At 67.0% G+C, this 88,936-nt stretch carries 92 protein-coding genes, 1 pseudogene and 2 riboswitches; of the genes and pseudogenes, 41 read left to right on the top strand and 52 right to left on the bottom strand.

The window, feature by feature from the left end:
• Positions 1-241 (top strand): annotated as a pseudogene (locus tag IB268_RS31275) (MFS transporter); the annotation flags it as partial.
• 504 nt (positions 242-745) lie between these two features.
• Here IB268_RS31275 and IB268_RS28395 read toward each other — a convergent pair.
• The gene (locus tag IB268_RS28395) at positions 746-2,131 is read right to left on the bottom strand and encodes an MATE family efflux transporter (protein WP_225591515.1); all 1,386 of its coding nucleotides are present in this window, start codon (positions 2,129-2,131) and stop codon (positions 746-748) included.
• Positions 2,132-2,185: 54 nt separating this feature from the next.
• A complete protein-coding gene (locus IB268_RS28390) occupies positions 2,186-2,863 on the bottom strand; it encodes a hypothetical protein (RefSeq protein ID WP_306652035.1) in 678 nt (225 codons plus the stop codon).
• Between the two features lie 207 nt (positions 2,864-3,070).
• On the opposite strand from IB268_RS28390, the gene IB268_RS28385 reads away from it, so the two are divergent.
• From IB268_RS28385 to IB268_RS28370, 4 genes are all read left to right on the top strand, one after another.
• On the top strand, positions 3,071-4,006 hold the full coding sequence (locus IB268_RS28385) for a LysR family transcriptional regulator (RefSeq protein ID WP_054452654.1): 936 nt from the start codon (positions 3,071-3,073) through the stop codon (positions 4,004-4,006).
• Between the two features lie 58 nt (positions 4,007-4,064).
• A complete protein-coding gene (locus tag IB268_RS28380) occupies positions 4,065-5,015 on the top strand; it encodes an adenosine deaminase (RefSeq protein WP_054452656.1) in 951 nt (316 codons plus the stop codon).
• Positions 5,016-5,160: 145 nt separating this feature from the next.
• Entirely contained in the window at positions 5,161-6,429 is a 1,269-nt protein-coding gene (locus IB268_RS28375; protein ID WP_192355175.1) for a carboxylesterase family protein, read from the top strand.
• A 73-nt stretch (positions 6,430-6,502) separates the two neighbouring features.
• A complete protein-coding gene (locus IB268_RS28370) occupies positions 6,503-7,453 on the top strand; it encodes a tripartite tricarboxylate transporter substrate binding protein (RefSeq protein WP_054452661.1) in 951 nt (316 codons plus the stop codon).
• A 37-nt stretch (positions 7,454-7,490) separates the two neighbouring features.
• On the opposite strand, the gene IB268_RS28365 is transcribed toward IB268_RS28370, so the two are convergent.
• Positions 7,491-8,123 carry a TetR/AcrR family transcriptional regulator gene (locus tag IB268_RS28365; protein WP_192355174.1) on the bottom strand — a complete coding sequence of 211 codons (633 nt, stop codon included), beginning with the start codon at positions 8,121-8,123 and terminating at the stop codon, positions 7,491-7,493.
• Positions 8,124-8,267: 144 nt separating this feature from the next.
• Here IB268_RS28365 and IB268_RS28360 point away from each other — a divergent pair, with 144 nt between their 5' ends.
• The 4 genes from IB268_RS28360 (at position 8,268) to IB268_RS28345 (ending at position 13,373) form a co-directional block, all read left to right on the top strand.
• The gene (locus IB268_RS28360; RefSeq protein ID WP_054452668.1) at positions 8,268-9,761 is read left to right on the top strand and encodes an MFS transporter; all 1,494 of its coding nucleotides are present in this window, start codon (positions 8,268-8,270) and stop codon (positions 9,759-9,761) included.
• A gap of 144 nt (positions 9,762-9,905) precedes the next feature.
• The gene (locus IB268_RS28355) at positions 9,906-11,294 is read left to right on the top strand and encodes an amidohydrolase (RefSeq protein ID WP_192355173.1); all 1,389 of its coding nucleotides are present in this window, start codon (positions 9,906-9,908) and stop codon (positions 11,292-11,294) included.
• Positions 11,295-11,442: 148 nt separating this feature from the next.
• Positions 11,443-12,420, top strand: a complete 978-nt coding sequence (locus IB268_RS28350; protein WP_054452673.1) for a tripartite tricarboxylate transporter substrate binding protein — start codon at positions 11,443-11,445, stop codon at positions 12,418-12,420.
• Entirely contained in the window at positions 12,417-13,373 is a 957-nt protein-coding gene (locus IB268_RS28345) for a BMP family ABC transporter substrate-binding protein (protein WP_054452675.1), read from the top strand. Before IB268_RS28350 ends, IB268_RS28345 begins: the two co-directional genes overlap by 4 nt.
• Here the strand turns inward: IB268_RS28345 and IB268_RS28340 are convergent.
• A complete protein-coding gene (locus tag IB268_RS28340) occupies positions 13,346-13,843 on the bottom strand; it encodes a GNAT family N-acetyltransferase (protein ID WP_192355172.1) in 498 nt (165 codons plus the stop codon). The genes IB268_RS28345 and IB268_RS28340 overlap by 28 nt on opposite strands.
• Positions 13,844-14,019: 176 nt before the next feature.
• Between IB268_RS28340 and IB268_RS28335 the strand changes: the two genes are divergently transcribed.
• A complete protein-coding gene (locus IB268_RS28335) occupies positions 14,020-14,823 on the top strand; it encodes an aspartate dehydrogenase (RefSeq protein ID WP_054452684.1) in 804 nt (267 codons plus the stop codon).
• An 18-nt stretch (positions 14,824-14,841) separates the two neighbouring features.
• Here IB268_RS28335 and IB268_RS28330 read toward each other — a convergent pair whose 3' ends face one another.
• A complete protein-coding gene (locus tag IB268_RS28330) occupies positions 14,842-16,698 on the bottom strand; it encodes an ABC transporter ATP-binding protein/permease (RefSeq protein WP_192355171.1) in 1,857 nt (618 codons plus the stop codon).
• A gap of 184 nt (positions 16,699-16,882) precedes the next feature.
• Here IB268_RS28330 and IB268_RS28325 point away from each other — a divergent pair, with 184 nt between their 5' ends.
• On the top strand, positions 16,883-17,263 hold the full coding sequence (locus IB268_RS28325; protein WP_054452689.1) for an RNA-binding S4 domain-containing protein: 381 nt from the start codon (positions 16,883-16,885) through the stop codon (positions 17,261-17,263).
• A 54-nt stretch (positions 17,264-17,317) separates the two neighbouring features.
• Here IB268_RS28325 and IB268_RS28320 read toward each other — a convergent pair whose 3' ends face one another.
• Genes IB268_RS28320 through IB268_RS28310 form a run of 3 tightly spaced genes read right to left on the bottom strand, consistent with a single transcriptional unit; the run spans position 17,318 to position 21,052 of the window.
• Positions 17,318-18,751 (bottom strand): aldehyde dehydrogenase family protein, encoded by a 1,434-nt coding sequence (locus IB268_RS28320; protein ID WP_192355170.1) that lies wholly within the window; start codon positions 18,749-18,751, stop codon positions 17,318-17,320.
• Positions 18,752-18,755: 4 nt separating this feature from the next.
• Positions 18,756-19,832 carry an alcohol dehydrogenase catalytic domain-containing protein gene (locus IB268_RS28315; RefSeq protein ID WP_054452692.1) on the bottom strand — a complete coding sequence of 359 codons (1,077 nt, stop codon included), beginning with the start codon at positions 19,830-19,832 and terminating at the stop codon, positions 18,756-18,758.
• Positions 19,829-21,052, bottom strand: a complete 1,224-nt coding sequence (locus IB268_RS28310; RefSeq protein WP_054452695.1) for an ABC transporter substrate-binding protein — start codon at positions 21,050-21,052, stop codon at positions 19,829-19,831. The genes IB268_RS28315 and IB268_RS28310 overlap by 4 nt, the downstream gene beginning before the upstream one ends.
• Positions 21,053-21,231: 179 nt before the next feature.
• On the opposite strand from IB268_RS28310, the gene IB268_RS28305 reads away from it, so the two are divergent.
• The 3 genes from IB268_RS28305 to IB268_RS28295 are packed head-to-tail and all read left to right on the top strand — an operon-like array spanning position 21,232 to position 24,718.
• Positions 21,232-23,928, top strand: a complete 2,697-nt coding sequence (locus IB268_RS28305) for a LuxR C-terminal-related transcriptional regulator (RefSeq protein WP_192355169.1) — start codon at positions 21,232-21,234, stop codon at positions 23,926-23,928.
• A gap of 57 nt (positions 23,929-23,985) precedes the next feature.
• Complete coding sequence (locus IB268_RS28300) at positions 23,986-24,345, top strand: translation initiation factor Sui1 (RefSeq protein WP_192355168.1); 360 nt, start codon at positions 23,986-23,988, stop codon at positions 24,343-24,345.
• Positions 24,346-24,364: 19 nt separating this feature from the next.
• On the top strand, positions 24,365-24,718 hold the full coding sequence (locus tag IB268_RS28295; protein ID WP_119449945.1) for a DOPA 4,5-dioxygenase family protein: 354 nt from the start codon (positions 24,365-24,367) through the stop codon (positions 24,716-24,718).
• 4 nt (positions 24,719-24,722) lie between these two features.
• On the opposite strand, the gene ppk2 (IB268_RS28290) is transcribed toward IB268_RS28295, so the two are convergent.
• Positions 24,723-25,955 carry a polyphosphate kinase 2 gene (gene ppk2, locus IB268_RS28290; RefSeq protein WP_192355167.1) on the bottom strand — a complete coding sequence of 411 codons (1,233 nt, stop codon included), beginning with the start codon at positions 25,953-25,955 and terminating at the stop codon, positions 24,723-24,725.
• A 187-nt stretch (positions 25,956-26,142) separates the two neighbouring features.
• On the opposite strand from ppk2 (IB268_RS28290), the gene IB268_RS28285 reads away from it, so the two are divergent.
• Positions 26,143-26,604: a hypothetical protein gene (locus tag IB268_RS28285; RefSeq protein WP_166738276.1), complete on the top strand. Its 462-nt coding sequence runs from the start codon at positions 26,143-26,145 to the stop codon at positions 26,602-26,604.
• Here IB268_RS28285 and IB268_RS28280 read toward each other — a convergent pair.
• The 7 genes from IB268_RS28280 to IB268_RS28250 form a co-directional block, all read right to left on the bottom strand.
• Complete coding sequence (locus IB268_RS28280; RefSeq protein WP_192328686.1) at positions 26,579-27,769, bottom strand: PLP-dependent aspartate aminotransferase family protein; 1,191 nt, start codon at positions 27,767-27,769, stop codon at positions 26,579-26,581. The two genes, IB268_RS28285 and IB268_RS28280, sit on opposite strands and share 26 nt — an antisense overlap.
• Before the next feature lie 54 nt (positions 27,770-27,823).
• On the bottom strand, positions 27,824-28,480 hold the full coding sequence (locus IB268_RS28275) for a methionine ABC transporter permease (protein WP_054452712.1): 657 nt from the start codon (positions 28,478-28,480) through the stop codon (positions 27,824-27,826).
• Positions 28,461-29,567 carry a methionine ABC transporter ATP-binding protein gene (locus tag IB268_RS28270; RefSeq protein WP_175163110.1) on the bottom strand — a complete coding sequence of 369 codons (1,107 nt, stop codon included), beginning with the start codon at positions 29,565-29,567 and terminating at the stop codon, positions 28,461-28,463. The genes IB268_RS28275 and IB268_RS28270 overlap by 20 nt, the downstream gene beginning before the upstream one ends.
• Before the next feature lie 15 nt (positions 29,568-29,582).
• Positions 29,583-30,398: a MetQ/NlpA family ABC transporter substrate-binding protein gene (locus IB268_RS28265; protein WP_054452716.1), complete on the bottom strand. Its 816-nt coding sequence runs from the start codon at positions 30,396-30,398 to the stop codon at positions 29,583-29,585.
• 152 nt (positions 30,399-30,550) lie between these two features.
• A complete protein-coding gene (locus IB268_RS28260; protein ID WP_054453660.1) occupies positions 30,551-30,976 on the bottom strand; it encodes a CopD family protein in 426 nt (141 codons plus the stop codon).
• Positions 30,977-31,069: 93 nt separating this feature from the next.
• Positions 31,070-31,900 (bottom strand): DUF2242 domain-containing protein, encoded by an 831-nt coding sequence (locus IB268_RS28255; protein WP_192355166.1) that lies wholly within the window; start codon positions 31,898-31,900, stop codon positions 31,070-31,072.
• 139 nt (positions 31,901-32,039) lie between these two features.
• Positions 32,040-33,416, bottom strand: coding sequence for an MFS transporter (locus tag IB268_RS28250; RefSeq protein ID WP_082400869.1), 1,377 nt, complete (start codon positions 33,414-33,416; stop codon positions 32,040-32,042).
• 122 nt (positions 33,417-33,538) lie between these two features.
• On the opposite strand from IB268_RS28250, the gene IB268_RS28245 reads away from it, so the two are divergent.
• The 3 genes from IB268_RS28245 to IB268_RS28235 all read left to right on the top strand — a co-directional run bounded on the left by IB268_RS28245 (position 33,539) and on the right by IB268_RS28235 (position 36,775).
• The gene (locus tag IB268_RS28245; RefSeq protein ID WP_225589267.1) at positions 33,539-34,549 is read left to right on the top strand and encodes an AraC family transcriptional regulator; all 1,011 of its coding nucleotides are present in this window, start codon (positions 33,539-33,541) and stop codon (positions 34,547-34,549) included.
• 116 nt (positions 34,550-34,665) lie between these two features.
• Entirely contained in the window at positions 34,666-35,763 is a 1,098-nt protein-coding gene (locus IB268_RS28240; protein ID WP_119449951.1) for an NAD/NADP-dependent octopine/nopaline dehydrogenase family protein, read from the top strand.
• 16 nt (positions 35,764-35,779) lie between these two features.
• Positions 35,780-36,775, top strand: coding sequence for a 3-hydroxybutyryl-CoA dehydrogenase (locus tag IB268_RS28235; protein WP_370540042.1), 996 nt, complete (start codon positions 35,780-35,782; stop codon positions 36,773-36,775).
• A gap of 5 nt (positions 36,776-36,780) precedes the next feature.
• Here IB268_RS28235 and ampC read toward each other — a convergent pair whose 3' ends face one another.
• Positions 36,781-37,941, bottom strand: coding sequence for a class C beta-lactamase (ampC, locus tag IB268_RS28230; RefSeq protein WP_370540041.1), 1,161 nt, complete (start codon positions 37,939-37,941; stop codon positions 36,781-36,783).
• A gap of 128 nt (positions 37,942-38,069) precedes the next feature.
• Positions 38,070-38,161, top strand: a riboswitch (glycine riboswitch).
• Position 38,162: 1 nt separating this feature from the next.
• Positions 38,163-38,254: riboswitch (glycine riboswitch) on the top strand.
• A 44-nt stretch (positions 38,255-38,298) separates the two neighbouring features.
• Here ampC and IB268_RS28225 point away from each other — a divergent pair.
• Together IB268_RS28225 and IB268_RS28220 are read left to right on the top strand one after the other, a co-directional pair.
• Entirely contained in the window at positions 38,299-39,528 is a 1,230-nt protein-coding gene (locus IB268_RS28225) for a D-amino acid dehydrogenase (RefSeq protein ID WP_192355164.1), read from the top strand.
• Positions 39,529-39,678: 150 nt separating this feature from the next.
• Positions 39,679-39,861, top strand: coding sequence for a hypothetical protein (locus IB268_RS28220; protein WP_124260413.1), 183 nt, complete (start codon positions 39,679-39,681; stop codon positions 39,859-39,861).
• Between the two features lie 141 nt (positions 39,862-40,002).
• Here IB268_RS28220 and IB268_RS28215 read toward each other — a convergent pair whose 3' ends face one another.
• Positions 40,003-41,310, bottom strand: a complete 1,308-nt coding sequence (locus IB268_RS28215) for an amidohydrolase family protein (protein ID WP_192355163.1) — start codon at positions 41,308-41,310, stop codon at positions 40,003-40,005.
• A 66-nt stretch (positions 41,311-41,376) separates the two neighbouring features.
• The gene (locus IB268_RS28210; protein WP_192355162.1) at positions 41,377-42,159 is read right to left on the bottom strand and encodes an alpha/beta fold hydrolase; all 783 of its coding nucleotides are present in this window, start codon (positions 42,157-42,159) and stop codon (positions 41,377-41,379) included.
• Between the two features lie 258 nt (positions 42,160-42,417).
• On the opposite strand from IB268_RS28210, the gene IB268_RS28205 reads away from it, so the two are divergent.
• Positions 42,418-43,272 (top strand): helix-turn-helix domain-containing protein, encoded by an 855-nt coding sequence (locus IB268_RS28205; protein WP_054452761.1) that lies wholly within the window; start codon positions 42,418-42,420, stop codon positions 43,270-43,272.
• Positions 43,273-43,306: 34 nt separating this feature from the next.
• Here the strand turns inward: IB268_RS28205 and nadB are convergent, their stop codons facing one another.
• The 7 genes from nadB to IB268_RS28170 all read right to left on the bottom strand — a co-directional run bounded on the left by nadB (position 43,307) and on the right by IB268_RS28170 (position 51,266).
• Positions 43,307-44,869 (bottom strand): L-aspartate oxidase, encoded by a 1,563-nt coding sequence (gene nadB, locus IB268_RS28200; protein ID WP_192328704.1) that lies wholly within the window; start codon positions 44,867-44,869, stop codon positions 43,307-43,309.
• Between the two features lie 20 nt (positions 44,870-44,889).
• Positions 44,890-46,029, bottom strand: coding sequence for a quinolinate synthase NadA (nadA, locus tag IB268_RS28195; protein ID WP_125470548.1), 1,140 nt, complete (start codon positions 46,027-46,029; stop codon positions 44,890-44,892).
• Between the two features lie 146 nt (positions 46,030-46,175).
• Complete coding sequence (locus IB268_RS28190) at positions 46,176-46,964, bottom strand: PhzF family phenazine biosynthesis protein (protein ID WP_119449959.1); 789 nt, start codon at positions 46,962-46,964, stop codon at positions 46,176-46,178.
• A 93-nt stretch (positions 46,965-47,057) separates the two neighbouring features.
• Positions 47,058-47,555 carry a transporter suffix domain-containing protein gene (locus IB268_RS28185; protein ID WP_119449960.1) on the bottom strand — a complete coding sequence of 166 codons (498 nt, stop codon included), beginning with the start codon at positions 47,553-47,555 and terminating at the stop codon, positions 47,058-47,060.
• Between the two features lie 13 nt (positions 47,556-47,568).
• Complete coding sequence (locus IB268_RS28180; RefSeq protein ID WP_054452772.1) at positions 47,569-48,627, bottom strand: DUF2955 domain-containing protein; 1,059 nt, start codon at positions 48,625-48,627, stop codon at positions 47,569-47,571.
• Entirely contained in the window at positions 48,617-49,726 is a 1,110-nt protein-coding gene (locus IB268_RS28175; protein ID WP_054452774.1) for an HlyD family secretion protein, read from the bottom strand. The genes IB268_RS28180 and IB268_RS28175 overlap by 11 nt, the downstream gene beginning before the upstream one ends.
• Positions 49,719-51,266, bottom strand: a complete 1,548-nt coding sequence (locus tag IB268_RS28170) for an efflux transporter outer membrane subunit (protein ID WP_054452776.1) — start codon at positions 51,264-51,266, stop codon at positions 49,719-49,721. The genes IB268_RS28175 and IB268_RS28170 overlap by 8 nt, the downstream gene beginning before the upstream one ends.
• A gap of 246 nt (positions 51,267-51,512) precedes the next feature.
• On the opposite strand from IB268_RS28170, the gene ppk2 (IB268_RS28165) reads away from it, so the two are divergent.
• From ppk2 (IB268_RS28165) to IB268_RS28155, 3 genes are all read left to right on the top strand, one after another.
• Entirely contained in the window at positions 51,513-52,334 is an 822-nt protein-coding gene (ppk2, locus tag IB268_RS28165; protein ID WP_119449962.1) for a polyphosphate kinase 2, read from the top strand.
• Positions 52,335-52,377: 43 nt separating this feature from the next.
• A complete protein-coding gene (locus IB268_RS28160; protein WP_054452780.1) occupies positions 52,378-52,632 on the top strand; it encodes a hypothetical protein in 255 nt (84 codons plus the stop codon).
• A 133-nt stretch (positions 52,633-52,765) separates the two neighbouring features.
• Positions 52,766-53,212, top strand: a complete 447-nt coding sequence (locus IB268_RS28155; protein ID WP_192355161.1) for an SRPBCC family protein — start codon at positions 52,766-52,768, stop codon at positions 53,210-53,212.
• Between the two features lie 19 nt (positions 53,213-53,231).
• Here the strand turns inward: IB268_RS28155 and IB268_RS28150 are convergent, their stop codons facing one another.
• Positions 53,232-53,816 carry a cyclopropane-fatty-acyl-phospholipid synthase family protein gene (locus IB268_RS28150; protein ID WP_119449963.1) on the bottom strand — a complete coding sequence of 195 codons (585 nt, stop codon included), beginning with the start codon at positions 53,814-53,816 and terminating at the stop codon, positions 53,232-53,234.
• Between the two features lie 125 nt (positions 53,817-53,941).
• Here IB268_RS28150 and IB268_RS28145 point away from each other — a divergent pair, with 125 nt between their 5' ends.
• Positions 53,942-54,397: a DUF1801 domain-containing protein gene (locus IB268_RS28145; protein WP_192355160.1), complete on the top strand. Its 456-nt coding sequence runs from the start codon at positions 53,942-53,944 to the stop codon at positions 54,395-54,397.
• Between the two features lie 38 nt (positions 54,398-54,435).
• On the opposite strand, the gene IB268_RS28140 is transcribed toward IB268_RS28145, so the two are convergent.
• The gene (locus IB268_RS28140; RefSeq protein WP_175181809.1) at positions 54,436-55,392 is read right to left on the bottom strand and encodes a LysR family transcriptional regulator; all 957 of its coding nucleotides are present in this window, start codon (positions 55,390-55,392) and stop codon (positions 54,436-54,438) included.
• Between the two features lie 160 nt (positions 55,393-55,552).
• Between IB268_RS28140 and IB268_RS28135 the strand changes: the two genes are divergently transcribed.
• Both IB268_RS28135 and IB268_RS28130 read left to right on the top strand, forming a co-directional pair.
• A complete protein-coding gene (locus IB268_RS28135) occupies positions 55,553-56,563 on the top strand; it encodes a tripartite tricarboxylate transporter substrate binding protein (RefSeq protein ID WP_192355159.1) in 1,011 nt (336 codons plus the stop codon).
• Between the two features lie 28 nt (positions 56,564-56,591).
• A complete protein-coding gene (locus IB268_RS28130) occupies positions 56,592-58,307 on the top strand; it encodes an amidohydrolase family protein (protein ID WP_175214099.1) in 1,716 nt (571 codons plus the stop codon).
• 34 nt (positions 58,308-58,341) lie between these two features.
• On the opposite strand, the gene IB268_RS28125 is transcribed toward IB268_RS28130, so the two are convergent.
• A complete protein-coding gene (locus IB268_RS28125) occupies positions 58,342-59,262 on the bottom strand; it encodes a LysR family transcriptional regulator (protein ID WP_125470557.1) in 921 nt (306 codons plus the stop codon).
• Between the two features lie 140 nt (positions 59,263-59,402).
• Between IB268_RS28125 and IB268_RS28120 the strand changes: the two genes are divergently transcribed.
• A complete protein-coding gene (locus tag IB268_RS28120) occupies positions 59,403-59,807 on the top strand; it encodes a RidA family protein (RefSeq protein WP_054452797.1) in 405 nt (134 codons plus the stop codon).
• A 15-nt stretch (positions 59,808-59,822) separates the two neighbouring features.
• Here IB268_RS28120 and IB268_RS28115 read toward each other — a convergent pair whose 3' ends face one another.
• Positions 59,823-60,470 (bottom strand): IclR family transcriptional regulator, encoded by a 648-nt coding sequence (locus tag IB268_RS28115; protein ID WP_225591514.1) that lies wholly within the window; start codon positions 60,468-60,470, stop codon positions 59,823-59,825.
• A gap of 94 nt (positions 60,471-60,564) precedes the next feature.
• Here IB268_RS28115 and IB268_RS28110 point away from each other — a divergent pair, with 94 nt between their 5' ends.
• Positions 60,565-61,533 carry a tripartite tricarboxylate transporter substrate binding protein gene (locus tag IB268_RS28110; protein WP_119449967.1) on the top strand — a complete coding sequence of 323 codons (969 nt, stop codon included), beginning with the start codon at positions 60,565-60,567 and terminating at the stop codon, positions 61,531-61,533.
• 14 nt (positions 61,534-61,547) lie between these two features.
• Positions 61,548-62,423 (top strand): TauD/TfdA family dioxygenase, encoded by an 876-nt coding sequence (locus tag IB268_RS28105; RefSeq protein ID WP_054452803.1) that lies wholly within the window; start codon positions 61,548-61,550, stop codon positions 62,421-62,423.
• Between the two features lie 27 nt (positions 62,424-62,450).
• Here the strand turns inward: IB268_RS28105 and IB268_RS28100 are convergent, their stop codons facing one another.
• Positions 62,451-62,930 carry a thioesterase family protein gene (locus tag IB268_RS28100; protein WP_119449968.1) on the bottom strand — a complete coding sequence of 160 codons (480 nt, stop codon included), beginning with the start codon at positions 62,928-62,930 and terminating at the stop codon, positions 62,451-62,453.
• Between the two features lie 360 nt (positions 62,931-63,290).
• On the opposite strand from IB268_RS28100, the gene IB268_RS28095 reads away from it, so the two are divergent.
• Positions 63,291-63,845 carry a hypothetical protein gene (locus tag IB268_RS28095; protein WP_192355157.1) on the top strand — a complete coding sequence of 185 codons (555 nt, stop codon included), beginning with the start codon at positions 63,291-63,293 and terminating at the stop codon, positions 63,843-63,845.
• 64 nt (positions 63,846-63,909) lie between these two features.
• On the opposite strand, the gene IB268_RS28090 is transcribed toward IB268_RS28095, so the two are convergent.
• Positions 63,910-64,890 (bottom strand): GlxA family transcriptional regulator, encoded by a 981-nt coding sequence (locus tag IB268_RS28090; RefSeq protein ID WP_192355156.1) that lies wholly within the window; start codon positions 64,888-64,890, stop codon positions 63,910-63,912.
• Between the two features lie 170 nt (positions 64,891-65,060).
• Here IB268_RS28090 and IB268_RS28085 point away from each other — a divergent pair, with 170 nt between their 5' ends.
• Together IB268_RS28085 and IB268_RS28080 are read left to right on the top strand one after the other, a co-directional pair.
• Positions 65,061-65,417: a DUF1428 domain-containing protein gene (locus tag IB268_RS28085; protein ID WP_054452811.1), complete on the top strand. Its 357-nt coding sequence runs from the start codon at positions 65,061-65,063 to the stop codon at positions 65,415-65,417.
• Between the two features lie 51 nt (positions 65,418-65,468).
• On the top strand, positions 65,469-65,972 hold the full coding sequence (locus IB268_RS28080) for a VOC family protein (protein ID WP_125470560.1): 504 nt from the start codon (positions 65,469-65,471) through the stop codon (positions 65,970-65,972).
• Here IB268_RS28080 and IB268_RS28075 read toward each other — a convergent pair.
• Complete coding sequence (locus IB268_RS28075) at positions 65,969-66,490, bottom strand: DUF1993 family protein (RefSeq protein WP_119449970.1); 522 nt, start codon at positions 66,488-66,490, stop codon at positions 65,969-65,971. The two genes, IB268_RS28080 and IB268_RS28075, sit on opposite strands and share 4 nt — an antisense overlap.
• A gap of 113 nt (positions 66,491-66,603) precedes the next feature.
• Positions 66,604-67,686: a PHB depolymerase family esterase gene (locus IB268_RS28070; RefSeq protein WP_054452817.1), complete on the bottom strand. Its 1,083-nt coding sequence runs from the start codon at positions 67,684-67,686 to the stop codon at positions 66,604-66,606.
• A 209-nt stretch (positions 67,687-67,895) separates the two neighbouring features.
• Between IB268_RS28070 and IB268_RS28065 the strand changes: the two genes are divergently transcribed.
• Positions 67,896-68,540: a hemolysin III family protein gene (locus tag IB268_RS28065; RefSeq protein WP_119449971.1), complete on the top strand. Its 645-nt coding sequence runs from the start codon at positions 67,896-67,898 to the stop codon at positions 68,538-68,540.
• A gap of 18 nt (positions 68,541-68,558) precedes the next feature.
• On the opposite strand, the gene IB268_RS28060 is transcribed toward IB268_RS28065, so the two are convergent.
• The gene (locus IB268_RS28060) at positions 68,559-69,746 is read right to left on the bottom strand and encodes an NAD(P)/FAD-dependent oxidoreductase (RefSeq protein ID WP_054452821.1); all 1,188 of its coding nucleotides are present in this window, start codon (positions 69,744-69,746) and stop codon (positions 68,559-68,561) included.
• Positions 69,747-69,809: 63 nt separating this feature from the next.
• The gene (locus IB268_RS28055; RefSeq protein WP_119449973.1) at positions 69,810-70,577 is read right to left on the bottom strand and encodes a helix-turn-helix domain-containing protein; all 768 of its coding nucleotides are present in this window, start codon (positions 70,575-70,577) and stop codon (positions 69,810-69,812) included.
• A gap of 151 nt (positions 70,578-70,728) precedes the next feature.
• Here IB268_RS28055 and IB268_RS28050 point away from each other — a divergent pair, with 151 nt between their 5' ends.
• Complete coding sequence (locus IB268_RS28050; protein ID WP_119449974.1) at positions 70,729-71,541, top strand: sulfite exporter TauE/SafE family protein; 813 nt, start codon at positions 70,729-70,731, stop codon at positions 71,539-71,541.
• Positions 71,542-71,750: 209 nt separating this feature from the next.
• Positions 71,751-72,158 carry a DUF4168 domain-containing protein gene (locus tag IB268_RS28045; protein ID WP_125470564.1) on the top strand — a complete coding sequence of 136 codons (408 nt, stop codon included), beginning with the start codon at positions 71,751-71,753 and terminating at the stop codon, positions 72,156-72,158.
• A 40-nt stretch (positions 72,159-72,198) separates the two neighbouring features.
• Here the strand turns inward: IB268_RS28045 and IB268_RS28040 are convergent, their stop codons facing one another.
• Entirely contained in the window at positions 72,199-72,639 is a 441-nt protein-coding gene (locus IB268_RS28040; protein WP_125470565.1) for a helix-turn-helix domain-containing protein, read from the bottom strand.
• An 80-nt stretch (positions 72,640-72,719) separates the two neighbouring features.
• Here IB268_RS28040 and IB268_RS28035 point away from each other — a divergent pair, with 80 nt between their 5' ends.
• The 3 genes from IB268_RS28035 (at position 72,720) to IB268_RS28025 (ending at position 74,636) form a co-directional block, all read left to right on the top strand.
• Entirely contained in the window at positions 72,720-73,214 is a 495-nt protein-coding gene (locus tag IB268_RS28035; RefSeq protein WP_192355155.1) for a DUF2938 domain-containing protein, read from the top strand.
• Between the two features lie 82 nt (positions 73,215-73,296).
• Positions 73,297-73,848: a GNAT family N-acetyltransferase gene (locus tag IB268_RS28030; RefSeq protein ID WP_233564528.1), complete on the top strand. Its 552-nt coding sequence runs from the start codon at positions 73,297-73,299 to the stop codon at positions 73,846-73,848.
• Positions 73,849-73,937: 89 nt separating this feature from the next.
• A complete protein-coding gene (locus IB268_RS28025) occupies positions 73,938-74,636 on the top strand; it encodes a glutathione S-transferase family protein (RefSeq protein WP_119449978.1) in 699 nt (232 codons plus the stop codon).
• A 25-nt stretch (positions 74,637-74,661) separates the two neighbouring features.
• Here the strand turns inward: IB268_RS28025 and IB268_RS28020 are convergent, their stop codons facing one another.
• The 6 genes from IB268_RS28020 to IB268_RS27995 form a co-directional block, all read right to left on the bottom strand.
• Positions 74,662-75,423 carry an ABC transporter permease gene (locus tag IB268_RS28020; protein WP_042794334.1) on the bottom strand — a complete coding sequence of 254 codons (762 nt, stop codon included), beginning with the start codon at positions 75,421-75,423 and terminating at the stop codon, positions 74,662-74,664.
• Positions 75,420-76,343 (bottom strand): ABC transporter ATP-binding protein, encoded by a 924-nt coding sequence (locus tag IB268_RS28015; protein ID WP_054452839.1) that lies wholly within the window; start codon positions 76,341-76,343, stop codon positions 75,420-75,422. The genes IB268_RS28020 and IB268_RS28015 overlap by 4 nt, the downstream gene beginning before the upstream one ends.
• Before the next feature lie 104 nt (positions 76,344-76,447).
• On the bottom strand, positions 76,448-77,377 hold the full coding sequence (locus tag IB268_RS28010) for a dihydrodipicolinate synthase family protein (RefSeq protein WP_054453666.1): 930 nt from the start codon (positions 77,375-77,377) through the stop codon (positions 76,448-76,450).
• Positions 77,378-77,379: 2 nt separating this feature from the next.
• Complete coding sequence (locus tag IB268_RS28005) at positions 77,380-78,552, bottom strand: L-rhamnonate dehydratase (RefSeq protein WP_118932506.1); 1,173 nt, start codon at positions 78,550-78,552, stop codon at positions 77,380-77,382.
• Positions 78,553-78,597: 45 nt separating this feature from the next.
• On the bottom strand, positions 78,598-79,632 hold the full coding sequence (locus IB268_RS28000; protein ID WP_192352269.1) for a 4-hydroxythreonine-4-phosphate dehydrogenase PdxA: 1,035 nt from the start codon (positions 79,630-79,632) through the stop codon (positions 78,598-78,600).
• A gap of 7 nt (positions 79,633-79,639) precedes the next feature.
• Positions 79,640-80,614 carry a tripartite tricarboxylate transporter substrate binding protein gene (locus IB268_RS27995; protein ID WP_119449980.1) on the bottom strand — a complete coding sequence of 325 codons (975 nt, stop codon included), beginning with the start codon at positions 80,612-80,614 and terminating at the stop codon, positions 79,640-79,642.
• Positions 80,615-80,739: 125 nt separating this feature from the next.
• Here IB268_RS27995 and IB268_RS27990 point away from each other — a divergent pair, with 125 nt between their 5' ends.
• Entirely contained in the window at positions 80,740-81,672 is a 933-nt protein-coding gene (locus IB268_RS27990; RefSeq protein ID WP_054452847.1) for a LysR family transcriptional regulator, read from the top strand.
• A 109-nt stretch (positions 81,673-81,781) separates the two neighbouring features.
• The gene (locus tag IB268_RS27985; RefSeq protein ID WP_054452849.1) at positions 81,782-82,123 is read left to right on the top strand and encodes a zinc ribbon domain-containing protein YjdM; all 342 of its coding nucleotides are present in this window, start codon (positions 81,782-81,784) and stop codon (positions 82,121-82,123) included.
• 46 nt (positions 82,124-82,169) lie between these two features.
• Here IB268_RS27985 and IB268_RS27980 read toward each other — a convergent pair whose 3' ends face one another.
• The 9 genes from IB268_RS27980 to IB268_RS27940 all read right to left on the bottom strand — a co-directional run bounded on the left by IB268_RS27980 (position 82,170) and on the right by IB268_RS27940 (position 88,859).
• Positions 82,170-82,406 carry a hypothetical protein gene (locus IB268_RS27980; RefSeq protein WP_054452851.1) on the bottom strand — a complete coding sequence of 79 codons (237 nt, stop codon included), beginning with the start codon at positions 82,404-82,406 and terminating at the stop codon, positions 82,170-82,172.
• A gap of 15 nt (positions 82,407-82,421) precedes the next feature.
• Positions 82,422-82,631, bottom strand: coding sequence for a FixH family protein (locus IB268_RS27975; RefSeq protein ID WP_054452853.1), 210 nt, complete (start codon positions 82,629-82,631; stop codon positions 82,422-82,424).
• Between the two features lie 20 nt (positions 82,632-82,651).
• On the bottom strand, positions 82,652-84,142 hold the full coding sequence (ccoG, locus tag IB268_RS27970) for a cytochrome c oxidase accessory protein CcoG (protein ID WP_054452855.1): 1,491 nt from the start codon (positions 84,140-84,142) through the stop codon (positions 82,652-82,654).
• 76 nt (positions 84,143-84,218) lie between these two features.
• Positions 84,219-85,169: a cytochrome-c oxidase, cbb3-type subunit III gene (gene ccoP / locus IB268_RS27965; protein ID WP_054452857.1), complete on the bottom strand. Its 951-nt coding sequence runs from the start codon at positions 85,167-85,169 to the stop codon at positions 84,219-84,221.
• A complete protein-coding gene (locus tag IB268_RS27960) occupies positions 85,166-85,342 on the bottom strand; it encodes a cytochrome oxidase (RefSeq protein ID WP_054452859.1) in 177 nt (58 codons plus the stop codon). The genes ccoP and IB268_RS27960 overlap by 4 nt, the downstream gene beginning before the upstream one ends.
• A 2-nt stretch (positions 85,343-85,344) precedes the next feature.
• Complete coding sequence (ccoO, locus tag IB268_RS27955) at positions 85,345-86,079, bottom strand: cytochrome-c oxidase, cbb3-type subunit II (protein ID WP_054453668.1); 735 nt, start codon at positions 86,077-86,079, stop codon at positions 85,345-85,347.
• 10 nt (positions 86,080-86,089) lie between these two features.
• Entirely contained in the window at positions 86,090-87,577 is a 1,488-nt protein-coding gene (gene ccoN, locus IB268_RS27950) for a cytochrome-c oxidase, cbb3-type subunit I (RefSeq protein ID WP_054452861.1), read from the bottom strand.
• A gap of 149 nt (positions 87,578-87,726) precedes the next feature.
• Positions 87,727-87,888: a cbb3-type cytochrome oxidase assembly protein CcoS gene (gene ccoS, locus IB268_RS27945; RefSeq protein ID WP_042794347.1), complete on the bottom strand. Its 162-nt coding sequence runs from the start codon at positions 87,886-87,888 to the stop codon at positions 87,727-87,729.
• Positions 87,885-88,859, bottom strand: coding sequence for a hypothetical protein (locus tag IB268_RS27940; protein WP_192355154.1), 975 nt, complete (start codon positions 88,857-88,859; stop codon positions 87,885-87,887). Before IB268_RS27940 ends, ccoS begins: the two co-directional genes overlap by 4 nt.
• Positions 88,860-88,936: the final 77 nt, after the last annotated feature.

Below are 88,936 nucleotides of genomic sequence, written 5' to 3'. Positions count from 1 at the left end.
GGTGCCGCTGGGCGACCTGCTGGACCGCCGGCGCCTGATGCTGGGGCAGCTGGCGCTGCTGGTCCTGTCTTTGGCGGCCGTGGCGCTGTCGGCCGGCACGCCCTGGCTGTTGATGGGCATGGTGGCGGCTGGCGCGGGAGCGTCGTCGAAGCTGCGTTTGGGCGTCAGGGCCGGCAGGGTCTGCACCGGCACCGACGGCTGGGCGCGCGATCCAGTGGCTGAAGCAGGCCCCTGCGCCTGAGCGGCGCCGGCTGCGGCGGCGGCAAAAGCCGCGGCCAGCAGCACACGGGAGAAGGTGTCGATTCGAAGGCGTACGGAACGCTGACGCATGGCAATCCTGAAAAATCGAAGTCAGCCGGGATCGTACCGCGACCGGCCGTCAAAATCGAACGGCCTCCTGGGCAGGCCCGCCCGCATTGCCGCCCAAACGCCTTGCAGGCTGGAAGCGACTTCGCGGCGCCCTAGGCGACTCTCAGCCGAGGCTGCCCGGAGCCATCCGAAGCGCAGCCCCACCGGGGCGAGCATCGGAATGGCGCAGGGTGGCCTCGGCGGCTAAAGGACTCTGACATCCGCAAGCTCGAATCCCTGCCACCCGCACTTCGGTTTTGGGAAGCACGGTTCTTGAGCCGCCGGCGTCCGGACTGCGGGATTCCGATGCTCGCCCCGGTGGGGCTGCGCTTCGGATCCCTCCGCCCGGTCACCGGCTCACGGCATCTACCCATGAAGGGGATCCGAAAACAGTGCATTAGGCAGCCTGCCGCGCTTGCGCCGCCGCGCTCGCGGGCGGCGCGCGCAGCACGCGCCGGCACAGCAGCATGGCGATCAGGCTGAACAGGGCAAAGCCCACGGTCTGCCCCGCCAACACGCCTTCCGGGCCGCCGTAATGCGCGCCCAGCCAGACGAAGGGCAAGGTGCCCACGGTAGCGCGCAGCCAGCCGATGGCGGTGGAGTACGTGGCATAGCCCAGGTTGTTGAACACCGCGACGGCGACGAAGTACAGGCTGTTGAGCGCCCAGGCGAAACTGCCGTAGCGGCAGAAAAAAACGATCAGGTCGCGCCCAGGTCCGGTCACCTGGAACAGATCCGGCATCCAGGGCGCCAGCAAGGCCAGCAGGACCGCTACGCCAAAGCCATACGTCAAGGACCAGCGCGCGGTCAGGCGCGCCGTCTCCTGTACGCGGTCCCATTGCCCTGCGCCCAGGTTCTGCCCCAGGATGGGTCCGATGGCGCCGGGCAGTACGAAGAACAGCGCGTAGGCCAGTTGCAGCACCCGGTCCACCACGGTGGCGCCCGCCATCACGCTGGAGCCGAAGCCGGCGTATGTGGACAGGGTGAAGATGACTGCCGCGGGCGTGGCCAGCGTGGTCAGCGCGGCAGGCAAGGCGATCCGCCCAATTGCGGCCAGGTGCGCACGCAGCGCGGCGCCGGCGGGCCAAGTCACCAGGCGATGCTTGCCGAACACCAGCCAGGCGCCCAGCGCCACTGTGACCAGGCGGCCCATGCCGCCGGCCCAGGCCACGCCCTCCATGCCGCCGTCCAGCACGAAGATGACCAGCGGATCCAGCGCCGCGACCGCCGCCGTCCCCGCCAGCAGCACCCACATGGACTGGCGGCCATGGCCGGCGGCGCGCAACAGGTTGGACAGCATCATGCCCACGCCCATCACGACCGCGAACGGGGTCGTGATGAGCACATAGGACAGCAGATGCGCGCGCACGTCCTCCGCCAGGTCGATGGCTGCCGTGTAGGGACCGATCACGGCCAGGAACAACGCGCCGGACACGAGCGCGGCGGCAACCATCAGCACCAGCGAGGCGCCCGCCAGCGAGCGGGCGCGCGGCGCATCGCCCGCCCCCAGCGCGCGCGACACCAGGGCCGTGCCGCCCACGCTCACGCCGATGCAGACCGAGATGATGGTGAACTGCGTCATCGATCCGAAGCCCACCGCGCCCAGCACCGCCTCGTCCTTGAGCGTGCCCAGGTACAGCAGCGACAGGAACTCCACCGCGAACACGGCCAGCATGCTGGCCCAGCCGGTCAGGACCATTTCCAGCACATGCGGGCCCATCGGCCCGGAGACGAAGCGGGCGCGCGGGTCGGATGCGGCGGAGGACAGGTTTTCAGAGGTCATGAGGCTCGTGGATGGAGCGCGGTCAGACCGCGCGGTGAATTGCCAGGCCCGCGTTCAGCGGCCCGCGGGCGCGAACCAATACTGGTACACGCTGCCCTCATTCGAATACCAGGGCAACAGGCCGATGGTGTCGGATTCCCGGCCCACCGTCACCAGCAGGCCTCCCGCCTCGGGCCGCAGCAGCGCCACGTGGCGCCGCACACCCATGGACTCGTACTGGCGCCAGTCGTGCCGCACGCTGATCCACAGCCGGCCCTGCGTGCAACCGCCACGGCGCCGGATGCCATCCGGCCTGGAAGGCTGGGCCGCGCCAGGCAGGGCGGCAGGATCCTGCTCGCCGTTCAACTGCGGCAGGCGGCCCAAGGCGCGCGCGCCCTGCCCGTCCAGCGCCAATATCTCCCATCCGTCCGCGGCGGCCGTGAAAGCCACAGTGGCCTCGGGTCCGGAACGCCATTCCGGCAACGGGTTGTCGGACATGCCCGGAAGGTCCAGGGGATACTGCAGGAACTTGCGCAGGTCCATCGATGCGCCGGCCTCGCGGTCGCCAGACACGAACTCGCCTTGCGCCCGATAGACGCCGGCCAGATCCGGGCATTGGGCCGGATCCGATGGCAGCGCCGCAAGCGTCCCGTCCCGGAACGGAGGCCAGGCAACCGACACCCCGTCGACCCGGGATGCGCCGCAGCCGCTCAAGGCCAGCGCAGCCAGCGCCGCCGCTGCAAGCCTGCTCACTCTCCACGCGCCGCACACCGCTGCCTTCATGCCTGCCCTCTGCTCTTGCCGGCCGCCGCGCTGGCCCAGGCCGCGCGTCCGACTATCGGTCTGGCGCGAACTATATCCGAATCCCGGCCGGCCGAATCCCGGCCGGCCGAATCCCGCACCGCGTTGCCAAGCGCGCGCCGGGAGAGAATAATCGGCTACTCCCCTCCGACCCGCGCCATGACACCGTTCCGAGGCAAGCTCCGCATCCGGCATCTGGAAATCGTGCTGACCGTCGCCGAATTGGGCAACCTGTCCAAGGCCGCCACGCAATTGCACAGCACACAGTCGGGGCTGTCGCGCGCCATCGCCGAGATCGAAGAGCTGGTCGGCGCGCGGCTGTTCGAACGCACCGCCCGCGGCACCACCTGCACGCCGCTGGGCGAAACCATGTGCCGCCATGCCCGCCTGCTGCTCACCGACTTCCGCAAGGCCGAGATCGATCTCGCCGCGGTCTCGCGCGGCGACGAGGGCAGCCTGACGGTAGGCTGTTTTTCGATGTTCGCGGGCTGGCCGGTGGCCGAGGCCGCGCGCGCCTACCGCCAGGCTTATCCGCGCATCACGCTCACCATCGAAATCGGCACGCATGAACGGCTGATCGAAGACCTGGACGCCGGCGCGCTGGACGTGCTGATCAGCCGCTTCTCGTCCACCGTCAATCCGCAGGTCTACCGCTCCACCACGCTGCTGGAAGATCCGGTAGTGCTGGCCTGCGCGACGCATCATCCGCTGGCCGGCCAGCCCGGCGCCACGCTGGCCGACTACGTGGCCTATCCCTGGATCACCGCCCTGCCCGGCAGCCGCATCCGCGGCGAACTGGAAATGTCGCTGCGCCAGGCGGGGCTGGCGATTCCGGATATGATCGGCGCCCTGTCGCTGGAATTCGGCCGCGAAATGCTGCTGGACGGCCTGTATCTGTGGATGCTGCCCGGCAGCGTGGCCGCTATCCGGCAGGCGCGCGGCGAGCTGGTGGTCCTGGCCGACCGGCCGGTCCTGCGCAAGTCGCCGCTGGCGGCCATCTGGCGCCGCGACCGCCCCAGCACGCGGCAGGCGCGCGCCTTCGCCGCCCAGCTCCAGCTCGCCATCCAGGCCGACGCCGTCGCATTGACGGCCTGAGCCTGCCGGCGCGTTGCGCGTTATTCTGGACAGGCAACACTTTTTGATCGGAGCACCCATGTACGACTGGCTCAACGCACTGCCCAAGGCGGAATTGCACCTGCACCTGGAAGGTTCGCTCGAACCCGAGCTGCTGTTCCGGCTGGCGCAGCGCAACGGCGTGGCGCTGCCGTGGCCGGACATCGAGTCCCTGCGCGCGGCCTACGACTACGGCAATCTCCAGGAATTCCTGGACCTCTATTACCGCGGCGCGGACGTGCTGCGCACCGAGCAGGATTTCTACGACCTGACCTGGGCCTATCTGCTCAAGTGCCGCGAGCAGAACGTCGTTCATACCGAACCGTTCTTCGACCCGCAGACCCATACCGATCGCGGCGTGCCGTTCGACGTAGTGCTGACCGGCATCAACCAGGCCCTCGAAGACGGCCGCAAGCAGCTGGGCGTAAGCAGCGGACTGATCCTGAGCTTTCTGCGTCATCTGCCCGAAGAGCAGGCCATGCGCACCCTGGAAGCCGCCCTGCCCCACCGCGACGCGTTCATCGCCGTCGGCCTGGACAGCAGCGAAATGGGCTTTCCGCCGCGTCTGTTCCAGCGCGTGTTCGACCGCGCCCGCGCCGAGGGACTGCCGGGCGTTGCGCACGCCGGCGAGGAAGGCCCGCCGGAATACATCTGGGAAGCGCTGGACCTGCTGAAGGTGCTGCGCATCGACCACGGCGTGCGCGCCGCCGAAGACCCGAAATTGATTGCGCGCCTGATCGACGAGCAGATCCCGCTGACGGTCTGTCCGCTGTCCAACACCCGGCTGCGCGTGTTCCAGCACATGCGCGACCACAACATCCTGTCGCTGCTGGACGCGGGCGTGAAGGTCACCGTCAACTCCGACGATCCCGCGTATTTCGGCGGCTACGTCAACGAGAACTTCCACGCGCTGTACGAGCATCTGGGCATGTCGCGGGCGCAGGCCCAGGCCCTGGCGGACAACAGCCTGGACGCGCGCATCCTCAAGTAGCCGGCGCTCCGGCCCCAGCCATGCGGATTGCGCATGGCAATGTTCAAAACCTGCATGCCTGGCGCGGCCCATTCCTCCCTACCATAGTCCGACCGCCGCGGCGCCTGCCGCGGCCGGGCTACAGACCAGAAACAAGGGGCAGGTTATGAGTCAGTTCGTGGAAGCGTCGCTGCAGGCAGGCACGCTGACCGGCGTGCAGGAGAGCGGCGTGTGCCGCTACAGCGCCATTCCCTACGCGCAGGCGCCCGTTGGCCGCCTGCGCTTCGCACCGCCGCAGCCCGCAGCATGGCGCGGCAAGCTTGACGCCACCCGGCCGGGACCGGTCGCGCCGCAACTGCCCTCGCGCCTGCGCGGCGCCATGGGCGACTTCGACGCCGAACAATCCGAGGACTGCCTGCACCTGACCGTATGGACGCCCGCCGCCGACGGTAGGCGGCGGCCGGTCGTCGTGTGGCTGCATGGCGGCGCCTGGCAAAGCGGCGGCGGCGCGCTGGACTGGTATGACGGCGCGAACCTCGCGCAGCGCGGCGACATGGTGGTGGTCGCGGTCAACTACCGGCTGGCCGCGCTGGGCTGGCTGTACGTGCCTGGCCAGACGGCCAACGCGGGCCTGCTGGACCAGGAAGCCGCCATCGATTGGGTGCTGGACAACATCCAGGACCTGGGCGGCGATCCCGAGCAAGTCACCGTCATGGGCCAGTCGGCGGGCGCATCCTCGATCTGCGCCATGCTGGCGCGCCAGCCGCGCTTCTCCCGCGCCATCCTGCAAAGCGCGGCGCTGGGCCGGGGGTTTCGCAGCGCAAAGCAGGCCGATGCGCTGGGACAGGCCTTCCTGCGCGCCGCGGGAGCCGATTCCCTGGAAGCCGCGCGCGAACTGCCCGTGGCGGCATTGCTGGCGGCGCAGCAGGCGCCCGCCGTCGCCGAAACCCTGCGCGCCGAAGGCAGCAGCCGCAGCCAGTTCGCGCCGGTGCTCGACGGCCAGGTGCTGCCACAGGACATCGCCCCCGCGCTCAAGCGGGCCTCGTCCCGCGCCGACGTGCTGGTCTGCTACACGCGCGACGAAATGGCCGCCTTTCCCGGCAATGGCCGCACTGCTGCCGACCAGGACCTGGGCGACGCGGTATTCGGCGCGCCCTCGCGCCAGTGGGCCGCCGACGCCGCGGCCCAAGGCCGCCAAGCCTGGCTGGCGCGCTTTGACGTGGCGCCCACGGCGGCCTTCGGCGCCTGCCATTGCATCGAGCTGCCCTTCGTCTTCGACACATTGGCGGCATTCGCCGGCGCGCCCATGCTTGCCGGCCTGCCGGCGGAACAGGCGCGGCAGCTTGCTCACGCCACGCAGCAGGCGTGGATCGCGTTCATCCGCGGCGACGCGCCAGGCTGGCCGCCGGCCCCGCACATGCAGATCCTGGCCTGAACCGGGACGGCATGTGCGGGGCCGCGGGCGGACGCTGCCCGCGCATCAAACACACCAAAACAAGGGGAATTCCATGTTCAAGCAAACCGCGCTCGCGCTGGCGCTGCTGGCGCCGCTGGCGGCTGCCGCCGCCTATCCCGACAAACCCGTCAAGATCATCGTCTCCAACCCGCCCGGCGGTCCCGTGGACGTCATGCTGCGCGTGCTGGCCAGCAAACTGGGCGCTGCCTGGGGCCAGCCCGTGGTGGTGGAGAACAAGCCGGGCGCGTCCGGCATCATCAGCACCGGCGCATTGGTCAAGTCCGCGCCCGACGGCTACACCTTGGGCATGGTCGTGGCCTCGTCCGTCACCATCGTGCCCTTCGCGGTGGACAGCCTGCCATTCGATACGCAGAAGGACCTCAAGCCGATCTCGCTGGTGGCGCGCACGCCCTTCATCTTCATCGTGCCCAAGGACAGTCCGCTCAAAAGCTGGGAAGACTTCGTGCGCGAAAGCAAGACGCGCAACCTCAGCGTGGGTTCGTTCTCCATCGGCACGGCGTTCCACCTGGTCTGGGAACAGACGGCGCGGCGCGCCGGCATCAAGGCCTTGTACGTGCCCTCGTCTTCGTCGGGCAAGACGCAGAACGACCTGATCGGCGGCCAGCTCGACGTGGGCCTGGACGCGCCTTCGAGTTCCAAGGGCCTGATCGACAGCGGCCGCCTGCGCGCGCTGGCGATCACCAGCCCGGAGCGCTTCGGCGGCCTGCCCGACACGCCCACGCTGAAGGAATCCGGATTGAAGGACTACGCGCCGCAGCCCTGGATCGGACTGATGGCGCCCGCCGGCATTCCGGACGACCGCGTGGCGCTGATCCAGAAATCAGTGGCGGACATACTGAAGGAACCCGCGATGCGCGCGCAGATGGAAACCCTGGGCATGATTCCCATCGGCAGCACGCCAGAGGAACTGGCCGCGACCATCGAAGCCGACCGCGCCGACATGGGACCGCTGATCAAGGAGCTGGGCATCAAGCTGCAATAGCGGCGCATGCGGCGGCGCGGGTTTGAAGACGCGCCCTTCAGGCCGCGCCCAGCGTGCGCAGGAACATCGCCGACAAGGAGCCGGACAGCGCTTGCGCATCGCGCCGGCCCTGCGCGATGGAGGCGTCCACCGCGCCATGCATGCCGTGGTACAGGACGATGGCGGCCAGCGCCGCGTCGTCCAGCTTCCAGCAGCCGGCGCGCGCGCCGGCCTCGAGTATGGCTTCCAGCTGTTCCAGCACGGCGCTCTTTTCGGCCACGCCGCGGTCGGGATGCTGGGCGTCGTGGAACACCACATCATGCAGTTCGTAGCCGTCGAAGTAAGCCTCGACGCCGGCGCGAGTCCAGGCGCGCAGCCGCGCCACGCCGTCCTCCGGCGCACAGGCCTGCACTTCGCGGTCGATATGGTCCAGGAACCCTTGCGAGAACTTGGCCCGCAGCGCCGCCAGCATGTCGTTCTTGGACGTGAAGTAGTGATAGAAGGTGCCCTTGGCCACGCCGGCGCGTTCCACGATCTCGTTGATGGTCGTGGCCTCGACGCCCTTCTGGATGAAGAGCGCTTGCGCGGCCGCCATCAACTCGTCCAGCCGCACGGCGGCCGGCTTGGTGCGGGGCTTGGGAGCGGCGTCCGGGCCAGGCAGGGAAAGCGGGTCGTCGGGAGCAGCGGGCATATCGTCCAGGGGTCAGGTCAGCAGCAAGGCGCCAGTGTAGAGGAGGCACTGGGCCGGAATCAAAAGCTGAGAATCGTTCTTCTTTTCATTGACCGACGGTCGGTCGATGCATAGAATACCCCTTCCCCCACTCTGCGTCCCGCCATGCATCCCGCACGCCGCCGCGCCCTGGTCCTTGCCGTCAACCTGGGCAGCTTCATCACCATCCTGGACATCAGCATCGTCAACGTGGCGCTGCCCACCATGCAGGCGGCCCTGCGCATCGACATGGCGGGGCTGCAATGGGTGGTGGACGCCTACGCCCTGTTCCTGTCGGCCTTCATGCTGTCGGCGGGACCTCTGGGCGACCGCTATGGCCGCAAGCGTTCCTGGCTGGCGGGCGTGCTGCTGTTCACGGCGGGCTCCGCGCTTTGCGGGCTGGCGGACAACCTTACAGCGCTGCTGATCGGCCGCGCCGTGCAGGGCGTGGCCGGCGCCCTGCTGGTTCCAGGCGCGCTGTCGCTCCTGACCCAGGCTTTTCCCGATCCCAAGGAACGCGCCCAGGCCATCGGCATCTGGGCCTCGTGCAACGCAATTTCGCTCATCGTGGGGCCCATGCTGGGCGGCGTGCTGGTCGCCCACTTCAACTGGCAGAGCATCTTCCTCATCAACCTGCCGGTGGGCGCGCTGGCCATCGCGCTGGGCGCCTGGAGCATCACGGAAAGCGCCCATCCCGAACACGCAGCCTTCGATCCCGCGGGCCAGGCGCTTAGCGTGCTGTGGCTGGGCGCGCTGACCTATGGGCTGATCGCCGCCGGCGAACACGGCTGGGCTGCACCGCAAGCCACGGTCGCGCTCGCCATCGCCGCCGCCGGGCTGCTCGCCTTCCTGTGGGTCGAGCACCGCGCCGCGCGGCCCATCCTGCCGCTGGGGCTGTTCCGCGACGCAGGCTTCGCCATCACCAACTTCGCCTCCTTCGTGCTGGGCTTTTCCGCCTACAGCAGCCTGTTCTTCTTTTCGCTCTATCTGCAACACGTTCAGGGGTTGTCGCCGCTGGCCACTGGCTGGCAGTTGGCGCCGCAGTTCGCCGCGGCCGGGCTGGTGTCGCTGGTGTTCGGCCGGCTCAACCTGCGCTTTGGCCTGCCGCGCCTGATGATCGCGGGCTTCGCCTTCATCGGCCTGGCCATGCTGGGCATGACGCGCTTCGAAGCGCACACGCCTTACCTCGTGTCCGGCTCCCTGCTGGTCCTGTTGGGCCTGGGCACCGGCCTGGCCGTGCCATCGACCAGCATGGCCGTGATGGCCACGGTGCCGCGCGAGCGTTCCGGCATGGCCTCGGCCACCATGAACGCGCTGCGCCAGACCGGCATGACGATAGGCATCGCGCTGCTGGGCGCACTGATGAGCGGGCGTGCGATCGTAGCGCTGACGGCTTCGTTCTCGCAACAAGGCGCGCCCGACGCGCAGGCCTTGGCGCGCGCCGCCATCACTTTGCATGAACTGCCGGCGCAACCCGCCAATGCGGCCGAACTGGCCGCGGCCGCGCTGGCCGGCGGCTTCCATGCCGCCATGCTTTTCGCGGGCGCCGCATCGTTGCTGGCGGCACTGTTGCTGCTGTTCCTCGCGCGCGGCGCAAAGAACGTCCTGCACGCCGCATGACTCGCGGATTCCGGCGCGCGGAATTCCATCGGCCGGAATCAAAACAGCCTGTTTTTAAGCGTTGGTAACAAACGCTCGCGCCGTCTTGCGCTTCGGTAAGATCCTCGTCCAATAACAGGTTAACAACCACGAGGAGAGCAAAGCATGCCTTACCGCAAACCCCTGTTCCGCCTGGCCCCGCTGGCGCTCGCCGCCCACCTGCTGATGGCGGGTCCGGCCGCCGCGCAAAGCGCGCCCGGCACGCAAGGCCCGCTGGTCCCCGCGCCCAATCCGACATTGGCCGCGCAGATCGATCAACGCGCCAAGGCCATCGAAGACAAGCTCATCGCCTGGCGCCGAGATATCCACGAACATCCCGAACTGGGCAACCAGGAAAACCGCACCGCCAAGCTGGTCGCCGATCACCTGCGCGCGCTTGGCATGGAAGTGAAAACCGGCGTTGCCGGCACTGGCGTGGTCGCCGTGCTCAAGGGCGGCAAGCCCGGGCCGGTGGTGGCGCTGCGCGCCGACATGGACGCGCTGCCCGTCAAGGAGCAAGTGGACCTGCCCTTCGCGTCCAAGGCCAAGGGCACCTACCTGGGCAAGGAAGTGGACGTGATGCATGCCTGCGGCCACGACACCCACACCGCCATCCTGATGGCCACGGCCGAAGTCCTGGCCGGCATGAAGGACCAGCTCCCCGGCAGCGTGAAGTTCATCTTCCAGCCCGCCGAGGAAAGCCCCGCCGACTTCGAGCCCGACGGCAAGAAGATCTGGGGCGCCAAGATGATGGTGCAGGAAGGCGTGCTGGAGAATCCCAAGGTGGACGCCATCTTCGGCCTGCACGTGTCCAGCGCCTATCCGGCGGGCAAGCTCAGCTGGCGCAGCGGCCCCGCCATGGCCGCCGCCGACCAGTTCTGGATCGACGTCACCGGCAAGCAGACGCACGGCGCGCGGCCCTGGTCCGGCATCGACCCCATCGTGGTCAGCTCGCAGATCATCCTGGGCCTGCAGACCATCCCCAGCCGCCAGATCAACAGCATGCTGGAGCCGGCGGTCATCACCGTGGGCGCCATCCACGGCGGCAACCGCATGAACATCGTGCCGGACAACGTGGCCATGACCGGCACCATCCGCACGTATGACGAAGGCATGAAGAAGGACATCCACCAACGCATCGCGCGCACCGCGGACATGATCGCGCAGAGCGCGGGCGCCAAGGCGGACGTGCGCGTGGTGGAGCTGTACAACGCCACCGTCAACAATCCCGCGCTGACCGAGCAGATGGGCCCGACGCTGCGGCGGGTGGCGGGCGAAGGCAACTACGGCCTGCAGCCCAAGTCCACCGCGTCGGAGGACTTCTCGTTCTATCAAGAGAAGGTGCCGGGCATGTTCTTCTACCTGGGCGTGACGCCCAAGGGCACCGACGTCGAGAAGGCTGCGCCGAACCATTCGCCGCGCTTCTACGTCGATGAGTCCGGCCTCATCAACGGCGTGCGCGCGCTGTCGAACCTGACCGTGGACTACATGGCGCAGGCGCAGAAAGGCAGCTGATCCGCGCGCCCCGCGCGCGTTTGAAAAATGCCCGCCGCGCGATGCGGCGGGCATAAGCAAACGGCTACAAATTCTTTGTCAGGCCCGGCCTGGCTTTTTACAGTACGCCCCTTTGCCGCCCCTGCGGCAGTCACGTAGAAGCCACGCCATGCCGATCTCCCGTCGAACCTTCATGCTTGCCGGCGCACTGGCGCTGCCGCTGGCGCGGCCGCGCATCGCGCGCGCATCCGCCTGGCCCGAGCGTCCGATCCGGCTCATCGTCACCTTCCCGCCCGGCGGCGCGAGCGACATCGCCGCGCGCCTCATCGCGCCCACGCTGGCCGAACGGCTGGGCCAGCCCATCGTCATCGAAAACAAGCCCGGCGCGGGCTCGACCATAGGCGCGAGCCTGGTCGCGCAGGCGCCCAACGACGGCTACACGCTGCTGATGTCGAACTCGGCGCCGCTGTCCATTTCTCCCGCCCTGATGCCCCAAGGCGGATACGACGCGCTCGCCAGCTTCGACCATATCGCGTACCTGGGCGCGGTGCCCACCGTGTTCGTCGTCCATCCTTCCGTGCCGGTATCCAGCTTTGCGGAGCTGACCGCCTGGATCCGCGCGCAGGACCAGCCGGTGCAGTACGGCAGCGGCGGACTGGCGTCGGTGGGCCAGATCGTGGGCGAGCTGTATGCCCGGCAAACCGGCGCGCGCCTGCAGCACATTCCGTACAAGGGATCTGGCGCCATGCGCAACGATCTGCTGGGCGGCCAGATTCGCTTCGCGGTGGACGCGTTGCCGCAGAACCTGCCCTTCCTGCGATCCGGCCAACTGCGCCTGTTGGCGGTCACCACAAGCAAGCCGGTGCCGCAGGCGCCCGACATCCCCGCAGTGGGCGAGCTGGGGTATCCGGGCCTGATCGCCGAGAACTTCGTCGGCCTGTCCGGTCCCGCCGGCTTGCCGGCCGCGGTCTCGCAGCGCTTGAACGACGCCATTGCGCAGACGCTGGCCAGCGCGGACATCCGCGCCAGGCTGGAGGGACAGGGCTTCGTGCTGGCGCAAAAATCCCCCGCCGAGTTCACCGACTTCGTCCGCCGCCAAGCCGCAGCCTGGGGACCGGTGGTGCGCGCCACGGGAGCCAGCCTGTGAGCGCCCGCCGCACGCTTGTGCTGTTCGGCCATCCGGGCCGCGGCGGCTTCAACGAAGCGGCCGTGCGTGGCGCGGAACGCGCCGCGCAGGCGGGCCAGCCCTTGCAGCTGGAATGGATCGCCGACCACGACGCCGCCGCGCGCGCCGAGCGCCTCGCACAGCTTTGCGCCACCGCTCCCGACCTGGTCATCGTGCATGGCGGCCAGGGCGATGCGCCCGTGGCCGAGGTGGCGCCACGCTATCCGCGCACGCAGTTCGCCATCACGCAGGGGCACCACACCGCCGCCAACGTCGCGTCATACGAGATCCAGCAAGAGCACTCGGCTTTTCTTGCCGGGGTGTTGGCGGGCCTGCGCGCGGCCAACGGGCGGGCCGCCCATCTGTCCGGCGAAAAAGTGCGGCCCGGCCTGAAGGGCCGCGCCGCCTATGCCGATGGCGTGCGGCGCGTCACGGGCCAGGATCCGCTGACCGCCTTCTGCGGCAACCAGCACGATCCGGCGCTGGGCGCGGCCTGGGCCCGCGCGCTGTCCGCACGCGACGCCCGCGTACTGTTTGCCATGATGGACGGCGGCCGCGATGGCGTGACGCGCGTGTGCCGCGAAACGGGCGTGTGGCAGATCGGCAATGTGCTGGACTGGGTGGCGCGCGACCCGCAGGTCTATCTGGCATCGGCGCTGGCCGATTCGGGACTGTGCGTGCAGCGCGCCGCCGCCGACCATGCCGCGGGCGCGCTGGCGGTGAGCCGCGTGACCCGTTACGGCCTGGAGGAAGCCGCGTCGCTGCGGCTGGTGCTGGGCACGAAAGTCGGCGCGGAAGAACGCCGTATTTTGGATGAGTGGGCGGGCCGGCTCGCAGCGGGAACCCTGGACATTGCATCCGACTACGCGGGGCCGGAATTCACGCTGCCGCCCCCTGCCCGCGCCGGCTACGCGGTCGCTTCGAACGCCTGGTGATAGGAAACGTCCCCATGCGCCGCAGCCGTGTAGACCTGCGCCATGAAGTACTCCGGCGGCACGCCGGGATACGTCAGCGCGGGCGTCTGCGCAAAACCGAATCGCGTGTAGTACGCCGGATCGCCCATCACCACGCAGCCCGCCGCACCCAATGCCTTCAAGCGCGCCAGACCGTCCCGGATCAAGGCCGCGCCTATGCCCCGGCCTTGCAGTTCCGGCAGCACCGCGACCGGCCCCAGGCCGTACCAGTCCGCCGAACCGTCGCTGATCGTCACCGGAGAAAACGCGACATGGCCCGCGACACGCCCGTCCACCCGCGCCACCAGCGACAGCGTCAGCGCGCCGGCCTCGCGCAGCGCGTTGGTGATGTAGCCCTCGGTCTGCTGGCTGTGGGGATTGTCTTTGAAGGCGGCCTGCGTCAGCGTGAAGATCGCCTCGCGGTCGTCCGGTGTTTCGGGAAGGATGTGCATGCCTCGACTCCTGTAGGCTCAAGCGCAAAGTGTAGCCGGGCATAGTCGCCATTCCGCATTGACGCCTGCCGGCACGGTGGCTACAGTGGCCGGCAGCCCGGCGCCGCGTCATCGCATCGGCGCCCAGCCCCTTTCCGAACCGCCCGCGGCGCGCCGCGGCCCTACTCTGGACCCCTATGAACAGCTACCGTGTCGGCATCGCCGGCTTCGGCGCCATCGGCCAGGCCGTGGCGCAATCCCTGGATGCCGGCGTGCCCGGCCTGACGCTCACCGCCGTCGCGGTGCGCGATCCCAAGGCTCCGCCGGCCTTTGCCTGGACTCAGGCCGCGCCCGCCTACACCACCATAGATGCGCTGCACGAACACTGCGACGTGGTCGTGGAATGCGCCCCCGCCGCGGTGTTCCGCGACATCGCCGAACCCGTGCTGCGCGCCGGCAAGAAGATGGTGGTGCTGAGCTCGGGCGCGCTGCTGCGCCATGACGACCTGATCGAACTGGCCCGCCAGCACCACGGCCAGATCCTGGTGCCCTCGGGCGCCATCCTGGGCCTGGACGCCATCACGGCCGCCGCCGAGGGCGTCATCCATTCCGTCACCATGATCACGCGCAAGCCGGTGCGCGGCCTGCTGGGCGCGCCCTACCTGACGGACAACAACATCGATATCGCGGACATCACCGAGCCACGCCTGATCTTCCGCGGCTCGCCACGGGAAGCGGCGGTGGGCTTTCCGGCCAACCTGAACGTGGCGGTCAGCGTGTCGCTGGCCGGCATCGGCCCGGACAAGACCACGCTGGAAATCTGGGCCGATCCCTCGCTGGAACGCAATCTGCACCGCGTCGAGGTCGTGTCCGACTCGGCCTCGTTTTCGATGGAAATCCAGAACATTCCCTCGGCCAATCCCAAGACCGGCCGCATCACCGCGCAAAGCGTGGTCGCCGCGCTGCGCAAGCTGACCGGTCCGCTGCGCGTGGGTACCTGAATCGCGGCGGGCGCCGCGCTAGGCCGCCGCCCGCCGCGGCCCGTCCACCGGGCGCAAGCGCTCTACCGGAGCGCCCGCCCGCGCCATCGGTCCCGCCCGCCAGTTCCCGGCGCCATCCAGGTCCAGCCTGTGCGTATGGAACACGTCCAGCGTGCTGCGATGTCCCACGCTGACCAGCATGCATGACGGCAGCGCCTCGCGCAGCAGACTGTACAGCGCATGCTCCAACCCTTCGTCGGTAGCGGACGTGGCCTCGTCCAGGAACACGATGGCGGGCCGGTTGTAGAGCACGCGCGCGAACGCCACGCGCTGCTGTTCGCCGATGGAAAGCATGCGCGACCAATCCGCGACTTCATCCAGGCGCCCGGCCAGATGTCCAAGGTTGACCAGCCGCAGCGCGTCGGCCAGGCGCGCATCGTCCTCGGGCTGCGCCAATCCCGGATACGCGACCGCGCCGCGCAAGTCGCCCAGGGGCAGATAGGGCCGCTGCGACAGGAACAAGGCAGAGGCGCCCTGCGGCCGGCGCACCGCACCCTGCGCATAGGGCCACAGGCCCGCCAGCGCGCGCAGCAAGGTGGTCTTGCCGCTGCCCGACGATCCCTTGATCAGCAGGGCCTGGCCCGGCCGCAAGTTCAGGTTCAGGTCGCGCAACAGCACCGTGCCGTCGGGGCGCGACACTTGGACGGATTCGATATCCAGGCCGTCCGGCAGGCTCTCCGTCCGCACCGAAGGCAACACGCGCGCAGCTTCGTTGGCGTCCAGAAAGCCGTTCAACCGGTCCAGCGTCGCGCGGTACTGCGCGAAGGTGTCGTAGGAGGTGCGGAAGAACGACAAGGAATCCTGCACCTGCCCGAAGGCCTGCGAAGTCTGGATCACGTCGCCCAGCTTGATCGCGCCGCTGAAAAAGCGCGGCGCCTGCAGGATGAATGGGAACACCACGGCCACCTGGCTCACCGACAGGTTGAAGCCGTCGAACTTCAGCCCCCGGTACACGCGCGCCCACAAGTTGGCGATGTAGGCCGAGAAACGCGTCCACAAGGTGGCGCGCTCCACGTTCTCGCCCTGATAGAACGCCACGTTCTCGGCGTTCTCGCGCAGGCGCACCAGCGCGTAGCGGAAGTTCGCCGTCAGGCGTTCGGACAGGAAATTCAGCTTGATCAGCGGACGCCCGATCTTGAACGCGAACAGCGTCGCCACGATCACGTACAGGTACACCATGAACACCATGGCGCGCGGGATCTCCACGCCCGCCACCGTCAAGGCGCCGGACAGGCCCCACAGGATGGACGTGAACGCCACCAGCGAGACGACCGCGCTCAGCGCGCCGATCGCCAGCGTGCGCGACCCCGTCACGAACATGGCGATGTCCTGTTCGATGCGCTGATCGGGGTTGTCGACCGGAGAGTCGACGAAATGGCCGCGGTAGTAGGCGCCCGCGCCCAGCCAGTCGCGGGTCAGCCTGTCGTTGAGCCACACGCGCCAGCGGATGTCGAAAGCCTGCCCGGCATAACTGTCGGCCAGGGTGCGCATCACGTGCACACAGGCCAGCACCGAGAAGATGCCCAAAAAGCGCCAGAATGCGCTCTGATCCAATGCCTGCAACGCGCTGTAGAAGCCGTTGTACCAAAACGAAAACAACACCGTCATGCGCACGGCGAACATCGCCAGGAACAACAGTAGCGCCAGCGTCAACAAGGGCCGCCAGCTGCGCCTGGGATCGAGATACGGACGCGCCAACCGCCAGAACTTGCGTCCCCAGTCCGTGTAGCGCGCAAGCAAGCCCCCGACCAGCACCAGCGCGACGGCCGAAATGCCGAACGCGCGCGCCAACCAGAGCCCGCTTTCCGCCAGTTGCTGCTGCCAGTTCAGGTCCATGAGTCGATTGCCCTCCGATACGCGTTTCTGGTTAGACGAGACGCACGCATCGAGTTCCGGCGCAGGAGCCGTTTTAAGCCTGGCTTAAGCGTTCCGGCGGGGTGATCGAAAGCCGTCTGACAGCAAGACGGGCCACGGCGGCTATCATGAGCGCCTGAGCAGCAATACCGGCAGGTAAGGAACCATGGACAAGATCCGGCTAGACAAGTGGCTATGGGCCGCGCGCTTCTACAAGACGCGCAGCCTGGCCGTGCAGGAAATCGGCAAGGGCCGGGTGTTGGTGAACGACCAGCCCGCCAAGCCCGCACGCGAAGTCGCGCCAGGCGATCTGGTCACAGTGCGCAAGGAGGACCCGGCGCTGCATGTACGGGTGATGGCCGTCAGCGGCGTGCGCGGCCCCGCCCCCGTCGCGCGCCAGCTCTACGAGGAAACGCCCGAAAGCGTGGCGGCGCGTGAGCGCGCAGCGGAAATGCGCCGCCTGGCGCCCGAGCCCGCGCTGGGCATAGAAGCCGGACGCCCGACCAAGCGCGACCGGCGGCTGATAGACCAGATGCGGGGCAAGTAAGTCCCCGGGCGCCGCCGGAACGCGTACGCATGTCCCGGCCGTCTTCCACGGCGCTCAAGCAGCCTCGTCCCCCAACACCGCCACTGTCTGCACGCTGGTGTACTCCAGCAGCCCTTCCAGCCCATTCTCCACGCCCAACCCGGACTGCTTGCGCCCGCCGAACGGCACGTCCGGCGACATGGCGTGGATATGGTTGATCCATACCGTGCCGGTTTCCAGGCGCCGCGCGATGGACCGCGCCAGCGCCAGGTCCTTGGACCACACCGACCCGCCCAGTCCATAGTCTGTGTCATTGGCGCGTTGGACGACCTCGTCGATGTCCCGGTATTTCAGCAAGGGCAGCACCGGTCCGAACGCCTCTTCCACCACGCTGCGCGCATCGTCCGGCGGATTGTCCAGGATGGCGACCGGCACGAAATAGCCCTTGCCTTGCGGAATGTCGCCACCGGCCAGAAAGCGCACGCCGTTGCGATGCGCATCCGCGATGAGATCCTTGACCCGCTCGTACTGCGGGCGGTTCTGGATCGGCCCCAGCCCTGTCCCCGGCTGCGCGCCATCTCCCATGACCACGCCCCGTGCGTGTTCCACCAACGCCGCGGCGAACTCGTCATAGATGGATTCATGCACATACAGCCGTTTGGTGGCCAGGCAAAACTGCGAGGAATTTCGGAACGCTCCCCAGAACAGCTTGGCAGCCGTCTCGCGCACGTCCACGTCCGGCAGCACGATGGCGGCATCGTTGCCGCCCAGTTCCAGCGTGATGCGTTTGAGCCTGCCGGATGCGCTCTGCATGACGCGCCTGCCCGTCGCGGTCGAGCCGGTAAAGGCGATCTTGTCGATGCCCGGATGCTCGGTCAGCCAGGGCCCCAGCCGGTCTCCGCCGCACACCACGTTCAGCACGCCTGGCGGCAGCAGGTCGCGAAACAGTTCGCCCATCTTGAGCGAAGTCAGCGGCGTGAATGGCGACGGCTTCAACACGACGGTGTTGCCCGCCAGCAAGGCCGGGGCGATCTTCCAGATGGCCAGCGTCATCGGAAAATTCCAAGGCGCGATCGCCGCCACCACGCCGATAGGCACATGGCGAGTCTCGAACACGCGGCCGGCGCCGTCGTCCAGCCGCGTGGCGGGCAGATCGCGCGCCGCGGTCGCGCGCAGCCAGGCGACGCAACGGCCGACCTCGGCGCGCGCGTCGGCGTGAGGCTTGCCCTGCTCGCGCGTGAGCAGGCGCATGAAGCCTTCGGTGTATTCCTCCAGTCTGTCAGCCATGGCAAGAAGCGCTGCCTGGCGCCGTTCCAAGGCCGTCTCGCTCCATTGCGCAAATGCGCGCGTCGCAGCCGCAACTGCTTCGTTCAACTGCGCCAGCGACGCGTCCGGCACGGTGGCAATGCGTTCCTCCGTGGCGGGATTGAGCACATCGAAGGTTTGCACCGACGTTTCCGCGCGGCCATCCACCGTCATGGTGTAACCGGAATCCAGATTCAGCTGCATGGTTCTATGCCTGTTTCGCGTTGGGTTGTTCGGGACAAAGGACCTGGCGCCCCACCACGCGGCCAGCCGCCAGATCGAGTAGCGCTGCCTGGGCGTCCTGCAGGCAGCGGCAGGAAATCGGAATGGCGCGCGGCCCGCGTTCCCGCACCAAGGTCATGAGTTCCTGCAATTCGGCCAGCGTGCCGATGTAGGATCCTTCGATGCTGATGGCGCGCATGGGCACCAAGGCCGGCGACAGCGGCAATTCCCCGCCGAACAGCCCGATCAAAATCAATTGCCCGCCTTTGGCCAGCAGATCCATGCCCTGCTTCACCGTGCCCGCCGCGCCCACGCAATCGATCACCGCCCAGATCTCGCCAGCGGCGCGTCGAACCTCGTCCAGCGCGTTTGCGGCATGCGCGTCCACGGCAAGGCTGGCGCCGGCGGCCAGCGCGGCGCCCCGGCGCGCGCCATCGGGTTCCAGCACGATCACCTGCGGACACCCCAAGGCGCGCAGCAAGCTCACGCACATGAGGCCCAGGCCGCCTGCGCCGACCACTACGACCGTTTCCGCCTGCAGCACCTCCGGCGCAATCTTGCGGATGGCGCTGTAGGACGTCAGGCCCGAGCATGCGTAGGGCGCGGCCTGCTCTGGTCGCAGGTCGCCGATATCGATCAGGTAGCGGGCGTCCGGCACCAGAATATGGTCGCTATAGCCGCCCGGCCGAAAGATCCCCAGGAAGCGCGGTGCGGCGCACAGGTTTTCGCGACCGCGCCGGCAGACCTTGCAGTCGCCGCAACCGATCCATGGATACACCAGAAAGCGCTGTCCCGCGACAACCCCATTTGCATCTGGCCCGGCGGCGACCACCACGCCCGCTGTCTCATGGCCCAGAGTCAACGGCAGCGTGACGCCGCGCTGCTCCACGCGCAGGCGCTTGTCGCCGCCCAGATCGTAGTAGCCCTCCCACGTATGCACGTCGGTATGGCATACGCCCGCGGCAAGCACCCGCAGCAACACCTGCGCGCCTTGCGGTTCGGGCGCCGGGCGCTCGATGGGAACCAGCGGCTGACCAAAGTCGGTTACGTCATAGCTGATCATCGCATCGCCTGCTTGATCAATGGGCAGCCGCCGCGGTCTTCGGGCCGGAATGCGACGTCGCCCGGGATGACCGCCACCTGTTTGTACAGATCCCACTCGCCGCGGGATTCCTCCGGCTTCTTCACTTCGAACAGATACATGTCGCGCACCACCCGCCCGTCCGCGCGCAGCCGTCCGTTGCGCGTCATGAAATCGTTGATGGGCGTCTCACGCATCTTGGCCATCACGGCGTCGGCGTCCTTGGTGCCGGCCGCCTTGACCGCGTTCAAATAATGCAGCACCGCGCCGTAGGTACCGGCCTGGGTCATGGTCGGCTTGCGCCCGACCTTGTCCTGGAAGCGTTGCGACCAGGCCCGCGTGGCGTCGTTCTGGTCCCAATAGAACGCCTCGGTCAACAGCAGCCCCTGGCCCAGGGGCAGTCCGATGGACTTCACGTCCGAGAGGAACGCCAGCAGCGCCACCAGCTTCTGCTGGCCGCCCGGCCGGCCGATACCGAAGTCCGCCGCCTGCTTGATCGCGCTGATCACGTCGTTGCCGCCCAGCGCCAGGCCGATGATGCCCGCTTTGGAAGTCTGCGCCTGCAGCAGATAGGAACTGAAGTCCGGCGTATTCAGGGGCGAACGCACAGCCCCCAGCACCTTGCCGCCGTTCTTCTCGATGACCGCGGAGGCGTCGGCCTGCAGCGCGTAGCCGAACGAGTAATCCGCGGTCATGAAATACCATTCCTTGCCGCCCTGTGCGGACACCGCCGCGCCCGTACCGTTGGCCAGCGCGTAGGTATCGTAGGTCCAATGGACGGTGTAGGGCGAACACGCCTTGGCGGTCAATTCCGAGGTCGACGCGCTCGTCACCATGACGATCTTTTTCTTTTCGCGGCCGAGTTCGCTGATGGCCAGCGCCAGCGCCGACGTGGGCAAGTCGGTGACCATGTCCACGCCATCCTGGTCGAACCAGCGCCGCGTCGCCGCGCTGGCGACGTCGACCTTGTTCTGGCCATCGGTGTACACCAGCTCGACCGGCTGGCCCAACACGCTGCCGCCGAAATCCTGCACCGCCATGCGCGCGGCCTCTACCAGGCCCTTGCCGCCGATGTCGGAATACGCCGAGCTCATGTCCGCCATTACGCCGATCTTCACTGGGCCGCCGGCTGGCTGCGCTTGTGCGCCTGCCGCAACGATAGCGGCGCCCGCCAACGCGTACACCGTTTTCACGATTGCCATCGATATGTCTCCGTTATGAGTAAACGCCATTTGCGCAGCAACTGGCCTATTGCCCCGGCCCGAGTCCTTTTGTATCGTAGGCACGCATTTTTCAGCTTCGTCCAAAGCGACGATTTTCGTGTTGCTTGCGGGTTTCCCCCGAGCCGGCGCGCAGTCGTTCCTCACCCAACAGGCAGATCATGCGCCCTCTGTTTTCGCCCGGACATGCGCTGGCCAGCGGCAAGCTCGGCATCCCCGCTGCCCACGCCGACCACATCCCGCGTGAATCGCTGTGTGCACTGGTCTGTGCGCCCGGCAGTCCCAAGATCGTCCTCGCGCGCGGCCCCGCCGGCTATGGCAAGACCACGCTGCTAGCCCAGTGCCTGGCCCGCTTGAGCGCGCAATCCGTGCGCGGTGCGTGGCTGACGCTGGACCGCGGCGATAACGATCTGCCGCGCTTTCTGCGATGCCTGACCGCCGCGCTGGAACCCTTGGCCGCACCGCCCGGGGCGCTGGCGAACATGGAGGCCGACGACGCGCTGGCGCTCGCCCTCATCGAAGCCATCGCTACGCAAACCGCCCCCTTTGCGCTGGTGCTGGACGAGTTCGAGTCCATCGTCGCGCCAGGCGTGCTGGACTTCGTGCAGAACCTGATCAACCGCCTGCCGCCACAGGGCCGGCTGCTGATCGGGTCGCGTCACGCCACCGGCCTGGAACTGGGACGCTTGCGGGCCGACGGCCGGCTGTTCGAAATCGACGCCGCCCAGCTTTGCTTTTCGCTGGACGAGACCACCCTGTTCTTCGCCCGGCGCAACCCTGCGATCACGCGCGCCGAAATCGGCCAGCTTCATCACAAGACCGAAGGCTGGATCGCCGCGCTCTGGCTGGCCTGCGCCTCACTGGCGCGACAGGACTCCGCCTCGGCGTTCATCGAACGCTTTTCGGGCAGCGACCAGTCCGTCTCTGACTATCTGGCCCAGGATGTGCTCGCCGGACAGACGCCCGAGTTGCGGCGCTTTCTGTTGCGCACCAGCATCCTGAAGCAACTGAACGCGGCGCTATGCCAGGCTTTGCTGCCGGACCTGGACTGCGGCAGCATCCTGCGCGAACTCGAAGACGGGCAGATCCTGCTGTCGCGCTCCTCCGCGGATGCGGCTCAATACCGTTACCACGGCCTGTTCGCGAGCTATCTGCAATCCAGACTGCGGCAGCAGGATCCAGCGGACATTCCCGCGCTGCATCTGGCGGCCTCCCGCTGGTACGCCGAGCAGGGCCGTCCCGTTCCTGCCATCGATCATGCCATCGAAGGCGGCGACTTCGATCAGGCCCTCGCCTTGCTGGCGACACACGCGGAAGCGCTGCTGGCCGAGGGGCGCATGCGGCTGCTCTCCCGCTGGTTCACGCAATTGCCCGCGGCCGTCCTGGCCCGCCGCCCGGCGCTGCAGGCGGTGCAGGTGTGGGCAACCTGTTTTACGCGGGGCGCCAGCGAGGCTTCGCTGCAAATGGACGAGCTGAGGCTGGCTTGCAGCCCCGATCCCGACGTCCGCGCGCATGTGCAGGCCCTGCGGCCCTTGCTGCTCTCCATGACCGATCGCCACGAAGAGGCCTACGCGCTCGGCATGCCCGGCATCGCCGCCGCGGCAAACGCATCCACCTTCGCCGCGACTGCCTTGGCCAACGCCATGGCCAACGTCGCAGCCGTGCTTGGCCGCTACCAGGAAGCGCAACAACTGCTGGATGCCGCCCGCCGCGCGCAGAGCCTGGCCGCCAGCGCCTTCAATCAGATGTACTCCGAAGCGGTGGAGGGCATCATCGACTTGCAGGAGGGCCGCATGCGTCAGGCTGGCGCGCATTTCCGCATGGCGGTCCACTCCACCCGCAAAGGCGCGTACGGCCAGGCCAACGGCAACGCCTGGGCCGGCGTGCTGTACGCCGCCGGGGTCTACGAAGCCGGCGATCTGGAGCAGGCTGCCCGGCTGTTGCGCGTCTACGTGCCGCTGGGACGGGACACGGGACACCCGGACCATCTGATACTCGGTTATGTGATGCTGGCGCGCATCGCCTTTCTGTCGGGCGACATCGTGCAGACCTTTTATCTGCTGGGCGAACTGGAGTACCTCGGCCATCAACGCCGCCTGCCCCGGATTGCAGGCAGCGCCCGCGTGGAGCGCGCGCGCGTGCTGCTGCTGCAAGGACACCCGCAGGCCGCGCACGACGAGCTCAGGCGCGCGGAAGACGACGATCTGTGGGCTCGCATCGAAACGCTGCGCCTGCCTTCCAACGACTTGCTGTACCCGCGGCTGGGGATGCTGCGCGTGCAGTCCTACACGGGCAAGCCCGGGGATGCGTTGCGCCAGCTGGATGCGGACATTGCGCGCGCCGTATCGGCCCGCCGCGTCCGGCGCGCCTACAAGTTGGGGATATTCCGCGCCGTCGCCCTGGCGCGCGCGGGCGATGAAGCGCAAGCCCACCAGCAGTTGGCAACCTTGCTGGACACGGCGCAGCGCGAGGGACTATGCCGCGTGCTGGCTGACGAAGGCAGCGCCTTCCTCTCGCTATTGCCGCGCTTTTTCTCCTCGCCAGTCGGCTGCGCATGGTTGAATGGCTGCGCGTCAGCCCAGGCCTGGTTCAACCGTTTCCAACGCCATGCCGGGATGCCCGTGGACGCCAGCCCGGCCGCGCCAGCCGCCGAGCGCGCGCCGGCCGACGCCTTGACGGCCAAGGAACTGAACGTGCTGCGCCTGGTCGCGGACGGCCATTCCAACAACGCCATCGCCCAGCGCCTGTTCGTATCCGAAAGCACCGTGCGCACCCATCTGCGCAACCTGAACGTAAAACTGTGCGCCGACAGCCGCACCCGCGCCGTGGCCCTGGCGCGCGAAGCCGGTCTGCTGTAAGGCCGGGACTGGCTGGCCTGCCGGCGATTAAGATAGGGACTTTTGCGCGTGTCCATCATGAAAAGCAGTTCTACAGGCGGCCTGGTCTATTCCACCGACGGCGGCCGCATGTGCCCCGAATGCCGCAAGCCGCTGGCGCAGTGCCTGTGCAAACAGGCACAGACGATTCCCGCCGGCGATGGCGTGGCCCGCGTGTCGCGCGAAACCAAGGGGCGCGGCGGCAAGAGCGTCACCGTGATCAAGGGCCTGGCGCTGGACGGCGCGGCGCTGAATGCGCTGGGCAAACAGCTGCGCAACGCCTGCGGCTCCGGCGGAACGGTAAAGGACGGCGCGATCGAAATCCAGGGCGACCACTGCGAGCGCGTCATGGAATCCCTGCAAAAACAAGGCATCCGCGCCAAGCGCGCGGGCGGCTGACACCGACGGAGCACCAGCGATGACCGAACCCCAAACCAGCGCCGTCGCCAGTTGGCACGCCCATGTCTATTTCGACGCCGCCAGCCGCGACGCCGCCCACGCCCTGCGCGAACGGATCGCCGCGCGCTTCGCCGGCCAGATGGAGCTGGGGCGCTTCCATGAGCGCCCCGTCGGCCCGCATCCCCAGTGGAGCTACCAGATTGCCTTCACGCCCGAGCGCTTCGCGGAGATCGCCACCTGGCTGACGCTGCACCACGGGGCGCTGGATGTCTTCATGCATCCCAACACAGGCGACTCCCTGCGCGACCACCGCGACTGCGCGGTGTGGATCGGACGCAGCTACACGCTGAACCTGCAGGCGCTGGGCGCCTGAGCAGCTACAGCGCGCGGCCCACGATCAGCGAATCCAGCGCCATCATGGGATCGCTGCTCTTGCCTTCGTACGGCAGGCGGCTGAGCACGTAGCGCATCGCGTTGATACGCGCGCGCTTCTTGCAGTCGGACTTGACCACCACCCAGGGCGCATCGGCCGTGTCGGTGTGCGCGAACATCGCCTCCTTGGCCCGGGTGTAGTCGTCCCATTTGTCCAGCGAGGCCAGGTCCACCGGGCTGAGCTTCCACTGCTTGAGCGGATGCACCTTGCGCTGCAGGAAACGGCGGCGCTGCTCTTCCTGGCTGACCGAGAACCAGAACTTGATCAGGTGAATGCCGCTGCTGACCAGATGGCGCTCGAAATCCGGCACCTGGCGCAGAAAGTCCAGGTATTCGTTCTGGGTGCAGAAGCCCATTACGCGCTCCACGCCGGCGCGGTTGTACCAGGAGCGGTCGAACATGACGATCTCGCCCGCGGTGGGCAGATGCTGCACGTAGCGCTGGAAGTACCACTGGCCCTTTTCCGTATCGGAGGGCTTCTCCAATGCGACCACGCGCGCGCCGCGCGGGTTCAGGTGTTCCATCATGCGCTTGATGGTGCCGCCCTTGCCGGCGGCGTCGCGGCCTTCGAACAGGATCACGACGCGCTGGCCGGTGGCCTTGACCCAGGCCTGCAGCTTCAGCAGTTCGACCTGCAGGTTGTACTTCTGCTTTTCGTAGTTACGGCGCAGCATGCGGTGGCGATAGGGATAGATGCCTTCGCGCCAGTCCGCGGCCAGTTCATCGTCAGGATTGCGGCGCGTGCGCGGCGCTGCCGAATTGGCTTCCAGCAGCGCGCGATGCACGGCCTGCGCGTCGTCCGGCGACAGTTCCTCGATGACCGAGCGCAGCGCCTCGCGCGCCTGGGCCGGTGCGCTGACGTTGTAGCGACGGGCGATATCGGCCAGCACGGCCACCGTCTCCTGACGCGCGGCGTCCTGGCGCGCGACGACGCGCTTGCGCACATCGAGAGCCGGCTCGGCGGCGGCCGCGGCCGACACGGCGTCGCCCGCCGCGGGCGTCCTGGCCGCGCGCGGCTTGCGGCTGGTGGTCACTGGCGTGACGACGGTCTTGACTACCGTCTTGACGGCCGGCTTGGTGACCGCCCTGGTGTCAGCGCCTGCGGTCCGCTTGGCCGCGCGCTTGCGCGGCGTCTCGGCTACGGCTTGTTCGGTGGCTGGCGTTGTCTTGTCTGTCATCGATCCTGTCCTCGCTACGCTGATCGTCCTGCCCGCGCCTGTCAGGCTTGCGCCTGGGGCCGCTGTCGGGAAAAGCGCAAACGCTACTCCGAGCCCAGCCCTGCGGATTTGACTTCGATCAAACGTTGTAACATTTTTGCAGAGCGCAAGGCCGCTACACTGGCCTCCCGTCACCCGCCCCTGCGCCATGTGGTCATTCATCAAACGGCTATTAGCCGGCCCGACCCCGCCCCAAGATCCCCTGCGCGAAACCCTGAGCTTCGATGAAGCCGGCTTCACGCGCAGCAGCGAACTGGCGCGCGCGCTGGGCCAGCGGGAATTCTGGCCCTGGAGCGAGATCCATGAATTCGGCTTCCGCTATACGCAGGCCGTCTTTCCCGACCCCTGGTCGGGCGACTACATGGAAGGCCTGTGGTTCCTGCGCGTGCCCAGCGACGGCGGCGGGCTGATGGCCATGGAGTTCGACGAGGCCACGCTGGACGCCGAACGGCTGCCTCCCGCCCTGCAACGGAACATGCCCGGGCTGGACATGAACGCACTGCGCGCGGGGCTGGCCGCCGCCGCGCGCGGGCCACGCAACTTCGAGGACAGTGGGGAATGGGTGGCGTGGCGGCGCGCAGCCGCTACACCCGGTCCAGGCCCTGCTTGAGATCGGCCAGGATGTCCTCGGGCGTCTCCAGGCCCACCGACAGCCGCAGCAAGCCCTCCGACAGCCCGTAGCGTTCGCGATCCTCGGCCGAGTAGCTGGCATGCGTCATGGACGCGGGATGCTGGATCAGGGTTTCGGGATCGCCCAGGCTGACCGCGATGCGCGCGAGCTTCAGGTTGTTGAGCAGCGCGCGCCCCGCCGCCAGTCCGCCCTTGAGTTCGAACGCGACCAGGCCGCCGCCGGCCGATTGCTGGCGACGCGCGATCTCCGCGCCCGCCGTATCCGCCAGGCCGGGATAGAACACGTCGGCCACCGCGGAATGCTCGCGCAACAGCCTGGCCACCTTCAAGGCGGATTCGCTGTGGCGCGCCACGCGCAGCTCCAGCGTCTTGATGCCGCGCAGCACCAGGAAGGCGGTGAACGGCGACAAGGTGGCGCCCGTGAAGTAGCGCAGCCCTTGCAGCCGGATGGCGTCGATGTGTTCCTTGCGCCCCAGCACGGCGCCGGCCAGCAGGTCGCCGTGGCCGCCCAGGTACTTGGTGGCCGAATGCAGCACAATGTCGGCGCCATGCTCCAGCGGACGCTGCAGCACCGGCGTCGCGAAGGTGTTGTCGACGATGGTCAGCAGCCCCTTGCCGCGGGCGATGGCGGACACCGCCGCGATATCCACCAGGCGCAGGTTGGGATTGGCCGGCGTCTCGAAATAGACCGCGCGTGTCTTGGGACCGATGGCCGCGGCTACGGTCTCGGGGCGGGTGAAGTCGGCGAATACCGCGCGCACGCCAAAGCGCGCCAGTCCCTGCGTGAACAGGGTGAAGGCGGTGCCGTACACAATCTGGTCCACGACGATTTCATCGCCGCTTTGCAATAGCGAGAACAGGGTCGCCGAAATCGCCGCCATGCCGGACGCGGTCACCACGCCGGCTTCGGCGCCTTCCAGCGAAGCCAGGCGCTCTTCCAGCAGCGCCTGCGTCGGATTGCGGGTGCGGCCGTAGACGTAACCCTGCTTTTCGCCCAGGCGGATCTGGTCGAAGGACTCGATGCCGTCCTGGGTGTATGTGGAAGTCAGGTAGAGGGGCGGAGACAAGGCGCCCTGCTCGTCCAGCGGGTCATAGCCCAGGTGGATCGCGCGCGTGGCAAAACCGTGTTGCGGGGACTCGGACATTTCAGCGTTCCTGTATGTTCGGGTAAGGCCGGGGCGCACAGCCCCGGCGCGGAATCAGCGTTTGTGGTCGGCGCGGCGCGACAGCCATTCACCGGTGAATTGCACGATGGAGACCAGCGCGATCAGGATCACGATCACCTCGAACATCACGCGCGTCTCGTAGCGTTCGTAGCCATAGCGGATCGCCAGATCGCCCAGGCCGCCGGCGCCTACGGCGCCTGCCATGGCCGAGGCGTTGATCATTGCGATGACGCTGACGGTCATGCCGCCGATGATGCCCGGCAAGGCTTCCGGCAATAGCACGTGGCGCACGATGTGCCAGCGACGGCACCCCATGGCCCTGGCGGCCTCCACCAACCCGTGGTCCACGTCGTTCAGGCTGACCTGGGCGATGCGCGCGAAGAACGGCACCAGATTGGCCGACAGCGGCACGATGGCGGCCCACGTGCCCAGCGTGGTACCCACCAGGAAGCGCGTGAACGGCAGCATCGCCACCAGCAGGATGATGAAGGGGATGGCGCGGAAGGTATTGACCGTCACCGACAGGACCTTGTTGAAGCGCGGCCTGGGATAGAGATTGCCCGGCGCGGTGACGGTCAGCACCACAGCCAGCGTCAGGCCCAAAACGATGGCGATGACGGCAGAGACGCTCACCATCGCCAGGGTCTGCAGGAATGCCTGCAGGTATTTATCAAGCATCGGCAGCGACATAACCCAGCACCTTGATCTGATCGGCCACCAGCGCGGCGCGCGCGGCCTCTTCCTGTAATGCGTCCGCAGGCACGGACACCAGCAGGCTGCCCTGCGCATGGCCGCGCAAGCGGTCCAGTCCGCCATGCAGCAGCGTCGCACCGGCGCCGAGCGCGGCCAACGCCTGCAGGGACACGCCATCCGGACGCCCCTGCCCCGTAAAGCGCAGCCGCAGCACCGCTACGCCCGCGCGGCCCTGCAGGTCGGGCACCAGCCTGCCGGCAAGATCGGCGGGCAAGTCGTGCTGCAAGGGCCGCAGCAAGGCCCGCGTGGCATCGGCCTGGGGATTGCCGAACACGCGCCAGACCTCGCCTTCCTCGACCTTGCGGCCGCCGTCCAGCACCAGCACCCTGTGGCAGACCTCGCGGATCACCGCCATGTCGTGCGTGATCAGCACCACCGTCAGGCCCAGCTTGCGGTTGATGTCCAGCAACAAGGCCAGGATCGACTGCGTGGTTTCCGGGTCCAGCGCCGACGTGGCTTCGTCGCACAGCAGGATCTCCGGTTCATGCACCAGCGCGCGGGCGATGCCCACCCGCTGCTTCTGGCCGCCGGACAGCTTGGCCGGATAGACATCGGCCTTGTCGCGCAGCCCCACCAGTTCCAGCAGTTCCTCCACCCGAGCCCGCGCCGCGGCGGGCCTGACGCCCGCCACGCGCAAAGGCAGGGCCACGTTCTCGGCCACGGTCTTGGCCGACAGCAGGTTGAAGTGCTGGAAGATCATGCCGATGCGACGGCGCAGCCCCACCAGCGCGTTCTCGTCCAGGCCGCCCACATCCACGCCGTCCACCCGCACCCGGCCGGCGCTGGGCCGCTCCAGCATGTTGATGGAACGCAGCAGCGTGGACTTGCCTGCGCCGCTGCGTCCGATGATGCCGAAGACCTCGCCGCGGGCGATGGAAAACGACACGTCGGACAGCGCGGCCACCGGCCCCTGCGCGCCCTCGTAGCGCTTCTGCAGCCCTTCGAACACGACGTGCGCATCAACGGCCTGCGGTCGCGGTGCGGCGTCGGCCAGCTCGGCCATGGAGAATTCGTGTTGCATCATTGCCCGATTCCGATCTCAGAAAACCGGAATCACCGAGCCTTCGTACTTGCTCAGGATGAACTGGCGCACTTCCTCGGAGTGATAGGCCTTGACCAGTTCAGGCACCCAGGGCGCGTTCTTGTCCTGTTCGCGAACCGCGATGATGTTCACGTAGGGGTTGTTTTCCTTCTTCTCCACCGCGATGCCGTCGCGCGTGGCGATCAGCCCGGCCTGATAGGCGAAGCTGTTGACGATGGCCGCGGTGTCCACGTCCGGCAGCGAGCGCGCCAGCACCACGGAGGCGCTTTCCACGAAATTGAGCTTCTTGGGGTTGGAGGTCACGTCCGCCAAGGTCGCCGTGCCGGTGGCCGGATCGAAACCGTCCTTCAACGTGATCAGGCCCTGGTCGCGCAGGATGACCAGCGCGCGCGTCTGGTTGCTGGGGTCGTTGGGAATGCCGACGCGGGCGCCTTCGGGCAGCTCATTGAGCGACTTGTACTTCCTGGAGTAGAACGCGATGGGCGAGATCAGCGTGTTGGCCACGGATACGAGCTTGTAGCCGCGCTGCTTGATCTGGTCGTTCAGGAAGGGGATGTGCTGGAAAGCGTTGGCGTTCAGGTCGCCATTGTTGAGCGCCTCGTTCGGACTGGCGGTGCCTGTGATCACCACGGGCTCCACGGCCAGGCCGTTCTTCTTGGCGACCTGGGCCACCACCTCCCAGATCTGCTCGTCGACGCCACCGCGCACGCCCACCTTCAGGGGTTTGGGATCGGCCGAGAATGCCGGGCCATGGAACATTGCCGCCGAAGCCAGCACCGCGCCCAGCAGGCGCTTGAAGAAACGGGAAGTCATGTTGGAATCGCCTCTCAGGCTATGCGGTTATGAGAGAAACGATTCTAGGGAGGGGGACGGACCCCGCGAACGAATAGTTCGTTGAGTCCTTATTACAGGGGCGTTTGGTTATGGCGGCTGGGCATATGGTCCCGGCACATGCGCCGCGCAGATCAGAAGGGTTTGACGACCACCAGCGTCACGATGGCCGCGGAAGCGATGACGGTGAAAGGCGCGTACAGATCCACCAGCGGCGGACGCTTGGCGCTGCCATTGGCCATGCGCCGCAATGCCGCGCTCTGGATGCCGAGCAGCGCCGACAGCGCCAGCGCGAAGCCAACCTTGACCCAGATCCAGGTCATCGCGAACCAGCCGAAAGTCATGGCCAGGTGCAGGCCGACCAGCCAGGTCAGCACCATGGCCGGCGTGGTCACGTAGAGCGTCCAACGGCGCAACGCGCCCAGCATCTTGCGTTCTTTGGGCGCTTCTTCGCTGTCCTGCGGCTGCGAGGACAGCAGGAACAAGGACACGAACAGCGATCCGCCCAGCCAGGCGACCACGGCCGCCACGTGAAGCATTTTCAGGAGTTGATAGGTCATGATGCCCGCGATTATCGCCGGATGCGGACCGCGCCGCGAGTCGGCGCGGCGCATCCGTTTGCGCTACGGCAAGCGGTGCCCGGCAAGGCTGCCTTACTTGGCCGCCTCGGGGCGGGCCGGGGCGGCCGCGCCGGATGCAGGGGCCGACGCCGGAGCGGGAGCGGTCGAAGCGGGCGCGGCGGATGTCGGCGCGGCGCTTGCCGGCGCGGCGCTTGCCGGAGCGGCGGACGCGGGCCCACCAGGTGCAGGCGCTTTTGGAGATTCGCTACCGCCGTTGGCCGCGGCCGGATTCAGGGTATCGGCTGGCTTGTCCGGAGATTCCGCGGGCTCGGCCGGCGCGGCCTTGGGCTGCGCCTTGGCACGGCTCGCGGGCGGATGAGGCGCGGCGGCCGCCTGCGCGTCCGGCAGGAAACGCTGCAGCAACTGGAAGAAACCTTCGTAGAACTTGGGTCGCGCAACCGTCTGGCTGCCCGTCTTCACCAGCGAATCGTCGCTGGAGCCGAACGGCATGGACACCTGCCCCAGCACGCTCACCCCCACACTGGCCGAGCTGTTGGTTCGCTTGATCGAATAGCGGTCCTGCACCGCGTTGGCGAACACCGTGGCGCGCTCGTTCGCGCTGCCGTCGGAGGCGCATTCGATGTTGAAGGCGATCTGCGTATGCTGGCCGTTCTCGTCCTGGAAATTCTTGTGCCCCGTGACCCGCGAACCCTCGAACTTGTCGATGTTGTAGCCCTGGCTCAGCAAGGCGCGGCGGCCCGCGTCGCAGGCGGCGACGTTACTTGCTTCGACGGTGCGCGAGTAGGTGTTGTTCTGGGTGAAGTCTTCTTTTTCGAACTCTGGCTTGGGGGATGAGCATCCCGCCAGGACGCCCACCAGGGCAACGGACAGGGCCAGCGACGAACTGCGGGAAAAACGGGGCATGAATTGGAGGAACAGTAATGCGTCAAGCGTCCGTTATAGCGCATCCCCGGCACCATTTCTTTTACGAGGAATGTGCAGTTCAACGGAGAGGTAACAGAGTTCAAAAAAAAGGGCCGCATCGCGACCCTTGCAGCCGCGTTCAGGGCGACACGCGCGCCGGCGCAAGCGGCGGCGCCTCCTGCGCCTCCAGGTTCAGGCTGCGCCGGTAGTGCTTGCAGCCAGCGGCGAGCAGGCCGATGCACAACACCGCGGCCACGCCAATCAGGACCGAGATGGATTGCCCGACTGCCGCCGGGTTCTTGAACAACCGATCAGTCAGCATGGCCACGGCGGTGGTGCCCAGGCCCAGCCCGATCAGGTTCGAGATCAGCAGGAATAGCGCCGACACCTGGGCGCGCAGCTGATTGGGGGGCAGGATCTGCATCGCAGCCGTCGAGGTCGGCATGGGGAACGAGGCGAAGAACATGGCCGGCAGCAGCAAGCCCACCGACCACCACAGGGAATCGACCTGGGTGAAGATCACCGCCGGCAAGGCCATGCCGGCCGCGCCGATCACGCCGGCGCGCAGCGGCGCATCGCTGTAGCCGCGCTTGGCCAGCCAGTCCATCAGCCAGCCGCCGCAGAACACCCCGGCGGTGTTGGCGACGAGCACCACCACGCCCAGCATGTAGCCGGCTTCCGAAGGCGACATGCCGAACTTGCGCATGTAGAACGCCGGCGTCCAGCCCAGCAGCGCGAACAGCACCATCGCATAGAACGAGAAGCCCAGGTAGTGGCAGAAAAAGGTGCTGCGGTGGCGGCCCAGGAAGCGGAAAGTATCTTTCATGGCAGGCTTCTGCACCTGCCCCGAGGCATTGCGCCGCAAGCCCAGCCGCTGCGGATCTCGCACCGTCAGCAGGATCAGCAGCGCGATCAGCAGGCCTGGCAATCCCACAATGAAGAAGGTCACCTGCCAGGGCCGCATCGCGCCTATCCAGGGCAAGGCAACGGTATCCACGCTCTTGAGCAGGTTGATGACGTAGCCGCCGATCAGGAATGCCATGCCGCCGCCGATGAACGAGCCGATCGAATATATCCCGACTGCGCGCCCCAGTTTTTCACGCGGAAACATGTCGCTGAGCATGGAGTACGTGGCAGGCGACAGCGCCGCCTCGCCCACGCCCACGCCGATCCGCGCAAGAAACATCTGCGCGAAATTGCGCGACAGGCCACAGGCCGCCGTGGCCAGGCTCCAGAATGCGACGCCGATCGCGATGATCTTGGGCCGCGAATAGCGATCCGCCAGCAAGGCGATCGGTATGCCCATGAAGGCGTAGAACAAGGAAAACGCCAGCCCGTGCAGCAAGCTGAATTGCGTGTCGGACAGCTGCAGGTCATGCTTGATGGGCTCGATCATCAGCGCCAGGATCTGCCTGTCGACGAAGGAAAATATGTACGCTAGCATGCATATCACCACGACGTACCACTCGTAGGCGTAGCTAGGTTTTGATCCGTGCCGCGGGCTGCCGTCAGTCATGGTTTGTTTCCCTTGTATGGTGGTGAGATCTGCCCATGCCCAAGGACCGGGTCGCGTCTCACTTGCTTGCAGGCCCATCTTTTGTAGGTCTTTGCGCAGCCAGCCTCTATACGCCTGACGCAATGACTGTTCCCGCTGCGCAGGAAAGCATGTTCAACGACACCAATCCGCTGGACCGCCATTGCTTGCTGGACTCGGGCAACATCGCCGAGATCAAGGACCAGGTCAGCCAGCACCTCTGGTCGCACCGCATGTGCGTCCCCCCGGGAAAACCCCTGCAATCCCGCCTGTACGGCGTCTTCTTCGGCAATGCGGCCTTGTTCGATCTGCACTATGGCGCGGAAGTCGAGATCGACGCCGGCGATATCGCCAGCTACTACCTGATCCGAATCACGCTGCAAGGCTCCGGGCTGATCACGCTGGGCAAGCGCAGCGCGTCGATGAGCGCGGGCAGCCTGACCATTTCCTCGCCGTCCGAGCGCAGCGTGATCCGCATCGGCCGCGACTGCCGCAACCTGATCCTGCGCATCGAGCGCGAGGCGCTGGAGCGCCAGCTGCAGCGGCTGCTTGAACGCCCTATCAAGCAGGCGCTGGTGTTCGACCTGCAAATGGATGCCGACGCTCCCGGACCGGTGGCGGTGCGCGAAACGCTGGACTATCTGTGCCGGCTGTACCGCCATCCCGCCATTGAAGGCGTCACGCAAACGCTGGCCGCCGGCTTTTCAGACTACCTGCTGACGCTGCTGCTGACCCAGCTGCCGCACAACTACTCCGAGGCTTTGCAGGCAGACCGCCGCCAGCCGTTGCCGCTGCACGTGCGGCGCGCGCGCGATTACATAGAAAGCCATCTGGACCAGCCGCTATCGCTGATGGACCTGGCGGCCTACTGCGGCGTCTCCGTGCGCACGCTGCAAAACGGCTTTTCGCAGTTCCTGAAGCAGAGTCCCAGCGACTACGTGCGCAACCAGCGGCTGGCCCAGGTGCACGCGGCGCTTGCGCAAGCCGGCGAAGGCGATAGCGTCACCGACATCCTGCTGCGGCACGGCATTTCCAGCTTCGGGCATTTCGCCACCCACTACCGCAAGCGCTACGGCTGCCTGCCGTCGGACACCCTGCGCCAAAGCAGGCATTAGGCGTCGCACGGCAGCGCCGGATTCGCTTGCCGGATCGGAACGCCGCTTGCGCGTTCGGCGCAGCCACGCCTGCACGCCGCCGCTAGGATCAAGGCTCCATCTGACGGAGCTTGACCATGAGAATCAGCGTCATAGGCGGCGGCCACGGCTGCTACGCGGCAGCGGCCGAGCTGTTTGAGAAAGGCCATCACGTGCATTGGTGGCGCAGGGACTGGTCGGCCTTCCAGGGCTTGCGGGATGCGGGCGCGCTGACGGTCACCGACTATCGCGGCAGCCGCCAGGTTCCGCTGGGCGACGGACCGCGGCAGTTGCAGCTGGTGCGCGACCTGGCCACAGCCGTGGAGCATGCGGAGCTGCTGGTCATTCCCCTGCCTTCCACCACCCACGAAGCGCTGGCGCGGGAATTGGCGCCGCTGCTGCGCGACGGCCAGGTCGTGTTCCTGCCGCCTGGCACCTTCGGCTGCTACGTCTTCGCCCGCGCCATGAAAGACGCGGGAAACGTCGCGGATACGGCCTTCGCCGAAACCGGCACCCTGCCCTATCTGGCCCGCAAGCATGGCGAAAAGGTCGTGATCAGCGGCTACGCCACCCGTCTGCCCACCGGCGTCTTTCCGCGGCGGCTGTCGAAGCAGGCGCTGGCCGTGGTCCAGCGCGCCTACCCCAGCATCGAACCGATAGAGGACGGACTTTCGGGCGCACTGATGAACGCCGGCCCCATCATCCATCCGCCGCTCATCATGATGAATGCAGGGCCGCTGGAACACTTCGACAAATGGGACATCCACAACGAAGGCACCCAGGCCTCCATACGGCGCGTGACCGACGCGCTGGACGCGGAGCGCATCGCCATCCGTGTGGCCCTGGGCTATGCCGCGCCCCACTTCCCGTTGGCCGACCACTATGCCGCCGAAGGCGATGAATGGATGTACGGCCGCGGCGCCCATGGCAAGCTCACCGACAGCGGCGACTGGCGCGAGGACATAGACCTGCACACGCACCGCTACATGCTCGAAGACACGCGGCTCGGCCTGTCATTCCTGGTGTCCGCCGGCCGCTGGGCGGGCGTGCCGACGCCGGTCGCGCAAGGCCTGCTGAGCCTGGCCAGCGCGGTCACCGGCCGCGACCTCTACGCGGAAGGACGCACATTCGAACGCCTGGGCCTGGACCGCCTGTCGCACGCGGACATGCGCCAGCTTCTGGCCGAAGGCTGCTGACACGGAGATGCAAGCCATGAATGAAAAAATGTGCGTAGTCGGCGCCGGCCGCATGGGCGTGGGCATCACGCTGTCATACATCCATGCCGGACTGGACGTCACGCTGATAGACATCAAATCGCGCACGCCCGCCGAGCAAGCCGGGTACTTCGCCCGCGTGCGGGACGATCTGCGCCGCGAGCTCGGCATCCTGTGCAGCCTGGGCTTGCTCGACGCCGCGCAGGCGGAGGTTGCGCTGGCGTGCGTGCGCCTATGCACGCGCGAGGATGCGGAGGCAGACCTGAGGCAGGCGCGCGTGGTGTTCGAAGCCGTGCCTGAACGCCTGGACGCCAAGCGCGATGCCTTTGTATGGCTGGGAGCGGCCTGCGCGCCGGACAGCATCATCGCGTCCACCACGTCCACCTTTCTGGTCACCGAGCTGGCGGAACTGGTGCAAAACCCGCAGCGCTTCCTGAACGCGCACTGGCTCAACCCCGCCTACCTGATACCGCTGGTGGAAGTGAGCCGCGGCCCGCAGACCAGCGAGGCCGCGACGCAAGGGCTGCTGGCAGCGCTGCGCCTGGCGGGCAAGAAGCCCGTGCAGTGCGCCCCCGCCGCGGGCTACATCGTGCCCCGCATCCAGGCCCTGGCCATGAACGAAGCGGCCCGCATGGTGGAGGAAGGCGTGGCCAGCGCCGAAGACATCGACACGGCCGTGCGCCTGGGCTTCGGCCTGCGTTTTTCGGTTCTGGGGCTGCTGGAGTTCATCGACTGGGGCGGCGGCGACATTCTCTACTACGCCTCGCGCTACCTCGCCGATGCCATCGATCCGCGCTTCGCCTCGCCTGCGGTCATCGCCCGCAATATGGAACAAGGGCGCAACGGGCTGCGCGACGGCCAGGGCTTCTATGACTACGCCGGCATGGACGTGAATGCCTACAAGATGGAGCGGCTGGCGCAATTGTGCAAGCGCCTGGAAGTGATGGACCTGCTGCCCCGCTACGGCGCGGCGAGGCAGCCGTCCGCGCGATAGCGGGCCTATTGCTCCAGCTCGCCCAGGATCCGGTACGCCAGGCGGACCCTGGCCTCGTTGGGATAATTCCGGTTGGCCAGTATCACGATGCCCAGCTTCTTCGACGGCACGAACGCCACATAACCGCCGAAGCCATTGGTCGAACCCGTCTTGTTGATCCACACGGTCTCCTGCGGCGGCAGCGGCGGGTTCAACGCCGCCACGGGCTGGCTCTGGCTGTTGTAGTTGCCGGCATTGGCCGTCAACAGCGCGTCCAGCGTTGCCGGATAGCGCAATTGCTCCCAGGCCAGGTCCTGGGTCATGTCGCCCAGCTGGTAATAGCCGACGTGTGTCTGCGCGATTGCGCCGCGCAGTTCGGCATCCGCGAGGTTCAAGCCCATGTTCGCGTCGACGAAACGGATCAGGTCGCGTGCGCTGGTCTTCACGCCGTAGGCTTCGTCGGCCAGCACGCCCGGATTCACGCGCACGGGCGCATCCTGCTTGTTGTAGCCCTGCGCGTAGTCCGCCATCCTGGCGGCGGGCACGTCGATGTAGGTGCTGGTCAGGCCCAGCTTGGGAAACAGGTCCCGCTCCATGGCCGCCTTGAACGGCCGGTTCAGGCTCTTGGCCGCCACCATGCCCAGCATGCCGATACTGGGGTTGGCGTAGGTGCGATACGTGCCAGCGGCATGCTCGGGCTTCCAGGCCTTGAGATAGGCCATCAGCTGCGCCTGGTTCTTGATCGCGTCGGGCACCTGCAAGGGGAAGCCGCCGGTCGTGTGCGTCCCCAGGTTGATCAGGCTCAGCTTGGCGAAGTCGCTGCCGGCGAGCTCCGGCAGGTACTTGGCCGGACTGTCGCTCAAGGCCAGGCGGCCGCGCACCTGTGCATAGGCTGCCAGGGTTGCCGTGTAGGTCTTGCTGATGGAGCCGATCTCGTACAGCGTATCGCTGCCGGCCGGCCTGCCGGTCTGCCTGGACGCCACGCCATAGTTGTAGAAATGCTGTGTCCCGTTGCGGGTCACGGCGATCGACATGCCCGCAATGCCGTGTTCGCGCATGACGGCCTGGACCGCCTCGTCGACCTTGCGGTCCGTCTCTGCCTGGCCGGCCTGCGCCAGCGCGCAGCCTGCGGCCATCAGCGCAAACAATCCCGTGCGCAGCATGCTGTTCAAGCGCATTCTCGTCATTCCCTGTCGTGTCGGATCCGTGGCGCCGCGACGGCGGCGCGCATGCATCGTAGCGCGATGCGACGCCTTATTGGTACTAACCCTTGGTCTCATCCCAGGGGAATTTGGCTATTCTCGCCTCGTCGATCCAAAACCCCGCAGAAGAGACCTGCCCCCGCGGCAGGCGCCGACGGAGCAACCGCCCCGGAAACTCTCAGGCAAACAGGACTGCGCGGTCTAGACAATCTGGAGAGAGGCGCCAAGCGCGCCCACCGAAGGGGAACCCGCCGCCGTCTGCGCCGCGGGTGAAGCTCTCAGGTACAGAGACAGATGGGGTGCTGCGGCCGGGTGGCCGCGGCCACTCAATCTGGAGCCATCATGCCCCGCATCGCCATCATTGGCGCCGGTATCACCGGCGTCACGTCCGCCTATGCCTTGAGCAAACTGGGATATCACGTCACTGTCTATGACCGCCAGCGCTATCCGGCCATGGAGACCTCCTACGCCAACGGCGGCCAGTTGTCGGCCAGCAACGCCGAGGTCTGGAACAGCACCGCCACCATCATGAAAGGCCTGCGCTGGCTCGGCCGCCACAACGCCCCGCTGCTGCTCAATCCCCGCTTCAGCTGGCACAAGTACTCCTGGCTGGCGCAGTTCATCGGACAGATCCGCAACTACCGCCGCAACACGATCGAGACCACCCGGCTGGCCATCGCCGCGCGCCAGCATCTGTACGCCATGGCGGAAGAAGAAGGCATAGATTTCGACCTGGAGCGCCGCGGCATCCTGCACATCTACCACGACGCCGCCAGCTTCGAGACCGCGCGCCGCGCCAATGCCCTGCTGCAGGAAGGCGGGCTGGAGCGCTACGCGGTGTCGCCCGAGGAAGCGCGCAGCATCGAACCCACGCTGCAAACCCCTTGCCATGGCGGCTTCTACACGCCCTCGGACGCCACCGGCGACATCCACAAGTTCACCAGCGGCCTGGCCCGCGCCTGCGAGCGCCGCGGCGTGCGCTTCGCGCAGGACGCCGACATCCGCAACATCAGCGTGGACGGCGCGCCCTACGTGCTCGACGTCGTACGCGAGGGCGGCGCGCGCCGCGAGCAGCACGAGGCCGACGCCATCGTCGTCTGCGCCGGCGCCGTCAGCCGGCAGTTCGCCAGGCAACTGGGCGACACGCTCAACATCTACCCGGTCAAGGGCTATTCCATCAGCGTGCACCTGGACGACGCCGCCAGCCAGGCGGCCGCACCGCACGTCAGCCTGCTGGACGAAGCCGCCAAGATCGTCACCAGCCGCCTAGGCGACCGCTTCCGCGTGGCCGGCACGGCGGAGTTCAATGGCTTCAACATGGACATCCGCGCGGAGCGCGTGCAGCCCCTGGTGGACTGGACCCGCAAGCACTTCCCCGGCATCCGCACCTCTCGCGTGGTGCCGTGGTGCGGGCTGCGCCCCATGACTCCAAGCATGATGCCCCGCGTGGGCCCAGGCAGGCGGCCCGGCGTGTTTTACAACACGGGGCATGGGCACCTGGGCTGGACCTTGTCGGCGGCGACGGCGCAGATGCTGGCAGCTAGCGTGAGGGAGGGGGTGGGAGAGGCCTGAGTTGAGGCGAGCAAACCCAGCATTGATGCAACCAGGTTTGCTCGTACCGCTTCGCCTACTTTCTGTCCGAATAATGGGAGAAAAGCCGGCGGATAAGTGAACTCCAGTCTACAGTTGCACCTATCGGTACTTGCACTGGAGGCCCATGCCGTGAAACGCTCGCATCAAGACCAGGCGATTCCATACTGCAATCGCAGCGGGGATAAGGCGGAAGCCTATGCCCTGCTCAAGCTAATCGATCGAGGCCGGCGCGAAATATCGCAGGGAAACGTCATTCCTGCGGGCCACGTCTTTGCCCAATTTGAAGCAATGGACAAAGATGCCGAGGAATGACACTCCCGATTGCATTTCTTCCGCCCGTGGTGAATCTGTTCGCGGAAATTGATCTGCAAGCTCAATAATGCAAGCTCGCTACGAATGCTCAGGTCCCGACGCTGCGCGCTCCAACTCCTTGTGTGTGTAACGCCGCGTCGGTCAATGTACTAAGGCCGCATCCCTGTCTTCGGCAGTCAGCAGTTCCGCGTCCGCATCGTGCCGGAGACTGTCCTTGCACACTTCCCCATCCTTCACCACCAGCAAGATCCGCTCCGGATCCACCAGCAACGACAGATCCTTCAGCGGATCCCCATCGATCATGACCACGTCCGCCAGATAGCCAGGACGCAGCATGCCCAATTCGTGCGGACGTTGCATGATCTCGCCGCCCAACCGGGTGGCGGACACGAGCGCTTCGGTCGGGGTCATGCCGATGTAGTCCACGAAGTACTGGAGGTCGCGGGCGTTGGTGCCGTGGGGCATCCAGGCAAAACCGTAGTCGCCGCCGGGCAGGATGCGGATGCCGCGCTTGTGCATCTTGCGCAGCGACTCCGAGGCGATTTCCAGCTCGCGCTTGTAGCCCATCTGTTCGGCTATGGCGGGCGTGATGCCGTACTCGGACGCGTTGAAGGCGGTGCGGATCAGCCAGCCTATGCCGGGTGCAACGAAATGGCGGTCCTTGTTGGCTTCCAGCATGTCCAGGGCCTCTTCGTCGGCAAAGCTGGCGTGGTAGATCATCTCGATGCCATGGCGCACGCATTGCTTGACTGACTCGCTGGAGCGCGCGTGCGCCGCGACCCGCTTGCCATAGCGCTTGGCCTCGTTCGCCAGCATGGCGATCTCGTCTTCGGCGAAGGGCGACATCTCGGCCGGCAGGCCGGCGATGTACTCGCCCGACAGGTTGATCTTCAGATGGTCGACGCCGTACTTGATGAAGGTGCGCGCCGAGCGCCGGATCTCTTCGGGGCCACAGCACACGCTGCCGAAGCTCAGTTCGTCGAACGGCATGTGCGGCAGCGAGTTGTCGCCCAGCGCGCCTATGGTGGTGATCTCCTGGCTGCCCGCCAGGTAGCGCGGCCCCGGGCATTCGCCGGCATTGATGGCATTGCGCAGCACCACGTCCAGGCGCGGCTTGGCCGCGGCCGCGCCGATTGCCGAGGTCCAGCCCATTTCCAGATAGCGTTTGGCCACGCGCACGCACCAGAGTATGTGCTCTTCCGGCGGCATGAACTGGATCGCGGCCAGCGTGGGCTGGTCGTTCCAGGAAAAATGCGTATGCGCTTCCGTCATGCCCGGCATCAGGAAGCGGCCGCGCCCATCGATGATGCGCGCGCCCTCCCGGCTCACCTGCTCGGGCGTGCGCGCGACCTGCGAAATGCGCGCGCCGTCGATCAGCACCTCGCCTTGAAAAGGCTGCTTGCCGCTGCCATCGAAGATGACGACGTTGGTAATGGCAATTCTGGACATGACAGGTCTCCTCCGGCCCGCGGTTGGGGGCCGATTTCTTATGTTGAAACGCCAGGAAAACGTGGCTTAGCGCAGCGCCGCGTGGAACTCCCGCAGGGCTTCGATGCAGGCCTGGGGCTTTTCGTAAGTGGTCCAGTGGCCGCATCCGTCCAGCACGATGCGGCGGCTGCCTGCCATGCGCGCGGCCAGGGCCTCGACATTGCCGGGCGGCGCCACGCCGTCCTGATCGCCGGTGACCAGCAGGGCCGGTGCGCCGATAGTCTCGACGGCGGCCGGCTGCGCATCCGCCAGCGCCTCGCAGCTCTGCGCATAGCCTTGCGGCGGTTGGCGCATCACGCTCTCGCGCACGAGCGCCAGCACGGCGGGTTGATCCTGCTTGGTCTGGGCGCTGGTCGCGCCCTTGACGATGGCGTCGGCGATCTCCTGCATGGCCGCGTCGCCGCCGCGCGCCAGCTCCGCACGCGCGCGGATGCCGGGCCGGCCCGCGTCGGGCGGAGCGGCCAGCGGGCCGAACAGGGCCAGCGATTTGACCCTGCCCGGATGCGCCACGGCAAGATGCTGGGCCACGACGGTTCCGAGCGAATGGGCGGCGACATGCGCCGCATCGATATCCAATGCGTCCAGCAGCCCGACCAACGCGTCCACGTAGGTAGCGATGGACAGGCGCTTTTCGCCCAGCGGCGAACGAGCGCTGCCCGGTAGATCAGGACGGATCACGCGGAAACCGTCGAAGGCGCCCATGACGGGCGTCCAGGTATTCGAGGAACCGCCCAGGCCGTGTATGCACAACAGTGCCGGCCCCTCGCCGTCGATTTCCACGGCCATGCCGTTGACGTGTTGCGTGCTCATGCTGCCGTCTCCCTTTATCTGAACAGTCGCTGTTTGCATCGGCGCTGCGCCGGCAATTTTTCAGGACTGTATCGGCGCAGGCGGTGGCGCGCTTATCGCTGCGTGCGCGGACTTATCGCAGAGTCAGATTTTGTGCCTAGTGAATACACCTAGCGCGGACAAACGCGTAAACGCCCATAAAATTCCCTGAGCGCCGCACCCGCCCGCACGCAGGCCCAGGCTTGCGCGACGAGGCGATAAGAAAAACGGGAGACAGACATGCAGGAGACCTACGCCTTGCACGAGGGCGCGTTCGGCCGCGCCGTCGTGCTGGAACTGCGCGACGACCTGATCGCGCACGCGCATGCGGAAGTGCAGCTGGCCCTGTGGCTGGGCGGCGCGCGCGTGCTGGGGCATGTCGGCCAGACTCCGGTCCCCTACAGCGAACACCTGGCGCTAGGCACCAATACGTACGAATCGCACGACGCCAGGCTGCTCGAACGGTCGGGCCCGGCCATCTTCCTGGTGCTCTACATCGCCAAGCCCTGGCTGGATGAACGGCGGGCCGCCACGGGGCGGCCATTCCACTTCGCGGCGCCGGGCGTGCCCATCGACGCGGCGGTGCGCCAGGGCTGTTGGCGCTTGCTGGACAAGATCGTGGCGCCGCAGGACCACCCCGGCGCGGACCTGGATGCCGAAGTCGAGGCCTTGCTGCAAGCGGCAATCGAATCGTCGATCGAACCGGAGCGCCCACGCAACCAGATGCCCGCGACGCCGGCGCTGGACCGCCGGCTGCGCGCGGCGATCGCCTACATGCGGGAACACGCCCATGAACCCATCACGGCCGAAGAAGTCGCCAGCCGCGTGGGCCTGTCGCGCGGCCATTTCTTCGCGCTGTTCCGCGATCAGCTCAACACCACGCCGCAAGTTTTCTGGAGCGCCGTGCGCGTCGAAGAAGCCGTGCGCCTGCTGGTACACCAGGAGCAGCCCCTGACCTCGGTAGCGCTGGACCTGGGTTTCTCCACGCCCGGCAATTTCTCCCGCTTCTTCCGCGAGCACATGGGCGTGTCGCCGTCGCGTTTCAGGCGCGCGGCGACGGGCGCGGCGCAGCATCTGCTGACCGGGGTTTCCTGAGCCGCTGGCCGGCCGGACACTGCCCTGCCCGCGCCTAGGCGGTTGCGGCAGGCGCGCGCAGCCGCAAATCCACAGCGTCCTGGCCCGGACGATCGCGGTTGAAATGCGCCCCGCGGCTTTCACCCCGCGCACTCGCCGCACGCACGATGAGATCAGCCGCCAGAGCCAGGTTGCGCAGCTCCAGCAGTTCCAGGCTCAAGCCCTCGCGCAACAGCCGCGCTTCCGTCTGTGCTCGCAGCGGACCAATGAAGGCCGCCGCACGCGCCAGCGATGCATCGCTGCGCAGCACGCCCACGTCCCGGCTCATCAGTTGTCGCAGGTCGCGCCGCAGCCGCGCCAGATCGGGCGACGCCGGCACGGCGATTGCGTCGGGTGCCGGAGTTCTGCGGGAAACATCGGCCCGCTTCTGCCCGAGTATGTCTTGCGCCGCAGCCCGCCCCGTCACCACACATTCCAGCAACGAATTGCTGGCCAGGCGGTTGGCGCCATGCAGCCCGGTGCAGGCGGCCTCGCCCACCGCGTACAGGCCGGGCAGGTTGCTGCGCCCGGCCATGTCGGCGGCGATGCCGCCGCAGGTGTAATGCGCGGCGGGCGCAACCGGGATGGAAGCCGTCGTGATGTCGATGCCCAGCGCCAGGCAGCGCGCCTGGATGGTGGGAAAGTGTTCCCGCAGGAATTGCGGCGATTGGTGGCTGATGTCCAGCTGCACGCATTCCAACCCATGGCGTTCCATCTCGCCCTGGATCGCGCGGGCCACGATGTCGCGCGGCGCCAGTTCGGCGCGCGCATCGTGCGCCGGCATGAAGCGCGCGCCGTTGGGCAGGCGCAGCACACCGCCCTCGCCGCGCACGGCCTCGGAGATGAGGAATCCGCCCGCCTGCGCGTGGTGCAAGCCGGTAGGATGGAATTGCGTGAACTCCATGTTGGCGATCTGGCAGCCCGCGCGCCAGGCCATGGCGATGCCGTCGCCGGTCGCGGCCGGCGGCGCGGTCGTCGTCTGGTATGCCTGCCCCGCGCCGCCCGTGGCCAGCACGACATGGCCGGCCGTTGCGTCGAAGATCCGCCCGCTGCGCAGGTCCAGCAGGCGCACGCCGCGGCAGCGAGCCGCGGCCGTACCCGCGGCGCCGTCCAGAATCAGGTCCACGGCGCAATGCGCCTGCAGCAGCGTGATGCCGGATTGCCGCCGCACTCTGTCCTCCAGCGCCGCGACGATGGCGCTGCCGGTCGCGTCCGCCGCGTGCGCGATGCGGCGCAGGCCGTGCCCGCCTTCGCGCGTCAGATGCAAGCCGCCTTGCTCCAGCGTGAACGCGACGCCCTGCTCCTGCAGCCAGGCGATCGCGCCGCAGGCCCGGGAGATGATGTGCCGCGTGGCCGGCAAGTCGCACAGGCCTGCTCCCGCGACCAGGGTGTCGCTGACATGCGCCTCGATGCTGTCGTCCGCGCCCAGCGGCGCGGCGATGCCGCCCTGGGCGCGGTTGCTGGCGCTGTCGCGCAACTCGCCCTTCGACACGAGGGCGACCCGCCTGCGCGGGGCCAGTTCCAGCGCCGCGGCCATGCCGGCCAGCCCGCTGCCGATGATGATGACGTCGAATTCCATGAGCGGACCTCCGGTAGTCCTTAGGCCGGCCCGACGCTGGCGTATAGCGCCGTGTCGCGTGCGAAGTCGCCGCTGGCCTGCACGCGGCGCTTGCGTTGTTCCGCGAAGTCCAGCATGCGGTCGATCGGCGCCTTGGCGCGCAGGCCCAGCGCGGGGTCCAGCGTGATCTCGTTGCGGCCGTGCTCCAGTGTCTCGGCAAGGTTGCCCAAGGCGTTCATCGCCATCCAGGGGCAATGCGCGCAGCTCTTGCAGCTGGCGCTGTTGCCCGCGGTGGGCGCGGCCAGGAAGGTCTTGCCGGGCGCCTGCGCGCGCATCTTGTGCAGGATGCCCTGGTCGGTCGCGACGATCAGCAGCCCGGCGTCGAACTTGCGCGCGGCCTCGATCAGCTGGGTGGTCGAGCCCACCACGTCCGCCTGCGCCAGCACCGCCGCGGGAGATTCCGGATGCGCCAGCACCTTGGCCTGGGGATGCTCGGCGCGCAGCAGCTCCAGTTCGGTGCCCTTGAACTCGTCATGCACCAGGCAGGACCCCTGCCACAGCAGCATGTCGGCGCCGGTCTGGCGTTGCACGTAGTCGCCCAGATGGCGGTCCGGCGCCCAAAGGATTTTCTCGCCGCGCGCATGCAGGTCGGCGATCACGTCGAGCGCGATCGACGAGGTGACGACCCAGTCCGCGCGCGCCTTCACCTCTGCGCTGGTATTGGCGTAGACCACCACCGTCCGGTCCGGATGGGCATCGCACCAGGCGGCGAAATCGGCGGCCGGACAGCCCAGGTCCAACGAGCAGGTGGCGTCCAGGTCCGGCATCAGGATGCGCTTGTCCGGGCTCAGGATCTTGGCGGTCTCGCCCATGAAGCGCACGCCGGCCACCACCAGCGTGCGGGCCTCGTGGTCGCGGCCGAAGCGAGCCATTTCCAGCGAGTCGCCGACGCAGCCGCCGGTCTGTTCGGCCAGCTCCTGCAACTCCGCATCGACGTAATAGTGGGCGACCAGCACGGCGCGTTCACGCGCCAGGAGTTCGCGTATGCGCGCCACGCAGGCGGCGCGTTCATTGGCTGGCAAGGGTTCGGGCACGCGGGCCCAGGCCTGGCCGACGGCGCTGGGGCAGCTAGTCGTGGCAGGCAGATCGAATTCGACGTACCGGCGGTTGGGGGTGTCCATGGACGCGTCTCCTCGCGAAATATTATGCTCATATTGAGCATTTAATGGTCAAAAAAAGAGCACGGTTTATGCTAGTGTTGAGCATAAACCGTGTCAACGTCTCTTTTGTTACGCCGCCGCTCGCCTGCGCCGCGGCCCGCCAGGCCTCAGATGAAGATCGAGCCGCGCAGGTACAGCGCCGCCTGGCCGCTGATGATCACCCGGCCGTTATCCAGCACCTCGCATTGCAACTGGCCCTTGCGCGCCCCGCCCTGCTGCGCGCTCAGGCTGCGCTTGCCCAGGCGCTGGGCCCAGTACGGCGCCAGCGAGGTGTGCGCCGATCCGGTCACCGGATCCTCGTTCACGCCCACCCGCGGCCCGAACCAGCGCGTCACGAAATCGAATTGCGCCGACGGCGCCGTCACCGCCACGCCGCGCGTCTCGAAAGCCGCCAGCGCGGCGAAGTCCGGCTTCAAGGCATCGATCCGCGTTTCATCGTCGATCACCACCAGATAGTCGTCCGTCTTGTAGAACGCCTGCGCGCCCGGCAGGCCCAGCGCCTGCAGCAGACCCGGCGGGATCTCCTGCGCTTCGGGCCGCTTGGCCGGAAAATCCATCGCCAGCCGGTCGCTCGCGCGGCGCACCTGCAGTTCGCCGCTGCGCGTGGCAAAGCGCAGCACGTCTTCCGTTGCGCCCAGCTGTTCGAACAGCACCCAGGCCGACGCCAGCGTGGCATGGCCGCACAGGTCCACCTCCACCGCGGGCGTGAACCAGCGCAGCTCGTAGACATCGCCCTTGCGCACGAAGTAGGCGGTTTCGGACAGGTTGTTTTCTTCCGCGATGCGTTGCAGCGTTTCGTCCGGCAGCCATGCCTGCAGCGGCACGACCGCCGCCGGATTGCCGCCAAAGGGCGCGGCGGTGAAAGCGTCTACCTGATAGATGTCGAGTTGCGGCATGGCGGATCCTGGTTGATGGCTGAGGTTACGCGTCGGAACGCAAGCCGGCATTTTCCTATGAAAACGCCGGCTCCGGCCGTGGCGGCCCGCCCGCTACACTGTCCGCACGAACAGGCCGCGCAGCTTGCTCCAGAAATCCCCGCCCAGCACGAAGAAGCTGGCGATCAGCATGATGTCTCCGACCAGCTGGGCCTGCCACAGATTGGGCCGCAGGCCCGGCCACATTTCGTCGATGTAGGGTTCCAGCACCGAGGTCAGGATGGGCAGGAAGAACATGACCAGGCCGATGGCATGGCGCACGGGGCCGACCTTCTGCACGGGCGCCAGCTTCTTGGCATGGCCGAACACGATGGACTTCAGCCGCTGAAAGCCTTCCTTGCCCATGACGGCGATGCAGCTCAGCAGCAGCACCTTGTTGGCGATGAAGATGGTGCCGGTCAGCGCGGCGATGCGCGGGCCTGGCACGTCCAGGTAGCCCGCCACCGGGATGAGGAACCACAGGGCGAAGGCGATGATGAACAAACCTATCCCGCATTTGAAGCGCCAGCCCGCTGCGGGCGCGGGTTGGACCGGTTCGTCTGGCAATGGCATGGCTGCCTCCTGGTCAAGCGTTTGAGGGGACTGCGGTTGAAGGATTCGCTCCAGGCTTCGGGCTGCCCGACGCCCGCGATTCGAGCAGGCGCAGCATCAGGCAGGCGTAGAGCGTGACGCCGATGAACAAGCCCATGCGCACCGCGAACGCGGTATAGACGTCCTTGCCGGCGGCGCTGTCCTGCACCGACTGGCCCAGCAGGATGATGAGCGTCACCAGCGTGTTCAGCCAGAAGCTGGGCGGATGGCGGGTCGGACTCAGCCGGTAGAGCTTGCGCGCGGCGATGAGGCCGAACAGCAGCATCCAGAGAAAGAACATCCAGAGGTTCACGAACAGGCTGAGGGCGCACCAGAAAGCCACTGCCAGCGCGCCGCCCAGCAGGGTCGAGCCCAGCAGTTCGCGGGCCGCGCCCTGCGCGGCGGTGACGCAGCTCTGCCGCCCCAGGCTGACCGATTTCAGGATGATGGGCATGTAGCCCAGCGGGTCGGTCAGCGCCAGCAGGAACGCCGGCATCACAACGAGCGAGGCGCGCAAGGCCAGGCGGCTGGCCTGGTCGGGCGGCAGCACGGGCGCCGCCGGCGGCGCGGGCGCGGCCGCCGGCTCGGGAAACAGCAGGTGGCAGCCGCCCAACACCAGGACCGCGACCAGCAACCCTTTGCCCAGCGCCTCGATCACCAGGGAAGCCAAGGCGAAGTCGACAGTGCCGGCGGCGGAGATCATGGTCAGCCCGATGATGAGGAAGGTCGACAACAAGCCATTGCCGCCGCGCAGCCCGTGGCGAAAAGCGAAAAAAAGGCAAAGGGCGATGAGCAGCACGCCGCTCAAGGGGTAGTAGCGCAGCAAGGGACTCAGCAGCAATCCGATCGCGGTGGTAAGAAGCGCCATCAGCATCAGGCCCAGCCCGCTCTTGAACGAGAGGGGTCGGTTCATCGACGCCAGCAACATGACGCCCAGCACCGGCGCGACCATGGCGATGGGCAGGTCCAGGCCATAGCTGATGGCCGTGCAGAAAGCCGCGCCCGCGCCCACACGCAGCGCGCGGCGTCCGCGAGGATCGGGATCAGTACGCATAGGAAAGCCAGCTCATCAGCCGCATGTACGCGCGGCCCAGCAGGTTGAGCGGATTGCCGGAACTGGGAAACGCCATGACCTCGGCCTGGCCGCCCACGCGCACGCCGCTCAAGGCCGGCAGGTCGTCGCGATCGAATTCCACGATCACGGGAAAGCGCTGCGCGGGCCGCAGCCAGTCGCGGCTGTTCTGCACCGTGGGCAAGGCGCCGGGCGGCGTGCCCGGCCCCACATTGACGCCATACCCGACGCTGCGCACGCGGCCCTTGAAGATCTGCCCGGGCAGCGCGTCCAGGATGATGGACACCGGCGTGCCGGGCTCTACGTGGCCCAGGTTGTTCTCGGTCATTTCAGCGCTGATCCAGACGTCGTGGATCGCGATCAGCGTCATGACGGGGTTGCCGGCGGCCGCGAACTGCCCGGTGTCGGTGCGCAGGTCAGTGATCAGGCCCGCCGAACGCGCCCGCACCTGCGTGTTGGCCAGGTCCAGCTCGGCCTTTTCCAGGGCAGCGGCGGCGCTGCGCAGCTTGGCGTTGTCTTCCTCGCTGCCGCCTTCCTGTTCGCGCGCGCGCTGCACCTCGGCGCGCGCGGCCGCGACCTGGCTGATGGCCTGCGTCAGATTCGCCCGCGCGATTTCCAGCCGCCGCAGCGATACGGTGCCCTGGTCCTCGCGGTACAGCCGTTCGAGCCGCGTGCTGTCCTGGCGGGCCTTCAGCTCATTGGCCTGCGCCGCGCGCAAGGAAGCCTGTGCCGAATCGATGCCCGCCGTGCCGGCGCCGATCTGCCGGCGCGTGGACTCCAGGTCGGCGCGGGCGCGATCCACGGCGATGCGGTAGTGCTCCGGGTCGACGTCGAACAGCGCCGCGCCGGCCTCGACATCCTGGTTGTTGCGCACGTACACCCGGGTCACGCGCCCCGATACCTCGGAAGCCACCGGCACGACAAAGGCCTGCACCCGCGCCTGCTGCGTGTAAGGCGTATAGCGGTCGGCCAGCAGATACCAGGCCAGGCTCAGCACGATGAACAGAACCGTCCATCGGACGCCCTTTTTCGCGGGATCCGGCGCGGGGGCTGCGGCGGGCTGGGACGGCGAGTCACTCATCGGGTCGCACCTTTTGCGCGGACAGGGCAGTTGGGGAAGCAGGCGCCGGCTCGGATAGCAGATCGCCCCAATCGGTACGCTGCCGCATCTGTTCGCGGGTCGCCGGGTCGAGCACCGGTTCCGCGCTATACCAGCCGCCACCCATCGCCTTGTACAGCGCGATGAGATCGCTTACGGCGCCGCCCCGGTTCACGACGTAGGCGTCCTGCTGGACGGCCAGTGCCTGCTGCGCGTCCAGCACCCGCTGGAAATCGGTATAGCCTTCGCGGTAGAGCGCGTTGGCCAGCGTGAGCGAACGCCCCGCGGCCTGCGCCGACTGTTGCAGGATGCCGTCGCGCTCCAGCGCCTTGATCAGGCCGCTGGCCGCGTCGTCGGCTTCGCGCGCCGCCTGCCGGACGTCGTCCTGGTAGGCCACGATCAGTTGCTGCAGGCGGGCATCCTGCACCCGCACATTGTTCTGCAGGCGGCCGTGGTCGAATACGTTCCAGCTGAGGACCGGGCCGGCCAGCAGCGCCGCGCCGCCCGCCGTGCCCGCCAGCGAGGTGGCGGACCAGGCGATGCTGCCCAGCAGGGTCAGCGAAGGATAGAGGTCCGCCGCGGCCACCCCCACCTGTGCCGACTGTGCGGCGATGCGCAGTTCGGCTGCGCGGATGTCGGGACGGCGCAGCAGCAGGTTGGCGGGCACGTCCTGCAGCACGGCGCGGTCGATCAGCGGCACCTCCGCCGTCTTGTTGTCCAGTTCCGGCATGGGTCCGGGCGGCCGGCCGACCAGGACCGCCAGGGCGTTGCGGGTCCGCATGATCTGGCTTTCGAATTCGGGAATGGTGCCCAGCGTGCTCAGGTACTGCGTGCGGGCCTGCTGCAGGTCCAGTTCGTCGGTCTCGCCGCTGCGGAACAGCTTTTGCGTGATCTCGTAGCTGCGCTTCTGGATGGCGGCATTGTCGCGGGCGATCCGCAGCCGCGCCTCGGCGGTGCGCAGCGCGTAGTAGCTTTCGGCCACCTGGGCGTGCAGCAGCACCAGCACGTCGTCGCGATTGGCCTGGGCCTCGAAGTACAGGGCGTCGGCCGACTCGATGGCGCGGCTGAACCGGCCCCAGAAGTCCAGCTCCCAGCCTATGTCGAAGCCGGCGCTGTATTGCCAGAAGCTGCTGGGGCGCGGATTGCCTTCGGCCGAGCGCGAGGACCGGTGCTGATACAGGGCATTGGCCCCGATCACTTGGGATTGCGGGTAGCGTCCGCTTTGGGCGATGCCCAGCTGGGCGCGCGCTTCCATGATGCGCAGGCCGGCGATGCGCAGGCCCGCGTTGTTGGCATCGGCCTGGGCGATCAGGGCTTCCAGGACGGGGTCGCCGAAAATCTGCCACCACTGCCGGGCGTCCGGCTGCTGTTGCTGGAGGCTGGCCTGCTGCAGCGCGGGAGTGCTCCAGTCCGCGACCCAGCTGGTGCGCTGGGGCTCGAAGTCCGGCCCCACACGCATGCAGCCGCCCAGGCAGAGCATGCCGATCAGCAACAGCCGATTCAAACAGATCAGCGGCGACATCGGTTATCGGGTCCGTGTAGAGCCTGACCGCCATGGTCCACGACGCAGCTCCGACCTTGCCGGAGCGCTGTGCGCGAATTGATTCTATTGGCCTTTTCCGCTTCTCGCCAGAGGATAGTTTCGACGCAAGCACTAAATAAAACGAACTGCTCCTACCTGCCTGTGTACAAGGGGCAACGGTCGGCGCTAAAGTGAAAAATTCCAACGTTCCGACCGTTTCCCCGCAGCATATTCTGGAGTGCCGTCATGAACGCTCAGAAGAAGGCAGCAGCAGAGGACAAGCAGCCGGCGCAAGCCAAGCTTTCGGGAAAGCAATACGCCGAGGAACTGGCCCGGCTGCACGTGGAGCTGGTCAAGCTCCAGGAATGGGTCAGCCAGACGGGCGCCAAGGTCTGCATCATTTTCGAAGGACGCGACGGCGCCGGCAAAGGCGGAACGATCAAGGCGATCACGGAGCGGGTCAGCCCGCGCGTCTTCCGCGTGATCGCCCTGCCCGCCCCTTCGGACCGCGAGAAAACCCAGATGTACATGCAGCGCTACCTGCCTTACCTGCCGGCGGCGGGCGAGGTCGTGATCTTCGACCGCAGTTGGTACAACCGGGCCGGCGTCGAACGGGTAATGGGGTTCTGCTCCAAGGACGACGTCAAGATCTTCCTGAAAGGCGTGCCGCTGGTCGAACGGGCCATCGTGGGCTCGGGCATCATCCTGCTCAAGTATTGGCTGGAAGTCAGCGAAGAAGAACAGACCCGCCGGCTCCAGGCCCGCATCAACGACGAGCGCAAGATCTGGAAGCTGACCAAAATGGACCTGGATTCGTACAGCCGCTGGTACGACTACTCGCGCGCCCGCGACGACATGTTCGCGGCCACCGATACCGGCGTGGCGCCCTGGTATGTTGCGCAATCCGACGACAAGAAAAAGGTGCGCCTGAACATCATCAGCCACCTGCTCGCCCGCATCCCGTACAAGCGCATGCCGCGGGCCAAGGTGAAGCTGCCCAAGCGGCAGAAAGCCGGCGGCTACCGCGACCCGGGACATCCCTTGCGCATGGTCCCCGCCAAATTCTGAGCGGTGCGCCTCTGACGCCCGCAGGCTTCCAAGGAGAACGCTCATGGCCGCCCTGCTGATCAACCATGTGGAAGAAAGCACCTCCGACGAGGACATCCGCGGTTTTCTCATGAAATACGGCTTTCCATCCTGCGACCGCATCCAGCGGGTGCCTAGCGAGGGCGAACGGCCCGCGGTCCTGGTGACGTTCGATGGCGCCGGGCCCGAGGAGCTGCGCGCGCTGGCGCCCCGCATACACCAGGTGTTCTGGAAGAACCATACGATCGCCGTGCTGGTGATGCGCGAGCCCATCGAATAAAGGTCCGCATCGGCCCGGCCAATCGTGACTGGATGTGCCGTTTAAGGGTTTTCCCCAGGATTTCGGTTGTCGATTTCCGGTCAACTCGTACGTCGTGTCAGTACGCACAACTTTCCTGAAAGGCGGACTTACCATGACTACCGGAACCGTAACCCTGCATCGCGTCATGCGCGCGCCGGCCGAACGCATCTATCGGGCGTTCCTGGAACCCGACGCGATCGCGCGCTGGCTCCCTCCTTACGGCTACACCTGCCAGGTCCATCAACTGGATGCAAAGGTCGGCGGCATGCACAAGATGTCGTTCCGCAACTTCGGCACGGGCCACAGCCATGACTTCGGCGGCGAGTACCTGGAATTGTCGCCGGGCCAGAAGATCCGGTACTCGGACCAGTTCGACGATCGGAACCTGCCCGGCCGCATGCAGACCACCGTTACGCTGCGGCAGGTCGCCTGCGGCACGGAGGTAAGCATCGTGCAGGAAGGCATACCGGCGGCGATACCGCCGGAGATGTGCTACCTGGGCTGGCAGGAGTCGCTGGCGCAGCTGATGCGGCTGGTCGAACCGGAGATTCCCGATTGAGGAGTGGGCCTGGCCGCCCTCACGTCTTTCTGGCGATGAACTGCACCACGCATGCCGGACCCGTGTGGAATATGCCTTCGACCACGTCGCGTTCGATTTCCTGCGAAAGCAGCACCTGGCAATTCGGGAAGTCCTGCTCCAGGTCCTCGCGCGCCATGAGCATGTCCGCATCTGGAGGCCCGCCCGTGCCGCGACCCAACTGCGCTTTCCGGTATGCCTCCAGCAGGATGATGCCGCCTGGCCGCAGGGAGCGTTCCGCCAGGCGGTGCAGCCTCCTGCGCACGTGGCTGGGCATGTGGGCGAAGATCGACACCACCGCGCCGAAGGATGCCGGCGGCGGCTCGTACCCGGCGAAGTCCGCCGTTTCGGTGCGGATCGATACGCCCTTCGCCCCCGCCAGCCTGCGCGCCTTGGCGAGTCCAACGGCGGAGCCGTCCACACCAAGCACGTCCAGGCCCAGCGAGGCCAGGAAGACGGCGTTGCGCCCCTCTCCCTCGGCCAGGCTGAGCACCGGCCCGGACAGCAAGCCGGCGTTTTCCGCCAGGAAAGCGTTCGGCTCGGTTCCATACACGTATTCGTCGACGGCGTAGCGTTCATCCCACATATGCTTGAACTCCCAGGTTGTTGGTCACGGCTCAGGGCAAGGGAACACTCCCGTCCGTCTCGTGCCGGAATGCAGATAGTCTTTCACTTCAAGTCGACTTGAGGTCAAGCGAAAGGAGCCCACGCATGGCAGAAAAATCCACGGCGAAATCCGTGAAGGCCACCAAGAAAGCAGGTTCGCAACCCGTCCTGCTGTCCGGCGGCAATCCGCAGATCGCCAAGGGCGCGGGCGACGCGCCGGTGCAGGCCTATATCGCGGCCATGCCTGGCTGGAAGAACGATCTCGGACGCCGCCTGGACGCCTTGATCGAGCGTGCAGCACCCGGCGTGCAGAAGGCGGTCAAGTGGAATTCGCCGCTGTATGGCATGGACGGCCAGGCCTGGTTCCTGAGCATCCATTGCTTTACCAAGTACGTGAAGGTGGCGTTCTTTCGCGGCGCGCAGCTGCGGCCCGTGCCGCCGGGACCGTCCAAGAGCCAGGACACGCGCTATCTGGATATCCGTGAGGACGATGAGCTGGACGAAGCGCAGTTCATGGACTGGGTGCAGCAGGCCAGCGCGCTGCCCGGCGAGCGGATGTAGGCGCGGCCCCAGGCATTCAGCCCCCTTGGGCCGCGACGCTAGCGCCGCGCCCGGCGCGTTTTCCCTGAGACGGCCTGCGGCGCGGCCGCGCCCGACAGCAGGTCCTGCACCAGCTCGATGACCCGCTCGGCGGTCGGGGACAGGGTACGGCGCGCGCGGTGGATGACGCTGTAGGTCAGCGGGCCGGCGGCGGGATAGGACAGCGGCAAGGGCTCCAGCACACCCTGCGCAAGTTCGGACGCGATAGCCTCGCGCGTGCAGAACAGCACCACGTCGCTGCCCAGCGCCACCTCGCGCAACGTGGCGACGCTATCGCATTCGAAGGCGATGGGCAGGTCTTCCGGCCGTGCCACCTGATACAGCCGGGCCAGGTACTCGCGCGCCCGCAGCGGCAGGTCGGTGGCGGCCAGCCGGTACTGCGCCAGCGCGGCGCGCAGGCGCGGCTTGCCCAGGCCCTGCAGCGGATGGCCGGCGCGCGTGAACAGGCCGCCGTGCTGCGGCGGCAGCGGCCGCACCGCAAAGTCGTCGGGCGGCGGCAGGCTGTGCGTCACGGCCACCGCGAAATCCAGCTTGTCCTGCAGCAGCTTGTCCAGCAGGCGCTGCCAGCTCTCGATCTCGACGTGCACGCTCAGGCCCGGATGCTCGCGCGCGATGCGCACCAGCAGCGGCGACAGGAATCCGGCCGCCGGAAACGCCCCCACGCCCAGGTTCACGCGGCCCGTGTCGTGGCCGCGGATCAATTCGGCCTCGCGCCGCAGGTCGCGGGTTTCTGCCAGGATGCGCTGCGCACGCTCCAGCACCATGCGCCCGGCCTGCGTGGGCGTGACGCCCGTGGACGCCCGGTCCACCAGCACCAGCCCCAGCGAGTCTTCCAGCGACTGGATGCTGCGCGTCAGCGCCGACTGCGTCAGATGCAGCCGCTGCGCCGCCCGGGAGTAGTGCTTTTCCTCAACCAGCACGGCGTAGTGCTGGAGCGACCGTATTGTGAGGCTCATGTATTTTTCTCATCAATATTGGGCCAAATATGCATTTGATTGAGCGCAAAGGCAAGACTACAAAAGACTTGCCGCGACGGAAAATTGCAGCGCCGGCGCCCTGTGGTGAACCTCATTCCAGAGCAATGCACGACATTGCCTACCCCCAGGAGGAGACAATATGAACCGCAAGTCGTTCTTGAAGCTGTTGGGTAGCGGCGGGGCTGCCATGCTGGGCGCCCTGGCCTGTCTTTCGGCGGCGGCCGCCCCGCTGACGCAGGCGCCGCCCTGGCCGGGCGGCGGCAAGCCCATCCGCCTGGTGGTGCCGTTTCCGGCCGGGTCGGGGTCCGACGCGCTGGCGCGCATGCTGGCGATGAAGGTCACGCAACGCACCGGCGCACCGGTCATCATCGACAACAAGCCCGGCGCCGGCACCATGATAGGCGCGCAGGAAGTGGCCCGCGCCAGCCCCGACGGCTACACCCTGCTCTACACCATCGTCGTCACGCACACGCAGAATCCGCATCTCTACAAGAAGCTGCCCTACGACCCGGTGAAGGACTTCACCCCGGTCATCCAGGTGGTGCGTTCTGCCACCGTGCTGGTCGCCAACAAGGACGCGCCCTTTTCGACCACGGCGCAGATGATCGACTATGCGCGGGCCAATCCTGGCAAGCCGAACTTCGCTTCCTACAGCCCGGGGTCCACCTCGCATCTGAACGGCGAAATACTCAAGCAGCAGACCGGCATCGACATCGTGCACGTCCCCTACAAGGGCACGGCCGACGCCAGCCGCGCGCTGCTGGCGGGCGAGGTCCAGGTCTACTTCGACGGCACGGCCACCGCCGTGGAAAACGCGCGCGCCGGCAAGGTCAAGCTGCTGGGCCCGGCCACCGACCGCCGCCTGAGCGTGCTGCCGGACCTGCCCACCCTGAAGGAGCAAGGCATACCCGGGCTGGACATCGTCGGCTGGCAAGGCATCTTCGGCCCCGGCGACATGCCGCCCGCGCTGGCCGAGCGCGTGGCCCAGGTGTTCCGCGAGGCGCTGGACTCGCCCGACGTAACCCAGAGCATCGTGTCCCAGGGCAATGAAGTCAGCGGCGCGGGTCCCAAGGAGTTCGCGCAGATCGTCCAGCAGGACAGCGAACGCTGGGGCGCGGTGATCAAGCGCATCGGCCTGGTCCTCCAGTAACCGCGGCAGGTATCGAAAGGAGAGCGCAATGCATGATCTGGTCATACGCGGCGGCACGATCGTCGATGGATCGGGACGGCCCCGCTACCAGGCGGACCTGGCGATCGAGGACGGACGCGTGGTCCAGGCCGAAGGCCGGGCCGGCGCGGCGCGCCGCGAGATCCGCGCCGACGGCTGCCTGGTGGCCCCGGGCTGGGTGGACATCCACACCCACTACGACGGCCAGGCCACCTGGGACCCGTATCTCAGCCCTTCCACCTGGCACGGCGTCACCACGGCCATCATGGGCAACTGCGGCGTGGGCTTCGCCCCCGTCAAACCCGAACGGCGCGAATGGCTGATCAAGGTCATGGAGGGCGTCGAGGACATACCCGGCTCGGTGCTTTCCGAAGGCATCCAGTGGGATTGGGAGACCTTTCCCGAATACCTGGACGCGCTGGACCGCCGCCCCAAGGCCCTGGACGTGGGCGCACAGATCCCGCACAGCGCGGTGCGCGCCTACGTGATGGGCGAACGCGCCATCCACCACGACGAGGCCTCGCCCAGCGACCTGATCGCCATGCGCGAAGTGGTGCGCGAAGCGCTGACCGCCGGCGCGGTGGGCTTCTCCACGTCGCGCACCTTCCTGCACAAGTACGACGAACGCAAGTATCCGCCCGGCACCTTCGCCACCGGCGAGGAGATCACCGCCCTGGGCTCGGTCATGGGCGAAGTCGGGCATGGCGTGTTCCAGATGACCGCCAACCATCCCGCCATGGAAGGCGAAATGCCGTGGCTGGAGCAGCTGGCGCGCCACAACCGCCTGCCCGTGCTGTTCAACCTGCAGCAGACCGACGCCGCGCCCGACGTCTGGAAGCAGATCGCCGGCAGCCTGGACCGCGCGCACCGCGCAGGCGTGCCGCTGCTGGCAGGCATCAGCGGACGTCCGCTGGGCATCCTGTTTTCGTGGCAGAGCACGCTGCACCCGTTCATCGCGCATCCCAGCTATCAGGCGCTGCATGCCCTGCCGCTGGCGGAAAAGCTGGCCCGCCTGCGCGACCCCGCCACGCGCAGCCGCATCATGAACGAACAGCGCGGCCTACTGGACCGCCGCGCTGAAACGCTGTTCAGCAGCTTCCACAAGATCTTCCGCCTGGGCAGCGATCCCGACTACGAACCGCTGCCCGGGGAAAGCGTGGCAGCAATGGCGCAACGCAGCGGCCGCGCGCCGCTGGAGATCGTCTATGACCTGATGCTGGAAAACGAGGGCCAGGCGATCCTCTACTACCCGTCCTTCAACTATTCGTACGAGAACCTGGACCACCTGCACCAGCTGATGCAGCAGCCCTACACGGTCAACAGCCTGTCCGACGGCGGCGCGCATTGCGGCTATATCTGCGACGTGAGCATGCCCACCTTCATGCTCAGCCACTGGACCCGCGACCGCCGCCGCGGCCCGCTGCTGGAACTGGAGCATGTGGTCAAGCGCCAGACGCGCGACACCGCCAGCGTGTACGGGCTGCTGGATCGCGGCCTGCTGCAGCCCGGCTACAAGGCCGACGTCAACATCATCGATCCCGATGCGGTGCGCGTGCACTGCCCGGAGATGGTGTTCGACCTGCCGGGCGGCGGCCGCCGTTTGATCCAGCGCGCCGACGGCTACGTGGCCACGCTGGTCAATGGCCTGCCGATCTTCGAAGGCGGCGCGGCCACCGGCGAACTGCCCGGCAAGCTGCTGCGCGGAGCGCGCAGCCAGCAGGCTTGAAAGACGCGAAGCCGGCCCGCGCCGCGCGCCAGTCTCAGGCGCGCGGTCGGTCCGGCGTGTACTGCCCCAACAGCCCGGCGACCCAATCGATGAACACGCGCAGCTTGGCGCTCACGTGCCGGTTGGGCGGAAACGCCACGTACATCGGCATGGAATCCAGGCGCCAGTCCTGGAACAGCGGCACCAGCTCGCCGCTGTCGACGTGAGCGCGTGACATGTAGTCCGGCAACCACAGCACGCCCAGCCCGGCCAGACCGGCCGCCAGATAGGCGTTGCCGTCGTCGACCGCCAGCACGTAGCGCCCGTGCACCTTGAGGCTTTCGCCGCCGCGGCGCATGGCGTAGGGCAAAGCCTTGCCGTTGCGCGCCCACAGAAAGCCCACGATACGGTGATGCGTGTCCTCCAGCTCGCGCGGATGCGCCGGCGTGCCTGCGCGCTTCAGGTACTCCGGCGCCGCGTACACGCCAAGCAGCAAGTCGCCCACGCGCCGTGCCATCAGCGACTGGTCGGTGAGTTCGCCGCCGCGCACCACGCAGTCGACGTTCTCGCCGATCAGATCGACGATCCGGTCGCTCACGCCCATGTCCAGCTGGATGTCGGGATATTGCGCATGGAACGCCGGCAAGGCCGGCACCAGGATCATGCGCGCCAGCGGGCTGGGCACGTCCACGCGCAAACGCCCCCGCGGCACCGCCGACGCCCCGGACAGGCTGGTCTCGGCATCGTCCATGTCGGCCAGCAGCCTCAGCACGCGCTCATAGTAGGCGGCGCCGTCGGCGGTCACGTTGACCTTGCGGGTGGTGCGGTTCAGCAGCTTGACGCGCAAGCGCGCCTCCAACTGCTGCACCAGTTGCGTCACGCTGGTCTTGCTCATGTGCAAGGTCTCGGCCGCCTTGGTGAAGCTGCCGGTTTCCACCACGCGGACGAAGGCCTGCATCGCGTCGAAACGGTCCATCTCTGCTCCCGCTCTTCCTGATTATTTGGATTCTACAAACAGTGATGGACGGACTTGCCCGTTTATCGCGGCAACGGGGGCACCTAAAGTGCCTACATCGTCAATCCCGGGCCGGATGCGGCCCATAGATGGAGATAGCCATGACCCAACGCGACGTTGTTTTTCCCCCGGGGCGTCACGCCTTGTATGAGCGCGACCGCTATTCACCCGCAATTCGTTCCAATGGATTCCTGTTCGTCTCGGGACAGGTGGGCAGCCGCGAGGACGGCACGCCCGAGCCCGACCTGCAGGAGCATGTGCGGCTTGCGTTCCGCAATCTGCAAGCCATCCTGGCGGCGGCCGGCAGCAGCTTCGATGACGTGGTCGACGTGACGGTGTTCATGGTCGACCCGGCATCCCGGTTCGAGACGATCTGGCAGGTGGTGCCGGAATTCTGGGGCGTGGCGCCGTACCCGGCCCTGACCGCGGTGGGCGTGACCTGGCTCAATGGTTTCGACTTCGAGATCAAGGTGATCGCGAAACTGCCGCAGACGGCCCAGGACTGATCCGGGCCGTCGCGCTCACACCACGCCGACCCGGATCACACCAGCGATGGTCTGCGCCGCCTGTTGCAAGGCGGGCACCATGTCCCCTTCCAGCCGGTTCCCTGCCACTTCCGGGGCGGCCACCGAAATCCCCACCGACAACAGGCGCGAGCCGGCCTGCGGCACGGGCACGGCCACCGACACCTGGTTGCTGTCCGGGTAGTCGAACCGGGTCCACTCCCCCGGCCCCAGGCGCAAGCCGCCGGCCAACGCGCTCGCCGGCGGCAGCACGCTGCCCACGCGCAGGTTCATCACCACCAGGCGGCGGCGCTCGGCCGGCGCCATGGCGCGGCCGATGATGATCACGCCTTCGGGGTTGGCCTCGCCCAGGTTGGACGTGCCTGAATAGGCGTCGGCCAGGTTCTGCAGGATCTCCTGCACGGCGTCCGTCACTCCCAGGCTCTCCATGGCCGCGAACCCCAGCTCGAAAACCAGCGGCGTAAGCCGCCAGCGGCTGTCTTCGCGCGCCGCGTAGCCCTCTTCTTCCAGCGTCTGCAGAAACCGCAGCACGGTCGCGTGCGGCAGGTCGACCGCGCGCGCAAGTTCGGCCAGCGTGGGTCGGCCGTTGCCGCGGAAGGCCCGCATGATGGATAGACACCGCTGAATCGATCTATTATTCTTCAATCGTTCACCTAATAAACGTATTGATCACTAGGTGAACAATACACATAAACGATGCTCCCGGCAAGACCGGCGAGCCCGGGAAGGAGACATAGCTATGAAACGCATCGCACTCGCCTTGGCGGCGGGTCTCGTGTTCTGTACGGGATCCGCCGCAGCGCAAGCAAGCTGGCCCGCGCAGCCGGTCAAATGGATCGTGCCCTACCCGCCGGGCGGATCGACCGACATGCTGGCCCGCTTGGTCAGCCACAAGCTCGGCGAACGGTTGGGCCAGCCAGTCATCGTCGAGAACAAGGCGGGGGCCGGCGGCAACATAGGCACCGATTTCGCGGTCAAGCAGCCGGCCGACGGCTACACCATCGTGATGGGCAATATCGGCCCCATTTCCATCAACCCCGCGCTCTATCCGGACCTGCCCTACAAGCCTCAGCGGGACCTGGCGCCCGTCACGATGCTGATGAGCGTGCCCAACCTGCTGGTGGTCAATCCCGCGTTGCCGGTGCGTTCGGTGCAGGAACTGATCGCCTACGCGAAGAAATCGAAAGCGCCGCTGGACTACGCCACCCCCGGCGCGGGCACCTCGCTGCACCTGGCGGGCGAATTGTTCGCCGCGTCGGCGGGCGTGCGCCTGACCCACGTGCCCTACCGCGGCAGCGCGCCGGGCCTGAACGACACCGTGGCGGGCCACGTGCCGATGATGTTCGACAACATGCCCTCGGCGCTGCAACTGGTGAAGGCCGGCAAGCTGCGCGCGCTGGCGATCACCAGCACGGCGCGCTCGCCGCAGCTGCCCGACGTGCCGACGATGGCCGAGGCAGGCCTGCCGGGCTACGAGATCGCCGGATGGTTCGGCGTGCTGGCGCCTGCCGCCACGCCCAAGCCCATCATCGAACGCCTGAACAAGGAACTGCTGGCCGTGCTGGCCATGCCCGACGTGCGCGAACAGATAGGCGCCATGGGCGGCATCATTTCGGCCGAAGGGCCGGCGGACTTCGGCCGCTACATCGCGGCGGAAACCGACAAGTGGGGCGCGCTGGTGAGCAAGGCGCAGATCAAGCTTCAATAGGCAAGGAGACAAGCATGACCACGTATCGCCATCTGGAAACCCAACCGATAGCCGGCGCGCTGGGCGCCGAGATCCGCGGCATCGACCTGTCGCGGCCGCTATCGGACGATCAGTTCGACGAAGTGCGCAACGCACTGCACGAGCACCTGGTGGTGTTCTTCCGCGACCAGCAGTTGACGCCGCAGCAGCACATCGATTTCAGCTCGCGCTTCGGCGAGCTGCTGGAAGTGCCCTTCGTGCGGGCGCTGGAAGGACACCCGACCATCCTGCCCGTGATGAAAGGCCGCGCGGAAACCACCCGGCGCCTGTTCGGCGGCCTGTGGCACACGGACATGAGCTATGCCGAAGAGCCGCCGCTGGGCTCGGCGCTATACGGCCGCGTCATTCCGCCCTACGGCGGCGACACCATGTGGGCGAACATGTACCGCGCCTACGACGCGCTGTCGGACCGGCTGAAGCAGATACTGGACGGGCTGGGCGCTGTGCACAGCGCGGTGCGCTCCTATGGCGCGGGTGGCGCGGTGGTGAACAACGGCGACCCGGCCCACAAGATGGACGTGCGCACCGACGACCGCGCCGCCAGCGAAGTGGTCCACCCCGTGGTGCGCGTGCACCCGGCCACCGGCAAAAAGGCGCTGTATGTGAACAGCACCTATACATTGCGCTTTGACGGCATGACCCAGGAAGAAAGCGAACCCCTGCTGCAGTTCCTGTACCGCCACGCGGCGCGGCCGGAGTTCACCTGCCGCTTCCGCTGGGCGCCGGGCTCGCTGGCGCTTTGGGACAACCGCTGCACCCAGCACCTGGCCATGAACGACTATGACGGCTTCGACCGCGAGATGCACCGCACCACGATCTCGGGCGACCGGCCGATCGCGGTCGCGCGCTGAACGGTCGGGCCGGTCAGGCGGGATGACTCAACGCGGCGGCTTCAGCGGCAAGAGCCGCCGGTAGCCCGCCGGCAGCGGCTGGGCGGCGTGCTCCGTGACGGTGCGCGCCAGCCGCTGCGCCAACTCCGGCGGAAACGGCTTGGCGCGCCGCGTTTCCAGATCCACATGCAGCGACAGCTGCTCCATGGTGGCCGCGACGTAGCCGTCGCGGGTCTGCATCAGCTCCATCAGGCACAGCAGGCGCTTGTCGTCCGCTTCCAGCAGCCGGATGCGCAACGCGAGCGGATCGCCCGCCAGCACTTCACGCAGATAAGCCACGTGCACGTTCATCGTGTAGATGCCGCAGCGCGTGGCCTCGGTGTAGTCCAGCCCCACCCCGACCTCGCGCAGCAACTGGAAGCCGACGCGGTCGAAGATGCCCACGTAATGGGCGGCATTCATGTGGCCGTACTCGTCGATCCAGGCGGGATCCACGCTCAGGGTCGTGGACGGAAGGGCTGATGTCATGGTTTCCTCGGCGGCGGGGTTGTAATCAGCCCATGACCTTAGCCGACGTCCGCTGGCGGATCAACGTCTGCGTCGTCGCGGCGGAAGGTCCGCCGAAGGTGGTCCGTCCTGTGCGCCGCGCGTCAGCCGGCCATCGCCCATCGAACTACTTCTTTGCGCCAGCCGGCGCCGGCCAGACGGCCGATGCATCGCTGCGCCGCCGGAACAATCGTCCATACGTGCACGGCCACCTTGCCGATAGGCGAACGGCGTCGTATCCCGCACCCTGGCGGACAGGCGTAAATAGACAAGTTCGCGTCTTGATTCTCAAGGCGACGCTGACAACGCGCGGGGGCGCGCGCTCGAGGTCGGGGAACCAAGATGAATATCCTGTTGGCGTTCGCGCCGTTCATCGTGTTTGTCATCATTGAAAGAACCGTCGGTGTGCTGGAAGGGCTTGCTGCCGGCACCTTCGTATCCGCCGGGCTGGTGCTTCGCGACTGGCTCAGCCCCGAACGGCGCATCAAGGTCCTGGAAACCGGCACGCTGCTGCTGTTCACAGGACTGACCCTGTATGCCCCGATGGCGGACGGGGATTCCTGGACGATCGCCCAGGCGCGCCTGCGGGTCGACGCCGGGATACTGGTCCTGGTGCTGCTGACCCTGGCGCTGCGCCGGCCGTTCACACTGGAATATGCGCGGGAAAAAGAACCGGAATACGTCTGGAAGAACCGCCGCTATGCCCGCATGAACTATGCCGTGGCCACGGCCTGGGCGCTGGCGTTTGCGAGCATGGTGGCGGCCGACGCGCTGCTGCTGTACAAGCCCCAATTGCCGCAGGCGGTCGCCATCGCAGTGACGGTGGCGGCGCTGGCCGGCGCAATGAAATTCACCGCTTGGTATCCGGACAGGGTGTCGGCGACCACGCTAAGGTAGCGCGCCCGAACCCGCGGATGTCGCGGCGCGCGATACCCGGTCGCACCGCATTGCGCTAAAGCCGCTACTGGAAGTGGTAGCGCTCGCGATAGCCCACCGGCGACATGCCGCAGTACTTGTTGAAAATATCGCGGAAGGCCTTGGTGTCGTTGTAGCCGACTTCGTACATGACTTCGGCCACGCTCTTGCGCGAGGTCTCCAGGCGCTTCTTGGCCGCTTCCACCCGCACCCGCTGCACGTACTCGACGATGCTGTTGCCGGTTGCCTGGCGAAAGCGGCGCTCCAGCGTGCGGCGTCCCATGGCGTGGCGGTCCGCCAGTTCCTCGACGGTGATTTTTTCCGTGTAGCGGCCTTCGATGTAATCCTGCACCGCGCGCACGACCTCGTCGGCGTGGGCCTTCTGCCCCACGAACACCGCGAATGGCAACTGGCTCTGGCGGCTCCAGTCCAGCTGGAAGTACTTGGCGCACCAGATGGCAGTGTCGCGGTCGGTGTATTTTTCGATCAGATGCAGCACCAGGTGCGCGGCTGAGAACGCGCCGCCGCTGGTGTAGATACCGTTGTCCGCCATGACGACGCGGTCGCTGACCCATTGCACGTTGGGAAACATGCTGGCGTAGAGGTTCTGCGCCACCCAGTGGACCACCGCCTGCTGGCCGTCCAGGACGCCGCCCGCCGCCAGCAACGCGGCGCCCATGCACAGGCTGGCGACTTCGCCGCCATCACGGTGATGGCGTGACAGCCAGTCGATCAGTTCGCGGTTGGACAACACCGCGTCGGACACCGAGCCCAGCAGCGGCGGCGCGATGCAGATGTCGATGTCGTGGGCATCGGCCAGGACCATGTCGGCCTGCACCGTGATGCGGCCTTGGTCCAGGCGGACTTCGCGGTTCACGGCCAGGGTGCGCACCGTGAACCGGGGTTCGCGCCCGTGCGCAGCCAGGTATTCGTTGGCGACCAGGAAGCCATGCCTGGCGGTTTCCAGCGAGGCGATGTTTGCCCCCAGGGGCAGTAGGAAGGCGACGTTTTTCATCCTGCAAAGCATACGCCTGCCAGCTGTCGCAATCCACCCTCAAGATTGTCGCAATCGCCTATCTGAGATCGCCGCCGATCCCGATACAGTGACACTTACCGGAATGAGATCCGGGCAGCGCCAGGGGCGGCTTGCGGGGCGTCCTGGCGCGGAACAGAACAACGTGGATCAAGGAGTTACTGATGGAAAAGTATGTAGACGGCTTCCTGCTGCCCGTGCCCAAGGCCAACCTCGAAACCTACCGGAAGATGGCGCAGCAGGCGCAGACAGTGTGGCTGGAGCATGGCGCCCTCGACTACCGGGAATGCGTGGCCGAAGAGATCGACAAGGAAGGTTTCGCCGCATTCAGCGCCGCTGCCGGCGCGCGCGAGGACGAGACGGTGGTGTTCGCCTGGATCACCTACGCCAACAAGGCGGAGCGCGACCGGATCAACGCCAAGGTCATGTCGGACCCGCGCCTGGCCGAGAACTGCTGCGAAGGCGTGTTCGACTTCAAGCGCATGTGCTGGGGCGGCTTCGCCACACTGGTAGGCAACTGAGGCGGCAGGATCTTTCCCGCCCGTTCAAACGCAACAATCTGGAGATACCTCATGGCTAACCCTGCAAGCAAACCCATACCCGAAGGCATGCATACGCTCACCCCGCACATCGTGTGCGAAGGCGCGGCGCAGGCCATCGACTTCTACAAGAAAGCCTTCAACGCCGAGGAGCTGGCCCGGCTGCCCGGCCCCAACGGCAAGATCATGCATGCCGCCATACGCATCGGCGATTCCGTCATGATGCTGATGGACGACTTCCCCGAATGGGGCAGCCTGGGCCCGAAGGCGCTCAAAGGCACGCCCGTCACCCTGCACCTGTACGTGGCCGACGTGGACGCGGCGATGAAACAGGCGGTGGCGGCCGGCGCCCAGGTGACCATGCCCGTGGCGGACATGTTCTGGGGCGACCGCTACGGCCAGGTGGTGGACCCTTGCGGACACCGCTGGTCCATCGCCACGCACAAGTTCGACCTGACGCCGCAAGAAGTCCAGGAGAACATGGCGAAGATGGGGCCGATGGAAGGCTGCGGCGACGCGACCAAGAAACAGAGTTAAGCGGCCGGCTGCGGATACGGCCCCAGGAAATCCAGCTTGCCGATCTTCACGCCCGCGTGGCGCAGGATGGCGTAGGCCGTCGTGACATGGAAGTAGAAGTTCGGCAGCGCGAACGTCAGCAGGTAGTCGTCGCCGCGGAACTCCTGCTTGAAGTCGCCGAACGCCAGCGAAACCTTGCGGCCTTCGGCGCCATCCAGCCGGTCCGCCGGCACGTCCTGCAGATACGCGAGCGTGGCGGCGATGCGCTGCTGCAATTGCTCGAACGTGGTTTCCTCATCCGGAAACTTGGGCGCTTCCACCCGCGACAGGCGCTGCACCGCGAACTTGGACGCATCGCTGGCGCGCTGGATCTGGCCGCTCAACGGATACATGTCCGGCGCCAGCCGGGCATTGATCAGTTCGGCCGGATCCATGCCGGCGGCGGCCGCGTGGTCGGCGGCCTTTTGCAGTAGCGCGGCCAGCACCTTCAGGCCGCGGACGAAGGCAGGCACGCTGGCCTGATACATGGATAGTGACATGTCGGAGCTCCCTACAGGGACGAGGCGGTAGGCGCGGAATACGCCGGGAACACGCTGATCTTACTGCCGAGGCGGTGACGGAACCGCCACCCGCTGCGCGGGCTGCCCCAGGCCTATTCCGCCTGCCCGCGCGCCACGCGACGGTGCGTCTGGAAGAAGCGCCAGATCAGCGCCGAGGCATCCGGCCCGCTGCGCGCGTGATAGCGTACCGAGGCGTCGCCGCCGCTCCAGGCGTGCTCCACGAGCGTGATTTCGCATAGCCGCAGCAGCGTGCGGCTGCCGCGCAGCATGTCGACGCGGCGGTAGGACTTATCCGTGCCCAACCCCAGCACGCGCTCGACCGGTACGCTTTCGGGCGGCAGATCGTTCACGGCGCGAAACTGTTCGAACAACTGCCGCGCGTTGCGCGGCGCCACCGTAGGATCCAGCTGCCCCTGCAGAATCATGGCGGGCATGCCCAGGCGGAACACCGCCGGGTCCGCGACCTTTTCCAGCAAGGGCAATAACGGCTTGAGCGCGCCGCGCCGCATGGTGCCTATGCCCCCGGTGGCGCTGTGGGCGTCCCCCGCGACCGGCCCGGAATGCATGGCCACGGCGGCAATCAGGCGCGGATGCCGCAATGCCACCAGCGCGGCCATGCCGGCCCCGGCCGAAAGCCCCGCGATGTAGACGCGTTCGGGGTCCAGCGCATGCCTGGCGCACTCCGCGCGGATCAGGGCGGCAATCAGGTCGGCTTCCGCCCCGCCGTGCGCGTCGTCGGGCTGGAACCAGCGCCAGCAACGCTGCACCTGACGGGTCATGGATTGCTGCGGATACAGCACCATGAAGCCGCCCGCGTCGGCCCATTGATTCATGCGCGAACCGCGGGCGAACGACAGCGCCGTCTGCCTGCAGCCGTGCAGCATCACCACCAGCGGCATGCCGGCGCGCGGCGCCGCGGCGGGCGTGTAGCGCGCGAAGGTGAGACGGCGGCCCTGGGCGTCGGAGAATTGCCGGGAGGCTTCCCAGCGGCCCGTCCCCAGCGAAGGCGCGGCGGCGCTGCGGGAAGCGGAGGCCGCAGCGGGCTTGGCGGCCCGGCGCTTGGGCGCGCTGCGCTTCTTGGCGGCCTTGGGCGTGGCCATGCGCATGGCGGCGCGCTGCAGCTTGCCGATTTTCTTCGCGGCCTTGAAAAACAAGTTGGTGAAACTGCGCGCCATTGCTGGGCCTCGGCCAGTAAACCTGCGTTTGCTTGCGCGCTGAATGTATCACAGAGTAACTTCCAGGCAGCGCTTTCGGGACGCCGACGCGCAGGTCGATTTGCAGTAGATCAAACGGATACCGCCTCGACCGCGGCCAACCGGCACGCCGCCTTGAGCCGCCGCCCCAAAGCGCCTAAGGTGTAGGCTAAACCAACCTAGACGCATTCATGTTTCCCAACGACAGACCCCAGACCCTGGGCGAGGAAATCGCCAACGCCATCAGCCACGGCGTCGGCGCCGCCGGCGCCGTGGCCTCTGCCCCCATCCTGATCCTGGCCGCCGTGCGCCAGGGCGATGCCGCCTTCATCGCGGGCGCCGCGGTCTTCGCCGCGACGATGTGCCTGCTGTACCTGGCGTCCACCATCTATCACGCGCTGCCCAGAAGCCGCGCCAAGCAGCTTTTCAACGTGCTGGACCATTCCGCCATCTATCTGCTGATCGCGGGCACCTACACGCCCTTCGCCCTGGGCGCCCTGCGCGGCCCCTGGGGCTGGACCCTGTTCGGCCTGGTCTGGGGCATGGCCCTGCTGGGAGTCGGGCTGAAAGCCAGCAAGCGGCTCAACCGCCCGGCCATCTCCACGGGCCTGTATCTGGCGATGGGCTGGCTGGTGATCATCGCAGTCAATCCGCTGATCGAGCGCGTGCCCACGGGCGGCCTGTGGTGGCTGGTGGCGGGGGGACTGGCCTACACCGGCGGCGTGGCCTTCTTCGTGCTCGACAACCGTTGGCGCTACAGCCATTTCATCTGGCATCTGTTCGTGCTCGCCGGCACCGTGTGCCACTTCTTCGCCGTGCTCTGGTACGCGGCCTGAGGGCCGCCGCGCGGCCGCTCAGCCGCGGCCCGATTCCCCCGGCTGCGGCATGGCGAGCAGGCCGCGCTTCATCAATGACTTCATCCCCGGCACGAGCAGCCCGCCGCCGAACAGCAGGTCGCGCCACAACCCCGGCCCTGAAGCCTGGAAGCACGGTGTCAGCGCCCGGCTGAGGCTCTGGTACAGGCGCGAAGGCAATAAGCGGCTGCGGGCGTAGCGCGCGGGTCCCGCGGCGGCGCCATGCTGCCCCAGGGCCCGCGCCAGCGCCATCGCATCCAGCACCGCCAGCGTCGTTCCCAATCCCAGCTGAGGACTCATCGCGTGGCCCGCATCGCCCACGGCGCAATACGGGCCCGCCGCCAATCCGCGCGGCCAGGTGTGCCGGTAGGTGGCCACCGCCAGGTCGTCGTGCCGCGAAATCTGATCGACCACGGGCGCGGCCTCCGGCCACAGGGACAGCATGCGGTCCTTCCAGGCGCCGATGGGCGCGGCGCGCCAGGCCGGCAAGGCGTCGTGCCGGATGCTCCAGAACAGCGACAGCCGCACGCCCTGCGGGCCGATCTCGGTGGGCAGCAAGCCCATCATTTCGCGGGTGCCGCGAAAGCGCTGCAACAGCTGCGTCGCGCCGTGCCATCCGGGCGTCCAGAACTGGCCCCACAACGCGCCCCAGGCATAGGCGCGCGAACTTGCCGCCAATCCGACCTGCTCGCGCAGCGCGGACGCGGCGCCGTCGGCCACCACGAACACATCGAAACTGGACTCGGCCCGGGCTGCGCCCGCGCCATGCGTCACGTGCGCCCTGCCCTCGCGGGTCGCAAGCGTCTCGACCGGACAGCCGAACGAGAACTCGGCGCCCGCGCGCCGCGCGGCCTCGAACAGCACCCCGCCCAGCGCCGCCCGCGTCACGGCCCGCGCGCCGTCGCCCACGTAATCGATGTCCACGACCCGCCAGCCGCGATGCGACAGGCCCAGCAGGCGGTCGATCGGCGCGCCTACGTTCAGCGCCGCGACGTCGACGCCCAGCGATTTGAGCGCGCGCACGCCGGGCGGCTGCAGCAGCAGCCCCGCGCCCAGGGTGGTGAACCCCTGGTGCTTTTCAAAGACGCGCACCTGATGGCCAGCTTGCGCCAGCGCCAGCGCGGCGGCCAGTCCGGCGCTGCCCGCGCCGGCGATGCCGATGGATAGCGGCGTATGTGTAATGGTCATGGAATGGCGTGGCCCGGCGGCCCGAAGGGGCCGCCACGGGAGCCGGCATAGTACCAACTGCCCTCAGCCCTCGCGCAGATACTCCGTGGGCGGACGGCCCAGCACCCGCCGGAACATCGTCGAAAACGACGCCGGGCTCTGGTAGCCGAAATCCAGCGCAATGGCGGTCACCGACTCGCCCGAGGCCAGGCGGGCCAGGGCCAGCACCACGCAGGCGCGCTGCCGCCATTCCGAAAACGCCATGCCCGTCTGCTGTCGGAAATGGCGGCTGAAGGTGCGCGGACTCATGTGCAGGCGCTCGGCCCAGGCCTGCGGCGCCGCGCGCGCGTCAGGCGCGGCGATGAAGGCCTTGCACAAGGGCGCCAGGCGCCTGTCGCGCGGCAGCGGGATATGCAGCGGCAGCACCGGCGCGCGCTCGACCTCGTGCAGCAGCAGCGCTGCAAGCGCGCCGTCACGCCCCGCCAGATCGTAGGCGGGTGGCATGTCGACCGCGTCCAGCAGCAGCTGCCGCAGCAGCGGCGACACCTCGATCACTTCGCAGGCCTCGCGGTCCGCGCGCGCCGCTCCCGGCTCGATGTAGGCGCTGCGCGTGCTGACGTCCAGCATGCGGACCTGGTGCGTCACGCCCGCCGGGATCCATACCGCGCGCTGCGGCGGCACCACCCAATTGCCGTCGCGCGTGACCACGTGCATGACGCCGGTGGCGCCATACAGCAGTTGCGCGCGGCGGTGGGCGTGGGCCGGCAGCAGCCGGCCAGGCGGATAGTCGTTGCCGATGGCGACGACGGCGCGGTTCAGATGGTCGTAGCGGTCGATGTGGGTATTGCGCATAGCCTGGGGCGCATAGCCTGGGAATCATGGCCCGTTCAAGCGCCTTCACGGCAGGTCGATTGGCCGAAACTCGAACATTATTGTCTCATCCTCGAAAGCGGGCCAAGGCCGGCCGCCGTATCGTGGCGTTTTCCCCTGGAAGGACGCAGCAATGCTTTATCTGGTTCTGGCCCTGTTCGGCTGCTTGAGCGGCGTGACGACCGTGCTGTTCGGCTTTGGCGGCGGCTTTGTCGTGGTGCCGGTGCTGTATGCGGTGTTGACGGCCGCGCACGGCGCGCACGACGCCATCGGCCTGGCGGCCATGCACATCGCGGTGGCCACTTCCACCTGCGTCATGATCGTGAATTCGGTGGCGGCCACGCGCAAGCACCAGCGCGCCGGCAACATCCTGCGGGCCTATGTCTGGCCCCTGGCCGGCTTCATCGCCGCAGGCGCGGCGCTGGGCGCGCTCGCCGCCACGCGCGCCAGCGGCGACTTCGTGCGCTACGCCTTCATCGCCTACCTGGGCGTGACCATCCTGGATTGCCTGCTGCGCCAGGGTTTCATGGCGCAGCAGGACGCGTCTCCCCAGCCCCTGGACCGTGGGGTCCTGGTCGGCGGCGGCGTGATCATCGGTGCGGTGGCGGCCTTCCTGGGCGTGGGCGGCAGCGTCATGACGGTGCCATTGCTGCGCCGTCGCGGCCTGCCCATGGCCAAGGCGGCGGCAATGGCCAACCCGCTGACGCTGCCGGTGGCGGTGGTGGGAACGCTGGCCTACATGGCTGCGGCCGGCGGCCTGGCCGAACCGCTGGCGCCCTGGATCGTGGGCTATGTGGACCTGCTGGCCTTCGCCGCGCTGGCGCTGGGCTCGCTGGTCGGCATCCGGTTGGCCGCGCCGCTGATCCCGCGCATCCCCGACCGCCTGCACGCCCGCGTCTACGTGCTGCTGCTGGCGCTGGTAATGCTGAGCATGCTGATCGTGTAGACCCGTCCCGCATAAATTTAAGGAAACATCGCGGCCAGCAGCGACTACGAAACCGCGCAAAACGTTTCCGCCGCGCCCCGGGGGACTCCCTCCCGGGGCGCGCGCCGATCCCGTGGCCTGCCGAAACAGGAAAACACATCGCGAAACTTGCCCCCGCACCGCCCCGGTCGTCATCATGGCCCGACATTCAACCGGAACAAGGAGGTTTCATGCAGCGTTCCACTTATGCATTCCTGTCCGCCGCCGTGCTGGCGACGGCGCTGTCCGGTGCTCCCGCCCTTGCGCAGCAAGCCAGCCAGGCGCAAGGCCAGGCCCAACCGCGCATGGCGCCCCCACCCGCGATCCAGCCGACCGACCAGCAATTGCAGCGTTTCGCTTCGGCTTCGCAGAAGATTTCCGGCGTCGTCGACGAATACCGTCCCAAGGTCGACGCCGCCAAGACGGATGCCGCCAAGCAGAAGGTCGTCGAGGAAGCCGACGCCAAGATGGTGAAGCTGGTGCAGGCCGACGGCCTGAGCGTCGAGGAATTCAACGGCATCGGCCAGGCCATCCAGCAGGACCCCCAGCTCAAGCAACGTTTGATGAGCATGGGCAAGGGCGCCCCCGCCGCGAAGTAGGGTAAGGCTCTCCGAGAGCTAGTGTTGGCGCCATCCGTCCTCAGGAACGGATGGCGTTTTTTTTCCTTGCGGCGGCCGGAGCCGTTCTGCTTTGCTTCACCCTGCCGGAAGCCGCCTTCAGCAAGCGCTGGAAAGTCGGGCATTGCGCATGGTTGGCGGCAGGACATACCGCCGCATGGCGCAGGCCCTGACTCATCGCCCGCAGGCGCTTGATGGTCGCATCTATGCTGTCGGCCTTGTCCAGCAACAACTGCCTGTCCACCCGCAACGCGCCGTCGGGCGCAAGCATGGCCTGGATCTCGTCCAGCGACAGGCCGCCGGCCTGCCCCAGCGCAATCAGCGCCAGTTGATCCAGCACGCCGGGCGCAAAGCGCCGGCGCTCGCCGGCGGCGCTGACCGCTGCGATCAAGCCCCTGTTTTCATAGAAGCGCAGCGTGGAGGCCGGCAGGCCCGTGCGCCGGGCGACTTCCGAGATATCCATGGCGTCCTCCTTGACTTGAAGTTGACTTCAACTTCTATCATGCCTGCAAACGATGCGGTCATCAACGGAAGGAACAGGACATGGAATCGATGGAATTGGCGGCGAAAGTGGTTTTGATCGGGATCGGCGCGACGGTCGTGATGGACCTGTGGGGCATGCTCCAGAAAGCGCTGGGCATGCCCACGCTGGGCTACGCGCTGGTCGGCCGGTGGGCCGGCCACCTGCGCCGGGGCAAGCTCGCCCACGCCAATATCGGCCGGGCCGAGCCCATCGCGGGCGAATCGGCGCTGGGGTGGACGATCCACTACGCCGTGGGCGTAGCCTTCGCCGCGCTGCTCGTCGGCGTCCAGGGCGCGGCATGGTTGCGTGATCCCACATGGCTGCCCGCGCTGGCCGTGGGCGTGGCAACCGTCGTCATGCCGTTTTTCGTCATGCAGCCCGCCATGGGCGCGGGGATTGCAGCGTCCCGCACGCCCACGCCCTGGAGGAACCGCCTGCGCAGCCTGGCGACGCATGCGGTGTTCGGCTGCGGCCTTTATCTGTCGGCGGCGGCGCTCAGGCTGCTGTGGAACTGAGCGCGAATCGCCCAGGCTCCTGGCGGCGCAACTATGATGACGCCAGTTCGGGATACCCGAGCGAAAGGAACCAGGAGGCGTTGTGACCTTGACGGCAAACGAGACAAACCAGCTGACGATCCGCCGCGCACGCGTGGAAGATGCCCCCGCAGTATTGCGGGTCTTCGACGAAGTGATCGCCTGGTTCGTGGACATGGGCAATGAGGGGCAATGGGGCAGCGAGCCCTGGTCGGCCTTGCCCAAGCGCATCGCCAACGTGACCGAAGCCTGCGCGCTGCCCGGGGCGTGGGTCGCCGAGGAACCGGGCGGGGGCATCCATGGCGCGCTGGTGCTGGGCGCATCCATGCCCTATGTGCCTGCGGCGACCGCACCAGAAATCTACGTAAGGTTGCTGGTGGCCTCGCGCGACGACCGGGCGCGCGGCCTGGGCCGGCGCCTGTTGGCATTTGCCGATGAGCAGGCGCGCGCCGCCGGCGTGGAACGCATGCGGGTGGACTGCTACGGCGGCGGCAGCGGCGCTCTGGTGCGCTTCTACGAATCCTGCGGCTACGAACGGATTTCGACCTTCGACGTGAATGGCTGGCCCGGCCAATTGCTAGGCCGCACGCTGGCCCGGCCCGACGCCGGCAAATAGCGGGTCCGGCAAGCCTGAGCCACCCGCCCTGCGCAACCGGTTATCCTGTTCCGGATTCCCTCACCGACACGTAGAAGGAGCGCAGTATCTTGACCCCGGATCTCACTCTCTATGACCTGGCGGGCGCCGACGCCTCGCTGCGCTTCAGCCCGCATTGCTGGAAGACCCACATGGCCCTGGCCCACAAGGGCCTGACCGCGGCGACCGTACCCTGGCGCTTCACCGAAAAGGAAGCCATAGACTTTTCCGGCCAGAAGCTGGTGCCGGTGCTGGTGCATGGCGAACATGTGGTCAGCGATTCCTGGCAGATCGCCTGCTACCTGGAAGACACCTTCCCCGAGCGCCCCTCGTTGTTCGGCGGCGCCAGCGGCCGCGCGCTGAGCCTGTTCGTGAATTCATGGTCGGACACAACCCTGGTGCCGACGCTGGCGCGGCTGCTGCTGCCCAGCATCCACGGCCTGATCCATGAAAAGGACCGGGACTATTTCCGCGCCACGCGGGAGAAGCGCTTCGGCCGGCTGGAAGACCTGCCGGCGGGCTATGAAGACCAGATCGCCGCGCTGCGCGCGGCGCTGCTGCCCTTGCGGCAGATGCTGGGCAAGCAGCCCTATCTGGCGGGCGCGCAGCCGGCCTATGCCGACTACGCGGTGTTTGGCATGTTCATGTGGGCGCGCTGCACCAGCACGCTGGAACTGCTGGCCCAGGACGATCCGGTCCACGCCTGGCGTGAGCGCCTGCTCGATGCCCATGACGGCCTGGCCCGCCGCGCGCCGGCGGCCCAAGCCTGAGCCACCGTCCCCCTGTCCGTCTGCGCTAGGTCTTCAGCCGGTAGCCGGTCTTGAAGATCCAGCGCACGCCGATCAGGCAGGCCAGCAGGAACACCAGCGTCATGCCCACGCTGACGCCGACGCTGACGTCCGCCACGCCATAGAAGGCCCAGCGAAAGCCGCTGACCAGATACACCACCGGATTGAACAGCGTGGCGGTCTGCCAGAACGGCGGCAGCATCTTGATGGAATAGAAGGTGCCGCCCAGGAAGGTCAGCGGCGTGATGATCATCAGCGGGATGATCTGCAGCTTTTCGAAGCCATCCGCCCAGATGCCGATGATGAAGCCGAACAGGCTGAAGGTCACGGCCGTCAGCACCAGGAAACCCAGCATCCAGAACGGATGCGCGACCTCGAACGACACGAACAGGCGCGCCGTGGCCAGCATGATGAGCCCCAGGATGATGGACTTGCTGGCGGCAGCGCCCACATAGCCCATGACGATCTCCACGTAGGAGATGGGCGCCGAGTGGATTTCGTAGATGGTGCCCGAGAAGCGCGGCATGTAGATGCCGAAGGACGCGTTGGCGATGCTTTGCGTCAGCAGCGACAGCATGATCATGCCGGGCACGATGAAGGCGCCGTAGCTCACGCCGTCGATCTCGACCATGTGCGAACCGATGGCGGAACCGAACACCACGAAATACAGCGAGGTGGAGATCACGGGCGACAGCACGCTTTGCATCAGCGTGCGCCACGCGCGGGCCATTTCAAACAGGTAGATAGCGCGGATGGCGTAGAAGTTCATGATTGACCGTGCACCAGGCTGACAAAGATATCCTCGAGCGAGCTTTCCGACGAATTCAGGTCGGTGAATTCGATCTCCAGGCGCGAGAGCTCATGCAGCAGCCGGGAGATTTCCCCGCCGCCCTGGTTGTCGTAGGTGTAGACCAGCTTGTGGCCGTTGTCGGACAGGTCCAGCTGGAAGGCGTCCAGCGCCGTGGGGATGCCCGGCAGCGGCGCCTTCAGCGTCAGCGCCAGCTGGCGCTTGCCCAGCTTGGCCATCAGCGCGTGCTTCTCTTCGACCAGGATGATCTCGCCCTTGCGGATCACGCCGATGCGGTCGGCCATTTCCTGGGCTTCCTCGATGTAGTGCGTGGTGAGGATGATGGTGACGCCGCTTTCGCGCAGGCGCCGCACCATTTCCCACATGCCGCGCCGCAACTCGACGTCCACGCCGGCGGTGGGCTCGTCCAGGAACAGGATCGCGGGTTCGTGTGACAGCGCCTTGGCGATCATGACGCGGCGCTTCATGCCGCCCGACAGCGCCATGATGCGGCTGTCCTTCTTGTCCCACAGGGACAGGTCGCGCAGCACCTTTTCGATGTAGGCGTGGTCGGTCGGCTTGCCGAACAGGCCGCGGCTGAAGTTGACGGTGTTCCAGACGCTTTCGAACGCGTCGGTGGAAATTTCCTGGGGCACCAGGCCGATCTTGGCGCGGGCCGCGCGGAACTCCGTGAGTATGTCGTGGCCGTCTGCCAGCACGCGGCCGGCGGTGGGATTGACGATGCCGCAGATGATGCTGATCAGCGTGGTCTTGCCCGCGCCGTTGGGCCCGAGCAGGGCGAAGATCTCGCCGCGCCGGATATCCAGGTTCACGCTCTTGAGCGCCTGGAATCCGGATGCGTACCGTTTGGATAGATCCTGAACTGAAATGACCGGCTGCACACGCGCCCCCGACTGGATGGATAGCCAGGGATTTTAACCGTCACGCGTGACAGGCTTGTTCGCCGTGACGGAACAGTGTGTTTGGCAGGCTGATCAATCCCTGCTCAGCGTGCCCAGCGCAGGACCAGCGGATCAAGGCGGCTCGCGGTCTCCAGCAGGCCCTGCCGGACCTCCGCGCGCATGGCCGGCCAAGGGTGGCGCGGCGCATCACACGCGATCACGCCGCCGGCCTTCATCAAGGCCTTGGCCGTGAGGATGCCGCCCTGCCGGTTCTCGTAATTGATCAGGGGCAACCAGCGCTCGTACAGGCGGTAGGCCTCGTCGCGCCTGCCTGCGCGATGGGCCTCGATGATGGGCCGCAGGCCATCGGCGAAGCCGCCGCCGGTCATGGAGCCGGTGGCGCCGGCATCCAGGTCGGGCAGCAGGGTGATGGCTTCCTCGCCGTCCCAGGGCCCTTCCACGGCCTCGCCGCCCAGCGCGATCAGGTCGCGCAGCTTGCTGGCCGCGCCCGCGGTTTCGATCTTGAAGTAGGCGACGTGCTCGATCTCGCGCGCCATCCGCGCCAGCGCCGCCGCCGACAACGGCGTGCCTGCGACCGGCGCATCCTGGATCATGATGGGGATATCCACCGCGTCCGACACGCGCTGGAAGAATCCCGCCACCTGTTCCTCGGACACCCGGATCGTCGCGCCGTGGTAAGGCGGCATGATCATCAGCATGGCGGCGCCCTGCTCCTGCGCGCGCCGGCTGCGCGCGGCGCAGACCTGGGTGCTGAAGTGCGTGGTGGTCACGATCACCGGCACGCGGCCGGCGACGTGCTCCAGGATGGTCCGCGTCAGGATTTCGCGCTCGTCGTCCGACAGCACGAACTGCTCGGAGAAATTGGCCAGGATGCAAAGGCCGTCCACGCCCGAGTCGATCATGAAATCCACCGCGCGCTTCTGGCTGGGCAGATCCAGCTCGCCGGATTCGGTGAAGGTGGTGGGCACGACCGGGAATATGCCGCGATAACGCGGGTTCTGGTAGGTAGCCATGTTCATTCGATGATGTTGAAGTCTTTGAGGTATTCCGTCTTCAACGTCAGGCCCAGGCCGGGCTTGTCGTCGTCCAGGTCGATGAAACCTTCCTTGGCCACCGGCTCGCCGTCGAAGATGTAATAGAACAGCTCGTTGCCGACCTCCACGTCGAACATGGGGAAGTACTCGCTCATGGGCGAGGCCAGCGTGCTCATGGTCAGGTGGTAATTGTGCATCTGGCCGGCATGCGGCACCACCGGCACGCTGTAGGCCTCGCACAGCGCGTTGATCTTGTGCGCCGCCGTGATGCCGCCCACGCGGTTGGTGTCGTACTGCACCACCGACACCGCCTTGCGGTCCAGCAACTGTTTGAAGCCATAGAGCGAGAATTCGTGTTCGCCGCCGGAGATCGGGATCGAGGTCAGCTGGTTCAGTTCCGCATAGCCGTCGATGTCGTCGGCGATGACGGGCTCTTCCAGCCAGCGCGGCTCGAACTTTTCCAGCTTGGGCAGGATGCGCTTGGCGTACTCCAGGTTCCAGCCCATATAGCACTCCAGCATCAGGTCGGTGTCGTAGCCGATCACCTCGCGCACCGCCTCCACCGACTTCAGGTTCTCCGACACGCCCTTCTGCAGGTGCGCCGGACCGTAGCCGAAGCGCATCTTGAAGGCCGTGAAGCCCTGGTCCAGATAGGTCTGGGCCTCTTCCTGCATGGCCTTCAGGTCGGTGCGGTAGAGCTTGGAGTAGTAGACCGGGATCTTTTCCTTGGTTCGGCCGCCCAGCAGCTTGAAGACGGGCTTGTTCACCGACTTGCCCAGGATGTCCCAGATGGCCAGGTCCACCGCCGAAATCGCGGCCATGGTCACGCCCTTGCGGCCCCAGGCGTGGGTGGAGCGGTACATGCGCTGCCACAGGTATTCGTAATCCCAGGGATCCTGCCCGATCACCAGCGGGGCCAGGTACTGGTCGATGATGGCCTTGGCCACGCGCGGCGCCAGCGCCACGTTGCCCAGGCCCACGATGCCGTCGTCCGTCTCCACCTCGACCACGGTCCAGCCGTGGAAGCGGAAGGTGCTCATGGTTTCCTGCTTGGAATACAGCAGGTCCATGGCGTTGGAGCAGAAATTGCCCTGCGGCGGCACGGTCTTGCCGGTCCACTCGTAGACGCGGGCGCGGACGGATTTTATCTTCATGAGGATTTCCTGCTTGGAATAAGGGTATGGAATGAAAGCGGCGGATCAGCCCGCCCGCGTGCGCGATGCGCGGTGCGACAGGCCCATGCGGCAGGCGATGAGAAAGGCCTGCCAGGTGGCGTCCAGATTGGCGCGGCCCTGGCCGGCGATGTCGTAGGCGGTACCGTGGGCCGGCGTGGTGATGGGAATGGGCAGGCCGCCCTGCACCGTCACTCCACGCGAAAAGCCCAGCAGCTTGATCGCGATCTGGCCCTGGTCGTGGTACATGGTGACGATGGCCTGGAACTCGCCGGCCTGGGCCTTCAGGAAGATGGTGTCGGCGGGGAACGGGCCCTGCACCGGCAGCCCCTCATCGTTCAGTTGCCGCACGGCGGGCGCGATGATGTCCACCTCTTCGCGGCCGCAGGTGCCGCCGTCGCCGCCATGCGGATTGAAGGCCGCCACCGCCACGCGCGGCTCGGCAATGCCGTTGGCCTGCAACGAACGGTAGATCAGCCGGGTAGCGTCCTTGATGCCGTCGATGCTTAGCGCCGCCGCCGCGTCCTTCAACGGAATATGCGAGGACACGCGCGAAGTCCACAGGTCGCCCAGGGTATTGAACTCGCAGAAGTAGCCGGTCACGCCCAGGTACTGCGCAAAGTGGTGCAGTTCGTCGTCGTGCCTCAGGCCGCCCAGCTTCATGGCGTACTTGTTCAGGGGCGCGAAACAGATGGCGTCGACGTGGCCGTCGCGCGCGGCATCCATGCAGGCGTTGAGCACCCGCAGCACCGACGCGCCGCCCGCGGCCTCGGCCTGGCCGACATGCACCTGGCCGGGGTCGATGGTATCCATCCCCAGCCAGGCGGGCGCGCCGGTGTCCGGCCGGCCGCGCACCGCCTCGATGCTGTCCACGGGCTGGGTGGCGACCTGCACGCCCGCCACCCGCTGGCCTTCGCGCCACAGCCACTCGTCGCCCACCAGCACGATGTTCGCCTGTTGCATGGCTTCGGGTCTGGCCAGCAGGCGGGCGATCAGTTCGGCGCCGATGCCTGCGGGGTCGCCCAGGGTCAGGGCGATGACGGGTTTCTGCTGCTTGCTCATGTCTGGATCATTCCACGGAAATGTTGTTCTTCTTGATGACGCCGGCGTAGCGCTGGTTTTCGCTCTTGTGGAACTGCGCGAACTGCTCCTGGCTCATCGGGTTGATGTCAGCGCCGATCGCCTGCAGGCGGGCCTGCGTGTCGGGCAGGGCCAGGATGCCGTTGACGGCGTCATGGATGCGCTTCTGATTGGCGGCGGGCGTGGCGCTGGGCATGTAGATGCCGTACCAGGCGCTCATTTCCACGCCTGGGACGCCGGCCTCGGCCATCGTCGGCACGTCGGGCAACTGGGCGTTGCGCTTGGCGCTCAGCACGGCCAGCGCGCGCACCTTGCCGCTCTTGATGTGGGGGATCACGGAAGACGCGGTCTCGAACGCGATCTGCACTTGCCCGCCCATCAGGTCCACCAGCGCCGGGCCGCTGCCGCGGTACGGGATGTGGATCATCTGCACTCCGGTAGCGTCCTTGAACAGCTCGGCGGCGATGTGCTGGGTGCTGCCCGAGCCGCTGCTGGCAAAGTTGTAGGTGCCAGGCTTGCTCTTGAGCAGAGCGATCAGTTCCTGCACCGACTTGGCCGGCACGTCGTTGTTGACCACCAGGATGTTGGGAACGGCGCCCACGAACACCACCGGCGTCAGGTCGCGGTCGTTGTCATAGCCCAGCTTCAGCAGGTGCGGCGCGATGGCATGGGCGGTAGAGACCCCCATCACCATGGTGTGGCCGTCCGTGGACTTGGCCGCCAGGTCGGCCGCCAGCGTATTGGACGCGCCCGGCTTGTTCTCGACCACCACGGTCTGCTTGAGCAAGGGCCCCAGCTTGTCGGCCACGGCGCGCGCCATGGCGTCGGTGCCGCCGCCCGGCGCGGATCCCACCAGCAGGCGCAGGGGCTTGTTGGGCCAGTCGGCGGTCTGCGCCTGGACGGGCGCCAGGGCCGACAGGCACAGGGCGCCGGCCGCCATCGCGGCCAATAGCCTAGTCTTCATGGTTGTCTCCTTGGTTGGTTTTTTGCCCGTTGAAGAGGCAATCTTTTGTGAGTCCATCTTAGAAAGAAGCGCTGTTTCCGTAAAATGAAACTTTTGCACTAATCGTTCACCTGAGGCGATCAATCATGGAACGCGCGATCCACGTCCCTTCCCTGTTGGCCCGGCTGCGCATGCGGCAGATCGTCCTGTTGCTGGCGATCGAGGAACGCGGCACGCTGCGCGCCGCCGCCAGCCAGCTCAACATGACCCAGTCCGCGGCCAGCAAGATGCTGCACGAGCTGGAACTGGCCATCGGCCAGCCTCTATACGGACGGGTCGGCCGCGGGCTGGCGCTGACCGCGGCGGGCGAATGCGTGATGGGGTACTTCCGGGGCATGCGCGGCACGGTCTCGTCGCTGGCGCGCGAACTGGAGGAGCTGCGCCTGGGCAGCGCGGGCAAGCTGTTCATCGGCAGCATCATGGCCGCATCGCCCGGCCATCTGACCGACGCCCTGCTGCGCCTGAAACAGACCTATCCGCTGCTGGCGGTAGAAATCTCCACCGGCACCAGCGACCTGCTGATCGGCCGCATGAACGAAGGCAAGCTGGACGTGGTGATCGGCCGCATGCTGACCCTGTCGGACAGCCAGTACGTCTTTCGCCCGATCGGCGACGAGGCGCTGTCGGTGATCGCGTCGGTGGACCATCCGCTGGCCGGCCGCAAGCGCGTGAGCTTTGACGCCATGCTGGACTATCCCTGGGTGCTGCAGCCGCATGGCAGTCCGATGCGCGACGTCATCGAACAGGAGTTCCGTTCGCACAACGCCTCCACGCCCAGGGGCCTGATCGAATCGGCGTCCATCCTGACCACGACGAACCTGGCGATGAAATCGACGATGCTGGGCGTGATTCCGGAATCGGTGGCCAGCCGTTACGCGGCGCATGGCCTGCTGGCGATACTGCCCTACCAGATCCGGCAAAGTCTGACGGCCTTCGGCAGCATCGTGCCGCGCGACCGTCCGCTGAGCGCCGCCGCGCGGCATTTCGTGGGCTTGCTGCATGGCGACGCAACAGCTTGAGAGCGCGCAATGCAAAGGGGGAAAACTCTCGCGGCGCAGGGGAAAACAGCATGCCGCGCAGTACAATCGCGTGTTGCGCATCGCGCGTTTTTTACACTGAGGTCCACACGTGAGCGCACTGCCCGCCTGTCCCAAATGCCAGTCCGAATACACCTATGAAGACGGCGCCCTCTACGTCTGCCCGGAATGCGCGCATGAATGGCCGGCGCAGGCCGCGGAATCTGCCGATGAAGCCGCGCGCGTCTACCGCGACTCGGCCGGCAATGTGCTGCAGGACGGCGACACCGTCACTGTCATCAAGGACCTGAAACTCAAGGGTTCCGGCGGCGTGATCAAGATGGGCACCAAGGTCAAGGGCATCCGCCTGGTCGATAGCGACCACGACATCGATTGCAAGATCGACGGCTTCGGGGCGATGAGCCTGAAGTCGGAGTTCGTGAAGAAGGTATAGGCCGCCGCTTGCGACGGCCCCGGGCCGCGGCCATGCCGCGCCCCGGCTACAGGTCCTCGGGTTCCTCGGCCTTGGGCATCAGGTAAGCGGTCAGCGTGCTGGACAACCCCGCCATCACCCACAGCACGAAGAAAGACACGGTGTAGAAGCCGGTGCGTCCGGTAGGCACATGCCCGAAGATCGCCACATCCAGGGGGTCGATCAGGGCGAAGATCAGCGCGCTCCCCGCCGCGGCCGCCATGAAGGACGGCCACAGGATCCACATCAATGATCGCAAGCCCATCTGTGTTCTCCCCGATTACGGATTGGCGCTGGACGCCGCCTGCTCGATGACCAGGCCGCGCTTGACCACGCCCTCCTGGATCGGCTGATTGCTGAAGTTGGTGAAAGCGAAATAGATCGTGACGAAGCAGCCTATCATGGCCACGAACGGGCCGGCCATCAGGATCCAGGGCCAGGGCTCGCGGTACCAGGGCTTGGCGGTCTTGGCGGGTTGGGCGGCGGTCATGGGCTTGTCCTTTTCAGTATTCAATCGGGTACGTAGAAGCTGGCGGGCTCGTCGGTCTCGACCGGACGGCTCTCGCCGTCCTGGCCGCGCGCGCGCAGCGTGATGGCATGGGCGCCCGGCTCGGCGCCAGCCGGCGCGCGGATCACCATGGGCACCAGCTTGTTGGCAGCCGCCTCGACGTCGACCGTGTCCGAGCCCTGCTGTCCCATCATCACCTTCAGGCCGGGCATGCCCTCGACCGAGAGCTGCAGGCGCATCGGCTGGTCGGAAGTATTGATGATCTGCAGGCGGTACACGTTTTCGATCATGCCGCCGGCCACTTCGCGCCCCAGCGCGCCGCGGTCGCGGATCACGTCCACCCGCAAGGGGTTGCGCATGGCCAGCGACGCCACGAAAGCGATGGCCAGCGCCAGGATCAGCGTGCCGTAGATCAGCACGCGCGGACGCAGCAGATGGGAGCGGGCGCTCTTGGCGGACAGCCCGTCCAACATGGCACGTTCCGAGGTATAGCGGATCAGGCCGGGCTCGTACTGCATCTTGTCCATGACCTGTTCGCAGGCGTCGATACAGGCGCCGCAGCCTATGCACATGTATTGCAGGCCGTCGCGTATGTCGATGCCGGTCGGACAGACCTGCACGCACAGGCTGCAATCGACGCAGTCGCCCAGCCCGGCGGCCTTGTGGTCCACCTTGCGCGAGCGGCCGCCGCGCGGATCGCCGCGGCGCTTGTCGTAGGTGACCACGAAGGTGTCGGGGTCCACCATCACGCTCTGGAAGCGCGCGTACGGGCACATGTACTTGCACACGGATTCGCGCATGAAGCCGGCGTTGCCCCAGGTGGCGAAGCCGTAGAACAGCATCCAGAACCACTGCCAGGGGCCGAGTTGCAGCGCGAACAGCTCATGGCCCAGTTCGCGGATGGGTGCGAAATAGCCGATGAAGGTGGAGCCCGTCCACCAGGCCAGCGCGATCCACAGGAAATGCTTGGTGAGTTTCAGGCGCACCTTGCGCCAGGTCCAGGGCGATTCGTCCAGGCGGATGCGCGCGACGCGGTCGCCTTCGACCTTGCGCTCGATCCACATGAAGATCTCGGTGTACACGGTCTGCGGACAGGCGTAGCCGCAGAACAGCCGCCCCGCCACCGCCGTGAACAGGAACAGCGCCAGCGCCGAAATCACCAGCAGCACCGCCAGGTAGACCACGTCCTGCGGCCACAGCACCAGGCCGAAGAGATAGAACTTGCGCGCGCCCAGGTCGAACAGCACGGCCTGGCGGCCGTTCCATTGCAGCCATGGCAGGCCGTAGAAAATCAGCTGGGTCAGAAAGACGAACGCGATGCGCCAGCGCGCGAAGATGCCGCTGACGGACCGCGGGTAGATCTTGCTGCGCACGCCCGCCAGCGTCTGCTCCAGGGTTTCCGTCCCCGGACGCGGCGGCCTCACATGCGGCCGCCAGGGCGGCGGGTCACCGTCAGGCGTAGTGCCGACCCTTGCGGCTGACCCATCTTCCATTTCCTGCTCCCTGCTGTATGTCCAGTGATATGGGGGCCACGCCAGGCGCGGCCCCCAAAAACGCGCTGTAAAGCCTTTACTTCGTTGCCGTGCCCGGCGCGGCGCTGGCCGTCGCTTCGGGCTTGTTCGACAAGCCCCAGACCCAGGCCGTCAGGATCTTGATCTGCTCCGGCGTCAGGATGTCGCCATGCGCCGGCATGCGATTGTCGCGGCCATCCAGGATGGTCTTGACGATGGTCGCTTCAGAGCTGCCGTAGAGCCAGACGTCGTCCGTCAGGTTGGGCGCGCCCAGCGCCTGGTTGCCCTTGCCGTCGACGCCGTGACAGGCCACGCAGTAATTGGCGAACTCGCGCTTGCCGCGGAACACGCGGACCGGATCCGCCGTCAGGCCCGACAGCGAGCGCACGTACTGGGCGATATCGGCAGCCGTCTTGGCGTCGATCGCGGCCTTCCAGGGCGGCATCACGCCCACGCGGCCCTGCGTGATGGTCTGCATGATGGCTTCAGGCGAGCCGCCGTGCAGCCAGTCGCCGTCGGCCAGGTTGGGAAAGCTGGGGCCGCCCTTGGCGTCCGAGCCATGGCATTGCGCGCAGGTGTTCAGGAACAGGCGCTGGCCGATTTCGCGAGCGCCTGGATCCTGGGCGATCTGCGGAATGTCCATGGTCTCGAAGCGCGCGTAGATCGGACGCACGGCTTCGGCCATCTTGGCCTGCTGCCTGGCCACTTCCTCGGTGCTGCTGTAGCCCAGCTGGCCCTTGTACTCACCCAGGCCCGGCATGAAGAACAGATAGCCCAGCGCGAAGGCGCAGGCCAGCAGGTACATCCAGGTCCACCAGCCCGGCACCGGGTTGTTCAGCTCGGTCAGGTCGCCGTCCCAGACGTGGCCCGTGTCCTCGACCTTGCCGTTGGCCGGCTTGGTGCTGAGCCAGCGGCGCTGCGTGTACAGCAGCCACACGCACCAGACCACGCCGCCCACGGCGACGATCGAGATGAAATACCCCCAGAAGCCGCTAACGAAATCGCTCATGACCGATTCGCTCCATCTTGTTGTCCCTGCCCGAACTCATCGGGCAGTGCGAACGGCAGCATGGCCGATTCGCGGTTGGCGCTCTGGCGGCCGCGCGAGCAGGCCCACCAGACGATGCCGAAGAAAGTTGCCATCGAAATGGCGGTGACGACAGCGCTCAGATAGCCCAGCATGGTCAGCCTCCCGCGGCCGCGGGCGCGGCGGCTTGGGTGGCGGGTTGCGCCGCAGGTTGTGCGGCGGCCTTCTTGGCCTCTTCCGCCTTCTTGGCCTGCTCGGCCTGCTTCGCCTTGCGCACGCCCACGCCCAGCCCTTGCAGGTAGGCGACCAGCGCGTCTTCCTCGGTCTTGCCTTCGATGGCCTTGGGCGCCTCGGCGATCTCCTCGTCCGTGTAGGGCACGCCCAGCTTGCGCAGGGCGCGCATGCGGTCGCTCACGTTCTCGCCAGTGATGACGGTCTTTTCCAGCCAGGGATAGGCGGGCATGTTGGACTCCGGCACCACCTTGCGCGGGTCGCGCAGGTGGATGCGGTGCCAATCGTCGGAATAACGTTCGCCCACGCGCGCCAGGTCGGGACCGGTGCGCTTGGAGCCCCACAGGAAGGGATGGTCAAAGACCGATTCCGAGGCCAGCGAGTACGAACCGTAGCGCTGCACTTCGGCCGCCAGCACCCGCACCTGCTGCGAATGGCAGCCGACGCAGCCTTCGCGGATGTAGACGTCGCGGCCCATCAGGCGCAGCGGGCTGTAGGGTTCCACGCCCGCGATGGGCTGGGTCGTGCTGTGCTGGAAGAACAGCGGCACGATCTGGACCAGGCCCGCGAAGGACACCACCAGGATGCTGGCGATGATCATCCAGCCGATGTTCTTCTCGAGCGTCTGGTGCGAAAAGAAACCAGATTTATTGTTGGCCATGATGTCCTCGTCAAACAGTGGCCGGCACAGCGGTCGCGGGAACCGGCTGGCGTGCGGCATGGGGATCGTCTTGCGGAATGGCGGGGTTGACCGGCTGCGCGCCGCGCACCGTCATCCACACGTTCCAGGCCATGACGAACACACCCGACAGGAACAAGGTGCCGCCCAGCAAACGGATCAGGTAGTACGGGACGCGCGTCTTCAGCTCTTCCACGAAGCTGTAGACCAGGGTGCCGTCGCTGGCGGTGTCGCGCCACATCAGGCCCTGCTGCACGCCGGCGATCCACATGGCGGCGATGTACAGCACCACGCCGATGGTCGCGATCCAGAAATGCAGTTCGATGGCCTTGACGCTGTACATCTTCTCGCGGCCGTACAGGCGCGGGATCAGGTAGTAGAGCGAACCGAAGGAGATCATGGCGACCCAGCCCAGCGCGCCGGAGTGCACGTGGCCGATGGTCCAGTCCGTGTAGTGCGACAGCGCGTTGACCGTGCGGATCGACATCATCGAGCCTTCGAAGGTCGACATGCCGTAGAACGACAGCGCCGTCACCATGAACTTCAGGATCGGATCGGTGCGCAGCTTGTACCAGGCGCCCTGCAGGGTCATGATGCCGTTGATCATGCCGCCCCAGGACGGCGCCAGCAGGATCAGCGAGAAGGTCATGCCCAGCGACTGGGTCCAGTCGGGCAGCGAGGTGTACAGCAGGTGGTGCGGGCCCGCCCACATGTAGGTGAAGGCCAGCGCCCAGAAGTGGACGATGGACAGGCGGTAGGAATAGATGGGACGGCCGGCCTGCTTGGGCACGAAGTAATACATCATGCCCAGGAAGCTGGTGGTCAGGAAGAAGCCCACGGCGTTATGGCCGTACCACCACTGCACCATGGCGTCCTGCACGCCCGAGTAGGCGGAATAGGACTTCCACATCGACACCGGCATTTCAATGTTGTTGAAGATGTGCAGGATGGCGATGGTCAGGATGTACGAGCCGAAGAACCAGTTGGCCACGTAGATGTGCTTGGAACGGCGCTTGATGATGGTGCCGAAGAACACGATGGCGTAGGCCACCCAGACCAGGGTGATCAGGATGTCGATGGGCCATTCGAGTTCGGCGTATTCCTTGCTGCTGGTGAAGCCCATGGGCAAGGTGATGGCGGCGGCGACGATGACGATCTGCCAGCCCCAGAACGTGAAGGCGGCCAACGGGCCGCAGAACAGGCGCGCCTGACAGGTGCGCTGGACCACGTAGTACGACGTCGTAAACAACGCGCTGCCGCCGAAGGCGAAGATCACCGCGTTGGTGTGCAGCGGGCGCAGGCGGCCGTAGCTCAGCCATGCGGTGTCAAAGTTCAGCTGCGGCCAGATAAGCTGCGCAGCGAGAAAAACGCCCACAGCCATGCCGACGATGCCCCACACTACCGTCATGAGCGCGAATTGCCTCACGATCTTGTAGTTGAAGGTATCGGCCTTGCTTGCGATTGCGGCGCAATCGTTCATCGCCCTTCCCCTAAAGTTACAGATAGCTCCAGGCTGCAATGATGGGACTAGTCAAACAAGGCAGCGTTGATCTGGATCAAGCATCTGGTTACACGGTGGGGAACGCGGCGCCGGCGCAACGGGTCCAGGCGCGAAATCAAGCGCGCCGCTCAGCCGCGGCTGGCGGGGCCGCTGTCGTCATCGAGCAGGATGGCGCGGCCGGCGTCATCGGTGTCGTCATACTGGCCGTTGAACACGGCCCACCACAACGACACCCCGATGGCCAGCACGAACAGCAGGGACAGGGGCAGGAGCAGATAGAGGATGGTCATTGCGCCGCTTCCAGCGCGGCGGCGGGCGCGGGCGCGCCAGCCCAGTCGCGGCGGCACAGGCGCCACGAGTTGTAGGCGACCGCCAGCGAGGACACCAGCATGGTGATCGCGGCCAGCCATGGCGTGACCCAGCCGACCAACGCCAGCGGGGTCATCAGCAGGTGCCAGACCACCGATCCGTTCAGGTTCTGGCGAGCGCGGCGGCGCGCCTCGCCCAGCAGTTTGTCCAGCGCCGCATCGGACATGTTGGGATGGGCGGCCAGCGCCGAATGGGCGGAGGCCATGGCGGTGGGCACCGCCATCGACATGGCGCAGGGACAGCTCATCACCAGGAGCGCCACCATCACCGGGATACTGTGCGCCGGATCGATGTAGGCCCAGGCGGCCGCGGCGGCCAGCGCCAGCGCGACCTGGACCATGACGAAGCGCGAGGCCAGCCGGTCGGCGCGCGCGCCCAGTTCCAGGCGCTGCGCCTCCACGCGCTCGTGGCGCAAACCGCCTGCCGCGCCGCCGAAGGACTGGCGGGCGCACAGCTCCAGGTAGCGCGCGGTCAACAGGAAGGCCACGAACATCGTGACCGAATCGAAGTAGACCTCGCCGCGCCCCGTGTAGGTGGCGTGGACGCTGGGAATGAAGGCGGCGACGATGCCCAGGGCCACCGGCACGTCCATGCCGGCGCGGCCATGGCGCAGGTTGTCGCCGGCGTGGCGCCAGATCGGCCAGGCCGAATACACCACGACCGGCACAGTCAGCGCAAAGCTGGCCCAGTTCATCAGCACGATGGCCCAGTCCAGCGTTTCCAGCGCATCGGCGGGCATGCTTTCATGCCGCAGGTAGCCGGGCCAGGCGAACATCATCACCTGCATCATCGCCAGCCACGCCAGCGACAGGCGCACCAGCGCATGGCGGCGCTGCTGGCGGTCGGCGTCGGACAGGCCGGCCGGGACGGCGAAGATCGATTTTGCTCGCATGCGCCGATGTTACTCAGCGCGTTACAAAGCCGCCTTGATCTGGATCAAGGCGGATCTGGCGGGTTTGCCCCGGCAAC

Origin of the sequence: Achromobacter sp. ACM01, from assembly GCF_014851745.1 — a bacterium.
Lineage (GTDB): Bacteria > Pseudomonadota > Gammaproteobacteria > Burkholderiales > Burkholderiaceae_B > Achromobacter > Achromobacter aegrifaciens.
Note: the sequence above shows the minus strand (reverse complement) of the source record. Positions and strands in the feature narration are given on the sequence as shown.

What these genes read in the sequence shown, in the direction of transcription:
- IB268_RS28055 (WP_119449973.1), bottom strand. Translation starts at nt 70,577, where the DNA reads ATGCGCAATACCCACATCGACCGCTACGACCATCTGAACCGCGCCGTC.
- ppk2 (WP_119449962.1), top strand. Translation starts at nt 51,513, where the DNA reads ATGAACGCTCAGAAGAAGGCAGCAGCAGAGGACAAGCAGCCGGCGCAA.
- IB268_RS28085 (WP_054452811.1), top strand. Translation starts at nt 65,061, where the DNA reads ATGGAAAAGTATGTAGACGGCTTCCTGCTGCCCGTGCCCAAGGCCAAC.
- IB268_RS28310 (WP_054452695.1), bottom strand. Translation starts at nt 21,052, where the DNA reads ATGGCAATCGTGAAAACGGTGTACGCGTTGGCGGGCGCCGCTATCGTT.
- IB268_RS28265 (WP_054452716.1), bottom strand. Translation starts at nt 30,398, where the DNA reads ATGACTTCCCGTTTCTTCAAGCGCCTGCTGGGCGCGGTGCTGGCTTCG.
- IB268_RS28125 (WP_125470557.1), bottom strand. Translation starts at nt 59,262, where the DNA reads ATGGACCGTTTCGACGCGATGCAGGCCTTCGTCCGCGTGGTGGAAACC.
- IB268_RS28260 (WP_054453660.1), bottom strand. Translation starts at nt 30,976, where the DNA reads ATGACCTATCAACTCCTGAAAATGCTTCACGTGGCGGCCGTGGTCGCC.
- IB268_RS28285 (WP_166738276.1), top strand. Translation starts at nt 26,143, where the DNA reads ATGTGGTCATTCATCAAACGGCTATTAGCCGGCCCGACCCCGCCCCAA.
- IB268_RS28315 (WP_054452692.1), bottom strand. Translation starts at nt 19,832, where the DNA reads ATGATCAGCTATGACGTAACCGACTTTGGTCAGCCGCTGGTTCCCATC.
- IB268_RS27980 (WP_054452851.1), bottom strand. Translation starts at nt 82,406, where the DNA reads ATGGGCTTGCGATCATTGATGTGGATCCTGTGGCCGTCCTTCATGGCG.
- IB268_RS28040 (WP_125470565.1), bottom strand. Translation starts at nt 72,639, where the DNA reads ATGGATATCTCGGAAGTCGCCCGGCGCACGGGCCTGCCGGCCTCCACG.
- IB268_RS28375 (WP_192355175.1), top strand. Translation starts at nt 5,161, where the DNA reads ATGAGTCAGTTCGTGGAAGCGTCGCTGCAGGCAGGCACGCTGACCGGC.
- IB268_RS28350 (WP_054452673.1), top strand. Translation starts at nt 11,443, where the DNA reads ATGCCGATCTCCCGTCGAACCTTCATGCTTGCCGGCGCACTGGCGCTG.
- IB268_RS27940 (WP_192355154.1), bottom strand. Translation starts at nt 88,859, where the DNA reads ATGCGAGCAAAATCGATCTTCGCCGTCCCGGCCGGCCTGTCCGACGCC.
- IB268_RS27990 (WP_054452847.1), top strand. Translation starts at nt 80,740, where the DNA reads ATGGAACGCGCGATCCACGTCCCTTCCCTGTTGGCCCGGCTGCGCATG.
- IB268_RS28005 (WP_118932506.1), bottom strand. Translation starts at nt 78,552, where the DNA reads ATGAAGATAAAATCCGTCCGCGCCCGCGTCTACGAGTGGACCGGCAAG.
- IB268_RS28095 (WP_192355157.1), top strand. Translation starts at nt 63,291, where the DNA reads ATGAATATCCTGTTGGCGTTCGCGCCGTTCATCGTGTTTGTCATCATT.
- IB268_RS28075 (WP_119449970.1), bottom strand. Translation starts at nt 66,490, where the DNA reads ATGTCACTATCCATGTATCAGGCCAGCGTGCCTGCCTTCGTCCGCGGC.
- IB268_RS28300 (WP_192355168.1), top strand. Translation starts at nt 23,986, where the DNA reads ATGAAAAGCAGTTCTACAGGCGGCCTGGTCTATTCCACCGACGGCGGC.
- IB268_RS28050 (WP_119449974.1), top strand. Translation starts at nt 70,729, where the DNA reads ATGCTTTATCTGGTTCTGGCCCTGTTCGGCTGCTTGAGCGGCGTGACG.
- IB268_RS28240 (WP_119449951.1), top strand. Translation starts at nt 34,666, where the DNA reads ATGAGAATCAGCGTCATAGGCGGCGGCCACGGCTGCTACGCGGCAGCG.
- ccoS (WP_042794347.1), bottom strand. Translation starts at nt 87,888, where the DNA reads ATGACCATCCTCTATCTGCTCCTGCCCCTGTCCCTGCTGTTCGTGCTG.
- IB268_RS28140 (WP_175181809.1), bottom strand. Translation starts at nt 55,392, where the DNA reads ATGAGCCTCACAATACGGTCGCTCCAGCACTACGCCGTGCTGGTTGAG.
- IB268_RS28235 (WP_370540042.1), top strand. Translation starts at nt 35,780, where the DNA reads ATGAATGAAAAAATGTGCGTAGTCGGCGCCGGCCGCATGGGCGTGGGC.
- IB268_RS28070 (WP_054452817.1), bottom strand. Translation starts at nt 67,686, where the DNA reads ATGGCGCGCAGTTTCACCAACTTGTTTTTCAAGGCCGCGAAGAAAATC.
- IB268_RS28210 (WP_192355162.1), bottom strand. Translation starts at nt 42,159, where the DNA reads ATGAGCACGCAACACGTCAACGGCATGGCCGTGGAAATCGACGGCGAG.
- IB268_RS28190 (WP_119449959.1), bottom strand. Translation starts at nt 46,964, where the DNA reads ATGCCGCAACTCGACATCTATCAGGTAGACGCTTTCACCGCCGCGCCC.
- IB268_RS28370 (WP_054452661.1), top strand. Translation starts at nt 6,503, where the DNA reads ATGTTCAAGCAAACCGCGCTCGCGCTGGCGCTGCTGGCGCCGCTGGCG.
- IB268_RS28065 (WP_119449971.1), top strand. Translation starts at nt 67,896, where the DNA reads ATGTTTCCCAACGACAGACCCCAGACCCTGGGCGAGGAAATCGCCAAC.
- IB268_RS28380 (WP_054452656.1), top strand. Translation starts at nt 4,065, where the DNA reads ATGTACGACTGGCTCAACGCACTGCCCAAGGCGGAATTGCACCTGCAC.
- IB268_RS28045 (WP_125470564.1), top strand. Translation starts at nt 71,751, where the DNA reads ATGCAGCGTTCCACTTATGCATTCCTGTCCGCCGCCGTGCTGGCGACG.
- IB268_RS27995 (WP_119449980.1), bottom strand. Translation starts at nt 80,614, where the DNA reads ATGAAGACTAGGCTATTGGCCGCGATGGCGGCCGGCGCCCTGTGCCTG.
- IB268_RS28060 (WP_054452821.1), bottom strand. Translation starts at nt 69,746, where the DNA reads ATGACCATTACACATACGCCGCTATCCATCGGCATCGCCGGCGCGGGC.
- nadA (WP_125470548.1), bottom strand. Translation starts at nt 46,029, where the DNA reads ATGGACACCCCCAACCGCCGGTACGTCGAATTCGATCTGCCTGCCACG.
- IB268_RS28130 (WP_175214099.1), top strand. Translation starts at nt 56,592, where the DNA reads ATGCATGATCTGGTCATACGCGGCGGCACGATCGTCGATGGATCGGGA.
- IB268_RS28225 (WP_192355164.1), top strand. Translation starts at nt 38,299, where the DNA reads ATGCCCCGCATCGCCATCATTGGCGCCGGTATCACCGGCGTCACGTCC.
- IB268_RS28175 (WP_054452774.1), bottom strand. Translation starts at nt 49,726, where the DNA reads ATGAGTGACTCGCCGTCCCAGCCCGCCGCAGCCCCCGCGCCGGATCCC.
- ccoN (WP_054452861.1), bottom strand. Translation starts at nt 87,577, where the DNA reads ATGAACGATTGCGCCGCAATCGCAAGCAAGGCCGATACCTTCAACTAC.
- IB268_RS28090 (WP_192355156.1), bottom strand. Translation starts at nt 64,890, where the DNA reads ATGCTTTGCAGGATGAAAAACGTCGCCTTCCTACTGCCCCTGGGGGCA.
- IB268_RS28160 (WP_054452780.1), top strand. Translation starts at nt 52,378, where the DNA reads ATGGCCGCCCTGCTGATCAACCATGTGGAAGAAAGCACCTCCGACGAG.
- IB268_RS28330 (WP_192355171.1), bottom strand. Translation starts at nt 16,698, where the DNA reads ATGGACCTGAACTGGCAGCAGCAACTGGCGGAAAGCGGGCTCTGGTTG.
- ppk2 (WP_192355167.1), bottom strand. Translation starts at nt 25,955, where the DNA reads ATGACAGACAAGACAACGCCAGCCACCGAACAAGCCGTAGCCGAGACG.
- IB268_RS28340 (WP_192355172.1), bottom strand. Translation starts at nt 13,843, where the DNA reads ATGCACATCCTTCCCGAAACACCGGACGACCGCGAGGCGATCTTCACG.
- IB268_RS28170 (WP_054452776.1), bottom strand. Translation starts at nt 51,266, where the DNA reads ATGTCGCCGCTGATCTGTTTGAATCGGCTGTTGCTGATCGGCATGCTC.
- IB268_RS28150 (WP_119449963.1), bottom strand. Translation starts at nt 53,816, where the DNA reads ATGTGGGATGAACGCTACGCCGTCGACGAATACGTGTATGGAACCGAG.
- IB268_RS28155 (WP_192355161.1), top strand. Translation starts at nt 52,766, where the DNA reads ATGACTACCGGAACCGTAACCCTGCATCGCGTCATGCGCGCGCCGGCC.
- IB268_RS28365 (WP_192355174.1), bottom strand. Translation starts at nt 8,123, where the DNA reads ATGCCCGCTGCTCCCGACGACCCGCTTTCCCTGCCTGGCCCGGACGCC.
- IB268_RS28295 (WP_119449945.1), top strand. Translation starts at nt 24,365, where the DNA reads ATGACCGAACCCCAAACCAGCGCCGTCGCCAGTTGGCACGCCCATGTC.
- IB268_RS28275 (WP_054452712.1), bottom strand. Translation starts at nt 28,480, where the DNA reads ATGTCGCTGCCGATGCTTGATAAATACCTGCAGGCATTCCTGCAGACC.
- ccoP (WP_054452857.1), bottom strand. Translation starts at nt 85,169, where the DNA reads ATGAGCGATTTCGTTAGCGGCTTCTGGGGGTATTTCATCTCGATCGTC.
- IB268_RS28245 (WP_225589267.1), top strand. Translation starts at nt 33,539, where the DNA reads ATGACTGTTCCCGCTGCGCAGGAAAGCATGTTCAACGACACCAATCCG.
- IB268_RS28215 (WP_192355163.1), bottom strand. Translation starts at nt 41,310, where the DNA reads ATGTCCAGAATTGCCATTACCAACGTCGTCATCTTCGATGGCAGCGGC.
- IB268_RS28135 (WP_192355159.1), top strand. Translation starts at nt 55,553, where the DNA reads ATGAACCGCAAGTCGTTCTTGAAGCTGTTGGGTAGCGGCGGGGCTGCC.
- IB268_RS28080 (WP_125470560.1), top strand. Translation starts at nt 65,469, where the DNA reads ATGGCTAACCCTGCAAGCAAACCCATACCCGAAGGCATGCATACGCTC.
- IB268_RS28145 (WP_192355160.1), top strand. Translation starts at nt 53,942, where the DNA reads ATGGCAGAAAAATCCACGGCGAAATCCGTGAAGGCCACCAAGAAAGCA.
- IB268_RS28185 (WP_119449960.1), bottom strand. Translation starts at nt 47,555, where the DNA reads ATGCCATTGCCAGACGAACCGGTCCAACCCGCGCCCGCAGCGGGCTGG.
- IB268_RS28335 (WP_054452684.1), top strand. Translation starts at nt 14,020, where the DNA reads ATGAACAGCTACCGTGTCGGCATCGCCGGCTTCGGCGCCATCGGCCAG.
- IB268_RS28325 (WP_054452689.1), top strand. Translation starts at nt 16,883, where the DNA reads ATGGACAAGATCCGGCTAGACAAGTGGCTATGGGCCGCGCGCTTCTAC.
- IB268_RS28320 (WP_192355170.1), bottom strand. Translation starts at nt 18,751, where the DNA reads ATGCAGCTGAATCTGGATTCCGGTTACACCATGACGGTGGATGGCCGC.
- IB268_RS28280 (WP_192328686.1), bottom strand. Translation starts at nt 27,769, where the DNA reads ATGTCCGAGTCCCCGCAACACGGTTTTGCCACGCGCGCGATCCACCTG.
- IB268_RS28255 (WP_192355166.1), bottom strand. Translation starts at nt 31,900, where the DNA reads ATGCCCCGTTTTTCCCGCAGTTCGTCGCTGGCCCTGTCCGTTGCCCTG.
- IB268_RS28250 (WP_082400869.1), bottom strand. Translation starts at nt 33,416, where the DNA reads ATGACTGACGGCAGCCCGCGGCACGGATCAAAACCTAGCTACGCCTAC.
- ccoO (WP_054453668.1), bottom strand. Translation starts at nt 86,079, where the DNA reads ATGGCCAACAATAAATCTGGTTTCTTTTCGCACCAGACGCTCGAGAAG.
- IB268_RS28305 (WP_192355169.1), top strand. Translation starts at nt 21,232, where the DNA reads ATGCGCCCTCTGTTTTCGCCCGGACATGCGCTGGCCAGCGGCAAGCTC.
- IB268_RS28355 (WP_192355173.1), top strand. Translation starts at nt 9,906, where the DNA reads ATGCCTTACCGCAAACCCCTGTTCCGCCTGGCCCCGCTGGCGCTCGCC.
- IB268_RS28385 (WP_054452654.1), top strand. Translation starts at nt 3,071, where the DNA reads ATGACACCGTTCCGAGGCAAGCTCCGCATCCGGCATCTGGAAATCGTG.
- IB268_RS28180 (WP_054452772.1), bottom strand. Translation starts at nt 48,627, where the DNA reads ATGCGTACTGATCCCGATCCTCGCGGACGCCGCGCGCTGCGTGTGGGC.
- IB268_RS28120 (WP_054452797.1), top strand. Translation starts at nt 59,403, where the DNA reads ATGACCCAACGCGACGTTGTTTTTCCCCCGGGGCGTCACGCCTTGTAT.
- IB268_RS28105 (WP_054452803.1), top strand. Translation starts at nt 61,548, where the DNA reads ATGACCACGTATCGCCATCTGGAAACCCAACCGATAGCCGGCGCGCTG.
- IB268_RS28395 (WP_225591515.1), bottom strand. Translation starts at nt 2,131, where the DNA reads ATGACCTCTGAAAACCTGTCCTCCGCCGCATCCGACCCGCGCGCCCGC.
- IB268_RS27975 (WP_054452853.1), bottom strand. Translation starts at nt 82,631, where the DNA reads ATGACCGCCGCCCAACCCGCCAAGACCGCCAAGCCCTGGTACCGCGAG.
- IB268_RS28270 (WP_175163110.1), bottom strand. Translation starts at nt 29,567, where the DNA reads ATGATGCAACACGAATTCTCCATGGCCGAGCTGGCCGACGCCGCACCG.
- IB268_RS28360 (WP_054452668.1), top strand. Translation starts at nt 8,268, where the DNA reads ATGCATCCCGCACGCCGCCGCGCCCTGGTCCTTGCCGTCAACCTGGGC.
- IB268_RS27960 (WP_054452859.1), bottom strand. Translation starts at nt 85,342, where the DNA reads ATGCTGGGCTATCTGAGCGCTGTCGTCACCGCCATTTCGATGGCAACT.
- ampC (WP_370540041.1), bottom strand. Translation starts at nt 37,941, where the DNA reads ATGACGAGAATGCGCTTGAACAGCATGCTGCGCACGGGATTGTTTGCG.
- IB268_RS28010 (WP_054453666.1), bottom strand. Translation starts at nt 77,377, where the DNA reads ATGGCTACCTACCAGAACCCGCGTTATCGCGGCATATTCCCGGTCGTG.
- IB268_RS28035 (WP_192355155.1), top strand. Translation starts at nt 72,720, where the DNA reads ATGGAATCGATGGAATTGGCGGCGAAAGTGGTTTTGATCGGGATCGGC.
- IB268_RS28100 (WP_119449968.1), bottom strand. Translation starts at nt 62,930, where the DNA reads ATGACATCAGCCCTTCCGTCCACGACCCTGAGCGTGGATCCCGCCTGG.
- IB268_RS28110 (WP_119449967.1), top strand. Translation starts at nt 60,565, where the DNA reads ATGAAACGCATCGCACTCGCCTTGGCGGCGGGTCTCGTGTTCTGTACG.
- IB268_RS28000 (WP_192352269.1), bottom strand. Translation starts at nt 79,632, where the DNA reads ATGAGCAAGCAGCAGAAACCCGTCATCGCCCTGACCCTGGGCGACCCC.
- IB268_RS28020 (WP_042794334.1), bottom strand. Translation starts at nt 75,423, where the DNA reads ATGAACTTCTACGCCATCCGCGCTATCTACCTGTTTGAAATGGCCCGC.
- ccoG (WP_054452855.1), bottom strand. Translation starts at nt 84,142, where the DNA reads ATGGAAGATGGGTCAGCCGCAAGGGTCGGCACTACGCCTGACGGTGAC.
- IB268_RS28205 (WP_054452761.1), top strand. Translation starts at nt 42,418, where the DNA reads ATGCAGGAGACCTACGCCTTGCACGAGGGCGCGTTCGGCCGCGCCGTC.
- nadB (WP_192328704.1), bottom strand. Translation starts at nt 44,869, where the DNA reads ATGGAATTCGACGTCATCATCATCGGCAGCGGGCTGGCCGGCATGGCC.